This is a genomic window from Mucilaginibacter aureus (assembly GCF_053514885.1).
Window position 1 is genome coordinate 3,284,533 of record NZ_CP170601.1, and the last position, 115,343, is coordinate 3,399,875.

General features: G+C 42.5%; 110 protein-coding genes and 1 tRNA gene (1 of these 111 running past the window's edge). 45 read left to right on the forward strand and 66 right to left on the reverse strand.

The window, feature by feature from the left end; all coding sequences use genetic code 11:
• The 3 genes in view from ACFGVR_RS14035 to ACFGVR_RS14045 are tightly spaced (at most 57 nt apart) and all read left to right on the forward strand, a layout consistent with a single transcriptional unit that may run on beyond the window.
• Positions 1-133: the 3' portion of an N-acetylneuraminate synthase family protein gene (locus tag ACFGVR_RS14035; RefSeq protein WP_448697929.1), read on the forward strand. 782 nt of this gene lie to the left of the window's left edge; only the last 133 of its 915 coding nucleotides appear in the window; the start codon falls outside the window, past its left edge; the stop codon is at positions 131-133.
• 18 nt (positions 134-151) lie between these two features.
• Positions 152-1,117 (forward strand): sterol desaturase family protein, encoded by a 966-nt coding sequence (locus ACFGVR_RS14040; protein WP_448697930.1) that lies wholly within the window; start codon positions 152-154, stop codon positions 1,115-1,117.
• A gap of 57 nt (positions 1,118-1,174) precedes the next feature.
• The gene (locus ACFGVR_RS14045; protein WP_448697931.1) at positions 1,175-1,561 is read left to right on the forward strand and encodes a DMT family transporter; all 387 of its coding nucleotides are present in this window, start codon (positions 1,175-1,177) and stop codon (positions 1,559-1,561) included.
• A gap of 46 nt (positions 1,562-1,607) precedes the next feature.
• Here ACFGVR_RS14045 and ACFGVR_RS14050 read toward each other — a convergent pair whose 3' ends face one another.
• The 6 genes from ACFGVR_RS14050 to rpmH form a co-directional block, all read right to left on the reverse strand.
• Positions 1,608-1,865 carry an Imm32 family immunity protein gene (locus ACFGVR_RS14050; protein WP_448697932.1) on the reverse strand — a complete coding sequence of 86 codons (258 nt, stop codon included), beginning with the start codon at positions 1,863-1,865 and terminating at the stop codon, positions 1,608-1,610.
• A gap of 4 nt (positions 1,866-1,869) precedes the next feature.
• Complete coding sequence (locus tag ACFGVR_RS14055; protein WP_448697933.1) at positions 1,870-2,421, reverse strand: DUF4337 domain-containing protein; 552 nt, start codon at positions 2,419-2,421, stop codon at positions 1,870-1,872.
• A gap of 52 nt (positions 2,422-2,473) precedes the next feature.
• Positions 2,474-3,169, reverse strand: coding sequence for a tRNA (adenosine(37)-N6)-threonylcarbamoyltransferase complex dimerization subunit type 1 TsaB (gene tsaB / locus ACFGVR_RS14060; RefSeq protein WP_448697935.1), 696 nt, complete (start codon positions 3,167-3,169; stop codon positions 2,474-2,476).
• A 2-nt stretch (positions 3,170-3,171) separates the two neighbouring features.
• Complete coding sequence (yidD, locus tag ACFGVR_RS14065) at positions 3,172-3,414, reverse strand: membrane protein insertion efficiency factor YidD (RefSeq protein ID WP_448697936.1); 243 nt, start codon at positions 3,412-3,414, stop codon at positions 3,172-3,174.
• A complete protein-coding gene (rnpA, locus tag ACFGVR_RS14070; protein ID WP_448697937.1) occupies positions 3,411-3,788 on the reverse strand; it encodes a ribonuclease P protein component in 378 nt (125 codons plus the stop codon). Before rnpA ends, yidD begins: the two co-directional genes overlap by 4 nt.
• Before the next feature lie 74 nt (positions 3,789-3,862).
• Entirely contained in the window at positions 3,863-4,021 is a 159-nt protein-coding gene (gene rpmH / locus ACFGVR_RS14075) for a 50S ribosomal protein L34 (protein WP_008511763.1), read from the reverse strand.
• Positions 4,022-4,157: 136 nt separating this feature from the next.
• On the opposite strand from rpmH, the gene ACFGVR_RS14080 reads away from it, so the two are divergent.
• Entirely contained in the window at positions 4,158-5,045 is an 888-nt protein-coding gene (locus ACFGVR_RS14080; protein ID WP_448697938.1) for a ChaN family lipoprotein, read from the forward strand.
• A 59-nt stretch (positions 5,046-5,104) separates the two neighbouring features.
• Here ACFGVR_RS14080 and mscL read toward each other — a convergent pair whose 3' ends face one another.
• The gene (gene mscL / locus ACFGVR_RS14085; RefSeq protein WP_448697939.1) at positions 5,105-5,509 is read right to left on the reverse strand and encodes a large-conductance mechanosensitive channel protein MscL; all 405 of its coding nucleotides are present in this window, start codon (positions 5,507-5,509) and stop codon (positions 5,105-5,107) included.
• Between the two features lie 196 nt (positions 5,510-5,705).
• Between mscL and rpoN the strand changes: the two genes are divergently transcribed.
• Positions 5,706-7,187, forward strand: coding sequence for an RNA polymerase factor sigma-54 (rpoN, locus tag ACFGVR_RS14090; protein WP_448697940.1), 1,482 nt, complete (start codon positions 5,706-5,708; stop codon positions 7,185-7,187).
• Positions 7,188-7,202: 15 nt separating this feature from the next.
• Here the strand turns inward: rpoN and ACFGVR_RS14095 are convergent, their stop codons facing one another.
• Positions 7,203-8,369 carry a hypothetical protein gene (locus ACFGVR_RS14095; RefSeq protein ID WP_448697941.1) on the reverse strand — a complete coding sequence of 389 codons (1,167 nt, stop codon included), beginning with the start codon at positions 8,367-8,369 and terminating at the stop codon, positions 7,203-7,205.
• A 587-nt stretch (positions 8,370-8,956) separates the two neighbouring features.
• Here ACFGVR_RS14095 and ACFGVR_RS14100 point away from each other — a divergent pair.
• Positions 8,957-9,694, forward strand: coding sequence for a hypothetical protein (locus ACFGVR_RS14100; RefSeq protein WP_448697942.1), 738 nt, complete (start codon positions 8,957-8,959; stop codon positions 9,692-9,694).
• 34 nt (positions 9,695-9,728) lie between these two features.
• On the forward strand, positions 9,729-9,935 hold the full coding sequence (locus tag ACFGVR_RS14105) for a DUF4287 domain-containing protein (RefSeq protein ID WP_448697943.1): 207 nt from the start codon (positions 9,729-9,731) through the stop codon (positions 9,933-9,935).
• Between the two features lie 7 nt (positions 9,936-9,942).
• Here the strand turns inward: ACFGVR_RS14105 and ACFGVR_RS14110 are convergent, their stop codons facing one another.
• From ACFGVR_RS14110 to ACFGVR_RS14135, 6 genes are all read right to left on the reverse strand, one after another.
• The gene (locus tag ACFGVR_RS14110) at positions 9,943-10,395 is read right to left on the reverse strand and encodes a flavodoxin family protein (RefSeq protein WP_448697944.1); all 453 of its coding nucleotides are present in this window, start codon (positions 10,393-10,395) and stop codon (positions 9,943-9,945) included.
• Positions 10,396-10,560: 165 nt separating this feature from the next.
• Positions 10,561-10,974, reverse strand: a complete 414-nt coding sequence (locus tag ACFGVR_RS14115) for a hypothetical protein (protein ID WP_448697945.1) — start codon at positions 10,972-10,974, stop codon at positions 10,561-10,563.
• A gap of 8 nt (positions 10,975-10,982) precedes the next feature.
• A complete protein-coding gene (locus ACFGVR_RS14120) occupies positions 10,983-11,594 on the reverse strand; it encodes a DUF1684 domain-containing protein (RefSeq protein WP_448697946.1) in 612 nt (203 codons plus the stop codon).
• Positions 11,595-11,751: 157 nt separating this feature from the next.
• Positions 11,752-12,078 (reverse strand): HesB/IscA family protein, encoded by a 327-nt coding sequence (locus tag ACFGVR_RS14125; RefSeq protein WP_448697947.1) that lies wholly within the window; start codon positions 12,076-12,078, stop codon positions 11,752-11,754.
• 149 nt (positions 12,079-12,227) lie between these two features.
• Positions 12,228-12,641, reverse strand: coding sequence for a Fe-S cluster assembly scaffold IscU (gene iscU / locus ACFGVR_RS14130; protein WP_448697948.1), 414 nt, complete (start codon positions 12,639-12,641; stop codon positions 12,228-12,230).
• A 160-nt stretch (positions 12,642-12,801) separates the two neighbouring features.
• A complete protein-coding gene (locus ACFGVR_RS14135) occupies positions 12,802-14,013 on the reverse strand; it encodes an IscS subfamily cysteine desulfurase (RefSeq protein ID WP_448697949.1) in 1,212 nt (403 codons plus the stop codon).
• 121 nt (positions 14,014-14,134) lie between these two features.
• Between ACFGVR_RS14135 and mce the strand changes: the two genes are divergently transcribed.
• The gene (mce, locus tag ACFGVR_RS14140) at positions 14,135-14,536 is read left to right on the forward strand and encodes a methylmalonyl-CoA epimerase (RefSeq protein WP_448697950.1); all 402 of its coding nucleotides are present in this window, start codon (positions 14,135-14,137) and stop codon (positions 14,534-14,536) included.
• A 381-nt stretch (positions 14,537-14,917) separates the two neighbouring features.
• Complete coding sequence (locus ACFGVR_RS14145) at positions 14,918-15,475, forward strand: hypothetical protein (protein ID WP_448697952.1); 558 nt, start codon at positions 14,918-14,920, stop codon at positions 15,473-15,475.
• Between the two features lie 116 nt (positions 15,476-15,591).
• Here the strand turns inward: ACFGVR_RS14145 and ACFGVR_RS14150 are convergent, their stop codons facing one another.
• Positions 15,592-16,815: a M12 family metallopeptidase gene (locus ACFGVR_RS14150; RefSeq protein WP_448697954.1), complete on the reverse strand. Its 1,224-nt coding sequence runs from the start codon at positions 16,813-16,815 to the stop codon at positions 15,592-15,594.
• Positions 16,816-17,065: 250 nt separating this feature from the next.
• Between ACFGVR_RS14150 and ACFGVR_RS14155 the strand changes: the two genes are divergently transcribed.
• The 6 genes from ACFGVR_RS14155 to ACFGVR_RS14180 all read left to right on the forward strand — a co-directional run bounded on the left by ACFGVR_RS14155 (position 17,066) and on the right by ACFGVR_RS14180 (position 22,278).
• Positions 17,066-17,311 (forward strand): type B 50S ribosomal protein L31, encoded by a 246-nt coding sequence (locus ACFGVR_RS14155; RefSeq protein ID WP_448697956.1) that lies wholly within the window; start codon positions 17,066-17,068, stop codon positions 17,309-17,311.
• 68 nt (positions 17,312-17,379) lie between these two features.
• On the forward strand, positions 17,380-18,567 hold the full coding sequence (locus ACFGVR_RS14160) for a GlmU family protein (RefSeq protein WP_448697957.1): 1,188 nt from the start codon (positions 17,380-17,382) through the stop codon (positions 18,565-18,567).
• 6 nt (positions 18,568-18,573) lie between these two features.
• On the forward strand, positions 18,574-19,332 hold the full coding sequence (tpiA, locus tag ACFGVR_RS14165; protein ID WP_448697959.1) for a triose-phosphate isomerase: 759 nt from the start codon (positions 18,574-18,576) through the stop codon (positions 19,330-19,332).
• 196 nt (positions 19,333-19,528) lie between these two features.
• Entirely contained in the window at positions 19,529-20,359 is an 831-nt protein-coding gene (gene prmA, locus ACFGVR_RS14170) for a 50S ribosomal protein L11 methyltransferase (RefSeq protein WP_448697960.1), read from the forward strand.
• 131 nt (positions 20,360-20,490) lie between these two features.
• Positions 20,491-21,876, forward strand: a complete 1,386-nt coding sequence (locus tag ACFGVR_RS14175) for a UDP-N-acetylmuramate--L-alanine ligase (protein ID WP_448697962.1) — start codon at positions 20,491-20,493, stop codon at positions 21,874-21,876.
• Between the two features lie 60 nt (positions 21,877-21,936).
• Entirely contained in the window at positions 21,937-22,278 is a 342-nt protein-coding gene (locus tag ACFGVR_RS14180) for a helix-turn-helix domain-containing protein (protein ID WP_448697963.1), read from the forward strand.
• A 72-nt stretch (positions 22,279-22,350) separates the two neighbouring features.
• Here the strand turns inward: ACFGVR_RS14180 and ACFGVR_RS14185 are convergent, their stop codons facing one another.
• The 3 genes from ACFGVR_RS14185 to ACFGVR_RS14195 form a co-directional block, all read right to left on the reverse strand.
• Positions 22,351-22,797, reverse strand: coding sequence for a hypothetical protein (locus tag ACFGVR_RS14185; protein ID WP_448697964.1), 447 nt, complete (start codon positions 22,795-22,797; stop codon positions 22,351-22,353).
• Positions 22,798-23,007: 210 nt separating this feature from the next.
• Positions 23,008-24,339, reverse strand: coding sequence for an L-lysine 6-transaminase (gene lat / locus ACFGVR_RS14190; protein WP_448697966.1), 1,332 nt, complete (start codon positions 24,337-24,339; stop codon positions 23,008-23,010).
• A gap of 142 nt (positions 24,340-24,481) precedes the next feature.
• A complete protein-coding gene (locus tag ACFGVR_RS14195; RefSeq protein ID WP_448697968.1) occupies positions 24,482-25,387 on the reverse strand; it encodes a 1-aminocyclopropane-1-carboxylate deaminase/D-cysteine desulfhydrase in 906 nt (301 codons plus the stop codon).
• 144 nt (positions 25,388-25,531) lie between these two features.
• Here ACFGVR_RS14195 and ACFGVR_RS14200 point away from each other — a divergent pair, with 144 nt between their 5' ends.
• Together ACFGVR_RS14200 and ACFGVR_RS14205 are read left to right on the forward strand one after the other, a co-directional pair.
• Positions 25,532-26,575: an RluA family pseudouridine synthase gene (locus tag ACFGVR_RS14200; protein ID WP_448697969.1), complete on the forward strand. Its 1,044-nt coding sequence runs from the start codon at positions 25,532-25,534 to the stop codon at positions 26,573-26,575.
• 21 nt (positions 26,576-26,596) lie between these two features.
• Positions 26,597-27,433 carry an aminotransferase class IV gene (locus ACFGVR_RS14205; protein ID WP_448697971.1) on the forward strand — a complete coding sequence of 279 codons (837 nt, stop codon included), beginning with the start codon at positions 26,597-26,599 and terminating at the stop codon, positions 27,431-27,433.
• 136 nt (positions 27,434-27,569) lie between these two features.
• Here the strand turns inward: ACFGVR_RS14205 and fmt are convergent, their stop codons facing one another.
• The 3 genes from fmt to ACFGVR_RS14220 form a co-directional block, all read right to left on the reverse strand.
• Positions 27,570-28,487: a methionyl-tRNA formyltransferase gene (gene fmt / locus ACFGVR_RS14210; protein ID WP_448697972.1), complete on the reverse strand. Its 918-nt coding sequence runs from the start codon at positions 28,485-28,487 to the stop codon at positions 27,570-27,572.
• 75 nt (positions 28,488-28,562) lie between these two features.
• Positions 28,563-29,804, reverse strand: coding sequence for an exo-beta-N-acetylmuramidase NamZ family protein (locus tag ACFGVR_RS14215; RefSeq protein WP_448697973.1), 1,242 nt, complete (start codon positions 29,802-29,804; stop codon positions 28,563-28,565).
• 29 nt (positions 29,805-29,833) lie between these two features.
• Positions 29,834-29,995, reverse strand: coding sequence for a hypothetical protein (locus ACFGVR_RS14220; RefSeq protein ID WP_448697974.1), 162 nt, complete (start codon positions 29,993-29,995; stop codon positions 29,834-29,836).
• Between ACFGVR_RS14220 and ACFGVR_RS14225 the strand changes: the two genes are divergently transcribed.
• A complete protein-coding gene (locus ACFGVR_RS14225; protein ID WP_448697975.1) occupies positions 29,988-31,139 on the forward strand; it encodes an ABC transporter permease in 1,152 nt (383 codons plus the stop codon). The genes ACFGVR_RS14220 and ACFGVR_RS14225 overlap by 8 nt on opposite strands.
• Here ACFGVR_RS14225 and ACFGVR_RS14230 read toward each other — a convergent pair.
• From ACFGVR_RS14230 to mazG, 6 genes are all read right to left on the reverse strand, one after another.
• The gene (locus ACFGVR_RS14230) at positions 31,132-31,839 is read right to left on the reverse strand and encodes a hypothetical protein (protein WP_448697976.1); all 708 of its coding nucleotides are present in this window, start codon (positions 31,837-31,839) and stop codon (positions 31,132-31,134) included. The two genes, ACFGVR_RS14225 and ACFGVR_RS14230, sit on opposite strands and share 8 nt — an antisense overlap.
• The gene (locus tag ACFGVR_RS14235; RefSeq protein ID WP_448697977.1) at positions 31,836-33,203 is read right to left on the reverse strand and encodes a hypothetical protein; all 1,368 of its coding nucleotides are present in this window, start codon (positions 33,201-33,203) and stop codon (positions 31,836-31,838) included. Before ACFGVR_RS14235 ends, ACFGVR_RS14230 begins: the two co-directional genes overlap by 4 nt.
• Entirely contained in the window at positions 33,203-33,736 is a 534-nt protein-coding gene (locus ACFGVR_RS14240) for an RNA polymerase sigma factor (protein ID WP_448697978.1), read from the reverse strand. The genes ACFGVR_RS14235 and ACFGVR_RS14240 overlap by 1 nt, the downstream gene beginning before the upstream one ends.
• Positions 33,737-33,744: 8 nt before the next feature.
• Entirely contained in the window at positions 33,745-34,179 is a 435-nt protein-coding gene (locus ACFGVR_RS14245) for a hypothetical protein (RefSeq protein WP_448697979.1), read from the reverse strand.
• Positions 34,180-34,249: 70 nt separating this feature from the next.
• On the reverse strand, positions 34,250-34,609 hold the full coding sequence (locus ACFGVR_RS14250) for a hypothetical protein (RefSeq protein ID WP_448697980.1): 360 nt from the start codon (positions 34,607-34,609) through the stop codon (positions 34,250-34,252).
• A gap of 150 nt (positions 34,610-34,759) precedes the next feature.
• Positions 34,760-35,563: a nucleoside triphosphate pyrophosphohydrolase gene (gene mazG / locus ACFGVR_RS14255; protein WP_448697981.1), complete on the reverse strand. Its 804-nt coding sequence runs from the start codon at positions 35,561-35,563 to the stop codon at positions 34,760-34,762.
• Between the two features lie 120 nt (positions 35,564-35,683).
• Here mazG and ACFGVR_RS14260 point away from each other — a divergent pair, with 120 nt between their 5' ends.
• Positions 35,684-36,427, forward strand: a complete 744-nt coding sequence (locus ACFGVR_RS14260; protein ID WP_448697982.1) for an ankyrin repeat domain-containing protein — start codon at positions 35,684-35,686, stop codon at positions 36,425-36,427.
• Here the strand turns inward: ACFGVR_RS14260 and mnmD are convergent.
• The 5 genes from mnmD to ACFGVR_RS14285 all read right to left on the reverse strand — a co-directional run bounded on the left by mnmD (position 36,419) and on the right by ACFGVR_RS14285 (position 41,940).
• Positions 36,419-37,099 carry a tRNA (5-methylaminomethyl-2-thiouridine)(34)-methyltransferase MnmD gene (gene mnmD, locus ACFGVR_RS14265; RefSeq protein WP_448697983.1) on the reverse strand — a complete coding sequence of 227 codons (681 nt, stop codon included), beginning with the start codon at positions 37,097-37,099 and terminating at the stop codon, positions 36,419-36,421. The two genes, ACFGVR_RS14260 and mnmD, sit on opposite strands and share 9 nt — an antisense overlap.
• 55 nt (positions 37,100-37,154) lie before the next feature.
• Positions 37,155-38,486, reverse strand: a complete 1,332-nt coding sequence (locus ACFGVR_RS14270; RefSeq protein ID WP_448697984.1) for a rhodanese-like domain-containing protein — start codon at positions 38,484-38,486, stop codon at positions 37,155-37,157.
• Between the two features lie 304 nt (positions 38,487-38,790).
• Positions 38,791-39,255, reverse strand: coding sequence for a DUF6265 family protein (locus ACFGVR_RS14275; RefSeq protein WP_448697985.1), 465 nt, complete (start codon positions 39,253-39,255; stop codon positions 38,791-38,793).
• Positions 39,256-39,320: 65 nt separating this feature from the next.
• A complete protein-coding gene (locus ACFGVR_RS14280; RefSeq protein WP_448697986.1) occupies positions 39,321-39,773 on the reverse strand; it encodes a hypothetical protein in 453 nt (150 codons plus the stop codon).
• A gap of 106 nt (positions 39,774-39,879) precedes the next feature.
• Positions 39,880-41,940 carry a M13 family metallopeptidase gene (locus tag ACFGVR_RS14285; RefSeq protein ID WP_448697987.1) on the reverse strand — a complete coding sequence of 687 codons (2,061 nt, stop codon included), beginning with the start codon at positions 41,938-41,940 and terminating at the stop codon, positions 39,880-39,882.
• A gap of 397 nt (positions 41,941-42,337) precedes the next feature.
• Between ACFGVR_RS14285 and ACFGVR_RS14290 the strand changes: the two genes are divergently transcribed.
• Complete coding sequence (locus ACFGVR_RS14290; protein ID WP_448697988.1) at positions 42,338-45,034, forward strand: valine--tRNA ligase; 2,697 nt, start codon at positions 42,338-42,340, stop codon at positions 45,032-45,034.
• 123 nt (positions 45,035-45,157) lie between these two features.
• Positions 45,158-46,972: an ATP-binding protein gene (locus ACFGVR_RS14295; RefSeq protein ID WP_448697989.1), complete on the forward strand. Its 1,815-nt coding sequence runs from the start codon at positions 45,158-45,160 to the stop codon at positions 46,970-46,972.
• 30 nt (positions 46,973-47,002) lie between these two features.
• Here ACFGVR_RS14295 and ACFGVR_RS14300 read toward each other — a convergent pair whose 3' ends face one another.
• Positions 47,003-47,449, reverse strand: a complete 447-nt coding sequence (locus ACFGVR_RS14300) for a type I restriction enzyme HsdR N-terminal domain-containing protein (RefSeq protein WP_448697990.1) — start codon at positions 47,447-47,449, stop codon at positions 47,003-47,005.
• A 116-nt stretch (positions 47,450-47,565) separates the two neighbouring features.
• Between ACFGVR_RS14300 and holA the strand changes: the two genes are divergently transcribed.
• On the forward strand, positions 47,566-48,588 hold the full coding sequence (holA, locus tag ACFGVR_RS14305; protein WP_448697991.1) for a DNA polymerase III subunit delta: 1,023 nt from the start codon (positions 47,566-47,568) through the stop codon (positions 48,586-48,588).
• A gap of 259 nt (positions 48,589-48,847) precedes the next feature.
• Entirely contained in the window at positions 48,848-49,057 is a 210-nt protein-coding gene (locus ACFGVR_RS14310) for a hypothetical protein (protein ID WP_448697992.1), read from the forward strand.
• Between the two features lie 31 nt (positions 49,058-49,088).
• On the opposite strand, the gene ACFGVR_RS14315 is transcribed toward ACFGVR_RS14310, so the two are convergent.
• Complete coding sequence (locus tag ACFGVR_RS14315; protein ID WP_448697993.1) at positions 49,089-49,466, reverse strand: group III truncated hemoglobin; 378 nt, start codon at positions 49,464-49,466, stop codon at positions 49,089-49,091.
• An 88-nt stretch (positions 49,467-49,554) separates the two neighbouring features.
• Between ACFGVR_RS14315 and ACFGVR_RS14320 the strand changes: the two genes are divergently transcribed.
• From ACFGVR_RS14320 to ACFGVR_RS14335, 4 genes are all read left to right on the forward strand, one after another.
• On the forward strand, positions 49,555-49,971 hold the full coding sequence (locus ACFGVR_RS14320) for an EVE domain-containing protein (protein WP_448697994.1): 417 nt from the start codon (positions 49,555-49,557) through the stop codon (positions 49,969-49,971).
• Between the two features lie 80 nt (positions 49,972-50,051).
• Entirely contained in the window at positions 50,052-51,974 is a 1,923-nt protein-coding gene (locus ACFGVR_RS14325; protein ID WP_448697995.1) for an ABC-F family ATP-binding cassette domain-containing protein, read from the forward strand.
• A 176-nt stretch (positions 51,975-52,150) separates the two neighbouring features.
• The gene (locus tag ACFGVR_RS14330; RefSeq protein WP_448697996.1) at positions 52,151-53,416 is read left to right on the forward strand and encodes a type IX secretion system plug protein; all 1,266 of its coding nucleotides are present in this window, start codon (positions 52,151-52,153) and stop codon (positions 53,414-53,416) included.
• Positions 53,417-53,590: 174 nt separating this feature from the next.
• Positions 53,591-54,508 carry a c-type cytochrome gene (locus ACFGVR_RS14335; protein WP_448697997.1) on the forward strand — a complete coding sequence of 306 codons (918 nt, stop codon included), beginning with the start codon at positions 53,591-53,593 and terminating at the stop codon, positions 54,506-54,508.
• A gap of 2 nt (positions 54,509-54,510) precedes the next feature.
• On the opposite strand, the gene ACFGVR_RS14340 is transcribed toward ACFGVR_RS14335, so the two are convergent.
• The gene (locus ACFGVR_RS14340; RefSeq protein ID WP_448697998.1) at positions 54,511-55,035 is read right to left on the reverse strand and encodes an acyl-CoA thioesterase; all 525 of its coding nucleotides are present in this window, start codon (positions 55,033-55,035) and stop codon (positions 54,511-54,513) included.
• Between the two features lie 95 nt (positions 55,036-55,130).
• Between ACFGVR_RS14340 and ACFGVR_RS14345 the strand changes: the two genes are divergently transcribed.
• A complete protein-coding gene (locus ACFGVR_RS14345) occupies positions 55,131-55,661 on the forward strand; it encodes an O-acetyl-ADP-ribose deacetylase (RefSeq protein ID WP_448697999.1) in 531 nt (176 codons plus the stop codon).
• Positions 55,662-55,742: 81 nt separating this feature from the next.
• Here ACFGVR_RS14345 and ACFGVR_RS14350 read toward each other — a convergent pair whose 3' ends face one another.
• Together ACFGVR_RS14350 and ACFGVR_RS14355 are read right to left on the reverse strand one after the other, a co-directional pair.
• Positions 55,743-56,723, reverse strand: coding sequence for an aldo/keto reductase (locus tag ACFGVR_RS14350; RefSeq protein ID WP_448698000.1), 981 nt, complete (start codon positions 56,721-56,723; stop codon positions 55,743-55,745).
• A gap of 5 nt (positions 56,724-56,728) precedes the next feature.
• Complete coding sequence (locus ACFGVR_RS14355; protein ID WP_448698001.1) at positions 56,729-57,496, reverse strand: SGNH/GDSL hydrolase family protein; 768 nt, start codon at positions 57,494-57,496, stop codon at positions 56,729-56,731.
• 68 nt (positions 57,497-57,564) lie between these two features.
• Between ACFGVR_RS14355 and ACFGVR_RS14360 the strand changes: the two genes are divergently transcribed.
• Positions 57,565-58,599, forward strand: coding sequence for a quinone-dependent dihydroorotate dehydrogenase (locus ACFGVR_RS14360; protein WP_448698002.1), 1,035 nt, complete (start codon positions 57,565-57,567; stop codon positions 58,597-58,599).
• A gap of 44 nt (positions 58,600-58,643) precedes the next feature.
• On the opposite strand, the gene ACFGVR_RS14365 is transcribed toward ACFGVR_RS14360, so the two are convergent.
• The 3 genes from ACFGVR_RS14365 to ACFGVR_RS14375 all read right to left on the reverse strand — a co-directional run bounded on the left by ACFGVR_RS14365 (position 58,644) and on the right by ACFGVR_RS14375 (position 59,717).
• A complete protein-coding gene (locus ACFGVR_RS14365) occupies positions 58,644-58,820 on the reverse strand; it encodes a spore protein (RefSeq protein ID WP_448698003.1) in 177 nt (58 codons plus the stop codon).
• A 30-nt stretch (positions 58,821-58,850) separates the two neighbouring features.
• Positions 58,851-58,921, reverse strand: a tRNA-Cys gene (locus tag ACFGVR_RS14370).
• A 46-nt stretch (positions 58,922-58,967) separates the two neighbouring features.
• Entirely contained in the window at positions 58,968-59,717 is a 750-nt protein-coding gene (locus tag ACFGVR_RS14375; RefSeq protein ID WP_448698004.1) for a TrmH family RNA methyltransferase, read from the reverse strand.
• Here ACFGVR_RS14375 and tamL point away from each other — a divergent pair.
• Complete coding sequence (gene tamL, locus ACFGVR_RS14380) at positions 59,708-62,062, forward strand: translocation and assembly module lipoprotein TamL (protein ID WP_448698005.1); 2,355 nt, start codon at positions 59,708-59,710, stop codon at positions 62,060-62,062. The two genes, ACFGVR_RS14375 and tamL, sit on opposite strands and share 10 nt — an antisense overlap.
• An 87-nt stretch (positions 62,063-62,149) precedes the next feature.
• On the opposite strand, the gene ACFGVR_RS14385 is transcribed toward tamL, so the two are convergent.
• The 5 genes from ACFGVR_RS14385 to argB form a co-directional block, all read right to left on the reverse strand.
• Positions 62,150-62,680 (reverse strand): hypothetical protein, encoded by a 531-nt coding sequence (locus tag ACFGVR_RS14385; protein WP_448698006.1) that lies wholly within the window; start codon positions 62,678-62,680, stop codon positions 62,150-62,152.
• 6 nt (positions 62,681-62,686) lie between these two features.
• Positions 62,687-65,002, reverse strand: a complete 2,316-nt coding sequence (locus ACFGVR_RS14390) for a patatin-like phospholipase family protein (RefSeq protein ID WP_448698007.1) — start codon at positions 65,000-65,002, stop codon at positions 62,687-62,689.
• A gap of 48 nt (positions 65,003-65,050) precedes the next feature.
• Positions 65,051-65,545 (reverse strand): TspO/MBR family protein, encoded by a 495-nt coding sequence (locus ACFGVR_RS14395; protein ID WP_448698008.1) that lies wholly within the window; start codon positions 65,543-65,545, stop codon positions 65,051-65,053.
• A gap of 76 nt (positions 65,546-65,621) precedes the next feature.
• Positions 65,622-66,440, reverse strand: coding sequence for a pyrroline-5-carboxylate reductase (proC, locus tag ACFGVR_RS14400; protein WP_448698009.1), 819 nt, complete (start codon positions 66,438-66,440; stop codon positions 65,622-65,624).
• A complete protein-coding gene (gene argB / locus ACFGVR_RS14405) occupies positions 66,437-67,240 on the reverse strand; it encodes an acetylglutamate kinase (RefSeq protein ID WP_448698010.1) in 804 nt (267 codons plus the stop codon). The genes proC and argB overlap by 4 nt, the downstream gene beginning before the upstream one ends.
• Positions 67,241-67,413: 173 nt before the next feature.
• On the opposite strand from argB, the gene ACFGVR_RS14410 reads away from it, so the two are divergent.
• On the forward strand, positions 67,414-68,724 hold the full coding sequence (locus tag ACFGVR_RS14410; RefSeq protein ID WP_448698011.1) for an NAD(P)/FAD-dependent oxidoreductase: 1,311 nt from the start codon (positions 67,414-67,416) through the stop codon (positions 68,722-68,724).
• On the opposite strand, the gene ACFGVR_RS14415 is transcribed toward ACFGVR_RS14410, so the two are convergent.
• From ACFGVR_RS14415 to ACFGVR_RS14430, 4 genes are all read right to left on the reverse strand, one after another.
• Complete coding sequence (locus ACFGVR_RS14415; protein ID WP_448698012.1) at positions 68,721-70,919, reverse strand: ATP-binding protein; 2,199 nt, start codon at positions 70,917-70,919, stop codon at positions 68,721-68,723. The two genes, ACFGVR_RS14410 and ACFGVR_RS14415, sit on opposite strands and share 4 nt — an antisense overlap.
• A gap of 134 nt (positions 70,920-71,053) precedes the next feature.
• Complete coding sequence (locus ACFGVR_RS14420) at positions 71,054-73,663, reverse strand: zinc-dependent metalloprotease (protein ID WP_448698013.1); 2,610 nt, start codon at positions 73,661-73,663, stop codon at positions 71,054-71,056.
• A 283-nt stretch (positions 73,664-73,946) separates the two neighbouring features.
• Entirely contained in the window at positions 73,947-74,585 is a 639-nt protein-coding gene (locus ACFGVR_RS14425; RefSeq protein WP_448698014.1) for an NAD(P)-dependent oxidoreductase, read from the reverse strand.
• Positions 74,586-74,641: 56 nt separating this feature from the next.
• Positions 74,642-75,055 carry an Rrf2 family transcriptional regulator gene (locus ACFGVR_RS14430; protein WP_448698015.1) on the reverse strand — a complete coding sequence of 138 codons (414 nt, stop codon included), beginning with the start codon at positions 75,053-75,055 and terminating at the stop codon, positions 74,642-74,644.
• Positions 75,056-75,230: 175 nt separating this feature from the next.
• Here ACFGVR_RS14430 and ACFGVR_RS14435 point away from each other — a divergent pair, with 175 nt between their 5' ends.
• Positions 75,231-75,923 (forward strand): flavin reductase family protein, encoded by a 693-nt coding sequence (locus ACFGVR_RS14435; RefSeq protein ID WP_448698016.1) that lies wholly within the window; start codon positions 75,231-75,233, stop codon positions 75,921-75,923.
• 15 nt (positions 75,924-75,938) lie between these two features.
• On the opposite strand, the gene ACFGVR_RS14440 is transcribed toward ACFGVR_RS14435, so the two are convergent.
• The 10 genes from ACFGVR_RS14440 to ACFGVR_RS14485 form a co-directional block, all read right to left on the reverse strand.
• Positions 75,939-76,544 (reverse strand): FMN-binding negative transcriptional regulator, encoded by a 606-nt coding sequence (locus tag ACFGVR_RS14440; protein WP_448698017.1) that lies wholly within the window; start codon positions 76,542-76,544, stop codon positions 75,939-75,941.
• Positions 76,545-76,650: 106 nt separating this feature from the next.
• A complete protein-coding gene (locus ACFGVR_RS14445) occupies positions 76,651-77,598 on the reverse strand; it encodes an acetylornithine carbamoyltransferase (protein ID WP_448698018.1) in 948 nt (315 codons plus the stop codon).
• Positions 77,599-77,635: 37 nt separating this feature from the next.
• Positions 77,636-78,787, reverse strand: a complete 1,152-nt coding sequence (locus ACFGVR_RS14450) for an aspartate aminotransferase family protein (RefSeq protein ID WP_448698019.1) — start codon at positions 78,785-78,787, stop codon at positions 77,636-77,638.
• Between the two features lie 124 nt (positions 78,788-78,911).
• The gene (gene argC / locus ACFGVR_RS14455) at positions 78,912-79,979 is read right to left on the reverse strand and encodes an N-acetyl-gamma-glutamyl-phosphate reductase (protein ID WP_448698020.1); all 1,068 of its coding nucleotides are present in this window, start codon (positions 79,977-79,979) and stop codon (positions 78,912-78,914) included.
• A 20-nt stretch (positions 79,980-79,999) separates the two neighbouring features.
• Positions 80,000-80,392 carry a cupin domain-containing protein gene (locus tag ACFGVR_RS14460; RefSeq protein ID WP_448698021.1) on the reverse strand — a complete coding sequence of 131 codons (393 nt, stop codon included), beginning with the start codon at positions 80,390-80,392 and terminating at the stop codon, positions 80,000-80,002.
• A gap of 14 nt (positions 80,393-80,406) precedes the next feature.
• Positions 80,407-81,603: an argininosuccinate synthase gene (gene argG, locus ACFGVR_RS14465; RefSeq protein WP_448698022.1), complete on the reverse strand. Its 1,197-nt coding sequence runs from the start codon at positions 81,601-81,603 to the stop codon at positions 80,407-80,409.
• A gap of 24 nt (positions 81,604-81,627) precedes the next feature.
• Positions 81,628-82,269 carry a GNAT family N-acetyltransferase gene (locus ACFGVR_RS14470; RefSeq protein WP_448698023.1) on the reverse strand — a complete coding sequence of 214 codons (642 nt, stop codon included), beginning with the start codon at positions 82,267-82,269 and terminating at the stop codon, positions 81,628-81,630.
• A 412-nt stretch (positions 82,270-82,681) separates the two neighbouring features.
• Positions 82,682-83,794 carry a type IX secretion system ring protein PorN/GldN gene (gene porN, locus ACFGVR_RS14475; RefSeq protein ID WP_448698024.1) on the reverse strand — a complete coding sequence of 371 codons (1,113 nt, stop codon included), beginning with the start codon at positions 83,792-83,794 and terminating at the stop codon, positions 82,682-82,684.
• A gap of 36 nt (positions 83,795-83,830) precedes the next feature.
• Positions 83,831-85,144, reverse strand: a complete 1,314-nt coding sequence (gene porK, locus ACFGVR_RS14480; protein WP_448698025.1) for a type IX secretion system lipoprotein PorK/GldK — start codon at positions 85,142-85,144, stop codon at positions 83,831-83,833.
• Positions 85,145-85,287: 143 nt separating this feature from the next.
• The gene (locus tag ACFGVR_RS14485; protein ID WP_448698026.1) at positions 85,288-86,097 is read right to left on the reverse strand and encodes a hypothetical protein; all 810 of its coding nucleotides are present in this window, start codon (positions 86,095-86,097) and stop codon (positions 85,288-85,290) included.
• A gap of 491 nt (positions 86,098-86,588) precedes the next feature.
• On the opposite strand from ACFGVR_RS14485, the gene ACFGVR_RS14490 reads away from it, so the two are divergent.
• The 3 genes from ACFGVR_RS14490 (at position 86,589) to ACFGVR_RS14500 (ending at position 89,738) form a co-directional block, all read left to right on the forward strand.
• Positions 86,589-87,266 carry a response regulator transcription factor gene (locus ACFGVR_RS14490; protein ID WP_448698027.1) on the forward strand — a complete coding sequence of 226 codons (678 nt, stop codon included), beginning with the start codon at positions 86,589-86,591 and terminating at the stop codon, positions 87,264-87,266.
• Positions 87,263-88,507, forward strand: coding sequence for a sensor histidine kinase (locus ACFGVR_RS14495; protein ID WP_448698028.1), 1,245 nt, complete (start codon positions 87,263-87,265; stop codon positions 88,505-88,507). Before ACFGVR_RS14490 ends, ACFGVR_RS14495 begins: the two co-directional genes overlap by 4 nt.
• Positions 88,508-88,664: 157 nt before the next feature.
• A complete protein-coding gene (locus ACFGVR_RS14500; protein ID WP_448698029.1) occupies positions 88,665-89,738 on the forward strand; it encodes a fatty acid desaturase in 1,074 nt (357 codons plus the stop codon).
• Between the two features lie 73 nt (positions 89,739-89,811).
• Here the strand turns inward: ACFGVR_RS14500 and ACFGVR_RS14505 are convergent, their stop codons facing one another.
• Positions 89,812-91,119, reverse strand: a complete 1,308-nt coding sequence (locus ACFGVR_RS14505; RefSeq protein WP_448698030.1) for an ammonium transporter — start codon at positions 91,117-91,119, stop codon at positions 89,812-89,814.
• Between the two features lie 257 nt (positions 91,120-91,376).
• Entirely contained in the window at positions 91,377-91,697 is a 321-nt protein-coding gene (locus ACFGVR_RS14510) for a hypothetical protein (RefSeq protein ID WP_448698031.1), read from the reverse strand.
• A gap of 527 nt (positions 91,698-92,224) precedes the next feature.
• On the opposite strand from ACFGVR_RS14510, the gene ACFGVR_RS14515 reads away from it, so the two are divergent.
• From ACFGVR_RS14515 to ACFGVR_RS14535, 5 genes are all read left to right on the forward strand, one after another.
• Entirely contained in the window at positions 92,225-92,641 is a 417-nt protein-coding gene (locus tag ACFGVR_RS14515; protein ID WP_448698032.1) for a Sec-independent protein translocase subunit TatA/TatB, read from the forward strand.
• 55 nt (positions 92,642-92,696) lie between these two features.
• Positions 92,697-95,723: a glycosyltransferase family 117 protein gene (locus tag ACFGVR_RS14520; RefSeq protein WP_448698033.1), complete on the forward strand. Its 3,027-nt coding sequence runs from the start codon at positions 92,697-92,699 to the stop codon at positions 95,721-95,723.
• Between the two features lie 169 nt (positions 95,724-95,892).
• Complete coding sequence (locus ACFGVR_RS14525; RefSeq protein WP_448698034.1) at positions 95,893-97,500, forward strand: gliding motility protein RemB; 1,608 nt, start codon at positions 95,893-95,895, stop codon at positions 97,498-97,500.
• A gap of 53 nt (positions 97,501-97,553) precedes the next feature.
• On the forward strand, positions 97,554-99,170 hold the full coding sequence (locus tag ACFGVR_RS14530) for a gliding motility protein RemB (RefSeq protein ID WP_448698035.1): 1,617 nt from the start codon (positions 97,554-97,556) through the stop codon (positions 99,168-99,170).
• Between the two features lie 43 nt (positions 99,171-99,213).
• Positions 99,214-100,272, forward strand: coding sequence for a hypothetical protein (locus ACFGVR_RS14535; RefSeq protein WP_448698036.1), 1,059 nt, complete (start codon positions 99,214-99,216; stop codon positions 100,270-100,272).
• 51 nt (positions 100,273-100,323) lie between these two features.
• Here ACFGVR_RS14535 and ACFGVR_RS14540 read toward each other — a convergent pair whose 3' ends face one another.
• Positions 100,324-102,960, reverse strand: a complete 2,637-nt coding sequence (locus ACFGVR_RS14540) for an MGH1-like glycoside hydrolase domain-containing protein (RefSeq protein ID WP_448698037.1) — start codon at positions 102,958-102,960, stop codon at positions 100,324-100,326.
• Positions 102,961-103,296: 336 nt separating this feature from the next.
• Between ACFGVR_RS14540 and ACFGVR_RS14545 the strand changes: the two genes are divergently transcribed.
• On the forward strand, positions 103,297-105,759 hold the full coding sequence (locus tag ACFGVR_RS14545; RefSeq protein ID WP_448698038.1) for an outer membrane beta-barrel protein: 2,463 nt from the start codon (positions 103,297-103,299) through the stop codon (positions 105,757-105,759).
• 55 nt (positions 105,760-105,814) lie between these two features.
• Here ACFGVR_RS14545 and ACFGVR_RS14550 read toward each other — a convergent pair whose 3' ends face one another.
• Positions 105,815-107,008 (reverse strand): pyridoxal phosphate-dependent aminotransferase, encoded by a 1,194-nt coding sequence (locus ACFGVR_RS14550; protein ID WP_448698039.1) that lies wholly within the window; start codon positions 107,006-107,008, stop codon positions 105,815-105,817.
• A gap of 190 nt (positions 107,009-107,198) precedes the next feature.
• On the opposite strand from ACFGVR_RS14550, the gene ACFGVR_RS14555 reads away from it, so the two are divergent.
• From ACFGVR_RS14555 to ACFGVR_RS14570, 4 genes are read left to right on the forward strand one after another with little or no spacing between them, the layout of a single operon-like run.
• The gene (locus tag ACFGVR_RS14555) at positions 107,199-108,173 is read left to right on the forward strand and encodes a cation diffusion facilitator family transporter (RefSeq protein ID WP_448698040.1); all 975 of its coding nucleotides are present in this window, start codon (positions 107,199-107,201) and stop codon (positions 108,171-108,173) included.
• Positions 108,173-108,613, forward strand: coding sequence for an NUDIX domain-containing protein (locus ACFGVR_RS14560; protein ID WP_448698041.1), 441 nt, complete (start codon positions 108,173-108,175; stop codon positions 108,611-108,613). The genes ACFGVR_RS14555 and ACFGVR_RS14560 overlap by 1 nt, the downstream gene beginning before the upstream one ends.
• Positions 108,610-109,875 carry an adenosylmethionine--8-amino-7-oxononanoate transaminase gene (bioA, locus tag ACFGVR_RS14565; RefSeq protein ID WP_448698042.1) on the forward strand — a complete coding sequence of 422 codons (1,266 nt, stop codon included), beginning with the start codon at positions 108,610-108,612 and terminating at the stop codon, positions 109,873-109,875. Before ACFGVR_RS14560 ends, bioA begins: the two co-directional genes overlap by 4 nt.
• An 8-nt stretch (positions 109,876-109,883) precedes the next feature.
• A complete protein-coding gene (locus ACFGVR_RS14570; RefSeq protein ID WP_448698043.1) occupies positions 109,884-110,492 on the forward strand; it encodes a hypothetical protein in 609 nt (202 codons plus the stop codon).
• On the opposite strand, the gene ACFGVR_RS14575 is transcribed toward ACFGVR_RS14570, so the two are convergent.
• The 3 genes from ACFGVR_RS14575 to ACFGVR_RS14585 form a co-directional block, all read right to left on the reverse strand.
• The gene (locus tag ACFGVR_RS14575) at positions 110,489-112,357 is read right to left on the reverse strand and encodes an LTA synthase family protein (RefSeq protein WP_448698044.1); all 1,869 of its coding nucleotides are present in this window, start codon (positions 112,355-112,357) and stop codon (positions 110,489-110,491) included. The two genes, ACFGVR_RS14570 and ACFGVR_RS14575, sit on opposite strands and share 4 nt — an antisense overlap.
• A 78-nt stretch (positions 112,358-112,435) precedes the next feature.
• A complete protein-coding gene (locus ACFGVR_RS14580) occupies positions 112,436-113,092 on the reverse strand; it encodes a hypothetical protein (RefSeq protein WP_448698045.1) in 657 nt (218 codons plus the stop codon).
• Between the two features lie 43 nt (positions 113,093-113,135).
• Positions 113,136-115,247, reverse strand: a complete 2,112-nt coding sequence (locus tag ACFGVR_RS14585) for a ComEC/Rec2 family competence protein (protein WP_448698046.1) — start codon at positions 115,245-115,247, stop codon at positions 113,136-113,138.
• Positions 115,248-115,343 lie beyond the last annotated feature (96 nt).

Sequence of the window (115,343 nt, forward strand, 5' to 3'; positions counted from 1 at the left end):
GCGTTTGGTGCGCGATATCCGTGATGTGGAAACCGCCATGGGCGACGGTGTTAAAAAAGTATACGAATCGGAAATTGGGCCAATGAAACGTTTGCGCGTTAACATTAACCAACCCGAACTAAAAAGTAAATAAAGAATAAAAGGTACGGTGATGAATGATCAAGCTGAATTAGCGCATGTTACCTTAATTACCACCATTATACTATTCTGCTGGATAGCCTTTATGATAGCCTGGGAGCGTATCTCACCTTATCGTAAAGGCTTGCCTTTTTTTAGGGAAGGCTTTTGGGTAGACTTGGTTTGGTATACCCTTATCCAAAGTTACTTTTTAAAGATACTGATCTTTGATTACATTATTGGGCCCATACAGGTGCATTACAATTGGACGGGCGCCAATTTTATGACCCATTGGCCAATATGGGCACAGGTGGCATTTTTCGTGGTTACCCACGATCTGTATATCTACCTTTTTCACCGTTTTCAGCATTCGAGTAAGTTTTTTTGGCGTACCCACGAGGCACACCATTCGGGTAAACAGGTTGATTTTATGGCAGGCTCACGTTCACACGCTGCAGAGATCATCATCAACCAAACCATCGAGTTTGCACCTATCATTTTATTATTAGGTCCGTACTCTATAGTTATCCCCATCAAGGCCATGCTGGATGCTACTTTGGGGATGTTTATCCATGCCAATATCAACGTTAGGCTTGGCAAGCTAAAATACCTGATCAACAGTCCCGAGCTACACCTGTGGCATCATGCCAATTACCAGGAGGTTTTTCACGCTAATTTTTCGACCAAATTTGCCATTTGGGATTATCTGTTCGGTACCGTTTACTTCCCGGAACATAAACCAGGTGATAAACCTGAAAATTGGGGATTGTATTATGATTACCCCAAAGATTACTTTGCCCAGCATATCTTTTCGGTAAAGCGTTTTGACGAAAAGCAGGTGATATCCAAATATAAATGGCTGGCCTGGTATTACAACCTGCGGCCAAACCTGATGAAGTTGTTTAAAAAAGCTCCCCAACAAAAACCATTAGCGGTTAATCATGTTAATCAAACTGAACAAAACGAAGTCGGCATAAAGCCCGAGCTTTTAGATGTTTAAATATTTACTATCTTGGTAGCTTGTTATTAACCCATTTATTAACTAATATCTACACTATTGCGCTGGTTATTTTTATTTATCGCTTCGGTTTTTGAAGCATTCTGGACTTATTCGGTAAAGTACTTAACCGTTAGCGGGTTAAAAACAGTAAGATTTGATAACTTTTACAGGATGGACGGCAGCCTGCCTGCTTTGTTACCATTAATAGGTTATATCCTTTTTGGAGTCGGCAATATCTTTTTCTTCTCGATGTCGCTAAAATCGTTAACCAACGCTACAGCTTACTCGGTTTGGACAGCCATGACCATTGTTGTGCTAAAGCTGATCGAATTGCTCTACTTTAAACAAAAGATATCAATAGCCGAGTTTGGCTTTATCATGATGATCATCGTAGGTATCATCGGCTTGAAATTTGTTGCCGCGCCGGAGAAAGTGACGCCATGATCTTAGCCGGGTGCGTTAGCGTGGACGCTTGAACGTGCAGTGGGGCCTATCTTTTTTCTACAACTAATTCAACTGAACCTGGTTCCAGTGAATTGTATTCATCAAAGTGAAAGTGACCGCCTATCGGCACACTATCTTGCGCAAGTGTTAATAATTTCATAGCAAGCGAGATCAAACCAGCTTTGTTTGCAGTGATCGATATTTGATCGTTAACGATATTGGTAGTTATTTCAAACCCATCTTCCCAATGCGATATCAAGCCTGAATTAACATCATATTCGGGAATTTCTACTTTGATCTCCATAGTGTTACTTCACCAAAACCTCCAACAAAAAGTAATACGCCGCGAAACCTGCGAAACCCAGGCTGATGAACCAGTACAGCCGCTTTTTTACCAGTATAGATATAGCGCCAACAGCAATAGCGATCTGGAAGAACGTTACCGAACGCGCCAATGTGTTGTGCTTGTTGACATGCGTGTGCGATTCTGCTTCGGCGGCTTTGGCTTCTTTGTAGGTTTCCTGCTGTTGCTCTTTATAGCTCTTTATTTTGGCGATATCTGCAGTGTCGGGCTGCTTACCCATGGCTTTTAATACCTTACCGTCGGAAACCAATATCTCGGCCTTAATACCTTTGGCCTGGTAGTATGCCCATTGGTCGCTGGCGTGGATCTGGCTCAGCATGGCTTCTTCGGAATGCTGCGCGGCCAACAGGCCGGTTATGGCCGAGAATACCGCGATGATAGCAGTAGTGAGCGCCACAAAAACAACCCATTTATCTTTTCCTTCATGTTGAGCGTGGTGCGCGCCTTCGTGAATATGTTCGTGTAGCGATTCGGTAGGGTCTTCTATTTCTTCCATAATTACACTGATTTTATGATGATCTCACAGATTAGAACAATGATCTTTTGGATTAGTTGGTTTTCTTTACGCCTGCAATAAAATCCTTCAAATAATACGGTTCAAAATAAGCAATATCTTCAAATTGCTGTGCGCTTAGTTTTGCCAAAACAGGCACCAGCATATCCTGCGCCGAGTTGGTAAACTCCATAGCAAATATCGCGTTAGGCTGATGTGCTAAAGCTGCTTTACATTTATCGGCGCCGTCGCCAAAAAAGACGATCTTGTTGTTTGCCAACAGATCGCTAAAGCTATGCTCGTCTATAATCTCGGCAGCCGTGGGTTTTACCTGCTTGCCGGTATGATCAAATATCGCCGTATAAACTTCCATGCGCCGGGCATCTATCATGGGACAAAGCAGCGTACTCGTGTCAATAGCTACCTTGCCACGCTCTATCAGGCCATGCGCCATCGCTGTAAGCGTTTCTATAGCTATCAAAGGTTTACCCAGCGCAAAGCATAAACCTTTAGCAGTTGATACGCCAATGCGCAAACCCGTGTACGAGCCTGGTCCGCTGCTTACTGCAATGGCCGCCAGTTCGTGGTATTGTTTGCCGGTTTCTTTAAGTAATTCGTCTATGTAAACCGTGATCACTTCGGCATGCACATTACGCTGGTTGATCTCGCGTAAAGCAATGATCTTTCCGGTGTCTGCCAAAGCAACAGAGCACGATGTGGTTGCGGTTTCTATCAGTAAAAGTAAACTCATATTCAAGGTACTGGATCATGGCCGTGCCCGCCCCAGGGGTTGCAGCGGCCAATACGTTTCAAAGTTAACCATCCGCCTTTAAAGGCGCCGTATTTATTTATAGCTTCAACACCATACTGTGAGCAGGTAGGAGTGTAGCGGCATTGTGCGCCTAAAAGTGGCGACAGTAAGTTTTGGTAAATTTTGATGAGCACAATGAACAAACCACCGATCAAGGTTTTAAATATGTTGATAATGAACTTCATGCGATCATGGTGCAAAGCTGGGTAAGCGCTTTTTGCATTTTTTTGTCAATTACGCTGTATTCTTCAATCTCTTTGCCGATATAGGCTATAGACAGCACGATGGTTTTGTCGACAGTGGTCAGATGATTGTAAAGCAATTCCTGCTTAGCCAGGCGATAAGCCTCGCGCATGCGGCGCTTGATTTGGTTGCGATCAACAGCATGCTTGTAGCGCTTTTTAGCTACAGCAAAAAGCACTTGCGCGGCGGGGTTTCCGTTTGGGACAATATTGAAGGAAACTTTGAAGGGATAACATAAAAAAGAAGAACCGCTATGAAAAAGCCCGTCAATGAGCTTTTTATTACATAACCGTTCTTCCTTTTTAAATGTATACATACGATCGCATTGAACCGAATAAATAAATTACCAGTTGGCATTAGTCCCCCTAAGGGAAACAGCGATCGGGAGTATTATGCTTTGTGGCGACGCTCGTCAGATACTGACAATCTTTTTCTGCCTTTAGCTCTTCTTGAAGCTAAAATTCTTCTGCCGTTAGCAGTTGACATACGTTCGCGGAATCCGTGTTTATTTCTTCTTTTACGCTGAGAAGGCTGAAACGTTCTTTTCATGACTATTTACTTATATTCGCTGTTTTAAAAACAAGAGCGCAAATATAGTGTACTTTTTCTATATTTCAAACCGCGTTTGTAAAAATACTTTAAATATTTTCCACAACCAATTAGTACCTCCATACGTACTATATATATGAAATCTATCATCTGCTTTGCGTTTCTCATTTTGCCATTTGCTGCTTTTAGTCAGACCGATATGCAAAAGCACTTTCGTGTTTACAGCAATGTGCAGGGCAAAGAAGTTTCGCTTGATGATATTGCAAACGATGCCGCCAAGGCCGATGTACTATTTTTTGGCGAAGAGCATACCGACTCGATAGCGCATTATGTCGAGTTTACCATCCTCAAAAAGCTGTTGCTCAAATATCCCGGCAAGGTTGCCTTATCCATGGAAATGTTTGAAACCGATACCCAGCCCGTGCTGAACGAGTACCTGCGGGGATTGATACGCGAACGTAACTTTTTGATAGACTGCCGTGCCTGGAGCAATTACAGAGACTATCGCCCCATGGTAGAGATGGCCAAAGCTAACAATATGGATATCATTGCGGCAAACGCACCGGCACGCTATATCAATATGGTGAGCCGGCTGGGTTTAAGCAGCCTCAACAAGCTGGATGCCGTTGGCCAATCGCACCTGCCGCCCTTACCCATTGATACCGCCAGCGGCAAGTATTACGATAAGTTTTTAAAAATTATGGGCGGACATACCAATGCCGGGGGTATGCAGGTTTATCAATCGCAAAACCTGTGGGACGCCACCATGGGCTGGAGCATTGCGCAATACCTGGAAAGCCATAAAGGGGCTAAGGTATTTAACGTAAACGGCGGCTTTCACAGCGAAGAAAAACTCGGCGCCGTGGCGCAGTTTCAAAAATATGATAGCAAGGCGGCTGTGCTCACTATCGCATCGGCGTCGGGTAACGATCTGGGTAAACCCGATTTTGCCTTTTACAGCAAACTGGCCGATTATGTGATACTAACCGATGCCGGTTTAGCAGGAAATGAAAAACGGCCTTAAAACAACACGCACTTCACTGCCTTGATATGATCTACGCCCTTCGCTGGTTTCCGGTTACATTATCCTTTCTTCGCCAGCAAATCGCGTATCTCGGTCAATAAAACCTCTTCTTTTGTTGGTTCAGGCGCTGCAGCAGGTGCTTCTTCTTCCTTGCGTTTCATGGCGTTGATACCTTTTATTACCATAAATATTGCAAAAGCCACGATCAAAAAGTCGATAATATTATTGATGAACAACCCGTAATTCAAATTCACAGCCGGTGTTTTTCCAACAGCCGGTTTCAATTGAATTAGCTTATCCTTAAAATCAATACCACCCATCAGTAAACCTAATGGCGGCATAATCACATCCGTAACCAATGATGTTACTATTTTACCAAAAGCGGCGCCTATAATTACACCCACTGCAAGGTCGACAACGTTGCCTTTTACCGCAAACTCCTTAAATTCTTTTACAATACTCATAATTACAGCTATTTAGGTTAATGCCAGGGTTTATTTGTAAAACTAATTTACAAATAAACCGAACAATTACTATGGTGTTTGGTTTATCCTTCATAAATTAAAAAAATAAGGCCTTATCAGTCCGTGACGTTTAAGTAAGCATTGCCGGTGTTTGTTTTTAGTTCGGACTAATTAGTGTATTTTTGTGCCTCCGCATATGTTAAGACAGAATTTACAACAAAAACTCCTACAAAAGCTATCGCCGCAGCAAATCCAGTTTATCAAATTGCTGCAGGTGCCAACCGTGTCGTTAGATACCCGTATTAAAGAAGAGCTGGAAGAAAATCCCGCCCTCGAGGATATCAGCCTCTCGAACATGAGCGAGCCGGATGAACTGTATCCCGACCGCGACCCTGACGACGACAATTTTAACGGCGATGATAGCGGCGAGCAAAGTGAGTTTGACGAATTTAACATAGACGATTACCTGCAGGACGATAACGTGAACGATTACGGCTCGCGCTACGATCAGAACGGCGATGACGACGAAGAACGTAAAGAAATACCCATAGCTGTACAAAGCTCGTTTTTTGAAAGCCTGCAGAACCAGCTGGACCTGTTACCCATGTCTGATAAAGACTTCCGTATCGGCCAGCAGATCATCGGTAGCCTGGATGACGATGGGTATCTGCGCAGGCCCATTATGTCGATAACCGACGACCTGGCCTTTTCGCAAAACGTGATGGCTGAAGACGAGGAAGTAGAGGATATGCTGAAAGTGATCCAAAACCTCGACCCACCGGGTGTTGGCGCACGCGACTTGCAGGAATGCCTGCTCATTCAGCTTCGCCGTAAGGATATAGGCGACCCGATCATCAAAAAGGCTATCCTGGTGGTTGAAAACTACCTCGACGAGTTTACCCGCAAGCACTACGATAAGCTCGAAAAATCGCTCAACATGTCGAGCGACGAACTGCGCGGCGTGGTAAACGAGATACTGAAACTTAACCCCAAACCGGGCGACAGCAACGAGGTAAACACCAAGCAAATGCAGGTGATCCCCGATTTTCACATCAGCAATAATGATGGTGTGCTGATACTCACCCTCAATTCAAAGAACGCTCCTGAGCTGCGCGTAAGCCGCTCGTACCAGGATATGTTTCAGCATTACGATAAGGCTGCGCAAAAGGATAAAAAAATGCGCGAGGCCGTACAGTTTGTTAAGCAAAAGCTCGATTCGGCAAAGTGGTTTATCGATGCCATCAAACAGCGCCAGCAAACGCTGCTCAAAACCATGAATGCCATTATGCATTACCAGTACGATTTTTTCCTGACCGGTGATGAGCGTAACCTGCGGCCGATGATATTGAAAGATATTGCCGATAAAATAGGCATGGATATCTCCACCGTATCGCGGGTAGCTAACTCCAAATATGTACAAACCGAGTTTGGCACCTTCCTGTTAAAATCCTTCTTCAGCGAAGCTATCCAGATGGAAAACGGCGAAGAAGTATCCAACAAGGAAGTGAAAAAGATCCTCGAGGATTTTATTGGCGCCGAAGACAAGAACCACCCGCTGGCCGACGAAAAGCTGACCGATATACTCAAAGAACGCGGCTACAACATTGCCCGCCGCACCGTAGCCAAATACCGCGAACAAATGAATATCCCGGTAGCCCGCCTGCGGAAAGAACTGTAGTTTTTGCAGGTGTTATCAATGTGCGGTAGGGGATTTAGGTAATACATCGTTTATGTTTATAAAATAACACTTGCCATCTAAACTTGGATATTTTGTTTTTACAACGTACTTAGGCTGGCAAGGAAATTTGTATGAATCGATAAATTTATCGCCACAGTTTATTGTAATTTCTCCCAGTTCAATACCCTTGATGCTATTACCCAGAATGTTTTGCCTTACGGATGCCTTAAAAACCCCGTCCCTGCAACTGTAAAAGCTCAGGATCCCTCTGTTATCCGGCAAGCGCCCTTTTAGTGTATTAACGGTATTCTCAAATTCAAAAACAACTTCTCTTTTGATCATATCAACCTTGTAACTCAGCAAAAATGCCTTTTCAAACAAAACGCCTTCGTGATAGTCGATCTCCAGCAGGAATTTATCTTTCAAATAGAGCTTGATATCATATTTGGGAAACACGTACCAACGCACAAACTTATCAAAGGCAATAAACCTTGCATCAAAGCCCGAAGTTGCGTTAACATCAAAACGGTCAACATCAAATTTTTCGCCATTTTCGGGCCAGATGGTTTGTACACCTAACGGCAAACCATGAAGATCATTTCTCTTTGTCCAAAGGTATCTTTTATACGATTGGAGGGTATCTATGATCATTTGGCTCTTATCAAGCGAATCTAAACTCACCTTAACAGTTGACGATAGCTTTAAGGGAAAGAGCGGATGTTGTAATTCTAAACTCTTACCAATATTCTGTTTTTGCAATACCGAGAGGCTGTTTAATTGGTCGATTGCACTGCGCTGTTTTGATTCGAGCGTTTCAAGTTTACCCAGCGATTTTCCAAAACCAGAGTTAACTCCGCGTTGAAAAACATTGTTCAACGAGTCATCGTGTTGTTTTTTTGCTGCTTCGAGTTTTTGTTGGATGATCTTTTGATCTTGCTCCTGCATTATTTTTTTCTGATCGGCCAGCTTATCCTCTACTGCAATAACTTTTATAATTACTGCTATCAGGCCGCTAACTACAATTCCCGAAATAGCGATCTTGCCCTTCCTGGTAAGCTTTCCGTTAACTGGTTTTGTATCGTTTGTCGCACCATAAATACCAAACGCCATTGTCACAAACGATGCAACAGCTTCGATAACCGATGAGATGATCTTTAATGAGAAGTAATCTTTGAAATCCATTATTCGCTAATTATAAATTAATATAGGATTTTTATTCTTTGCTGTTTCCATAACGTGGCAAAAAATAGCTGCTTTTTGTTTTTGTCAACACATAGGGATTCTTCGGTATTTTAACCTGTTTTTCTGTTAAGATCCTTGTTAAAGCATTTAAGGCGGTTTTTCTGTTTTTTATACCGATGTATCACATAGGTATTACATCGGTATACCGATGTGCTGTTGTATAAATATCTAAAAGAACAATGCCATGGTTGGTGTTGTCACCAACAAGATCGGGCATGCAAATTTTAAACTTCCGCCACCCGAGAGCAGGTGGGTATTTGTCGGTATTTTTTGCATTGTTTTTCGGTGATCCCTCATTTAAATCAAATAAAGGCACTTTTGCGTATTTGTCTCCTCAAAAGCAGGTGGGTATTGGTGGGTACAGGGTGGGTATACCCACCCTGTGTTTTTGTAATATGTAAGAACGATCAAGGGTATTATTTAAATATGCCCTAACCCTGCAATATAAGCAAAATCGCGAAAATAAACAAGTTATATTGATTGAAAATATAACATAAATACCTATCTTGTAGGTAAATAACCTCATCATGATGATCGAAATTACCGGATATTACCAGGGCAAAAATTTGTATGTACAAAACCCTTTTAGCCCAAACGGCGTTGGCTTTTGTGTAATTGACGTAAGAGTTAATGGCGACGTGACAACTGATGAAATCGGTTCTTCAGCATTCGAAATAAACCTGAATGCCTTTCGGTTTAAGCCTGGTGATAAGGTAACTGTTGTTATATATCATAAAGATGGCTGCAAGCCTAAAATATTAAACCCCGAAGTATTATCGCCCAAAAGTACTTTTGAGACAGTGCAGATCAGCGTTGTGCCACAGGGTAGCGGCTATCAGTTAAAATGGGAAACCAAAAATGAGCAGGGTAAATTGCTCTATATTGCCGAGCAATTCAGGTGGAGCAAATGGGTAAAGGTTGGCGAAGTTAATGGTACGGGCCTGGCTGCCGGTAACAATTACCAGGTAGGTGTTCTCTTGCATTCGGGCAATAACAAATTCAGGGTAAAGCAGGTTGACTATACCGGGCAGCCACGTGTATCAAAAGTGGCCGAAATCAAATCTGCAGCGCCCGTCATCACTTTTAGCCCGCTAAAACCAACTACCGAGATCGTCTTCTCAGCCGAAACCATGTATGAGCTATTCGACCAATATGGCAATATCATTAAAAAAGGCCAGGCCGTTAAAATTGATGTTACAGCGCTGGCTAACGGCGGTTACTTTTTAAATTACGATAATACCACAGGTGAGTTTGTGAAAAAATGAGTTAAACTTGCCCGACTTATAAAAACACCACCCTATGAAACAAGATTACTGGGACGTAACCGACGAACAGGTTATCGAAAAGACAGGCAAAAAACTCACTGAATGGATAGCCATTTTAGATGCGTTTAAAGCTGCCGATAAAAAGTCGAACGATGTAGTGGCCTTTTTGCAGGCCGAATATGCTGTGCCCCGTTATTGGGCGCGTACGTTAACCACCAATTATCTAAAACAAAAGCAATAGCTAAAAGCTACTTTTCTGCGAAAAGCCGATACGTAGCTCCTTTAAAAACCATCCCGAAATATTGGGCGGTAAGCAAAAACGGCACCTCGAAACCATCGGGCAGGCGCGGGTCGCTGCCGGCAGCAATTACCGATATGCTTTTGCCCTTCATTTGCCTGCCAATTTCTTTGTTAATGGTCACAATATCAGTTAATCTGTCAAAAAAAGTTTTAAGCAGCCCGCTCATAGCATACCAGTAAACCGGTGTAGCGAAAACAATGTCATCGTGCTGCAGCATCACGTTTATAATATCATTAAAACCATCATCGGTACTGTAAGCGCCATCATAACTGTAAGGTTGGATATGGTGATCCAGCAGGTTGATGAGGTGATAAGGGTTATCGCCGTAGATATCCTTCACCGCCTTTTCGGTATTGCTTTCATGACGGTTGCTGGCTAAAATGATCAGCGGTTGACTCATAAAGTAATAACTAAGATTTGTATTGCCTGTTTTATACTGTGGTCGATTTTTTAAACCTTCTTTTATACATAAATTGATAAGCGACACCCAGCAACAAACCAATAGCCCCACCCAAATAACTAAAGTTATGCATAGAGCCTACAGTTATAAAATTGGCTTTATCAATCAGGTTATCGGGCTGATACCAATCGACACCAGTTTTGGATAAATAAAGCCTCCATAACATAAACCAATTAGTCCGGTTACAGCGGTAGTGCCTAATACTACAAGTATTGCCCTGCTTACCGACCGCAGCATAGCTTTGCCATCCTTTTGTATCAACCCTGTAAAACCCAGCACCGGGCCGATCAGTAAACCCGTCCACCAGGTAGCCATAAAACCAACACAGGCAACGGCTAATCTTGGGTTGGGTAAAATGGCTTCGGTACCCATGTCAGCAAGTCCGAGCTGGTAAAATTTAAATTTTGTAAAATACTCGTGGCTAATGGTATAAGTAAACTGATCGTGCAGTATGCCGTAAATGCCGGCTATTACAGGCGTAAAAACAATAGTTAAAAGTAATACGGTCGGTTTTCGCATGGCAAACTTTAATGTGTTTTGCCAAATTTCTTTTCCCCGGCTTCTATGGCAACGCTTAAATGGTTTTCATCGGGTGGTTTTGGACACGAATATTCGCCGCCGAAAGCACAATATGGGTTATAGGCTTTGTTAAAATCGAGCACAAGTGTATCATTCTTAAAATCGCTTTCGCGCAGATCAATATAACGGCCGCCACCGTAGGTTTCGTTACCATTAGTGCTATCGTTAAAAGGTAAAAACAGGTAGTCTTTTAACGCGGGCATTTTTGCCAGTGCAGTATTGCGGTAAACGGTTAGCTCAAGCAGCTTATTTTTTAGTGTAAAGCTTAGTTTGGCATAAGCTATATGCTCCCTGCCGGTGCCCTGGGTAACCGGCATAATAAAAGCCGGAACATTTTGCAGGTATGTCACCTTCGCAACTATGCGGTAAGTACTGTCGGGTGCGTAAAAGCGCAGGTATTGCAGGTCGGCTTCTTTTAACGGTGAACTTTTGTCGGTCAAAAAATCAGCCATGTATGATTTTCTGAAAGTCGCAATTTGCATATCAAAGCTTTGTGCAAAACTTTGACTAACATGAACGATCAATACGAAGGCTAAAAGCAGGTAAGCGTGTTTTTTCATTTAACGATGGCTGAATTGGCAGTTAAGGCAGCAAAAATAAGATATTTTATCGGTGTTTATTCCAATTGCCGTTAGGCAGGCATGCGCTGCTTATATAAACAAACAAAGGGCCTTAGTTTCCTAAGGCCCTCTGCAACTATATCAATCACATTAAAAATTAAACAGAAAAACTTTCGCCGCAGCCGCAGGTGCGGGTTGCGTTAGGGTTATGAAAGTTAAAGCCTTTGCCGTTCAGTCCATCGCTAAAATCAAGCTCGGTACCGGCCAGGTATAAAAACGATTTCATATCCAATGCCATACGGATGCCTTTATCTTCAAAAAACTGGTCGCCCTTTTTTTCTTCGTTATCAAAGTCGAGGTTGTATGATAAACCCGAGCAACCACCACCCTGAACCGACACCCTCAGGAAATAGCCGGCATCCATGCCTGCATCCTGCATCAGGTTATCGATCTTTGATTTTGCTTTATCGGTTATAGTAACCATAGTAGTAATGCGTATTGCGATATGCGTATTGCGAATCGCTTTGTTTATTTTTTTTAGACTCGTTCCCGTTAATTTAGTTTAAGTCTAAACAGTGTACTTTAAAAAAGAGATGTGGTATCGCTATACGCAATACGCACATCTCAATACTATTAATGATGCGATTTTTCGCTAACCAATGCTTCCATACCGTTTTTAACGCGGTAATCATTAATGGCAGCTTTAATAGCATCCTCGGCTAAAACCGAGCAGTGTATTTTTACCGGTGGCAAAGCCAGTTCTTCAACAATATCCATGTTGTCGATCTTCATGGCATCGTCGATGCTTTTACCTTTTAACCACTCTGTTGCTAATGATGATGAAGCGATAGCGCTTCCGCAACCAAAGGTTTTAAATTTGGCATCGGTAATTACATTTTCTTCGTTTACCTCAATTTGCAGGCGCATAACGTCGCCGCATTCAGGTGCACCAACCAGGCCGGTACCAACGCTGCTTTTACTTTTATCTAAAGTACCAACGTTGCGGGGGTGGGTGTAATGATCAATTACTTTATCTGAATAAGCCATATTTTTAAGGATTTCGGATTTCGGATCTTCGATTTCGAATTTCCTTGTCCTGGTTTGTATCTCTCTTTAGTTCTTAGTTATATTAATTCGTTTCAATAAATTCGAAATTGAACATTCGAAATTCGAAATAAATCCGAATCGAACATCCATATCCGAAATATTAATGTTCTGCCCACTCTATCGAGTCGAGGTCAATTCCTTCTTTAAACATTTCCCATAGTGGCGAAAGTTCGCGCAGGTGGTTAACCGCATTTTTAGTTACCTCGATGGCGTAATCCACTTCTTCTTCGGTAGTAAAGCGTCCTAAGCCAAAACGTATCGAAGAGTGTGCCAGGTCATCGCTCAGGCCTAAGCTTTTTAATACATACGATGGCTCTAACGATGCCGAAGTACAAGCCGAACCCGAAGATACAGCCAGATCTTTCATGGCCATCATTAAACCTTCGCCCTCAACATATTTAAACGAGATATTGGCTACGTGTGGTAAACGATGTTCAACATTACCGTTTACATAGCTTTCTTCCAATTGGGTTAAAGCGTTTTCAAGTTTATCGCGTAAAGCTGATAAACGTTTGGTATCGGCTTCCATATCCTGTGCGCAAAGCTCACAGGCTTTACCTAAGCCAACAATTCCCGGAACGTTTAACGTGCCCGAACGCATACCGCGCTCGTGGCCGCCGCCGTCCATCTGGGCGGTAACTTTAACCCTTGGGTTTTTACGGCGAACGTATAATGCACCGATACCTTTAGGGCCGTACATTTTATGTGCGCTCATGGCTAAAATATCGATACCATCTTTAATTACATCAACAGGTATTTTACCTACAGCCTGGGTAGCGTCTGTCATAAACAAAGCGCCAAATTTGTGGGCTATAGTTGATATTTCTTTTACCGGCTGTATTACACCGATCTCGTTGTTACCATACATAATACAAACCAAAATGGTTTCTTTGGTCATGGCAGCTTCCAGTTCGCCAAGGTCAATCAAACCATCGCTCTTTACATCCAGGTAAGTAACGCGTGCGCCCAGTTTCTCAATATGCTTGCAGGTATCTAATACCGCTTTGTGTTCGGTAGTGCAGGTAATAATGTGGTTGCCTTTTTCTTTATACATTTCAAACACACCTTTAATACCCAGGTTATCGCTTTCGGTAGCACCCGAGGTAAAGATGATCTCTTTTTCGTTAGCGCCTATCAGTTTGGCAACCTGTTCGCGGGCGTAATCAACAGCTTCTTCGGCTACCCAGCCAAAAGGGTGGTTCCTACTGGCCGCGTTACCAAACTTGTTGGTAAAGTAAGGCAACATGGCATCAAGCACCCTTGGGTCCATGGGTGTGGTGGCGTTATTATCTAAATATATTGGAAGATTCATCTCGTTTAATGTTGTTAAGTTTTAATTAACGGTACAAAGATACGCAATTCTTTTATTTAAAATCATTACAAACAATTGTCAAAAATGCATAAGGCAGTCATTATTTTGCAATATTTGGGTAATGAATAAAATTGAACACATCGGCATCGCGGTAAGTGATATAAAAACGGCAACCGGCATATACGAAGCTTTGTTAAATACCAAAGCCTACAAAACCGAAAACGTAGCCAGCGAGTATGTAAACACGGTTTTTTTACAGGCAGGGCCAAATAAAATAGAATTGCTCGAGGCTACCGCTACCGAGAGTGCCATTGCTAAATTTATCGCTAAAAAAGGAGAGGGCATTCACCATATCGCCTTTGATGTGGATGATATCGAGGCCGAAATGGAACGCCTTAAAGCCGAAGGTTTTGTGCTATTGAATGAAAAGCCAAAACGTGGCGCCGATAATAAACTGGTTTGCTTTGTACACCCGAAAGGAACTAATGGTGTTTTGATTGAACTTTGCCAGGAGATTGTTTGAATTTCGGATTTCGGATGTTCGATTTCGGATTTAGATCATTTGATTTTGAACTTTTAAGTTTTGCGTTAGCGATTGCAGCGGATACCGGCCCTGTGGCTAAGGCCTGTGCAGTATGAGCGGAAAGCGCGGGCCGCAGGCAACGCCCAAATTTAGAGTAGCAGTTTTTAGTGGCAGTTGCAGGTTTGCTCAAATTAAACTGCTACTGCCCGTGCTACTGCAACTATCAGCCGACCTTAACTTTTTTGTTAAAGTATGTTAAATAAACCCTACTTTTGCGCCGTTTGTGCCCTAAGCATGATGAGGCTAAACAGAAAAAAATTACATTCGCAGCAATCTTAATATTATAGTCAATTAAAAGGCGTTATGCTTAAAAAGTTCTACATGAAAAAATCTACTCTTGTCGTTGTTTTGGTACTATCAGCATTGTTACTGCAATACTGTAAAAAAGACAGCGAGAGTGCTACGACTACCAATACTACAATTTACCCCTTCTCAGCGTACATTAACGATACCTTATGGATACCAACTGCTTATACCACCCAGGTGGCCTATACCGCTGCAACCAAAAGCAAGGTATTTACCTGCACCGGCACTTTGGGCACACAACAGGTAAATTTGGCAGTGACACAGCAAAACGCCAGCAGCGTAGGTAACGGCTTCCCTACAGGTACATTTAATGTTGATGCTTCAGGTAAGGTGGTGCTTAGCTATGCTAAAGCCGCCAGCGGCAGCAGTGTATTTGTGCCGCAGGGTACGGTAAAGTCGGGCTTTGTAACCGTATCAGCCGTCGATTCGGTTAAAATGACCATAACGGGTACCTTTGGTTTCAATACCGTGAGCTACACTTATGATACCGGCGGCAACATTACCTCGTTAACGGTTAATAACGTTACCAGTGGGACTTTTAACAGTTTGCCGTATACTTATAAAAAGCAGTAGATCAACGTGCCTGATTAAAGCATGTTGTGAGATTTATTTTATAAACATGTAGATTTAAAAAAAAGCTTCCGGGTTAACCCGGAAGCTTTTTTTAATCAGTACCTTTTGCATTAATATTAATGAATTTGGCTTAAGCCGATTGATTCATAATAGGCACCTTGTTGAAGATTCATATTCTGATCATAATACATTCGTTGCGACTCAGTACCTAAATAGTAGCTGGTAGTGCCTTCAGACAAGGTAACCGGTGTTTGAGAAACGATGGTATGCGTAATGCCTCCATAACCTTGTTCGTCGTGCGTTTTTAAAACAACAAATCTAAGAGTTCTGGGCAAGCCTGGGATCGTATGTGCCGAATCTTTAAAAAAGTAAGCCGTTATATCCTGGTCCCGACTGTCAACAAAATCACTTTGTTCATACACCTGGTCAACCGAATCATAACTAAGATATAGATCTTGATACAATAACTGCACACCAAGAATATCACCGGCAGACAGTCCGGTGCCTTGAGAAAATGTAGCGCCATTTAGGGCTGTAATTTGTGGGGTAAAATCGCCTGGATAGGCAACTACGGTATAAAAAGATGAGTAACCCATTACCGATTGGAAATCGTACGGCCCGGCTTCGGAACCAAAGTACCCTTGAACAAGGTAAGTTTGATACTGATAGGTGAAATTGGGGTTAATATTACTCCAATTTACATTGATGTATTGATCCCGGTCAGCCCGGCTTTGCTCATGAAATAATCCAACCGTATGGCCTATCTCGTGTATAACAGTTTGAACCGGGCAATTGTCTTCAAGACGAATAAATTGCTGTCCGCCAATCATGCCTATTTGAGAATCTCCCGAAGCACCAGGTAGTGGTACACCGGCAAAATCCACATAATTAGGCTGAGTTGTGCGGACAACAAACTGCATACCTGTATTGGCTTGCCAATGACTAATTGCCTGGTTAATAGCGGCTTGGTTTATGGTATTTGTAATGGTGTAATAGATGATCTTATTTGGCCACCGCCGTGCGAAATCGGTAGTAAAGGTGGTTTGTACCTTAAGCTTATTTCCAATAGTATCTGCATATAAAATCGCGATCTGTGCGGGCGATAAGATGATATCGCCTCCCATAATTACTTTGCCGTTGTATTCCATCAGGCCTACAGTGCTTCCGTTTTTTAAATGGAGTGTGATCTGCTTACCGTTAACTAAAGATAGCCCAATCAGGTTATCACTTTTTGCACTGCCAGTTTGCTGCTCGTTTTTGAGTTCTTTATTACATGCCGAAAACGACAGAATTGCGCTAATAAGAATGAGTAGTTTTAAACTACGAAAAATGCTTTTCATAAATAAAAATTTAAGTTTTTTTGAAATCAGATAGATTAATAAAATCGTTAGTGCGGAAACAATACTGATTAATAGAATAAATATATACACAATAAATATATTGCACCTATAAATAATATTAAGTTGTATTAAGCTTTTGTTAACCAATATGAAAGGCGAAAATGATATACCGTAATTTTTTTGTTTTTTTAATTTTAAGATTTAAATTAAAAGCCTATATTTGCACCTCTTTTGAAAGGAAGTTTAAATAATGAAGAAAGATCTGCACCCAAAAAATTATAGATTAGTGGTTTTTAAAGACCTGTCTAACGACTATGCTTTTATAACCAAATCATGCATCGATACCAAAGAATCCATAAAATGGGAAGACGGTAACGAGTACCCATTGATCAAATTAGAAATTTCGCATACGTCGCACCCATTTTACACTGGTAAAATGAAATTGGTTGATACTGCCGGACGTATTGATAAATTTAAAACCCGTTACAACCGTTAATAACAGTTGTAATAATAAATATTTAAAAGTCCCGGCTTTCCAGTCGGGACTTTTTTTATTTTTGTGCAATGTCAATTATCCTTTTCGACGATAACGCGCACCTTACCCTACGCCCTTTAACTTATACCCGCCCGGTTGGCGATCTGCGTATAGGTATTTTAACCATCGCCCAAAAATGGGCCAAATATTTAAAGCAGGGTTACTCGTTTTACACCCAACCTTATTTGCAAGGCAAATTTCCACTCAAGCTGGCCGAACGTAACCTGTTCATTAACGGTTCGGTTTGCCCGGATGAGGCTCTGATCGACGCTATTGCTGATCTACATGGCAACGAGGCGCTCATCAATAATGGCCTGTTCATTGCTGTAAAGCTTAACGAAACCGACGCCAAAGAGTTCGATCCGGCTAATACGTCAAGTTACAAACCGGTAAATTATACCGGTAACTTTGTGGCCATCCGTTACCCTGAAGATATCTTCAGAAATAACGATGCCGAATTAAAAAAGGATTTTATACTGCAAACCCGCGGCCGTACAAGCGCCAAATTAAGCAGCACCAACACCCTTATCGGCGATGATATTTTTATTGAAGATGATGCTACTGCCGAGTGCTCAACCTTCAACACCAAAAACGGCCCGATCTATTTAGGTAACAATACCGAAGTTTGGGAAGGTACCAATATCCGCGGTTCATTTGCCCTGTGCAACAACTCGCAGGTTAAAATGGGTACCAAAATTTATGGCGCAACAACTGTTGGGCCGTATTGCCGGGTGGGTGGCGAGATCAACAATTCCATTTTATGGGGCTATTCGGCTAAAGGGCACGAAGGGTATTTGGGTAACTCCGTGCTGGGCGAGTGGTGCAACATAGGTGCCGACAGCAATAACTCCAACCTTAAAAACAACTACGCCGAAGTAAAGCTTTGGGACTACGATACACAGCATTTCCGTAAAACCGGTTTACAGTTTTGCGGTTTAATTATGGCCGATCACTCTAAATGCGGTATCAACACCATGTTTAATACCGGTACCGTGGTAGGTGTAAGTGCCAATGTTTTTGGTGCAGGCTATCCGCGTAATTACATACCCGATTTTGCCTGGGGAGGGCCGCAGGGCTTTGAGGTATATACCATGGATAAAATGTTCGAAACGGCTGCCAAAGTTTTTGAGCGCCGCGAGAACCGTGCCTTTGACCAAAACGAACAGAATATATTAAAACACGTATTTGAATTAACCAAACCATACAGACACTTTTAATAAACCATGAGACAAAAAATAGTAGCCGGCAACTGGAAAATGAACCTTGATTACGCCGAAGGTTTAGCCTTGTTTAACGAAGTAAGCGATTTGATAAAGGCAGATATTACCGGCACACAACAAGCCATAGTTTGCAGTCCGTTTATCCATTTGCAAAGCCTGGCAGCTTTAGCTAAAGGTAACCTTGCCGTTGGCGCGCAAAATGCTCACCAGGCCGAAAGCGGTGCTTATACCGGCGAAATATCGGCTAAAATGATTGCCTCGGTAGGAGCAGCTTATGTAATACTGGGCCACTCAGAGCGCCGCCAGTACTTTGGCGAAACTAACGAGCTGTTAGCCAAAAAAACCGATACCGTTTTAAAGCATAACCTCAAACCGATATTCTGCATCGGCGAAACTTTGCAGGAGCGCGAAGCCAATACCCATTTTGATGTGATCAAATCGCAATTGGTGGAAGGCATCTTTCACTTGAGCGCCGAAGATTTTGCCAAAGTAGTGATCGCTTACGAACCTGTTTGGGCCATTGGCACAGGTGTTACCGCCAGCGCCGACCAGGCGCAGGAGATCCATGCCTTCATCCGCAAAGAGATCGCAGCAAAATACAGCCAGGCTTTAGCCGATGGTATCACCATTTTATACGGCGGCAGCTGCAACCCTAAAAATGCCCCCGAATTATTTGCCAAACAAGATATTGACGGCGGCCTTATCGGAGGTGCCTCGTTAAAAGCAAGGGATTTTGTGGATATTTTGAAAGTGTTTAATTGAGTAGATGTGAGATATTAGATGTGAGTATTGAGATGAATATCTCACTTCGCGTCATTGCGAGCGGTAGCGAAGCAATCTCTACATAGGACGATCGATGCATCAGGTCGGACCTGTATAGCATAGAGATTGCTTAGTACCTCGCAATGACGTTTTCAAAATATCTCATATCTCAATACTCAAATCTCATATCTAAACAATGAACTACTACGAATATAATTTCACCATTCACACCACCGAAGAATATCAGCAGGATCTGCTGATCAACGAACTGGCGGAGTTTGGTTTTGATACTTTTGAGGATACCGATACAGGGTTTAAGGCGTACATACCGGCCGAAGGATTGGATAAGGAATCGCTATCGGTGATTTTGGAGCCTTATGCCCAATTGTTTAGTCACAATATTACGCTCATCCCGCAAAAAAACTGGAACGAGGTATGGGAAAGTAACTTTGAGCCTATCCAGATCAAAGACCAGGTTTACGTTCGTGCTACTTTTCATCCGGCTAAGCCCGATTTTGCTTACGAGGTGGTGATCGATCCTAAAATGGCCTTTGGCACCGGACACCATGAAACCACCTCCATGATCATGGACTGGATGCTCGATATTGATTTTGCCGGGAAGAACGTTTTGGATATGGGCTGCGGTACCGGTATATTGGCTATACTGGCCTCAAAAATGGGAGCAGAGCGCCTGGTAGCCATAGATTACGACCCGGTTTGTTTTGACAGCACTATCGAAAACTCGGCTTTAAACCATATCACCAATATTACACCGCTTTGCGGATCCAAAGAAGCCATTCCGGATGATCAATACGATGTGATACTTGCCAATATTAACCGCAATATTTTGTTGGAACAGATGGACAGGTACGCGCAGGTTTTAAAACCCGGAGGCGAGATCTATTTCAGCGGGTTTTACGAAGATCCTGACCTTGAGATTATTACTGCCGAAGCCGCTAAACTGGGGCTTAAATATATTTCGCATAAAAAAATAAAGGATTGGGTTGCCGCGAAATTTATTAGTTAAGTTTTTAACATTGCGGTTAATTATTAACAATCTTCTGATCAGATAGTTATAAGCAAAAAATAATTACTTACTGTAAAACTTATTTTGTTTATTTGTCTATTAATCTTTTTCTTTACAGGTAATAAATTTAAATGAGGGTACATTTTATAGCTATTGGTGGCAGCGCAATGCACAATCTGGCTATCGCTTTACATAAAAAAGGATTTGATGTAAGCGGATCTGACGATGTATTGTTTGAACCCTCGGTATCGCGTTTATCAAAATATGGGTTGTTACCAGGGCAACAAGGCTGGTATCCCGAAAAGGTAACTACCGGTATTGATGCCATTATTCTGGGTATGCACGCCCGGCCCGATAACCCCGAATTATTAAAAGCGCAAGCGCTGGGCCTCAAAATATATTCGTACCCCGAGTATATTTACGAACAATCAAAAGATAAAATACGGGTGGTAATAGGCGGAAGTCATGGTAAAACTACCATTACCTCCATGATACTGCATGTGCTTAAAGCAGCCGGCAGAGATTTTGACTATATGGTAGGCGCCCAGCTTGAGGGTTTTGATACCATGGTAAGGCTAACGCATGAAGCGCCTGTTATTGTGATAGAAGGCGACGAGTACCTGGCTTCGCCGATAGACCGGAGGCCTAAGTTTTTTTTGTATAAGGCCAATATCGCCGTGCTAAGCGGCATCGCCTGGGATCACATCAACGTTTTTCCAACTTTCGAAATTTATACAGAGCAGTTCAGCGGGTTTTTAAAAACCATACAACCCGGCGGAACGGTGATTTACAGCGAGCAGGATAAAGTATTGACCGGTGTTGTAAATAACGATACATCGGATATTAAAAAGGTACCGTACCATTTACCGGCATTTAAGATCACTAACGGAATAACAACGCTGATAGCTGATAATAAAGAGTATCCTTTACAGGTATTTGGCGAGCATAACCTGCTCAATGCCGAAGCGGCGCGTTTAATTTGCCTTGAACTGGGTATCGGTGCCGGGCAATTTTATCAGGCCATCACTACATTTAAAGGTGCCGCACGCCGGTTAGAATTATTGGGCAAAGGCGAAGATACCAATGTGTATAAAGATTTTGCACACTCGCCATCCAAGTTAACGGCCACTATCCATGCAGTAAAGGCTCAGTTTCCCGACAGGAAATTGCTGGCGCTGATAGAGCTTCACACTTTTAGCAGCTTGAATAAAGACTTTTTAGAGCAGTACGCCCATACCATGGATGAGGCCGATGAGGCCATTGTGTTTATAGATGAGCATACTTTTCAGCAAAAAAAGATAGAACCGTATCCACCCGAAGTTGTTAAGCAGGCTTTTTTACGTAACAATATTAGGGTGTTTAATCGTATAGATGAATTGCGGAGTTATATGGAACAGGTTGATACCCAAAACAAAAACGTATTATTTATGAGCTCAGGCAATTTTGGAGGAATAGATTTAAATAAGTTAACCGAAAGTATTTTACACAAAGTCAGCAATATTAAAATCACTAATTAAAAAATTATCATAAATTTATGCTTTCTATATTCAAACCCTTATCCTAATTATTTAAACAACATGAAGACACTTGGAAAAAAAATCCGCCTGTTACGTCATCAAAGAGGTTGGAGCCAGGAAGACGTTGCGAAACGTTTAGACATTTCTATCCCTGCATTCTCAAAAATTGAGACAGGTATTACCGACATTAACTTATCGCGGCTTGAACAAATTTCGATTTTGTTTGAGATGAGTGTTGTACAGCTGTTAACTTTTAACGACGCTGAACAAGAACAAAAGTACAATTCGGAATTAGATTCCATCAGCAAAAAATTAAGCGACCGTGAAGCGGAAGTGATTGACCTTCAGAAAAAAGTAATCGAGCTTTATGAAGAATTGCGTTTAAATAAAGTTACCGCTTAACAGGCTAATTTTATAACATAAAAAAGCCGGTAATATGAGGAAATATTACCGGCTTTCTTTGTTTTGATCTGTTTACGCTTTTACGTAGTCAAAACGGTTGTTTTCATTATTTCTTTCGCGTCTAAGTTTGTTCTCATTCGCGAGTTTTAATAAAATCCCCGATAATTCTGATGTTTTGAAATCAGAGTCATACTGATCTTTGCAGTATTGGGCGATAGTAGAGATCGACCTTGGCTCGTCAAAAAAATCAGTGTGAATGATCTGGTTCAAAATTTTAGTAGCACCAGGTTTTTTACGTCCTCTGATCCTGCTATCGGTGCCAGAATCTCCATAATCTTTCCTGCCTCTGCGGTCTTGCAGTTTTAGCGTGTCGCCATCAAATTCGTGCCTGTCGCCATCTATAATGCTGTCAAGCAGCCTATCGATGATCTTAACTTGTACTGCTTCGGACTTGAACGCATTTACAACTTCGGATATCTCAAGAAGTTGTTTTCTCAGTTTTTCGGTGTGTTTGCTCATGATAATTAGTAAGTCATTGAATGTTAGGGCTTTGTGTTTCAATATTATAATTAACTTTAGTAATCTACGTATAATTTGGGGAAATAGATTGCTTATTTGGTTCAATTATACTAATAAACAACGTTTTATACGGCAAAAAGTGTTTATTATTTGTAAAAAAATTAATAACATTTTTGTTATTGAAAATTTTCAATAATATTTTAACTCATACTAAAATTTGCTTAACAGTTTTACAGCTATACTAAGGCCCTCATCAATATGGGCTTTATTCATCGTTAAAGCAGGCCTGAAGCGTATAGTTTGATTTCCGCAGCCTAAAAACATCACGTTTTGTTCCATTCCTTTTTTGATAAAAGTGTCGCGGTTTTCACGATTTTTAAAATCGAAGGATGTTAATAACCCTCTGCCGCGCACGTTACCGATCACATCATACTGTTGCGAAATTTTTAACAATTCATGCTGCAGGTAGGCGCCGGTTTGCGCCGCGTTATCACAAAGATCATCCTCATTAATGATCTCGAGTATCTTGGTAGAGCGTACCATATCTACCAGGCTGCCGCCCCAGGTTGAGTTAATGCGCGATGGTACATTAAATACGTTGCCAGGTACCTCATCAACCTTTTTACCTGCTAAAATGCCGCATATCTGCATTTTTTTACCAAATGCCAAAATATCCGGCCGGGCCTTGTCGCCAAAATGTTCGTGACACCAAAACTTACCGGTTATACCAACGCCTGTTTGTATCTCATCGTATATCAGCATGGCATCATTCTCATCAGCCAGCAGGCGCAGTTGCTCCAAAAACTCTTGGCGTACGTGGTTATCACCACCTTCCGATTGTATCGGCTCGATAATGATCGCGCAGATATCATCCGGGTTATTGGCAAAGGCAGCTTTGATTTGTTCTATCGAGTGTGCCTCGCGGTGCAGCAGGTCGGCCTTGTTTTCTTCCGTTTCCGGGAATTGAATAACCGGGGTAGTAATGCGGGGCCAATCAAATTGCGCGTACCATTTTGTTTTTTCGGGACTGGTATTGGTCAGGCTCATGGTATACCCGCTACGGCCATGAAAAGCATGCTCAAAATGGATCACCTTAAAACCTTTTTCGGTAGTGCGGCCCTTAGCAAAGTTTTTTTGCACTTTCCAGTCCATGGCTACCTTTAAAGCATTCTCAATGGCCAGCGTGCCGCCCGAAATAAAAAAGGCGTGCGGCAGATAATCGGGTATGCCCACTTTGTCAAACATTTCAACAAAGGCTGCATACTGGGTAGTGTAAATATCCGAGTTTGAAGGGTTGGTAAGTGCAGCCAGCATGAGGCTCTTTTTAAACTCTTCGTCGCCCACCATTTTGGGGTGATTATAGCCCAGCGGTACCGATGCGAAGCAGGTAAAAAAGTCGAGCAAGGTGCGGTTATACTTAGCATCGTAAATATAAACACCATTACTTTTTTCCATATCAAAAACCAGGTCGAAACCATCGGCCAAAATATGTTTTCTCAAAATGGAATGAACATCGGTTACTGGTATAGAAGAGTTGTACATAGGCTGTTTGTTTGTTTCAAATTTACAAAAAAGCCTTAACCAGTCAAAATTTAAAGGTTTTTGAACTCGCTGTTCAAAAAATAGGTTTAAACAATCTAAAGTATGTTTTTGAACCCCGCTTAAAAAAAGTATGGTGGAATTATTATTTTGATAGGGTAGAAAACCGCTCTTTCATGCCCAATAATCCCCAGGTTCCGCCAGTGTGTACGGCCAATATTTTGCTGCCTGGCGCAAACTTATTTTGACCAGCCAGATCAAAAATGGCATACAGCATTTTGCCCGTATACACCGGGTCGATGAGTATCCCCGTATGTGAAATAAACTCTTCAATAAAGCTGATCAGTTGGGGTGTGGTTTTGGCGTAACCGCCGAAGTGATAATCCAGATGAAGTTGATAGGGCACCGGCTTCAAAAGATATCCGGAAATTTCATCGGCTATAAAGCCGCCATTTTTAAAAACAGGTACAGCATGAAATTGCGTTGCCAGTTGCTGCTCAGTTATCCCGTTAATAATACCTGCTGCCGTAGTGCCTGTGCCGCAGGCGCAAAACAGGTCATCGTAAGCATCTGTTAACTCACTAACCAGTTCGCTGCAACCTTTTGCCGCTTCCGCGGAAGCTCCTCCTTCATCTATAAAAAAGGCATTGCTATCGGTACCGAAATGTTCTTCAAATAGGTTTAGCTTATCGCGATAAGCCTCACGGCCCACAAATAACAGTTTCATCCCGTAAAGGCGGCATAAAAACAAATGATCGTTATCAACTTCTTCGCCGCGCACAAAACCCGTTGCTTTAAAACCAAATAAGGCCGATGCAACGGCGGTAGCCAGCAGGTGGTTTGAATAGGCGCCGCCAAAGGTAACCAGGTGATTTTTATTTTCGGCCCGGGCTTTTTGCAACACATATTTAAGCTTGCGCCATTTATTACCCGAAATAATAGGGTGGATCAGGTCATCGCGTTTAATATACAGGCTCACTTGTTTTTCGGCAAGCAGCGGGTGTGTAATTGGCGTAACCGGGCTAAATATGTCGAGGCTGATGGGTTTCATTAAACGATATAAATTCCACTTTAAGAGTAGTTATAGGTGCGCTATTGCGATGTATAAATATTTTTTACCTGTTTAGTAACACTTTAAAAGTACATTTATTTTACAAAATTAGATACCCATAAAAAAACAAGTAATTTTGCGGCAATGAGCCACGAGCCCGAAGCATTTGAAACCGAAGAACAGGACCTTTACGAGCACTTACGTGTGGTTGTAGATAAGGGCCAGAGTTTATTACGTATTGATAAATTTTTGATGCACCGTATCGAAAATGCATCGCGTAACCGTATTCAAAATGCTATCGACCTGGGCAACGTGCTGGTGAACGAAAAGGTTATTAAACCGAGCTATAAGGTAAAACCGCTCGATGTGATCTCGGTGGTATTACCCCACCCGCCGCGCGATACCGAAGTTTACCCCGAAGATATCCCGATCAATATTGTTTATGAGGATGACGATGTACTGGTGGTAAACAAACCTGCCGGTATGGTTGTGCACCCGGGCTATAACAATTATACCGGTACGCTCGTAAACGCCTTGGTTTTCCATTTTCAGCAGTTGCCTACCTTGCCTGGAAATGATGGGCGGCCGGGTTTGGTGCACCGCATAGATAAAGATACCTCGGGGCTATTGCTCATCAGCAAGAACGAGCGCGCCATGACCTGGCTTGCCCGGCAGTTTTATGAGCATACTATAACCCGCAAATACATTGCCCTGGTTTGGGGTGACTTGGAAACCGACGGCACGGTAACGGGTTATATTGGCCGCAGCATTAAGGACCGCCGGGTAATGAGCATTTACGACGATCCCGAAAAGGGAAAATGGAGCGTAACGCATTATAAAGTGCTGGAGCGTATGAATTACGTTACACTGATAGAATGCGAGTTGGAAACAGGCCGCACCCACCAGATCCGTGCGCATATGAAACACATAGGTCACCCGCTGTTTAGCGATGCCACGTATGGCGGCGATCATATTTTAAAAGGTACGCTGTTTAGCAAATACAAGCAGTTTGTTGAAAATTGCTTTGAGCTGATGCCGCGCCAGGCCCTGCATGCGCAAACTTTGGGCTTTGTGCATCCAACGCAGCGCAAACGTTTACATTTTGAAGCGCCTTTGCCACAGGATTTTGAATCGGTATTAGCCAAATGGCGCAAATATATGTCGGCAACAGCAGAGCAAAACAGTTAAATTTTTGTTACAGATACTTACATGACACCTACCTATATCAATTTTAACGGCGAGTTAGTGCCAGCCAATAGCCGGCTGCTCACGGCAGGCAACCGTGGTTTTAAGTATGGTGATGGATTGTTTGAGAGTATGCGGTTAATGAAAGGCAAGCTCAAGTTTGTGGATATGCATGCTGATCGCCTGCAAAAGGGGATGAAGGCGTTGCATATCGACGGTTACTCGCAAATGGATAGCTGGTTTTTAAAAGAAAAATGCGAAGAACTGGCCGCCCGCAATAAAATTAAACATGGCCGCTTACGCTTAACCGTTTACCGGGATGCCGAGGGTTTTTATTCGCCCACGCAAAATAAAATGGGTTATTGCATCGAGATACAGCCGGTTGATGAACCCAGGTATTTTTTAAATACCAAGGGCCTCATCATGGATATGTATAATGAGCTACCCAAACCGGTAAACAGCATATCCAACTATAAAACCTGCAACTCGCTGGTGTATGTAATGGCAGGTATTTTTAAGAATCAAAACCGCCTTGATGATGCCTTTATATTAAACCAAAATGGCTACCTGTGCGAGGCTATCAGTGCCAATGTGTTTGTGGTATATCAAAACCAGATCTACACACCTGCGCTAAGCGAAGGTTGTATTGGCGGCGTAATGCGCCAGGTGGTAATGGATATTGCTGCGGCCGCAGGCATGCCTGTAACCGAAGCGCAGATAGACCCGGCCATACTAAACGAAGCCGAAGAAGTATTTTTAACCAACGCCAGCCGTGGCATACAGTGGGTAATGGGCTTTGCCGGCAAACGCTATTTTAACGAAACCAGTAAGGTGCTGATAGAGGAGTTAAATAAGGTTTGATAACCCAACCGTCATTCCGAACTTGTTTCGGGATCCCACAGGACAAGTATCAAAAAGTGATCTCATCGTTTAAAGTATAGCATGTCGTAGCTTTTATGATGGGATGCCGAAACAAGTTCGGCATGACTTTTCTAAATCACAGCTTCACTCCCCTCAAAAACTCTTCAATACCCATCCGTTTTTTACCTTCCAGCTGTACGTCGGTAACGGCGATAAAGCCATCAAGACAGGCAAATTTTAAATATGTTTTCTGATCGGTTAAAAAGCCGCCGGGCTGTATGCCGGGTTCTCCATCCTGCTTTTGCGCCGTGTATATTTTAAATATCTTATCGTTAAACGTAGTATAGGCAGTAGGGAACGGACTCAGACCGCGTATACGGTTATAAACCACTTCAACCGGGTGGTTAAAGTCGATCAAACAATCTTCTTTAAACAGTTTGGGTGCATGTTTGGGCTCGGTACCTGTGGCTATTTCCTCCTGTGGTTTTTCAACATAATCACCTGTTTCAACAGCTTTAACGGTTTTAACCAGCAGGCCGGCGCCAATTTCCATTAGTTTATCGTGCAGGTTGCCGGCGGTATCGTCTTCGGCTATATCCACACTTTCGGTAAACAGTACATCGCCGGTATCAATTTCCTGCTTCAGCAAAAAAGTACTCACACCGCTCACGGTTTCGCCGTTTATTACCGCCCAGTTAATAGGCGCGGCACCACGGTAATCGGGCAGGAGCGAAGCATGCAGGTTAATGGTTCCTTTGGGCGGCATGTCCCATACTACCTCAGGCAGCATCCGGAAAGCCACCACTACCTGCAGATCGGCTTTCAGGCTGCGCAGTTCATCCAAAAACCCAGGGTTTCTCAGTTTCTCCGGCTGCAATACCTTTAAGTTGTGCGCTACGGCGTATTGCTTTACCGCCGATTCACTCATTTTCAATCCGCGTCCGGATGGTTTATCCGGAGCTGTTATTACGCCTACTATATCAAACCCAGCCTTTACCAGCGCATCCAGCGATGCCACGGCAAATTCGGGGGTACCCATAAATACGATTCTCATTTTGTTTTTAGTTGTGTGTTATGTGTTGTCAGTTGTGTGTTTTAACTCATAACCCGCAACCGGCAACTCACAACGTTATTGGTACAACAAATATTTCTTCCTCATTATTTTATACCTGCTCAATTCCGGTTCCCAGCTCAGGCGTATCTCTTCTTCGCTTTTACCGGCCTCAATTTGCTTACGCAGCTGGTCGGTACCGGCCAGTTTGGTAAAATAAGCCGTAAAAAAGTGTTCTTTATCAGGGAAGACTTTATACAGGTCTATTACCCATTTCAGGTTTATTTTACCTTCTTCGGCTTTGTAGTGCTGCAAATCAATGCCATAGCATAAATTGCCTTTTTGCGGCGGGTTATCGCTCACGCCCGGAATGCTTACCGGCGTGAATGAAAACTTGAATTTATCTTTTAACAGCGGGCTGCCAATAACCTGAAAAGGGAAAGGTGTACCGCGGCCCAGGCTCAGCGTTGTACCCTCAAACAAACAAATGCTTGGGTACAGCATTACGCTTTGCTGCGTGCTCAGGTTTGGCGACGGGTGGATAGGAAGGGTGTAAAACCGCCCATGCGCATAGTTTTCCATTTTAACAATATGGAGTTTGCATTTTATATGGTTTTTAAGCCAGCCTTCGCCATTGATCATTTGCGCATATTCAGCAGGTGTCATGCCGTGGGCAATGGGTACCGGATGCATCCCGACACCCGATTTAAAAGCCGTATCTAACACAGGGCCGTCAACAAAGTATCCGTTAGGGTTTGGCCTGTCCAGTATCATTACCTCCACATTGTTTTCGGCGCAAGCTTCCATTACATGGTGCAGGGTGGCAAAATAGGTATAATAGCGTGCGCCAACATCCTGTATGTCAAATATCACCACGTCTAATCCCTTTAGTTCGGCAGGGGTTGGCTTGTTGTGTTTGCCGTAAAGCGATATGGCCGGCACACCGGTTTTTTCATCAACCGCATCGTCAATTTTGGCGCCGTCGCTGGCATTGCCGCGAAAACCATGCTCGGGTCCGAATACCTTTTTGATGCTGATGCCCAATGCTACCAGGCTATCAAGCGTAGGTGTTGATTTTTTACCTATTACCGAGGATTGATTGATCACCATTGCCACATTTTTACCTTTCAGATAGCTGATATAAGCAGCAGTACGGTCGGCCCCGGTTAAGATGGGTTTATTGGTATTAAAAGCGGGTTTATCCACATTGCTGTTGATGTTATTGTGTACCCTGCCGCGCGAATAGGTTACGCCGCTTGTTTGCGCGAATACTACAACAGAAAACGCAGACAGGAAAACAAGGGAAAATATTTTTCTCATAGGTGTTTTGATAATGAATTAGCAGTGTGTCACTTCAGTAAATTAATAAGGGCTGCAAAATTCGCCATCAATTCTGCATCTTTGCTAAAGTACAAAAATAAAATTTCTGCTGTTTTGAATTTCGCTTCATTTATAGCTTCCCGCATTTCATTCCGCTCAAAGCGTACATTTTCAAAACTGATTGTGCGCATTGCCATAATAGGTATTACGCTGGGTTTGAGTGTGATGATCCTTTCGATAGCGATTGTAAAAGGATTTAAAAAAGAAGTAGGCAACCGCATAGAAACTTTTTCGGGCGATATCAAAATAGCCAAGATCGACCTCAACGCCTCGTTCGAAAATACGCCCTTTGCCGCTAACGATACGCTTATCCGGGTTTTATCGGCTAATAAGCAAATTACCCGCGTTATGCCTGTTGCTACAAAAAACGGCATCATCAAGGCTAAGGACGAAATTGAGGCGATAGTAATGAAGGGTGTCGACCATACTTACGACTGGTCGTTTTTAAAACAAACACTGGTTGCCGGCCGGGTTATTGATTTTACCGATACCACTGCCTCGAAACAAGAGATACTGATATCGCAGTATACTGCCAGCCGACTTAAACTTAAACTGGGCGATAAGTTTGTAATGTACTTTATACAGCAGCCTTTGAAAAAACGCCCGTTTAAGATAGTGGGTATATTTGATCTGGGGGTTGAGGAGGTTGATAAAGCATTCGTTATCGGCGATCTTGCCCTGATACGCCGCCTGAACGATTGGGGTAAAGACCAGATAGGAGGGTACGAAGTACGCACGCGCGACTTTGGTAGTATTGACCAGGTTGCCGATTCAATAAATAATGTGCTGCCGCCGTTCCTTAAATCATTTACCATAACCGAAAGCTACACCAATATTTTTGAGTGGCTTAAGCTGCTGGATGTAAACACCCAGGTTATTTTGGTGTTGATGCTGGCTGTGGCGGTCATTAATATGATATCGGCATTACTGATCATGATATTGGAGCGTACCAGTATGATAGGCATGCTAAAGGCCATGGGCGCTACTAATACTGCCATCCAGGAGATCTTTATGATCAATGCCTTTTATTTGATCGGCATGGGGATGATATTGGGTAATGTGCTGGGCTTAGGCGTGTGCGTGTTGCAGGATCAAACGCATGTATTTAAACTCGATCAGGCGTCGTATTATATGAAATTCGTGCCCATCAGCATCAATTGGCTCGATGTGGTTTTGCTTAACGCCGGTACCCTGGTTATTTGCGTTTTGGTATTGATCATCCCGTCAATGCTGGTTACCCGGATATCGCCGGTTAAGGCTATCCGCTTTAAATGATCCGGTAACTTAAACCAAATCTTATCATGCGCGAATAAGCTTCCGGTCGTCCACCCACATAGCCCGAATAATAATTAGATAGCCCATAATCATAGCCCGCAGTAATACCATAACGCAGGTAATTTGCTTTTAACTCAAAACGGTAACCAAAATCGCTGGATGGGTGCGAACGCTCAATATCCGTAGTAACATCAGAGCCGGAGGCTGATGGGGTACGCCCGTTTTCGTGCATGTGTAAAATTTTGTCAAAATTAAGGCCCGCATCAATATCAACGGCCACTTTTTTTATGGTTAACCGGTAACCAATATAAGGGTTGTAATTAATGGTTTGGCTGTCAAAAATAGCGTAGCCATTATTTACTTGTGAGTTTGAAGTGGGCGGGGCGCCAAGCAGATACTGTGGAACCAGATCAACGCGGTTCCTCAAATGCTGATAGCCCATCTGTATACCCCCAAGTAAATTGAATTTAGTAACATATTGCACTTGCGCGGCAAAACCGTATGATATTGTAGGGGTGGTTCCATACTGGTCGTTAGTGTGTGCACCTTCACCCTGCTCCCATACGAACGAGATATCTCTTGCCGAACTGCCGGCATAGTAAAATAACCCCGAGTTAAGGTGCGCCGAAAATTCAAACTTTTGCGCCTGTAAACCCTGTACAGTAAGCAAACAAACAATAATAAGCAGCGTTTTTTTCATTTTGCTTTCGATTGGAAATTAAGTTTCAAATTAATACCGAATAACGTGTATTTCAATTGTTGTGAGCCCAGCCCACCAAGCGGCGCTTTTAAAAAGGGCTCAAATATGAGTACTGATTTATTACTGATAGGATAACCAAGCCCGAACGACAGGTTGAACGTTTTTAGCAGGTCGGTGTGGCCAAAATGATTTTGGGTTATGTTATGTACATCAGCCAGTCCCGCCGAAGTTGGCACATAAGTATACACACCATCATAATACTCGCTTATATAAACATTGGAGCTTAAGCCCGCCGCGATAAAATTATAAGGCTTTGCAAAACTGTATTTTAAATTCAGCGGAACATCAATGGCCCATATTCTGGCTATATAATTATTGAACAGTTGCGTCGGTGGAAATACAACCTGGCCGCCGCCAGCACCGCTGCTCGCATATAAATTATTACCATTGCGGCCCGACCCAGGCACAATGTTATAGTTAAGCGAACTGCGCATTAAACCTAAACCAGTTGAAAAACTAAAATGGTCTGAAAGCCTGATATCTGCTGTGCCGCCGGCACCTAAATTAAATTCATGGTCGCTGCCTGTTGCTGTGCTATAAAAAGCAGAAGCAAATACGCCCCATATTACCCTTTGGCCATGTGCCGGTTTGGTTTTTTGCGCCGATGTATCTGAGCTGGCCGCTTTGAGTTTACCCGGTTCTAATTGCGTAAATTCTAATTTTACCCTGTCTATTAAAAAATGGGCAATACCATCCGGTAACGTATTTAAGATTAGATCAGGGATTGAGTCACTAACAACTTTACTGTTGGCAAACGCTTTAACGCTATTATCGACCAAAACAGAACTTCCCGATAAGGTATTTTGGTTAACGGGTATAATGTTTGTTTTTGGCGCAGTTTGCTTATCAAACTTAAGTGTATTGGGATATTGCTTATGCAAACTCTTGTATTCGCTTTTGTTACGAAGTGGTAAAGAACGGATAACAGCACTCTTTGGTTCTTTCTTAACTGGTTGCGTTGCCGGATTGTTGTTTACAGATAATGTGGATGCTTTAACAATGCCCGGGGTTTTGCTGTCAACATGCTGCGGCAATCCCTGTTTCTGCGCCGAGTCGTTATGAGATTTGGCCACTCTTTTTATAGGTTTATCATTTGCCGTTTTCTTTTCAACCTGCCATATGGCTAATCCACTTATTATAATTATAGCCGTTAACCACCAAAACCATGCAAGGGGTTTCCGGTCGTTCTTCGGCAGATATTTTTCGCGTAGCAGTAACCAGCCGGCATCGGCGCCGCTGCTATCGGTATCATCAAATACCGCTTTCATGTGGCTGGTTAAGCGTTTGTCAAAATCCTCTTCCATTATTTGCTTAATAACTCTCTCATTTTTTCTTTGGCCCTGGTTAAATACACCCGCGATGAACTTGCCGGTATATTCAGCATGGTAGCAATTTCATCATGGCTGTAACCATCTATCTCGTACAGGTTAAAAACTGTACGGTGCATCACCGGTAACACGGCCAGTAGTTTTAATATATCATTTGCGTTAAGTTGTTCAATAATGTTCGGGGTGCTTGCTACGTACCCGGCTTTATCAATTTCTTCGGACTGGTGCTTTTGTTCGCGCCGTTGTTTATCAATAGCGGTGTTCACAATTATCCGGCGCAGCCAGGCTTTAAAAGACTTATCAGTATCGTAATTTTTTAACGCGCCAAATGCCTTGATAAAAGCGTCGTTAGCTACCTCCAAAGCGTCGTCCCGGTTGTTACTGTAACGCAAAGCAATACCCATGGCATAGCCATAAAAATGTTTGTACAACATTTCCAGGTGTTTTAGATCGCCATTTTTGCATCGCTGAATGAGCTCTTGTTCAGTAATGCCCTTGGGTAAATGCATTCAAATTTTTAGTTCTTCTTTATCCGGTATTCGTAATTTGCCAGCCCGTTTATAGTTTTATTGATCACTAAACTGTCGCCTTCATAATGATAAGCATATTCTCCGTTTAAAATCAAATTACCATCAAAATTGGCGGTCCAATAATTAATATCGCGAAAAGTGATTTTACTGTCGCTGTCAACGCTGTAATTGCCCGAACCACCGGCCGGGTAATGATTGGTACCGCTGCTTGAGTTATAGTTTTGGCCGTTAAACGTTAACGTTACTGCCGACCGTGTAGGCAGATAAACTACACCCTGGGTCCAGTAAATAAACCGCCCCGAATAAGTACCATTGGATATCGCAGGTGTGTTTGCAGATTTTTTACAGGCAACGGTTAATAACAATATTGCAGTAAATACTATAAGACAAGCGGTTTTCAATTTGGTAATTAAGCTCTGCATCAGTTTTTGTTAGCCTATACGCAAAGTAGGTAACCTACGCTACAATATATTGAATTTTTTTTGGGCAGGTTTAGCGATTGAGCCTTTTTAACCGATACTGATAGGTTGACGATCCGTCCTGCAGGGTTTGTGTTAAGATGAGGCTATCCGTTTTAAATGCTATTGTAAATTGCCCGCTTAGCAAACTGATCACCGGCAAAGGCTGTAACTGAGTATTGGTGTTGGTCAGTGCCAATACAGTGCCACCGGTCTGCAACTGGTAAGTTCCGGTAAAAGGCATCGGATCGGTATAGGGCAACTGCTCGACAGGCACATTGTTTGCACTGTACTTACCGCCAATAAAGCTGATATTAACGGGCAGCACAGTGCTGCCACCCTGTACCGACGTAGAGATCATCCTGCCGTTATAAACACCCTCTGAAAATGACATGACAGTATCGGTATTGTTTTTTTTGCATGCCGTAAAAGTTACGGTTACAATACCCAAACAACATAATAGGTTTTTAATAGATTTGGCTAACATGGTTATCGTGTTTTATAAGCCATTACGTGTGGCGGCACGGTAAATGCTACAGTACCATCAAACTTTTTTTGCTTCTTCCCAAAAGATATCCATTTCGGCAAGTGTCATATCACGCAGTTGTTTGCCGCTTTGCTGGGCCTTGCTTTCGAGGTGTTGAAAGCGTTTAATGAATTTTTTATTGGTTTTTTCGAGCGCGTTTTCAGGGTTAATATCAATAAAACGAGCATAGTTGATGAGCGAGAACAGCAGGTCGCCAAACTCGCCTTCGGCTTTTTCGTGGTCTATCTTTTCAGTTCCGGCGGCATTAAACTCATCCCTGAATTCGCGCATCTCTTCTTCCACCTTATCCCAAACCTGGCTTTTTTCTTCCCAGTCAAAACCCACACCGCGTGCCTTCTCCTGTATGCGCGATGCCTTCACCAGTGCCGGCAATGATCCCGGCACACCGGCCAAAACCGATTTGTTGCCTTCTTTAAGTTTGAGTTGCTCCCAGTTGCGTTTAACGTCCTCCTCGTTTTTAACTTCAACATCGCTGTAAATATGCGGGTGGCGGTGTATCAGCTTTTCGCAGATGCCGTTCAGTACATCGGTAATGTTAAAATCGCCGGTTTCGCTGCCTATCTTAGCATAAAATACCAGGTGCAGCATAATATCACCCAGTTCTTTTTTGATCTCTGGCATATCGCCCTCTAATATCGAGTCCGATAGTTCGTAGGTTTCCTCAATGGTCAAATGGCGCAGGCTTTCCATGGTTTGTTTCATATCCCATGGGCAATTGGCGCGCAAATCGTTCATAATGGCAACAAGCCGCTCAAAGGCGGTTCCGGGTGTTTGTGCTGATGCAGGAGGTATTAATGGCATGGCTAATGTTTGCCGTAAAAATACTATTTATGCGGGCAGTAATAAAGGCGGTAAGTATCAATTTGAGATATTATATTTGAGACTGTAAATCCGGAAACGTTTAAGAATAGAACAAGCGATATGCCAAGCTATCAAGAATTATCAACCGCGATCGAAATGCATTCCGTTGATGGAATAAAACGGTACTTTGAACAAGGCGGAAGCCCTAATGATATAGGTAGCAGTATGCCCGCATTTACTTTGATGGTGGAGATGTATACCCGCACGCCAAAGTTTCACGATTGTGTAAAGGCATTTATTGAATATGGGTTGAACTTTGACGACGCACCCCTGCTTGCTGTATTAACTGATGATGCCGATAAATTAGAGAAATTATTGAAAGATGAGCAGGCTTTAGTATCAGAAACCCGTTCAGTTTTTAACAACACTTATACCTCCTTAAAAGGTGGAACCTTGCTGCACTTTTGTGCCGAGTACAACAGTATAGCCTGCGCCAAAGTGCTGGTAAAGTACGGCGCCGATGTAAATGCCAGGTCTGGTTTGGACGAATATGGTTTTGGCGGCCATACCCCGATCTTTCATACCGTGAATCAAAACGGCAATAACTCTGCAGGTATGCTCCATTTCCTGTTGGAAAATGGAGCTGATTTAAATATCACCGTTAAAGGATTGATATGGGGTAAAGGCTACGAGTGGGAAACATTTATCCCTGCGATAAACCCTATAAGTTATGCCATGATGGGATCATTGCCGCAAATGCATCGCCAGGAAAAAACTGTAGCCGAAACAGTATCGTTATTGATGAAGCACGCGTACGGAATTGATTATAAACCAACAAACGTTCCCAATGCCTATTTAAAGTGACTTCGTCGCCCGCAGCATTTCCCTTTTCCCGGCCGCGCCTGGTACTTTTTCTATTGTACAGCCTAATGACTTAACCATGCGTTTCAAATTACCGGTAATGGCGTAAGTAACAAATACACCGCCAGGTTTTAAAAAGCTGGTGGTATGGCTAATGGCTTCTTCGTTCCACATTTCGGGCTGGTTTGCCGATGCAAAGGCATCAAAATAGATCACATCAAACAACTGTTGCGATGTAAAGCTAAGCAGCGGGAGTGGAGCTGTATGGAGCTTAACGTTAGCATTTAACTGAACCGACCGGGATAACGATAACGGGTATTGCTGCGTAAAAGCCTGCCATAATTCAGCCGATACATAAGCGTCATATCCGGTTTGACTGATCATATCCTCACTAAGCGGATAAGCCTCAATGCCCGCATAATCAAGCCCGATGTTTTGCCCGGTGCACCAATCCGCGCTAAGCAAAAAATTTAAACCTGTACCAAAGCCAACTTCCAATATCGAAACTGAATTACCCGGATTATGTGAAAGGAAATACTTTAACCCTGCATTCAAAAACACATGCTCGCTTTCCTGCAGGGCGCCATTCCGCGAATGATAGTTTTCGCCAACCTGCGGGTTATAGATGGTTTTAGAACCATCTGCGGTTTCTACTATTGTAAGTTCATAGTTCATGGTTGATAGTTCATGGGATCATGTTAAATAGGTATCGGCTATGAACCATGATCTATTAACTATAGGCTTTAATCGCTTCCCCCAGATCATAAACCGGAACATCTTTCACGGCTGTTGCAATAATACTGCTGGCTGCCGCCGATCTTGTCCCGCCGGCGCAGTGCACCATGATCGGTTTGTCTGTTGGCAGTTCGTTAAGCCGTTCGCGTAATTCGGGTAGCGGGATATTCAGCGCGTTGGTAAAAACAGGTTTATCGGCAACCTCGTTATAGTTGCGTACATCAACTATCTGGTAATCTTCGGTATGCCCAACAAAATGATCCAGGTCGCCCTGAGCCGATTGCGCATCCCCGCCAGCCGGGTTTATTAAAACTGCCTTTACTTGTAATTCATAGCCTATTTTGGCCGTTTTATTTAGGATGGTTGCAGCGTTGTGCTTATTTTCGGCAACCAGGTAAAATGGTTCGCCTGGGTTCACTATTGCTCCCAGCCAGGTTTCAAATTTACCGCCATCCTGTATGTTAAGCGCGTTTTTTAAGTGCCCGCTCACGTATTGCACTTTGGGGCGCGTATCAATTACCAGTACCCCCGCATCGGGTTGGGTATGCTCTAACACAGGTATTTTATCCAGGCTTTCGGCCAGCGATGGCGCGCCTTTTTTGTTCAGGTCAACATCAAAGCCAAAATAGCGGGGCACAAACGGTTGGTCTTCGGTTAGGGTTTTTACAAACTGCAGCTCGCTCATTAATTGCAGGGCGTAGTTGTTGCGCAGTTCGTTGCCAATGGTACTCTGTAATTCCGGACTTAAATTTTTGCCGCAAAGCGAGCCGGGCCCATGCGCCGGGTATACCACCACATCTTCGGGCAGCTTCATCAACTTATCGCGGGTGCTGTGGTACATCTGTTTGGCCAGCTCTTCTTTTTGAGCGGTTATATTGCCCGCGCTTTCGCGCAGGTCGGGGCGGCCAACATCGCCAACAAATAAGGTATCGCCGGTAAAAACGGCTTTTTGTACGTTAAATTCATCCTCTACGATCACACAGATCGAGTCGGGTGAGTGGCCCGGCGTGTTCATTGCTTTCAGCGTCAGGTCGCCCAGTTCAATACTGTCGCCATCATCAAAACCGCAATGCGGGTAATCGGCGTCAACCAGTTTACTTACGTAGATGCTGGCCCCCGTTTGCCGGTGTATCTCCAGGTGCGAACTAATAAAATCAGCATGCGGGTGTGTTTCAATAACGGCTATGATCTGTACGCCATGCTCGGTGGCCAGGTCATAATAAGGCTGCGGGTCGCGCGCCGGGTCAACAATTGCCATTTTTCCCTGGCTGATAATGCCATACGAAGCATGTGCCAGTCCTTTATCGTAAAATTGATGAATGATCATGAAGCCGCAAAGATAAGTTTTCTGATTTCGGATTTCGAATTTTCAATTTCGAATTTTACCTCCCAATTTCAGTGTCTCAAACACATGGGTATTTATGGGTGTTTTTATTAGTTATTGAATCATCGATTGTTGATTTTTCCCTAAGATAATACAATCAATTATTCAATAACTCAATCCTTCAATCATTGAAATCAGGGGGGATAAAGTAAGAAATATTCGCAGCTATGTTAATAAATCAGCCCGATCAAAACTTCGCGTTTAATAGTAAAAATACATAAAAAAACGCATAAAATCAAGCTTCTTGCTACTTCACCCTGTGATAATAAAAATCCTGCTTAACATATTTGCCTTTGTATTGGCCGTCAATCCAGGCATGCAGCGAGTCGGGTTTCACTAAATGGTAAATCACCCTTTGCGGGAAATCGTGCTGCGGGTTGCTGAATATAAACTCGTTATTTACCGAACTGATCAGTTTAAAAGGCACAGCCTTGCCGCCGTTCTCATCTTTTACTGTCGGGATATAATAAATACCGTCCGGCTTTTTGATCAATTGCACTTTTTCCAACCAGGTAGTATCCTTGCCTTTAATTGAGTAACCTGTACTTTGCAGTTCATCTGCACTAACCTTTTTCCAGCTTTCGCCGAAAATGCCTTTTTTAGTTTGCATTTCCCATCTCCCGCTAAGCGGATACAATACCTTAATGCCCGGCGATTGCGCGTATGCAACGCAGCAGATAGACAGAGCGGCTAATAGGGTATACTTTTTCATGATGAGGTTGGGTTGGTTAAATAAATATAAGCAAAAGGTACTCACAAGCTATAGCAAAGTATAGGTCAATCCCACCAAATGCTGTAATTTTTACCACTGCTTTGATGTGGGATATTGTTCGGCTTCTCATTATACATCAGCCCTTCGTATACTTCGGATGGTTTTAAAACTTTAAACAGCTTTTTTATGGCGCTTAAAGTATAGTCCCCGTTAATAAATACCATATCGGTATAAAACCAATCGTTGTCTTCAGTGTCTGCTATTCTTATTAAAAGCGTATTTGTTTTGTCAGCGTTTTTAATGTCGGTTAAAATGTCTCTGAATTTTTGTAATGATGGCGGGTTAGGATAGATATTAGCCCCTATTGATCCATCATCAGTATTACCATCAAAAAAATCTTCTACACTAACAAATACTTCTTTGCCTGGATAACCCGCTTTTTTGATCCCGGCAAGCAAGCGTGATCGTTTATCTTTCTTTTTAAAACCAATCAGCATCAAAAAATCGGCAAGTTTCATTTTTTAGTATTTGAGGGTAAATTACAAAATTGAAACAAAAAGCCCTCTGCAAATTGCAAAGGGCTTTAAAATAACTCAATAACCTAATAAGTCAGTAACCAAAGAGTTACCAGATCTTGATCCTGTCTGCAGGTGCTTTGTACATTTTGTCGCCAGGTTTTACATCAAATGCAGTATACCACGCATCAATGTTTACCACGGTGCCATCAGTACGGTATTTACCGGGCGAGTGCGGGTCGGTCATTAACTGTTGTGCCAGTGCCTCCGGACGCATAGCGCCACGCCATACCTGCGCGAACGACAGGAAGAAGCGCTGATCGCCGGTAAAGCCATCAATTTTAGCGTTACCCTGGCCTTGTTTGGTTTTTTTGTAAGCTTCGTAAGCCACGTTAATACCGCCTAAGTCGGCAAGGTTTTCGCCTAAGGTTAACTTACCTTTAATGTGCATGGTATCAACCGGTATAAAACCGTTAAATTCTTCAACTACTTTATTGGCACGTGAGGTAAAGTTAGCCGCATCATCCTTGGTCCACCAGTCGCGCAGGGTACCGTCGCCATCATACTGGCGGCCCTGATCGTCAAAACCGTGGGTCATTTCGTGGCCGATAACCACGCCGATACCGCCATAGTTTACGGCATCATCAGCACCAAAATCAAAGAAAGGGAAACGCAATATACCAGCCGGGAAAACAATTTCGTTAGCTACCGGGCTGTAGTAAGCATTAACGGTAGGCGGGGTCATTCCCCAACGGGTTTTATCAACCGGTTTGCCTAACTGGCTTACGTTGTAGTTATATCTCCATATCGAAATACGTTTCAGGTTTCCGTAATAATCGCCACGGTCAATTACTATACCGTTATAGTCCTGCCATTTATCAGGGTAACCAATTTTTACCGTAAAGGCGGCTAATTTTTTAAGCGCACGGGCTTTAGTTTCGTCGCTCATCCAGTCAACACGCTTAATGCGGTCGCCTAAAGTAATTTTAAGGTTATTTACCAGGTTAACCATGTATGCTTTAGCAGCCGGAGTAAAGTATTTTTCAACGTAAAGCTGTCCCAATAATTCGCCTAACGAACCATCAACCAGGCCCGATATCCTTTCAATACGTGCAGTTTGTACTTTTTGGCCGGTTAACACACTGCCATAAGCAAAGCTTGCTTTTACAAAATCAGAACTTAAATAATTGGCCGAGCCTTTTAAGATCTGCCATTTCAGGTAAACTTTCCAGTCGGCAACCGGTACCGATGTTAACAGGCCATCAGCAGCTTTAAAAAATGCAGGCTGGGCTACAATAACGGTATCCTGTCCCGGCATTTTTAATTTTGGCAATATCACTGTCCAGTTAAGGTTAGGCGTGGTTTTGCTAAAATCGGCTAAGGCAAACTTGTTATAGCTGGCGTTAGGGTCGCGCATTTCAATGCGGCTTTTTTGAAAGCCTGCAATAGTTTTTTCAAGGTTGTAAATAGTGTTTGCGTTTTTCTCAGCTTCATCAGCCGACGATCCTGTTAAGGTAAACAGCGTAGTAATATACTTTTTATAAGCGGCCTGTATTTTAGCGTTACGCGGATTATCTAATAAATAATAATCACGGTCGGGAAGGGTAGTGCCGCCTTGCCTGAACGATACAATATTTACGTTAGGATGCTTTGAATCCTGGCCAACACCAACGCCAAATAAAGCGCTGCCATCACCGGTCAGGCGTTCGGTGATCATCTCATCCAACACCTGTTGTTGTGTGCTTACTTTGTCAATACGTTGTAGGTCGCCTTTAATAGGGTTGTAGCCTTGTTTTTCTATAGCTACAGTATCCATACCACTGGCAAACATATCGCCAACACGTTGTTTCAAGCTGCCTTTAGGCTGTGCGCCCGATGCGCTAACTTCTTTTAAAAGGCTGATGAGGTTTTGATTATTCTCATCGCGCAGCATAATAAAACTACCCCAGCTGGTTTTATCGGCAGGTATGGTGTTCTTTTTTATCCATGCGCCGTTGGCGTATTCAAAAAAATCGTCGCCCGGTTTTACCGACAGGTCCATATTGGCCGGATCGATATACTTTTTATCAGGCGGCGGTGGGTTTTTACCTTTGTCGCCGCCAGTGGCAAACACATTAACCGACAGGCAAACGGCGCCTGTAAGCACTAAACTTGCTAACTTTATTTTCATATTTTTAATTAAAAGAGAATTTGAAAGTACAAATCTTTTGGTTTTTAAATTACCTGTTTACCTGTTAAACCATTTAACAATGGACGAGGGCCTTAGCCTGTAAACTACTGTGCCGGGTAATTTAAACAATTGCAGAATCTTCATTTGCCAAATGTTATTTCAGTTTTATAAACTAACGCTTGATATAAATATTGCAGCAGTCGCAATTATAATAATTTTGAATTGAAAATTAAATAGTCCGTGTTTTATTATTATTGATAGCTTATTACCATAGGTTATAGGATTGGCTTATAGTTCACGGATCATAGTTGATAGCAGTAAAAGGTAATGATAACAGCCATGATCTATGAACCATCAACTATGAACTCTCCCCCCAAAACGCTACTTTTGCAAAATTATGAGTATTTCTAAAACGTATCAGCCCAAACAGGCAGAAGATAAGTGGTATAGCTATTGGTTACAGCATGGTTTTTTTAAATCGGTGCCCGATGAGCGGGAACCGTATACCATTGTCATCCCGCCACCAAACGTAACCGGCGTTTTGCACATGGGCCACATGCTCAATAATACTATACAGGATGTGCTGATACGCCGCGCCCGCATGAAAGGCAAAAATGCCTGCTGGGTACCCGGCACCGACCATGCCTCCATCGCTACCGAAGCCAAAGTAGTGGCTTTGTTAAAAGAGCAGGGCATCAATAAAAAAGACCTTACCCGCGAACAGTTTTTAAGCCATGCCTGGGATTGGAAAGAAAAATATGGCGGCATCATCCTCGAACAATTAAAAAAATTAGGCGCAAGCTGCGATTGGGATCGTACCCGTTTCACCATGGATGCCGACCTGAGCGAAGCCGTTATCGATACCTTTATCCACCTGTACAAAAAAGGCCAGATATACCGCGGCGTACGCATGGTGAACTGGGATCCGCAAGGCAAAACCGCTGTTAGCGACGAAGAGGTTATCCGTAAAGAAGTTAATCAGAAGCTTTATTATATTAAATATGCGGTGGTTGATGAGGCTAAAGGCGAAAGGCAAAAGGAAGAACCTTTAACCTTTAACCGTTCATCCCTTTACCTCACCATAGCAACTACCCGTCCCGAAACCATTATGGCGGATGCAGCCATCTGTATCAACCCTAACGATGAGCGGTACACCCATCTGCATGGTAAAAAAGTATTTATTCCATTAATTAACCGCGAAATACCGGTGATACTGGATGAGTACGTGAGCATGGATTTCGGCACAGGCTGTTTAAAGGTTACCCCTGCGCATGATCTGAATGACTATGAACTGGGCCAGAAACATAACCTGCCCGTTATTGATATTTTAAACGACGACGGTACGCTGAACGATAAGGCGCAGATATTGGTTGGCGAGGACCGCTTTGCCGCCCGTAAAAAAATTGCCGTTTTATTGGAAGAAGCCGGCGCGCTTGAAAAAGTTGAAGACTATAAATCGCAGGTAGGTTTTTCTGAGCGTACCAATGCCGCCATCGAACCAAAACTATCTATGCAGTGGTTCTGCAAAATGGACGAAATGGCCAAACCTGCTTTGGACTATGTTTTAAAAGGTGATATCAAGCTTATCCCCGAAAAATTTGTAAACACCTACCGCCACTGGATGGAAAACGTGCGCGACTGGTGCATTAGCCGCCAGTTATGGTGGGGGCAGCAAATCCCGGCCTGGTATTTACCAAACGGCCAATATGTAGTTGCCAAAACAGCCGAAGAAGCGCTTGCTGAAGCAAAAAAACTCACACCCGACAACTCACAACTCACAACTGCCAACCTGACTCAGGATGAAGATGTATTAGATACCTGGTTCTCATCATGGCTCTGGCCGATATCGGTTTTTGATGGCTTTAAAGATCCGAATAACCAGGATATTAATTATTACTACCCAACCAACGACCTGGTTACCGCTCCCGAAATTCTATTCTTCTGGGTAGCGCGTATGATCATGGCCGGGCACGAGTTTCGCGGTGAAGTACCGTTTAAAAACGTTTACTTAACAGGTATCGTTCGCGATAAGCTGGGGCGTAAAATGTCAAAATCGTTGGGCAACTCGCCCGATCCGCTCGATCTGATAGAGAAATACGGTGCCGATGGCGTGCGCGTAGGTATGCTGCTGTCATCACCTGCGGGTAACGACCTGATGTTCGACGAAAGTCATTGCGAGCAGGGTCGTAACTTCGGTAATAAAATATGGAACGCCTTTAAACTGATCAAAGGCTGGGAGATCGACGAAAGTCTCACTAATCCTAACCTGGCAGCTATACAATGGTTCGATAGCCGTTTTAATCAGGCTTTAGCCGAAATTGAAGAACATTTTAGCCAATTCCGTTTGTCGGATGCACTGATGACGACCTATAAACTGGTATGGGACGATTTTTGCGCCTGGTATCTCGAAATGATTAAGCCGGCTTACAACCCCGATGCCGAAAAACAGGCCATCGATAAAGAAACCTATACGGCTACCGTTCATTTTTTCGAAAACATCTTAAAGGTATTACATCCTTTTACACCTTTCATTAGTGAAGAGCTTTGGCACGATGAAGTATTCGGCGACCGCAGCACTATGGATTGCTGCATTGTTGCGCAATTGCCCAATATTGGGGAAATGGATACTCAGTTGTTAACTGGAATAGAAGCAATCAAGCAACTGATAACCGAAGTTCGTAATGTGCGTAATGCCAAACAGATCTCACCAAAAGAGAAGCTGTCTTTAAGCATCAAAGTAAATTCGGGTACCGATTATAATGCCTATCTGGCCATTATTACCAAACTGGGTAATATTGAAACGATAGATTTTACTGATAGCAAAATTGAAGGCGCGGCCGGCTTTATGGTGGGCACCGATGAGTTTTTTATCCCATTACAGAACAATATCGATATTGATGCTGAGCGAGAGCGTTTAAATGCCGAGCTTGTATACCTCGAAGGTTTCTTAAAATCGGTTAACGCCAAATTGCAAAACGAGCGTTTTATGGCCAATGCCAAACCCGAGATAATTGCCGTAGAACAAAAAAAGAAAGCCGATGCCGATACCAAGATCAGCATCATACAAGAGAGCTTAAAAGCCTTAGGTAATTAATGGCAAACTAATTGTTATATAATTTAAGAAAGTTGATCTTCAACATGCGCTATGCATGTTGAAGGTTAACTATTTATATTAATTTATATATCTTTATAGTTCCTTAATTATTCTATTGATTTAATGAGCAAGCGGCGCATAAGTTTTTTTAACTTATCAATTAAAAATATAATTTCTGAAGATGATTCGATCCTCGATCAGGCGCGTATTCGTTTAATCTATTACGGCTTAATACTTTCCTTTGTAGGCATTTTGGCAATTTTGCCTAATGTATTTAACCTGCACGAATCAATACAGTTCAGCATGTCGCTTATCATGCTCCTTGTATTCTTCATTCTTTTCAAGTATTTTACTTATATACCCGATTGGGTAACCGTATCACACGCCCTGTTAGCCACAGGTACAGGCGTGGTCTTTTTTTCTGTTTATATTTTGTTTCAAAATGTCAATATCATTGTTATTCAATTGGTATTGCTCATTATTCTTTTCGGGTATTACATGCTCGATGTTAAATGGGGAACGTTCTACTCGCTGGCTAATTTATTGCCTATCCTGGCATTTTTAATTTATGATGATGCCAACCATATACTCACCAAATTAAAACCCGAAACAATTGACGGTTACACCATGATCGTTTGCGTGTTTTTTAATTTTATCATCATTATGTTTTTACAGGGGCATTTTTATGGCGCCTTTGTTAAAAATATAAAGCAGCTTAAAGAATTTGCCGACTCGGAAAAGCGCCTAAACGAAAAGCTCGAAAAAGCGATGGTCAGGTCCGAAAAATCATCCGAGGCCCAGTCCGATTTCCTTTCTACCATGTCGCACGAGATCCGTACGCCGCTTAACGCGGTAATTGGTATGAGCAATTTGCTGATGATGGAAAGTCCGCGTCCCGATCAAAAGGAAAATCTCGAAATCTTACGCTTTTCGGCAGGTAACCTGCTTACGCTGATCAATGATGTGCTTGATTTTAACAAGATCGAATCGGGTAAAATTGCTTTCGAAAACATCAAGTTTAACCTCAACGAACTGATGCAGAATATCTGTGGCGGGCAAATGCTTAAGGCGCAGGAAAAGGGCCTGGGTTTTAACCTGCATGTTGATGGCTTTTTAAAAACCCGTTATATGATAGGCGACCCCACCCGCTTATCGCAGATCATTTTTAACCTGATCAGCAACGCCATTAAATTCACCAAAAAAGGCGGTGTGAAAGTGAGCATTACCTGTGTGCAAGACAGGCACAACGAGGCTACCATCCGGTTTTCTATAAAAGATTCGGGTATCGGTATTGCCGATGATAAGATAGCTGCCATTTTTGAACCTTTTACACAGGAGTCCATCACCACTACGCGCCAGTTTGGCGGCACCGGTTTGGGCCTGGCTATTGTAAAGCGTTTATTGGAACTGCAAAACGTAAACATCAATTTAACCAGCGAAATAGGTGTCGGTTCTGAGTTTTATTTTATTATGGACTTCCCGGTATCAACCGATAGTATGGTGGTCGAAGAGCCGCTGCGGCATATTACCCCGGCCGAGCGTGGCGATTACCCTATCGGCAATATGCAGGTATTGATTGCCGAAGATAACCCGGTTAACGTGATGCTGATGAAAAAGCTCTTCAGCAAGTGGAACATTACCCCGGTTATTGCCGAAAACGGCGAGCGCGCTATCGAATTGCTGCAATACGGTAATTTCGATATCATCCTGATGGATCTGCAAATGCCGGTTCTGGATGGGTTCGAAGCATCAAAAGCGATCCGTAAAATGCCCGATCCTAAAAAAGCCACCATCCCTATCATCGCGCTTACCGCTTCAGCTTTATTTGATATCAAAGAAAAAGTGTACAACGCCGGCATGAACGACTATGTATCCAAACCGTTTAAACCAAACGAGCTGATGGATAAAATGCTCAACCTGGTTATCCCGGTAAGTTAAACAAGCCCCGCTCCGGAGGAGCCTCCTCAACTATATATAATTTTCCAGCGTCTCAATAAAGTCAAACCGCTGCTGCTCAAAATCAATTTTACAATAGTAATGCTGCAGGCCGTTAGTTACCGCCAGTAACCCTATCTGGTGTACAAAATTATAACGGGCTATCTGGTCAAACACTTTTTGCGTTATCTTAACCGATGGCGCCTTGCATTCTACCATCAATATTTTTTCGCCCTTGTTATTAAACACCACAATATCACTGCGCTGCGCACGGCCGTTTAAGCGTAAGCCGCCTTCCAGCCTGATCAAACTGCGCGGGTAACGCTTTTCGCGGATCAGGTACTGAACAAAATGCTGGCGCACCCATTCCTCGGGCGTTAACACAACCTCCTTTTTACGGATCTCATCAAACAGGAAAAGCTGTCCGTTTTCGTCGGTTATTTTAAAAGCATAAGGCGGTAAATTAAGTGGCTGTAGCATAAAGTCAAAAGTAAAAATTCAAAGGTCAAAAATACCCCATTTAAATGCGAATGTTTAAACTAAACTATCAACACATACAGCTTTTGAATTTTGAATTTTTACTTTTGACTTATCATATGACTGCTCCCGAAATTTTAAAAGATCTCCGTAACCGTAAGTACAAACCCCTGTATCTTTTGCATGGCGAAGAACCTTACTTTATTGATCTGCTGGCAAATTACATTGAGCATAACCTGCTGAGCGATGCCGAGCGTGGTTTTAACCAAACAGTAGTTTACGGTAAAGATACCGATATGATGACGGTGCTTAACGCGGCCAAACGTTACCCCATGATGAGCGATTACCAGGTGGTTTTGGTAAAAGAGGCACAGGATATGAAATGGGGCAAGGAAGACGACGACAAAAAAAGCATCGACCCGGTGCTGAGCTATCTTGAAAATCCGCTGCCCAGCACCATTCTGGTGTTTTGCTATAAATATGGCAAGTTTGATAAGCGCAAAAAATCATACAAAGCCATCGATAAGAACGGCATCGTATTCGAGTCGACTGCCCTGTACGATAATAAGGTCCCCGGCTGGATAGAAGATTTTGTGCAGGAAAAAGGTTACAAGATCAGTCCGCAGGCTTCGGCTTTGCTGGGGGAGTACCTGGGTAACGACCTGTCGAAAATAGCCAACGAGCTTGAAAAATTGATGCTCAACGTAAGCAAAGGGCAAGAGATCACACCGAAAGAGATCCAGGATAACATCGGCATCAGTAAGGAGTATAACGTTTTTGAGCTGCAAACCGCGCTGGGCAAAAAAGATGTAGTTAAAGTAAACCGCATCATTAATTACTTTGAAGCTAATCCCAAAGCCAACCCTATTGTGGTGGTGCTTGGTACCCTTAATAACTACTTTACCAAAGTTTTGCGCTACCATTACGCAACCGATAAATCGCCGCAGGGCCTGGCGCGAGAATTAGGCGTAAGCCCATTTTTTATAAAAGATTACGAGCAGGCAGCCCGCACCTTCAACTACGGCAAATCCATGCAGATCATCGGCCTGCTGCGTGAGTACGACCTCAAAAGCAAAGGCGTTGAATCAAACACCGATCACGGCGGTTTGATGAAAGAACTGATGTTTAAAATACTTCATTAAGTAGGTAAAAGGCTAAAGGCAGAAAGCTTAAAGGCTTTATAACTATGTCGGACAGGAGCGTGGGGTTCACCTTTCACCTTTCACCTTTCACCTTTCACCTTTCACCTTTCACCTTTCACCTTTCACCTTTCACCTTTCACCTCAAAACGTCCACTAATTAGTCCACCGTTTTAATGCGGTATAGACTATAATTCGCTGTAAACGTGCTTTTTGTTTACGGCATAAGTATTGAATATACTTACTCAAATAAAATTAAACCATGAAAAAGATTCTGTTTTTATTAGCAATGGTAGCGCTTACAGCGGGCGCCTTTGCACAAACCGTAGTTAAGGATAAAGCTAAGGTTAAAAAAACTACCACCGTGGGCCAAAAGTTTCACAACGTGTTTAGCAAACACAAACACTATAGTGGTACCAAAACAAAGCATGTGGTGATGAAGGAGAAGAGTGCGGTTGTAAAACCAAGCTAAATAAAAAAAGCCCCGCAAGGGGCTTTTTTTATTACCTGTTCTGCAATATCTTCACCATCATAATTTTCGCAATATTCCCTGCCCGTTGTCTGGCCTCATCAGCAACCAACCCTGTAAAAAATTCGTCTATCGTAATTTGCCACAAAAACAGCCAGCGGTTAAACTGCTGCTCGTTCAGTTCGCTTAATTTATCAATTTGCTGGTGTACCTTAACGGGATTGCCATTGTAATGGTGCGACCCCAAAAGCATGTCTTCCCAAAAATTGGCAATAATGGGTAGGTGCACGGTCAGGTCAAGGTGTGTTACCTCAGTAAAAATAAACCCGATCACGTCATCGGCGAAGGCGCGTTCGTAAAACTTGTCTAATAAAAACTCAATATCCTTACGGGATGCAATGTCGGTTGGCATAGGGGCAAATATATTACAGTTTCTCATCAGTGCCTATTTCAACCAGCAAACAATTTCCTAAATTAGCCCCCGTAAAAACATTCACTACATGCAATATTGGCTCGTAAAATCGGAACCTGAAAAATACAGCTGGGAAAAATTTAATAAAGATGGCCGTACCCATTGGGACGGTGTGCGCAACTATACTGCACGAAATAACCTGCGCGATATGCGCGAGGGCGATCTGGTGATGTTTTATCACAGCAACGAGGGTAAAGAGGTGGTTGGCATAGCCAAGGTAGTGAAAGAAAGCTACCAGGACCCTACAACCGACGATACCGCCTGGTTGGTGGTTGACCTGGCCCCGGTTGAGCCTCTTAAAAAACCGGTTACTCTTGCCCAAATAAAAGCCGAACCGAGTTTGGCGGATATACAGATAGTGAAACTTGGCAGGCTATCGGTAACGGCGCTTAAAAAAGAAGAGTTTGATAAGATAGTGGAGATGGGGAGCCCTCAAACCCCCTGAAAGGAGCTTTAAGCACCTGTTTGTAAAATTATGTTCCCCCTTTAGGGGGTTAGGGGGCAATTTCGTACCTTTGCGGCCAAATGATTGCGATTAATAACCTTACGTTCGAGATTGGTGCAAGGGCCCTTTACGATGAAGCCAACTGGCATATCAAACCCGGTGAAAAAATTGGTTTAATTGGTGCCAATGGTACCGGCAAAACCACTTTATTAAAAATTATTGTAGGCGATTACAAACCTACATCGGGTACCGTGTCTATGGCTAAAGACCTGGCCATGGGATACCTTAACCAGGATCTGCTTTCGTACTCATCCGATAAAAATATCCTGCATGTGGCCATGGAAGCTTTTGAGCGCCAAAACCAGCTGCATACCGAAATTGAGAACCTGCTTAAAAAGCTCGAAACTGACTATAGCGAAGACCTGCTCCATAAGTTAAGCGACAAACAAACCGAGTTTGAAGCTTTGGATGGTTATAACATTGAATACAAAGCCCACGAAATTTTAGCGGGTTTAGGTTTCAGCGAAGCCGATACGCACCGCAAGCTTAGCACCTTTTCGGGTGGATGGCGCATGCGGGTAATGTTGGCCAAAATATTATTGCAGGCGCCTGATATCCTGCTGCTGGATGAGCCTACCAACCACCTCGACTTACCATCTATCCAATGGCTTGAAGATTATTTGAAAGCCTTTGAAGGTGCTGTGGTTATCGTATCGCACGACAGGTGGTTTTTAGATAAAGTGATTAACCGGACTGTCGAATCCCGTAAAGGTAAATTAACGGTTTACGCAGGTAATTACTCTTTTTATTTAGAAGAGAAAGCTTTGCGCGGTGAGATACAAAAAGGCGAGTTTAAAAACCAGCAAGCTAAGATCCGCCAGGAAGAACGTTTGATCGAACGTTTTCGCGCCAAGGCATCAAAGGCAAAAATGGCGCAATCGCGTATCAAAATGCTCGATAAGCTGGAGCGTGTTGAAGATGTGGATGATGAGAACCCCGAGGTTAACTTCAGGTTCCGTTTCTCCAAACAATCGGGCAGGCACGTCATCACTTTAGAGGATATCAGCAAAAGCTATCCAAACCTCAGCATTTTAGATCATACCGAAGCGGTAATTGAAAAAGGCGATAAAATTGCCCTCATCGGTGCCAACGGTAAAGGTAAATCTACTTTGCTGCGCATTATTGCCGATGCCGATAAGGACTTTACCGGTAAAATGGTTACCGGCCATAACGTAACCGAAACCTTCTTCGCGCAGCACCAATTAGAGTCGTTGCATTTAGATAACGAGATATTACAGGAGCTGCAGGCTTTTGCACCAAAACATACCGATACCGAGCTGCGTTCCATCTTAGGTTCGTTCCTGTTCACCGGCGATGATGTGTTTAAAAAGATCAGGGTGCTTTCGGGTGGCGAAAAATCGCGCGTGGCTTTAGCTAAGGCGCTTACCGCGGATGCTAACTTTTTAATCCTTGATGAGCCCACCAACCACCTGGATATCCAATCAGTAAACATCCTCATACAGGCTTTGCAACAATTTGAAGGAACATTTATAGCGGTATCGCACGATAGGTATTTCCTTGATAATGTAGCCAACAAGATATGGTTTATCGAAGATCAAAAAATTAAAGAATACCCGGGCACCTATGCCGAGTTTGATGTGTGGTACGCCAAACGCAAACTGGAGCCTAAAACCGCCATACCTGTCCCTCAACCCAAAAAGGAAGAGAAGAAGGAGCCGGTTAAAGAGCAGTATCCGTCAGAAGATAAGTCAAAACAGTTAAAAAAACTGAATGGCGACCTGGCCCGAATGGAAGAAAAAATAGGCAACCTTGAAAAGGAAGTAAAACAACTGGAAAATAAACTGGCCGAAGACGGCGTTTATAATGACCCTGCAAAATCAAAGGAAGTTAACGCATCGTACCAGCAAAAAAAGGATGAGTTAGCCAAAACCCAGGAGGAATGGGAGGCTTTGGCCGAGCAAATAATGGAGCTGGAAGCGTAGGTTTGATGTAAGAGGGATGAGGTAAGATGGAAGATGTGATTTTTATCCTCTGTCAAGAAATAAAAATCTCTCCGCGCGTCATTGCGAGGGACGAAGCAATCCCCAATATGCAGAGCCGCTCTGTAAGTCGGGGATTGCTTCGCTACCGCTCGCAATGACGGTTTTTTTATATTTTTATGATGATGAAAAACTACTTATTCTTCCTGCTTTCCATCATTACCTTCAAAACCTTCGCCCAGCAACCTTATAACGACCATGTTTACCAGTCGTCAATCAAAACCATCCAGTTTTATAATAAAAACAAAGAGCAGTCATTCCCGGTATTTGCTTTAGGCTCAAGCGAGCAATTGCTGTTAACTTTTGATGATCTGCGCGCTAACAGCCGTAACTTCACCTACACCATTGAGCATTGTGATGCCGATTGGAACTCGTCGCGCCTGTCGCCAACCGAGTACCTGCAAAGCTTCACCGAAGATCGTATCAACGATTACCGCTACTCAACCAATACCCTCCAAAAGTATGTGCATTACGAGCTAACGCTGCCAAACTTTAGCATCGTACCCAAAATATCAGGCAACTATATTCTGAAAGTTTTTGAGGATGGCGACCAGTCCAAAGAGGTATTTACCCGCCGCTTTTACGTGGTTGATGGCAAAGTATCCATCGGTGCCGAGGTTATTGCATCATACAATAACACACTGCGGCAAACCAATCAAAAGATCAACCTGCAGGTAAATTATGGTAATCTATCGGTACAAAATCCATTAAATGATATCCGGGCACTGGTGCTTCAAAATGGGCGTACTGATAAAGCCCAGGTAAATACCCGCCCGTTTAATGTACGCGGTAACCAGTTGCTGTATACCGATATGACGAGCAATGATTTTACCGGCGGTAACGAGTTCAGGCATTTTGATCTGCGCTCGCTGCGCTTAAACTCCGAAAGGGTAGGCAAGATCTATCGCGACACCGCCAATACCGTAGTATTATTAGGCGATCCAAATCGCGATGCGGCTTCTTATTCGTTTCAGTACGATAACGATGGCAGTTTTTTTGTGCTGAACCAGGATGGCCGCGACCCGCGTATCGATGCCGATTACGTGCACATTTATTTTAGCCTTGCCGGGAACAGGTCGCAGGCAGATGGTGCAGCTTACATTGTAGGTAAGTTTAATAACTACAAGCTGGATGCACAAAGCCGTATGGATTACGATAATACCAAAAGTCGCTTTTATACGGATCAGTATTTAAAACAAGGCGTTTATGATTACCAATACATCTGGGTTCCCAAGTCTACCGGCATACCCGATGATACCACGTTCGAAGGTTCGTACTTTGAAACCGAAAACGATTACCAGATCTTAATTTACTACCGCCGCACCGGCGCCCGCTGGGACGAGCTGGTAGGGTATAGGTTGTTGAACACGACGAACAGGAGATAGTGGTTTTTAGGTAAGATGTAAGATGTGCTATTCTTGATGTGAGATCCCAAAAAAGTTGAAACATCAAAAATCGATACCTTTAAGTCAAACATTTACCGTTACTGCAAGTTATTTAAAGGTATCGTGCTGGTCCATAATCAACTACGTAGCTATCTGGTAATTAACATCAACATAATGGGTAAGCACAAACGCTTAATATTCATCTGCCTGACAGGCGCTGCCATTACCATAGGCAGTTGCAAAACTTATTTCGAAACTACTACAGCAACCTATACAGCAGCTGCTTCACCCGCTGCTTTTGAACGGGGTAAAAACCTGGTTGCCAATATTTGCAGCGACTGCCACTACGATAAGCGGACGGATAAATTTATCGGTAGGCGGATACATGATATCCCGGGTTTTATGGGCAAGGTATACTCGGCAAATCTCACCAACTCTAAAACCAATGGCATCCCACCAAGGTATACAGATGCGCAGTTGAGGTATTTGTTAAAAACAGGTATTACTAAAGACGGGCACTTTTTACCTTATATGCTGCACCCCAATATGGCCGAGGATGACATTAACGCCATTATTGTGTATTTACGATCGGGAGACGCGCCGGTGGCTGCAGCTGATACTACCATAGGTTTAACAAATTTAAACTTTATGGGTAAAACTATAATGAACGCTACCGCGAAGCCCCTGCCTTATAAAGCCAATGTAAAACTACCCGCTGCTAATGATGGGGTTGCCAATGGCCGTTACCTGGTTGATAACATCGGCTGTTTCCATTGCCATTCAAAAAGCCTCACTAATCTTGATTATTTAGATATTGAACAAACAAAAGGTTTTATGACGGGCGGACAGAAGTTTAAAACGCCGAACGGCCTCACGGTATATGCTTCAAACATAACTCCGGATAAACAAACCGGCATAGGTAACTACAGCAAAATGGATTTCCGCAAAGCGGTCAGGCAAGGCGAATCACCAGAGGGAAAACTACACCCGCCAATGCCACAGTTTCACGCTTTAAGCGATAACCAGGTTGATGATATTTATGCCTATATACAATCCCTTCCGGCTGTAGTGCATCAGGTTAAAGGGCATTGATTTTATGGTTTCCCTGGCATTGGGTCAAAAAACAAGGCTTTCAACTCGGTAGCATCATCGGCTTTCATCCGTCCGGCTAAAACCAGGCGTAGCTGGCGGCGGCGCAATGCCCCGGCATAAAATAACTTATCTTCTTCGGTTTCGGGTACCAGTTCGGGCACCTGCACGGTATTGCCATCTTTATCAAGCGCAACAAAGGTGTAGTAGGCCTCATTACTTTTATTGCGTGTACCCGATGGGATATTTTGCGCCCATACATCCAAACGCACCTCGACGGAAGTATTGAAAGCCCGGGTAACTTTTGATTCGATACTGATCACATCGCCCAATTTGACAGGGTACTGAAAAGATACATTATCCACCGAAGCTGTTACCACAATACGGTTGCAGTGTTTTTGCGCAGCAATTGCGGCAGCTATATCCATCCAGTGCAGCAACCGTCCACCCATTAAATTGTTAAGTGTATTGGTATCGTTAGGTAATACCAACTCATTCATTATCGTATGCGAATCTTTGGGTGTTTTCATAGCTGTGCTTTACGCAAATATAGTATTTAGACAAGGTATAACAGTTTACCGCGGTTAATATCCAAACATAAATTATCTTAGCGCGTATTTACCTTATGGACAAGCGCATTAAACTCACTCAGGGCGATATCACTAAACAACAGGTGGATGCCATTGTAAACGCTGCAAATAGCAGTTTGTTAGGTGGCGGCGGTGTTGATGGAGCTATTCATCGCGCGGGCGGCAAAGCTATCTTAGACGAATGCATCGCGATACGAAACAAACAGGGCGGCTGTAAAACCGGCGAAGCGGTGATCACAACCGGCGGCAACCTGCCTGCAAAATACGTTATCCATACCGTTGGCCCGGTTTGGAACAGCGGCAACAAAAAGCAGGATGAATTGCTGGCTAACTGCTATCGTAATAGTTTGAAACTTGCAGTAGATAATGATGTAAAAACTATCGCATTCCCCAACATCAGCACAGGTATCTATCGTTTCCCCAAACCCGATGCTGCCCGCATAGCTATTGCAACCGTTGATGCTTTCCTGCAGTCAAACGATAGTTTACAACAGGTGATCTTTGTTTGTTTTGATGACGAGAATTACCACCTCTACCATTCCATTTTGCAAAGCCCAACGTCTTAAAAGTGTGAGACTACTTTCTCTTTTCAAAGAACTATCTTTATGTATCAGCTTGCGAAAGCTGTAAAAATGTTCTTTGAAATATTAAAAATGTCCTCTTATCCTTTCGTAGATTTCTTCATCGTATAGCTTGCGCAGATCTTCGTGTATCTCAGGCGATAAAGGCTTCAGGTCCGACGATTCGATATTGCTGTACACCTGCCACACCTTGCTTGCGCCCGGTATCACGGTCGTTACTTCCGGGTGGTCCAGTATCCAGCGGATTGCCCATTGCGGCATCCGGCTATCGGGCAGCAGCCCTTTAATTTTATTGGCCAGGCGCACACCTTCCTTAAACTCTATTCCCGAAAAGGTTTCACCTGTATTAAAAGCTTCACCGTTCGCATTATAATTACGGTGGTCATTTACCGCAAAGGTAGTTTGCTCACTAAACTTGCCGCTCAATAAACCGCTCGCCAACGGCACGCGTACAATAATGGCCACGTCTTTTTCTTTGGCTTTGGCAAAAACCTCATCGGCCACATGCTGGCGGAAGATATTGAATATGATCTGCAGCGATGCCAAACCTTCCTGCTCCAGGCATATCAACGCTTCTTCGCTGGTTTCAACACTGGCGCCAAAGTATTTGATCAGCCCTTCCTGTTGCAGCTTACGCAGATGATCGAATATCTCACCTTTACGCATTACTTCGGTAGGTACACAATGCAACTGCTCTAAAAACAATTGCGATTGCCCCAGGTGCTTTAACGAATCCTCAACGTGGCGTTTTAAATAGTCGTAAGTATAAGCAGGGGGCCAGCCGCCGGCATCGCCTTTGCGGCCAAGCTTGGTAGCCACGTAAATAGGCTTATCAATAGTTTTTAAAAATTTCCCTATAATAGTTTCGCTTACACCCATGCCGTAAACATCAGCGGTGTCAATAAAATTTCCGCCTTCGTCAACATAAGCCTTTAAAATGCTGATCGCGTCATCCTCGTTAATATTGCCCCAATCGGCGCTGCCCAATTGCCAGGTACCCAGGCCCACTTCGGCTATCTCAACGTCCTTAAATTTTCTGTACTCCATAATATCTATCCTTTTACAGTTTCCAACCAGGCCTCGGCCATTAAGGTAACACCTGCTGCACTTGGGTGCACACCATCATTTGTCCAGTAACTGCCTGGTGCTACTTCAACTGCCTTATCAAAAATGCTTTGGTAAGGTATAAATGCAGCCTGGTAAGCCTCGGCAATTTCTTTCGCCGCCGCACGGAACTCATCAAACGCCGGGTACCATTTATCGGTAACAGCTTTCACGCCCTTTACACCAAACGGTTCACCAATAATCAGTTTTACATCTGGCAAAGCCTGTTTGGTACGGTCTATCAGTTTTTTATAATCGGTCCGGTAAGTATCAATAGTACCGGTATAACCATTGGTCAGCGTATGCCAAAAATCGTTTACGCCTACCAAAATGCTCAGTACATTAGGTTTAATGTTCAGGCAGTCTTTCTCCCACCTGTCCGCAAGCTGGTAAACTTTGTTGCCGCTTATCCCGGTGTTAAATATCTGTAAGCCTTTGGCAGGATAAGTTTTTAACAAATGACTGCCCGCTATCAGCGCATAACCGCTGCCCCAGTAAGCAACGGTATTGGCTTTAATATCGGTTTTATTACGCCCGGCATCAGTTATCGAATCCCCCTGAAACAACACGATATCGTTGTTGTTTAGAGTGATCTTTTTGCCTTTGGCAGCGGGCATGGCGGCCGCAACAATTTGCGGTATGGCTAAACTGCCTATCACGCCCACAGCTGCGGTTTGTATAAAATTACGTCTCGAATTTTTTGACTGGTTTTCCATTGGTATATTTTTCTCGAAACTAAGATATACACAAAAAACACATTGTCAAAAAAGCTAACTTCGCGGCTATGTACTCGCTTATCAAACCTATACTGTTTCAGTTCGATCCCGAAAAGGTGCACTATTTTGTAGTGCGTAATTTAAAACGCTTTAACCGTTTTCCGGGAGGGGCCGCCTTGAGTCGCAGTATATGGGCTTTTAATGACGAGCGGTTAAACAAAAAAGTATTTGGTTTAACATTTAAAAACCCGGTAGGTTTGGCCGCAGGTTTCGATAAAAATGCTGAGTTGATAACCGAAATGGCCGACCTTGGTTTTGGCTTTGTAGAAGTAGGTACCGTAACCCCTTTGCCTCAGCCGGGTAATGATAAACCGCGCATGTTTCGTTTGCCTGATGATAGCGCGCTTATTAACCGGATGGGTTTTAACAACCAGGGGGTAGATGTGGTTGCGCAGCGTATAAAGGCTTACCGCGATTCAGAAAAAGCAGATAAGGGTTTGATTATCGGTGGTAACATCGGTAAAAATAAAGTTACCCCTAACGAAAACGCTGTCGACGATTATATTAAATGCTTTGATCGTTTGCACGATGTGGTTGATTATTTTGTGGTCAACGTAAGTTCGCCCAACACACCAGGCCTGCGTGCTCTGCAAGAAAAAGAGCCTTTAAAAAATATCCTCAACACCTTACAGCAGCGTAACCTTAAAAATCCGGTTGTGCGGCCTATCTTACTCAAAATAGCTCCCGATCTCACTAACGACCAGTTGAACGATATTGTAGAGATCGTAACAGAAACAAATATAGCAGGCGTCATTGCCACCAATACTACCATCAGCCGTGAGGGTCTCACATCGGCACACAAAAGCGAAACAGGTGGCTTAAGTGGTAAACCCTTAACACAGCGCTCAACCGAAGTAATCAAATATTTGTCAGACAAATCAAAACAATCGTTCCCGATAATAGGAGTAGGCGGCATCCATTCGCCACAGGATGCTTTGGACAAGCTGGAAGCCGGCGCGGCATTGGTGCAGCTTTATACCGGTTTTATTTACGAAGGCCCGGGACTGATCAGCCGTATCAACAAAAAAATCCTGTCGGTATAGCACCAACAGGATTTTAAATTTCCTTGTAAAGAAGAATTAGCTAATTACTTTGCAGCTTCTAAAGCAGCTAAAACAGCATTGTTTTTAGCTAACTGATCTTTAGTCGATTGCCGTGAACGGCTTCCTGGTTCCAGGTTAGTAGCCAGTTTTAAATGCTGAACTTCTAAACGGCTAAATGTTTTGTTTCTTCTATCTTTTCTTTTTAAACGAGTAACACCCATGACTTTAATTTTTTTAACGTTAATACCTTGAGGTCGAGAGCGGATTCGAACCGCTGTAGGAGGTTTTGCAGACCTCAGCCTAGCCACTCGGCCACCCGACCCTAATTTGGACTGCAAAAATAGTAATATTATATTGCCTTACAATTTTTATTTTAAGGTTTTTCTACTAAGTTCTGAACAAAATATCGCAGTAGCGATCGCCACGTTCAGCGATTCCGTTTTTCCGGCCTGTGGTATGGTTACCCGGTGTTGTATCAATTGCTCAATTTCAGGGCGGATGCCGTTTCCCTCATTACCCATCACAATCAGGCCCTCGCTGCCAAAATCGGTATTGTAAATGTTGTTTCCGGCCAGCAAAGCCCCAAAAACAGGTAGTTTGCTTTGTTTAATAAAATTAACAAGGTTTAGGTATTGCACATTGGTCCGCGCAAGCGAACCCATGGTTGCCTGTACAACTTTGGGGTTATAAACATCAACCGTATCCTCCGAACATACCATGTTTTTAATGCCGAACCAATCGGCCGTGCGGATAATAGTGCCCAGATTGCCGGGATCTTGTATACCATCCAGCACTAAAACAAAACTTTGTTGCAGTGTTGGTGTTTCAATTTTGGCTGGTTGTGGTATTTTTATAAGGGCTATAACATCCTGTGGGGTAGTTAAACTGCTTATTTTTTCAAGCATGTTTGCCGATATCTCCTGAATGTTTATTTTTCGGGATAAATTGAGCATTTTTGCGGCTAAAGCAGGCGTGTGGTAAATGGCCTCAATATTGTAACCCGAGTTAATGAATTCTGTTACCGATTTGATACCTTCAACCAAAAAAAGACCATGTTCTTTTCTGCCTTTTTTTTGTTGTAAGGATTTTAAAAAACTGATTTGAGACTTTGAAAGCATATACCCGGTATAATAATTACAGCCTTACAATTTTAAGTATTATTATTCTCTTTTTGGTCCAGGCGTGCAGTACCACCCGAGGGCTCAAAGATAATCAGGTTTTGGTACGGAAAATAACTTTAAACGGAATTGATAAGCAATATCAGTTGGCTGCGGTAAACTATGTTGATAAAGAGCAGCAACCCAATAACTGGTTAAACCTCCAATTTTATTATGCCTTTAGCAAGCACGGTAAAAATGATATCGGCGAGGCGCCACGTATCCTGGATTCAGACCTGGTAGAATTTTCAAGGGTGCAGATCGAAAAGTTTTTGATCCACAAAGGCTATTTAAAAGCAAAGGTTGAAAACCAGGTCAAGATCAAAGGCAAAAAAGCCGAGCTTATATTTAACGCTACCGAAGGCCCCCTGTTCAAGGTGCAAAAGGTAAGAGACAGTATTGAAGATCCGCACGTAAAAATCCTGTATAACGCTAACAGATCCCTGGTGAGCCATATTAAAGTTGGCGATCCCTACGATATTGACAGCCTGGCGCTCGAGCGTGAAGATATCTTTCAGTTAATGAAACGCAACGGCTATTTCGACTTTTACAGGCAATCCATCAACTACAATTACGATACCGCTTTCAACAAAAGCGCGGTAGCTGTTACCCGTATCATATCAAATCCGCCGGATGATGATAAGCATGAGATTTATACCATCAATAACACGCTCATCACCATTTATGCCAGCAACGGTAAACCTGTTGGCAAAGCCGATTCTATCAAAGTTGATTCGCAATTCACTTTCGTGGATTACTCGCATAAGTTTAAACCATCGGCGTTAACTAATTATATTTTTCAACGCAAAGGCGATCAGTATAATATCGAACAACAAAACCTAACCACGGCGCGGCTTTCGGAGCTCAATGTTTTTCGTAACGTGCCCAATCCAACCTATACCAAAACTGCCGATAGTACCAACAGGCTGGATAGCCGCATTGATATCATTCCGCTTAAGCATATGTCTGACAGGGTTGAGGCCGAGTTTATTTTTAATCTCGGTGGCAATACGGGTTTTAACATCGATAATACCTTTACCGATCGTAACCTGTTTAAAGGTGCCGAGATATTACAGCTAAAACTAAGCTGGAGTGTGTTGTTCAACGGATCGTCAACTGCGGCCAACTCCATCCAAAACCAGGATTTTAAAGCCGGGTTGAGCCTGGTTTATCCGCGTATCATATCGCCGTTTAAACTGCCCATACCTGGCAAATATGGCGTGCCGCACACCACCATATCATCAAATTACCAGTTGTTTTTTCAGGATGGCCTGGTATCGCGAAAAAGCATTATCAATTCTATTACCTACGATTGGGCCGAAACCCCGCAAAAACTGCATTCGCTTACGCCAATTAATATCGAATTTTCAAAGGGGATCATAGATCCCACAGCCCAAAGTCAGCTTGTTGACCAAAACCGCTATTCATATGTTTATTTGATCGGCCGTACAATTTTTACAGCAGGCAGTAAATACTCCTACCAGGTAAACGCCAATAAGCTATACTCGCTTGATAACTTTATTTATTTCCGCGGCGCCGTTGATGTTGGCGGCAATACCTTGAGCTTGTTAAGTAATCTGTTCAATACCAGTAAAGATAGCTTAGGGCAGCGTACTTTGTTTGGGCAAACGTTTGCGCAATATGCCAAGGCCGAAACCGATGTCCGGTTCTACCGCCGGTTAAACTTAGGCCAGGAATTTGTTTTCAGGTTCAACGCGGGTATAGGTGTCCCTTACGGTAACAGCAGCCAGCTTATTTTCGAAAAAAACTTTTATGCCGGCGGATCGAATGATATACGCTCGTGGCTGCCACGCACTTTGGGACCGGGCCAATTTAATCGGGCTACCGCTTATACCAGTGATACACTGCGCAACCGTTTAAAATACCTCGATCAGTTTGGCGAGATAAAAATTGTAGGTAACGCCGAATACCGTTTTGGCTTGCTCGATAACTTTTTTGGTTCTAAATTAAATGGTGCGCTCTTTACCGATTTTGGTAACGTTTGGCGCCTCAAACCCGAAACGGATAGTCCCGACGGTACTTTTGGTTTAAATAACCTTTTTCAATCAACAGCCATTGGTGTTGGCACCGGTTTACGGTTCGATCTGAGTTTCTTTGTATTCCGTTTGGATATGGCCTTTAAGTTTAAAGACCCGCAATTTAGCGGCTCTGAGCAATGGGTGCTGTTAAAGCACGGCGACGAACTTTTCAGGGCCGGATCGTTTAAACATAACTACCAGGTTGCCAACGGCGGCGATCCGTATAGCTTTATGCAGCTCAATTTTGGAATAGGATTGCCTTTTTAACGGATGTAAGATGTGAGAGGGACGATGGAAAACGGTTCCTTTTCATTTCTCCATTACATCTTCCATTTTACATCTCACATCTTCCATCTAAAACACGTGTTTCAACCCATCAAATACGGTATCGAAAAACGTGCCCACGCCCAGTCCGCTATGGTGGTTAAAGTATAAAAAAACGCAAAAAATAACCGCCGCAATAATGATAAAACGCTTAAACATATAGCCCAGCAGCACCAATATCAGTGGGATAGCCACCAATATTATCCAGCTGATGTGTACCGGCGTAAGCTTGGTATCCTGTTTATAAACATAAAAAAGCATCGAGTTCGAACCCTTTTCGTTACTGTGTTTTAAATAAATAAAGCTCGATTTATCCAGTTTGTGATGGTAAAACGCAGTACCGTTGGCAAAACTCAGATCTTCGTCAAAACCATTTATCGTAAACTTAAATACCCCATCAACGTTTTCCTGTATCACTCCCGCGGTATCTGTCGCTACAACAGCTACCTCGTTCTTTGCAAAAGGATTTTCTTTCACAGTAAAGTTTCTGATCAGGATAACATCTGCATGGGCCGCAAAACCAAGGCCGGCAATAAACAAAACAAGGAGCCATTTTTTCATATCAGGTTATTCGAGTGCGCGTTTGTTAAAAATTAAAAATCCGGCGTGAAACATAATGCCGTATCGTTTTTGGCTGTCATCGTAATAGTTAAAGCTCAGGCTTATCGGTCCAACAAAACTCTGGTAAACCAACCCGGTCGAAGCAGCTATCCGGCCAAAGCCAAATGTATCCGAATAACTAACATCTTGCAAGCCGTTAAGTTTAATGCTTTGCACCGGTATAAATAAATACCCTTCGCTGCGCCATTCCAGGTTTTTTTCAATGGTTACCACACTTTTTAAACCGCCGGCGGCATAGCTTTGCGCTCTAAAGTTATTTAATATCAGCGTGCGCGAATCCTGCAAAGGGTAAAATGCCGGCGAACTTAATATCGATGCCTCATAAGTTTTAAATAAAGGTTTGTCACTTAGTACTGCCTCTAACTGGTAACCCAGGCTCAGTCTCTTTTTAGCATAAAAGTAATTCTCCTGACCTATTTTAGCGATAAACCATTGTCTTTTCGCGCTAAAATCACCTGCTGGTACAAAGCCGGGGGTGTTTGATAAGATGTTGCCCTGGTCGTAATATTCGGTACCGTTGTAATACTGCGCACCCAGGTAGTAGCTATAGCCCTTGCTGGGGTATTGCTTGCGGTTAAGCGAGCTTTTTTCTATCGCGATGCCAACCTTGTATCCGTTAAAACGGGTAGCATCAAGCGTGTCGCCGTTTTGATAAGTATTGTTGGGGCTGTAACTATCGCCCGTATTAACATAGCCGCCCTGTAGCTCCACCTTGCCATTATGCACAACGGGTATCCCCACTTTTAAAATGATCTTCCTGTCTGTTTGTTGTACATATATCGGCGTGATCTTTTCAACCGATAATAGGTTAGTGTTAAAATAATCCCAGTTGTTATAGGTAAATTCTGCTCCCAGGTAAACGGGGAGGCGTAATGGAAAATCGGTGCGTAAAGTTCCCTGTACAGATTCGTAAAACCTGCCCGAATAAAAATTGGCGCCCAAAGTAAAAGCGTTGCGGTTCACGTAATCGTACTGTAAACCCAGGTATGCCGAGCTAATGGGCCTGCTGGAAAGCAAGCCCCCGATATCAACCTTAAAGTTCCGGTTCGATTTTACATCTACCTCAAAATCATAAGTGTTACTTTCGGGATGATAAATAATGCGCGGGTATATCGTTTCAAAATTATCATTGGTTACCAGCCGGTAGTAACCATCCTTAATATCCTGTAAAGTAATAGGCAAACCATCGTACTTATGAAAAATGCGCTCCACATACCGCTGTTGCTGAAAGTTTGCCCCCGTTACAATGATATTACTGATCATCACAGGTTGCTGTTTCCGGATAAACGCTGCGCGTTTTTCATTTACTTCGGCCGTGTCGGCGCGGCGTTTAATACCGGCTTTAATACGCGGCATATCGGCAATAGTGGCATCGTACCCGGCTTTGATCATTTGTGCAACGGGCGTAAAATTGGTTGTACTGTAACTGGCCAGGTTGGGTTGTATATAAATGCCGTTCCTGCCTATGCTGGTACTGTCGGATTTTGACAGAAAGGCATAAAGCAGCATCCGGCCCTGCAGTTTTTCATCATTATCTTTCGGATAATCGGTAAATGTTTTCGACGATACATTGGCGCCTATAATATAATCAGGTGTAAAGTCTCGCCTCATAATATCTACCGGGAAGTTATCGTATAGGCCACCATCAAAAACATACCGTCCGTCAACCTTTACCGGCCGGTAAATAAGCGGAACGGTTATCGTGCCACGTATAGCCTCGGTTAGGCTGCCGTGGTCAACATCAATGGCCTTTTGCGAAAAAACATCGGCAACCACACATCTAAAAGGCACAAAAAGATCATTAAAATTGTTTTTTGAATTGGTTGATGCCTGTGCAAATAACTCGATCAAAGCAAAATTTAACGGGATATCATTGATCAGTGTCGACCGGAAGCGCGCCTGCAAACCGGTGTCTATCTGTAGTTTTAAGGTAAGAAACGAAGGGTTATCTGCTTTCTTTTGAAAAAAGTACCGGTAGTCGCTGTCGTACTTCCCGCTCACCCAATCCTGAAAATCACTGCTCAGGGCAAGCTTTTCAATTTGTTGCGGGCTATAACCTGCCGCATACATAGCGCCAACTACGCCACCCATTGAGGTACCTACAATATAATCTATCGGGATATGGTTTTCTTCGAGCGCTTTAAGTACGCCTATATGTGCCAGGCCCTTGGCACCGCCGCCGCTAAATACAAGTCCTACTTTTTGCGCCTTTGCCGTAATGCAAATGCAAAAGAGTAATATAAATGCCTGTATTTTTTTCATGCGTACCGTATACAGACTAAAAATACGGCTTTTACCCTTGTTTATTACTTAATTGAGCAGGTAAATATATAAGTTGAGTACGCTGGCAAAGCTAACCCACAGCAAATAAGGTACAAGCAACCATGCTGCCGTTCGGTTTAACTTGCTGAAATAGAAAATGTTGGCCGCTATGCTTATCCATAAAGCAACAATAACAACCAGTGCGGCAAAAATCTGGTGTAAACCGAAAAAAACGATGGACCAGGAGAAGTTAAACAGCAATTGCAAAAAGTAACTGTATTGCGAATTAATATAGTCAATACTTTCGCGCCGCTGCAGCCATATCAGGTAGGCAGAAATACCTATCAGAATGTATAAGAGCAGCCATACAGGGCCAAAAAGCCAATTGGGCGGATTAAATGCCGGTTTTTGTAAAAATGCATACCATACCTGTATTTGCGATGTGGTAAAATACGACGCCACACCCCCAATGCACAGCACAATGCCAATGCTGATCAGCAACGGCAATATTTTAAAGGCAGACCTGTGCACGTATGTATTCATGGTTTATTTTAAACACATGAAGCCCGCGTTTGGTTTGAATTTGCCTGCAAAAAAAAAGTGTGGCAGGGATTGAGAACTATTCTTCCTTTTTATACAATATCGCAGCTATATCAGCCGACATTTTGATACCCTTGATCATAGCCGAACTAAAGCCGTTATGCTCCATTTCGTTCAGGCCGGCAATGGTGCAGCCTTTCGGCGATGTTACCTTGTCAATTTCATGCTCCGGGTGCGATGCTAATTGTAGTAAAAGGTCGGCAGCACCTTTGGCGGTCTGTGCAGCCATCTTCAGTGCGTCATGTGCATGGAACCCAATTTCGGTACCGCCTTGCGATGCCGCGCGGATTGAGCGTAAAAAGAAAGCTATCCCGCAGGCACACAATGCCGTGGCCGATGTCATCAGTTCTTCATTAATGATCACTGTTATGCCAACAGTATCGAATAACTCTTTAACCAAACCTATATTGCTGTTGCTGGCGTGTGCGCTGCCAATACAGGTCATGCTTTGGCCAATGGCAATAGCGGTATTTGGCATGGCGCGTACAACCTGCACATCAATGTCGAGGTGTTTACGGATATCGGCACAGCTAACTCCTGATATTACCGATATCAATAAATGTTTTTTGGGTTTTATAGCTTCTTTTATCTCGTCAAGCAGTTTGTTAAGCTGTTGAGGCAATACGGCCAAAACAATAATATGTGCTTTGCTTACGGCTTTTTCATTATCGTCGCTTACTTTATAACCCTCTTCGGCTAAATCAGCTAAGGCAGCTGTATTGCGGCGGGTAAGTGTAATTTGTTGCGGCTCATAAATACCGGCCTTAACTAATCCTTTAGCCAGGGCTAAACCAATATTTCCACTGCCTAAAATGGCTATAGTTTTGTTTGCGTTCATATTTTAGTGCTTAAGCGTGTTCCAAATGATTTATTATGTTTTAATGATCCCAGTTCGTCCGCATGGCCAATAATTACTGCTTTAACCCCGCAGGCTATCGCCGTAAAGGCATTATCTAATTTAGGCAGCATCCCACCCGAAATGATCTGTTGTATTTTAAGATCTTCGTATCGTTCCGGGTCTATCTCGCGTATCAGCGAATCCTCATCATCAATATCTTTTAAAACCCCTTTTTTCTCAAAGCAGTATATCAGGGTTGTTTCATAATGTTTGGACAATGCTACCGCCAGGGCCGAGGCTATCGTATCGGCATTGGTGTTGAGCAACTGGCCGGCGCCATCGTGCGTTAACGCACAAAATGCGGGTGTAAAACCTGCTTCCATTAACCGGCTTATATTTTCGGCCTGTATCGAGTCATTATCAATATCGCCAACAAAACCATAATCAATAGTTTTAACCGGGCGTTTTTTAGCTAAGATAAAATTACCGTCGGCACCGGTTAAACCTATAGCGTTGCACCCAACCGCCTGTAACGACGCCACAATGTTTTTGTTGATCAAACCTGCATAAACCATGGTTACCACACGCAGGGTTTCAATATCGGTAATGCGTCGGCCGTCAACCAATGTGGCTTCAATACCCAGCGTAGCCGATAGCTGCGTAGCAACCTTGCCACCGCCATGCACCAGTATTTTAAAACCATCTAATGCTGCAAAATCTTTTAAAAAACGGTGCAGGTTTTCTGAGTTGTCAATAACGTTACCGCCAATTTTTATAACGTGAAGATTTTGTAAAGCCATTTTCCTCTAATATTGCTATTATTTATGTTTATCCGCAAATATAGCGTGTAGTTTAAATGTAAAAGGTTTATTTTATTATTAATTTCTAAGGATTGTGCTTTTTAGATTGCATTTTTTGCAAACATAAAGTCTAATTTAGCCTTGTAAAACATATAGGTTTACATTACTTGATTATGCATTTAGGCACGGTAACCAATCACCCGCGGGTGGTAATTATAGGCGGCGGTTTTGGTGGTATTGAATTAGCAAAAAAGCTCAAAGACAAGCCGGTTGAGGTTTTAATGGTAGATAAACATAATTACCACACCTTTCAGCCATTGCTGTACCAGATAGCTATGGGCGATATCGAGGCCGACTCGATCGCTTTCCCCATACGTAAGATATTCGGCGGGCAAAAAAACTTTTCCTTCCGGATGACGAAAGTAGAAGCGATCAATCCCGAAAAAAACACCCTCACCACCGATATTGGCGAAATTGCTTACGATTACGTAGTTATAGCTACCGGATCAACCACCAATTACTTTGGTAACGATGAATTGGCAAAGAGCACCATGCCAATGAAAAGCATTCCCGAAGCTTTAAACCTGCGCAGCTTGATCTTACAAAATATTGAGAAAGCTATCATCAGCGAAAGCCAGGAAGAACGGGACGCGCTGCTGAATTTTGTGGTAGTAGGAGGTGGCGCCACCGGTGTTGAACTTTCGGGCGCATTGGCCGAAATGCGTAATTTCGTATTGACCTATGATTATCCCGAACTGCGAAAAGAGGACATGAAGGTTTACCTGGTTGAAGGTAAAGAGCGACTGCTGGCAAGCATGTCTGAACAGGCTTCAAAAAAAGCGAAAGACTTTTTAACCGAACTTGATGTTGAAGTGCACAACAGCGTGCACGTAAAAAGCTATAATGGCCACGAAATGGTTATTGATAACGGTAAACGGATCATCACACGCAACGTGTTATGGGCGGCCGGTGTAAAAGGCGAGGTGATTAAGGGGATACCGCATGATGTTATTGTACGCGGCAACCGTATTCAAACCGACGAATTTAACCGTGTTAAAGGTTATCTCAACATATTTGCCATTGGCGATGTGGCGGCCGTGATTACACCCGAAACGCCCGAAGGCCACCCCGGCGTGGCGCCGGCGGCAATACAGCAAGGCAAACACCTGGCTAAAAATCTGCTGCGCCTGTTTGATGGGCATGAGCCTGAGCCATTTAAATATTTCGATAAAGGGTCACTGGCCACTATCGGTAAAAACCTCGCTGTTGCCGATTTTGGTAAATTACGTTTCCAGGGCTTTTTTGCCTGGCTGATATGGGGTTTTGTACACCTGATGTCCTTAGTAAGTGCGCGCAACAGGCTGGTAGTATTGATCAACTGGGCAGGTAGTTACTTTAGCAACAGCAGCGGATCAAGGTTAATTATTCGCAAGTTCAATCCCGAATCGGTAAAAATAGAAACGCCGGTAAAAACGGAAACTTAAACGCTGGTTAGTGCTTCGTAAAGTTTATCTATTTCGATAGGTTTACGTAAAAAACCATTAAAATAGCTTACATATTCATCTACGTTCTCTGCAGTAATATCAGCAGTAAGCGCAAAAATAGGCGTATTGCTGTTCGGACTTGAATTTGTGCGGATATGCATGGTCGCATCGTAGCCGTTCATCTCGGGCATGTGGATATCCATTAAAATAAAATCAAACGGTTTCAGCTTTGATTTTGCCACCGCCTCCATACCGTCTTTGGCATGTTCGGTAACAATGCCCCAGTTTGATAGCAGTTTACGGGCAACCATCGCATTGATCATATTATCCTCGGCCAGTAACACGGTCTTGTCTTTTAGCTCGGTAGAACGCCTGGCCGGTGTTACTACCGGTACCCCCGATTTTTTTAATTGCAGATTGAAATAAAACTCCGATCCTTTACCAACTTCACTGTTAAATTTAACCTCGCTGCCATGCAGTTCTATCAGCTTTTTAACAATGGCGAGGCCCAGGCCAGAGCCGCCTTGCTTGCGCGTAGTTATCGACTTTGGCTGCGAAAAACTATCAAACATCTGGTCAAAATAACTTTCGGGGATACCTATGCCGGTATCACTTATTTTAAACCGTAACACATCGGTGTATTGGTCGCCGTCTACTTTTTCTACGGCTATATTAACCTCGCCATGGTCGGTATATTTTATAGCGTTGCCTATCAGGTTGCCTAATATCTGCGATAGTTTGGTTTCATCTAACTGATAATTGTCGGCAACATCGGGTTGTGTTTGTAATGATATTTTTAAACCTTTTTCTTTAGCAAGGCTTTCATATGTTTTTTTGATGTTTTCGAGCAGTGTTTTAAAGTTACAAGGCCTTAATTCTAACTGAACTTTACCCGTATCCAGTTTGGTAAAATCCAGGATATCATTAATGATGAATAAAAGGTTGTTAGATGCAAACTTTAACGAGTTGAGCAGTTCCTTATCTTCCGGGTCCGATTTTTCTTTCAGCAAACTGGTTATCGTGATCACAGCATTCAGCGGGGTTCTTATCTCATGGCTCATGGTCGATAAAAAATCCTGTTTTACCCTGGCCGATTGCTCTGCACGCTCCTGCTTTTCAATGATCTCGGCTTTCTCACGCTGGGCCTGCGCTTCTTTTTCAAGCGCCTCCATTTTGTTGATCAGCTCGTAGTTCTCTATCGCTTTAAGTGTTTGTGTATTTATAACCGCTTCTTTTTCAGTTAAATACAGTTCCAGGTATTCAAGTGCTTTTACTGTGTTATTTTCCTGTTTATATATTTCGTAAAGCAGGTGATCGCACTTAAACTTAATAATAACGATATTGTATATGGCGCTTAGCTCAATCGCCTTTTGAGTAATCTCACGGGCCTTATCAAGTGACCCGGTTGCTACATACAATGCTGCCAGTTTATGGTAAGCCATGCCCAGGCCAAGTTTTTCACCCGTTTCCTTATGTATTTCAATTGCCTTTAAAAAATCACTTTCGGCTTCGGCATAGCGCTTTAGTTTAATAAATACTTTGCCGCGGCCATACAACGCAAAGCCCAAACCCCTGATGTCGCCGGTTGTGTTTTTAATAAGGATGGAGCGCTCAATGATCTCAAGTGCCTCGTCAATTCGCCCCTGTTTCAAATGTATGCCCGATAGTGGGTTATAAGCATTCGATTCCAGGTTCAGGTCACCTGCGGCTATGGCCGTTTCGATAGCGGTTTCATAAGATTTTATCGCGTTTTTTTGATCTCCGAAATACTCATATATGGTACCCATTGATTTATGTACACGCGATTGATTAAAATTATCATTAACCCGCCGGTAAGTTTTCAGGCAGTCAACCAGGTAAATTAAGCCAAGGTGATAGTTGTCTGTTTTATAGTAAGCGCCAGCAATACTGTATTTGGCATCGGCTACACCCTGTTCATCATTGAGTTTTTCAAAGCAAGTAATAGCTTCTTCAGCAAACCTGATCGACGTGGTATACTCCCCCAAGATCATGTGAAACAAAGCCAGCTGGTTTAGGCTCCGTCCAATTAATGCTTCGTCAAAGCATTCGCGGCTTAATGTTAATGCTTTGTTCGATAACTGGATACTGCGTTGAAGGTTATTTATACGGCATGAATAAGCATCATCCAGTAAGGAAACAATCAGTGTATTGTTGTTTGCAGGTGATTTATTCATGTTGTCGAACCAATGTGATACAATTGGGGCTAGCATCTACAAAGTACGGATAAAAATCCGAAATGGTTGTATCTCAAAATAAAAAAGCCGCCTAAACAAGTTAGGCGGCTTCAAAGCTATGCTTAAAGCAAGTTTTAACCTTTAGGGTTTAAAGCTTCATTTATTCTGTCCGACAGATCCTGCAAATGGTAGCTGGTCATGCTGTCGGTAGTATTAGGCAATGCAGTTTTTATCATCGCATTAATGGCGCGCAATTGTGCTTTGGCCATCGAAAATACATCGCTATCTTCTTTATCAGCATCGCGCGATGCACCGCCGCCACCTCTGCGGCCACCACCCGCAACTACAGCTGCGGCAGGATCAGCAGGTGGAGTAGGGGTAACCAGGTCGATCAGTTTACCTACATAAAGTTTTTGCAGGTTACGACGATAAACATCAACTGCCTGGTTGCTTTTTAGCTCACGGAAAACAATGTTCTGCATATCGCCAAAAAAGTCGGTTATCTTATACGCCGAGGCACCATCAGCAGCTTCGGCAGCGATCAATTTGTATAAAGTGTGATTGGCTACCAGGCGGTTCAAAACAGGCTCTTGTAAACGTGAGACAGTTTGTACCGGGTTACCATCTATATCTTTTAAAATAGTTTGATTTAATAACCAGGTAGGTGTGGTAAATAATTGTGCATCTAAAAATGCCATAGCCTCTCTTTGAGTGGCGGCAGGGGTATACTCATATACGGTACCGGTTTGTTCAACAGTTTTCGGGTTTTCGTAAATACCACCAATGTTTTTGGCAACATGGCCCATATAACGCCCAAACTGGGTAGTCAACTGGCCATACATATTGGTCAGATCTTCATATTTTTCGTTTGGCTCGCGTGTCCACTCGGGCAGTTTGGCTAAAATAACTTTAAGGTTTTTAATACCGTAAGTGCTTGCAAGCATGGCGTTATCACTCAAGTCTTCGTTTTGCGAATGCGGATCATCGGGATTTAATTCGGTGCCAAACCATAAGCGCCTGTCTTTAAAACGCTCAACGGTCAGTTTATTTAAGATCGGTACTTCAGCTTCGGGCCCTTTAACGCCTGGCAATACTTTGTAACCCCATTCAATGGCCCATTTGTCATAATCGCCAATGCGTGGGTATAAACCGGCTTTGCCAATGTTATCCTCTGGCTGGGCTACATAATTAAAACGTGCATAGTCCATTATCGAAGGTGTGTGGCCGTTGGCTTCAACCCAGGCTTTATCACGTAATTTTTCGGTAGGCACAGTTGAACTTGAGCCATAGTTGTGGCGTAGGCCCAAAGTGTGGCCAACTTCGTGCGATGATACAAAACGGATCAGATCACCCATTAACTCATCACTAAAGTGCATGCTGCGTGCACGCGGGTCAACCGCTGCGGTTTGTATCATATACCAATCGTGTACCAGTTTCATTACGTTGTGGTACCAGTTGATGTGCGTTTCTAAGATCTCGCCGCTGCGCGGGTCGGAAATATGCGGGCCGCTGGCGTTTTCAGTTTCCGATGGTTTGTAAACAATAACCGAGTGGCTCGCATCGTCCAGGCTCCAGGTCGAATCCTGAGCTGGAGTTGGCGCTACTTTGGCTACGATAGCATTTTTAAAACCAGCTTTTTCAAAAGCTTTTTGCCAATCGTTAACACCGGCAATTAAATAAGGCACCCATTTTTTAGGTGTGGCCGGATCAATATAGTATACAATTTGTTTTTTAGGTTCAACCAGTTCACCGCGCTTGTATTTGGCCATATCCTCTGGTTTAGGTTCTAACCTCCAGCGGGCTATCAGCTCAATATTTTTAACGCCTTGCGGGTTGGCATCAAAATCAACATAGCCGGTAGTAAAATAACCAATACGGTTATCAAAGTAACGAGCCTGCATTGGCACTTTGGGCAATATCAGTATCGATGTATTTAGTTCTACAGTTTCTGAAGGCAGGTTAGGATTTGCCTGTCCACCACCACCGGTTGTAGGCACTTGCGGACCGCCACCGCCACGACCGCCAAAACCGGTTGTTGCTGCTGCCAGGTTATAGGTTTTTACTGTGGTGATCTCAACATTGGTTGGGAAAGTTTTCACTGCCTCAATATAGCTGCGATCTGCAAGATAGGCGCCTAACCTTACACGGGCCTTTGCCTGTGCCGAGCTGAAAAAGAAAATATCATTGTCACCGCTGATGTAGTCAGTCATGTCAACTACGCTTCCTTTTGAGTCGGGCGAATAAGCTGCAATATTGAATGCCGCGCTTATTGCCTGGATGTTTGAACGGCGCACAGCCTCAAACATTGATTTCGTGCTATCGGGGCTGTATGTTGCGTATGATATTTTACGTAAAAAAATGCGATTAGCTGGGCCTTTTTCAAAGGTAATTACTGATTGGCCTATCTGATCGCCTGCGTAACCATCAGCAGCGCGCATTTCGGCACCCGATTTTGATATCCGGTTAACTACCAAAATTTCACGTCCCAGTATACTATCCGGAATTTCAAAGTAATATTTGTCGTCAATTTTATGAACTTTAAACAAGCCGTTCCTGGTAATAGCCTTATCTGTAATAACGCTTTTATACGGACGTGGAACAGCCCTGGTAGCACCTAGTCCCGCACCAAAGCCTCCTCGTCTGGCTGTAGTGTCAGTTCCGGCACCTCCACCGCCGCGTTGGGCAAAAGCCGCACCCGAAAACATAGTTACTGTTAGAAAAACTACAAGTAAATTTTTTTTCATATTAATCTGTTTAATTAAAGAGTTTTATAGAAGGTAAATATAATAGCTTGTCAAATAATTATTTATGTATAACCTGAATGTTACACTGTGTTTTTGAAATAAAATTTGGCTTTTTTATATAAAGCAAGAAGAAATAATGGAAATAGCAATAATTACCAAAAGTAATAGCTAATAACCCAAGGTAATAAGGTTGATGATTGCTATGGAAGAAAGTTGGTAAACAGATCGTTGGAGATGTTATAAACTGCTTACCCGCGCAGCAGGTAAGCGGTTTATTTGTGGCTTAGTACCCTATAGTAAAACGTTGTTTAATAAACTGAGGTTTCTCCAACTCGTCAATCAATGCAGCAGCATAATCATCGTAAGTAATATGGCTATTGCCATCTTCATCAAATATCGGGTTATCCTTACCAATGCGGAATTTACCGGTATAGGCACCAGGTTCAATAATAATAGCCGGACTAAAGAATGTCCAGTCAAGGTCTGCTTCTTTACGGAATACGTTTAATGAGTCGCGCTGCGCTAACGCGCCTAATTTCCATTCAGCCGGGAACGCGGGTGTATCCACTAATTGTACACCCGGGGCAACTTCTAAACTACCCGCGCCGCCTACATTAATTAAACGTTTTACGCCTGCCTTTTTAGCTGCATCGATCACCGATTTGGCAATATCACTAAACAAGTGAAATGTTTCAGGCTTGGTCCAATCAATACCAAACGCGCTGATCACAGCATCATGCCCTTTTAGTATATCTGCCAATGCATCAGTATCTAAAGCATTGGCCTTAACCCAGGTTAGGTTGTTGTGGGCGTATGCCGATGGATTACGCGCAATGCCCGTTACTTCGTGTCCGCGGTTTAATGCGTTTTCTAAAATTCTTGAGCCTATTTTTCCGTTGGCTCCAATTAATGCAACTTTCATGATATGGATTGTTTTAAATTGTAATGTATTTTGTTACAGTTTTGTTTAAAAAAAAATCAATTAAATTTTTGTACAAATTTTTCGAGGGTTACGGTACGTAACTGATCTATTAGTGCTTTTTCGGCATCGATATACAGATTGTTTAAATGATTGCCTATTTGACGGCCGACAGGGCATGCCGGATTGGGCGTGTTTTTAGATTGACCGAGTAATGATGAGGACCGTTTCACAGCCTCATATACATCCGAAAGGTAAATATCTGCAGCTGCTTTGTTAAGATAAGTACCACCATTTTTGCCTTCGCGGGTAGCTATCAGGCCATGTTCACGCAGGTTGATCAATTCCTTACGCACCAGTACCGGGTTAATGTTAATGCTTCCAGCCATATAGTCGGATGACAGTAATTCCCCCTTAGCCTCTGCAAGCAGGGTAAGTATATGTACAGATATTGAAAAGCTGCTGTTATTCATTACTGTAATATTAATTATTACAGTACAAAGGTAAAAATGTTTTTTGAGAATGCAAGGGGCACGTACAAAAAAATGACACCCAACACCAAAGTACAATATGAGCAAGAAACGGATTTTTTACCCGGTACAAAGCCGGTAGTTTTGACCTATCAAATCACCATAAATTATTAATGCGATGCATATTTCAAGTCAACCTTCAATTTTATATTTCGGAACACCGGTAGTACTGGTTGGTACAAAAAATAGTAACGGCACCGACAATCTTGCGCCCATTTCATCCGTATTCTGGCTGGGGTGGCGATGCGTGATAGGTATTTCGGGTTTTTCTAAAACTACCGAAAATATATTACGTACCGGTGAATGCGTATTGAATTTGCCCTCAATAAACGAGGTAACAGCGGTTAACCGCCTTGCCAAAACTACCGGTACAAACCCAGTACCGATTGGAAAACAGTTAAAAGGCTACCGTTACGAACAGGATAAATTTGCAGTTGCAGGTTTAACCCGTCAGGATGCTGAAACTATCGATGCACCTCGGGTTAAGGAATGCCCGGTTCAGTTAGAGGCCGTAGTTGAGGCTGTACATAGCCTTGCCGAAAATGATGCGGATCAACGTGGTAAGATAATGACTATCGAGCTACGGATACAAAAGGTTCATCTGCATCAATCGATATTAATGGATGGGCACGCTAATCGTGTCGACCCTGATAAATGGCGACCGTTAATTATGAGTTTCCAGGAATTTTACGGCTTGGGCGAAAAGGTACATTCATCTACGCTTGCCGAAATACCTGAGCAATTATATAACGGCCCCGACAGAGATCGGGCAATAAAGCAGGCAGAATTGAACGAAGCGGTTTTAAACTAAGAGCAAAGGGAGCTATTATCCCTTCTTCATATACTCCGCAATCGCAGCCTCATTACCATCTTTGCTTTTCTCTAAAGCATGGATAATATTCTCACGTTCAGTTTCACTGCGGTTCTGGCTCAGTTTGTTTTTAGCTTGCAGTGATGTTACCTTGATCGCGAATACCACAATGCCTTTCAGCATTTTGATTTTGTATTCCATAGGCAAGCTATCCCATTGGGCCAGGTACCCCATATCATATTGCCTGATCATTTTTTCAAGCAGGGGCAAAGCTGTATCGGCATCCTCAACAACAACGGCTTTGCCATATGCATGCACGGCCATATAATTCCAGGTGGGTACACTTTGTTCTTTTTCGTAGTGTTTGGGTGAGATGTAGGCGTGGGGCTCGCTGAATATTACCATCACTTCATTATCTAAAAGCTGCTGTACCTGCGGGTTAGCTCTCGCAATGTGGGATGTTAAGATAAGATCTTCGCCAGCCATTTCAACAGCAAAGGGCATGTGAGTGGCAAATGGCACATTATCCTGGGCCGTTACAATAATACCAAAGCTGTATTTTTGGATGAACTCAAAAATTTCTTTGATATCCGTATTTTCAAAGTGTTTAGGGATATACATGGTTGTGATTTCGAATTCTTGGAATTGCGATTTCGGATCTATCGGTAGATCAATGTGAATTTGTTAAGTACATCTTCCATCGTACCGCATCCATCTTACATCAAACTTATAAGCTTTCCAGCATGCTTTTCAGCACGGCTTGCGCTGCCCACACGCGATTGCCTGCCTCATGCACCACCAATGAGCTTGGCCCGTCAAGTATCTCTGCAGAAAGCTCTAAATTGCGCCGTACAGGTAAGCAGTGCATCACCTTGGCATCGTTACTTGGTGCCAGTTTTTCAGGTGTCAGCATCCAGTCATCATAACCACTAATCACTTTGCCATAAGGCTCGTATGCCGACCAGTTTTTTACATATATAAAATCGGCACGGGTAATAGCCTCAGTTTGATTATGCGTAATGGTTGCACCGTTGGTAAAATCAGCGCAAAGTTCATAACCCTTAGGGTGTGCTATTACAAAATCCACATCGGCTTTACACATCCACTCGGCAAACGAGTTTGGTACGGCCTGTGGCAATGGTTTAACATGCGGCGCCCAGGTTAACACCACTTTCGGCCGCGCGGTTTTCTTTAGTTCGGTAATGGTCACCAAATCAGCTAAGCTTTGCAGCGGATGGCGGGTGGCCGATTCTAAGCTTACCACCGGTATGCCACAGTACTTTACAAACTTGTTAAATATCTCTTCGCTGTAATCCAGTTCGCGGTCTTTTAATCCCGGGAACGAGCGTACGCCTAAAATATCAACATACTGGCCCATTACACCGGCAGCTTCGCGGATATGTTCAACCGTAGTGCCATTCATGATCACGCCATCATTAAACTCCAGCGCCCAGCCCTCTTTATCCATATTCATTACAATCACGTTCATACCCAAATTGGTTGCAGCCTTTTGTGTACTTAAACGGGTACGCAAGCTTGGGTTTAAAAAGATCAATCCCAGCGTACGGTTTTTGCCTAAATGCTGAAAAGCATACGGACTTTGCTTTAGTTTAAGCGCATCGGCAACCAGTTGGCTAATGTCGGTAACGTCGTTTACAGAAGAAAAGAGTTTCATTTTTGGGATATGGGGCTTAGTTCTGTTGAGTAATTAGTTAGTGAGTTATCAGTTCGCTGGCTTTTAACACGGTTGTAAAAGCTTCCAAAAATCTGTCGGCGTGGGCCTTGGTCAAGTTCAGGGCAGGTAATAGCCTGATCACGTTTGGTTTAGCCTCACCGGTAAATATGTGGTGCTTAAACAACAGGTCCTTTTTTACATGAGCCAGTTCATCGGGCAGTTCAATACCGATCATCAAACCACGGCCGCGTACTTCTTTAACCTGCGGAAATTTATTTAATTCGCTGATCAGGTAGCCGCCAACTTCAGCAGCATTTTGTATCAGGTTATCGTGCTCCATTACTTCCAGCACAGCTAAACCTGCTGCGCAAGCCAGATGGTTACCGCCGAAAGTAGTGCCCAGCATAAAGTAAGCCGGTTTTATTTTAGGCGCGATAGATATGGCACCTATCGGGAAACCATTACCCATGCCTTTAGCCATACTGTAAATGTCAGCGTTGATGCCCGCGTAATCGAACGAGTAGAACTTACCGCTCCGGCCATAACCACACTGTACGCTATCGGCAATAAATACGGTGTTATTTGCATCGCAAAGGGTACGTATCTTTTTCAAAAAGCTTTCGGTTGCAACCTGTATGCCGCCAACACCTTGTATGCCTTCGATAATTACCGATGAGATCTCATCTTTATGATCGGCGAAAGCCTGTTCCAGAGCTGCCTCATCACACCATGGCAAAAATATTACATTCTCGGTTTCGTTAACCGGCGCCACAATTTTAGGATTATCAGTAACCGAAACGGCTAACGATGTACGGCCATGGAATGCTTTGCGGAAAGCGATTATCTTTTTACGACCATTGTAAAACGATGCCAGTTTAAGTGCATTCTCATTCGCTTCCGCGCCCGAGTTAACCAAAAATAACTGGTAATCTTCCTTGCCCGAAACATGACCAAGCTTCTCAGCCAGTTCCTGTTGCAGAGGGATCTCTATCGAGTTTGAATAAAATCCGAGTTTATGCAACTGATTTTCCAGTCGGCGTACGTAATGCGGGTGAGTGTGACCGATAGAGATCACCGCGTGGCCACCATACAAGTCAAGGTACTCGGTACCTTGCGCGTCCCAAACCAAACTGCCCTGTCCTTTAACAATTTCAATGTTATTGATAGGATAAACGTCGAATAGTTTCATTTTTTATGTATTAATATTTAACAACCCGTCATTGCGAGGAACGAAGCAATCCCCGACTTACAGAGCCGCTCTGCCTGTTTGGGATTGCTTCGTCCCTCGCAATGACGCTTATATAATTAGCTGCTTAAAAAGCAACAGCCTTCAACCGCAAACCTGCGGTTTCTGGTAACCCAAAAATCAAATTCATATTCTGTACCGCCTGCCCAGATGCACCTTTCAACAAGTTATCCAATATGCTAACGATAAATAGCTTGTTGCCGTGTTTTTTAACCTGGATAAAGCATTTGTTGGTGTTTACAATCTGCTTCATATCGATGTTTTTGCTGGTAACATGCGTAAACGGATGCCCATCGTAATATTCAGTATAAAGCTTAAATGCTTCTTCTTCGGTCAGGTCGCTTTCGGTGTACATTGATGCAATGATCCCACGTGTAAAATCTCCCCGGTAAGGGATGAAGTTTAACACGCCAACAGTTTGATCAGGCTGCAATTGTTTTAATGATTGGCCGATCTCGTTTAAATGCTGATGTTCAAATACTTTATAAACCGATAAGTTATCGTTTCTCCAGGTAAAGTGCGATGTCGCAGCCAGGCTCTGCCCGGCGCCGGTAGATCCTGTCGTAGCGGTAATATGTACTTCGTTAGTCAATAAACCTTTCGCGGCAAGCGGCAACAGCCCTAATTGCAAACAGGTAGCAAAGCAGCCAGGGTTGGCAATGTTTTTTGCTGTTTTTATGCTTTCGCGATTAAGCTCCGGCAAACCGTAAATAAATTGTCTAAAGCTCGGCTCCGGATCAGCAGTCAAATTTTGAATTTTGAATTTTGAATTTTGACTTAAGCGGAAGTCCTGGCTCAGGTCGATGATCCTGATGTGAGGGGCAATACTATTCGCATCCAAAAACTTTTTAGCATCGCCATGCCCAACGCATAAAAACAATACGTCGATATTGTCCGACAGTTCATCGCCAAACTTCAATTCGGTATCGCCAAACAGATCGGTATGTACTTCGTAAACATAATTACCCGCATTGCTATTACTGTGTACAAAAGCAATGTCAACATCCGGGTGATTGATCAAAATACGCAATAATTCTCCGCCTGTATAGCCGGCACCGCCCACAATACCGGCAGTAACCCTGTTAAGCAGGGGGGATAAAGTAAGATTATTTTCGATGTTTTGATCAGTACTCATTGTATATGTTATTAATCCCTTTAGGGGATATTTATTCTATCATTATTAGTTGATGGCTGGGAGTATAAAATAAACTCCAGGTCGGCCGAGTCGCTATTGCTTATTTTATGTTTTTGACCTGCCTTGATCTCAATCCCCTCACTTGTTTTCAAAACGTGCTCAACGCCATCTATCATAAACTTTGCAGTGCCCTTTAAAATAAAAAAGAACTGGCTGGCATGCTCGTGATAATGCAATTGTTCGGTCGTATCAGGCGGCATCAGCTCCTGTTTTATGGATAGAGCAGGCGTATCAACAAAAGTCCATCCATAGCAATCATCACCCCAGCTATATTGGTTGAGGCAGTTTGATTTGGAAACCCCCATACCCCCTAAAGGGGTGTTTTGACTTGTATTGCTGTTTTTGTTCTCCATGTTTATAAGCCTCTTTAGGGGTTTGGGGTATTAACCTTATGATAGATCATTACCTGGTTACCAAATATCTTTGAAAACCCTTTAACATCATCACCGGTCCAGGCATTATTCATTTCGCCGTAGCTACCAAATTTGTTCGACATCAGGTCGTGATCCGACTCGATACCAATGATCTGGAAGCGATAAGGATGCAATTCAACAAATACTTTACCGCTAACAGTATGCTGGGTATCCGTTAAAAATGCCTCGATGTTGCGCATAATCGGGTCGTGAAACTGACCTTCATGCAACCAGTTACCATAAAAAGTTGATAATTGGTCTTTCCAAGATAATTGCCATTTGGTTAGGGTATGTTTCTCTAAAGTATGGTGCGCTTTGATGATAATGATAGGCGCGGCAGCCTCAAAACCCACACGGCCTTTAATACCGATAATGGTATCGCCAACATGGATATCGCGGCCGATGCCATAAGGTTGAGCTGTAGCCTGTAAAGCCTGGATAGCTTTGGTTGGATGATCATATTTTTTACCATCAATAGCAACCAGCTCACCTTTTACAAATTCAAGCTCCAAGCGTTTAGGTTCGGTTTCGGTAATTTGTGTGGGCCATGCATCTTCGGGTAAACCCAGGTTTGATGTCAGCGTTTCTTTACCACCAACAGATGTACCCCAGATACCTTTGTTAATAGAGTATTTGGCTTTTTCAAAGTTCATTTCCACGCCATGGTCTTTCAGGTATTTGATCTCTTCTTCGCGGCTAAGTTTCAAGTCGCGTATTGGGGTCAGTATTTTAACTTCAGGTACCAGGATATTGAATATCATATCAAAACGTACCTGGTCGTTACCGGCACCGGTACTGCCGTGGGCAACATATTCGGCACCAATTTCTTTAGCGTAGTTGGCAATAGCAGTGGCTTGGCTTACACGTTCTGCGCTTACCGATAGGGGGTAAGTATTATTTTTTAACACATTACCATAGGTAAGGTAACGGATGCAGGTGTTGTAAAAATTAACGGTCTCGTCAACCACATGGTGCGATGTTACACCCATCTGGTAAGCGCGCTTTTCAACGTTGTCTAATTCTTCCTGGCTAAAGCCACCGGTATTAACTATAACCGAGTGTACTTCCATACCCAGATCCTGTGTTAAATAGATGCAGCAGAATGAGGTATCTAAACCGCCGCTGTAAGCCAATACTACTTTCTTTTTCATTTTATATGTTATTCGTTCAGGCTGTTAATGATCTTGCCCTATTTTTTTTAATGCGTTTTCGATACGCTCAAGCAGGGTGGCTTTATGCGTAATTTTTTTCATTTTTTCCTCGTACTCCTTTTGTTTTTCGGCAGGGTCAAACAGCATAGCAGTACACATGCAGTTTTTGCGGCCCTTGCTCATCAGTATATCATAATTAACGCAGCTTTTGCAGCCTTGCCAAAAGTTTTCGTCCTGGGTCAGTTCAGAGTAGGTAACCGGTTCGTATCCCAGGTCAGAGTTGATCTTCATCACGGCGAGTCCGGTGGTTAAGCCAAATATTTTTGCTTTGGGGTATTTTGTGCGCGATAGTTCAAATACCCGTTCTTTAATTGCTTTTGCCAATCCCACTTTCCTGAATTCGGGATTAACTATCAAACCAGAGTTGGCTACAAAGTCGCCATGGCTCCATGTTTCGATATAACAAAAACCGGCCCATGTGCCATCCTTATACAAAGCAATAACGGCCTTTCCCTCCAGCATTTTATCGGCAACATATTCCGGCGAGCGGCGCGCTATGCCGGTGCCCCGTGCTTTTGCCGATTCGGCCATCTCATCACAGATCTGTTGCGCATATTCAACATGCTGACCGGTTGCAACCTGAATATCAAAATCTTGTATGGTCATCGAAGGAAAAAATATTAGCTTAATAAATTAGACAATTTGTAAAACCTTAGTTGGGAAAATAACCAGGGAAAGGATTCAATGTTTCCTTTTTTTAATTTGAGGGTGATTCAATTACTGAATCAAAGCCTCGTAATAAAAAGTCTTCGTCGTGATGTAGGTATCACAACTGTTGAAACCAAAGCGCAAGTAGCCAACGCAAATTTTGCAGTGCCTTGTTGCTTATATATGCTTTGTTGCTTCATCCTATTTAAAGTTTTGAGTAGCTTTAAAAATTTGATGCAAAATACAGTATAATTTTTTGATTATACAACTATGTTTTTGTTTTATGACATATCCTAAATGCGTAGTGGAGCATCATAAAAAAAGCCTTTCCGGGTATCCCGAAAAGGCCTATATAAGTTTGATTTGATAGTTATTGTTTTACCGGTGCACCAGTTGAAGGCGCAGGCGGCGGTGGGGCAGGTGTAGCTTTTTTTGTAGATTGCTTTTTGCCCGATTTTCCCTGGGCAGCAGCTTCGCTGCCATCAAGTGCTCCGGTAGTTGTATACAGCCAAATATTGGCTTTATAATCTGCTAGTTTCTTTTCTATACGCTGTGCCTCTTTATCCTGATCGGCAGGGTCTTTCATATAATCTTTTATCCTGCGGCCAAGCGGGTTTGACTCTTCTACAATTTTAGCGTTAAACTGCCTTTGTAAAAACATATCATCCATGCTCACATCGTACAGGTTCTTATCCGGATCAGAAACATCCATGGTAGCAAATACAGTACGACATTGTTTAAATTTCAACCAGCATACCGGTTGCGTGCCAATAGTATCGCCGTTGGTTAAAGTAACCCTGATTAAAGGTGCCACACCAATAATACGGGTTTGTACCCTCGAAAGGCGTTTGTCAAAGTACACATCCTCTTTAATACGGTATCCAACAACCTTATCCGGCGAAAAGTCATTCAGTTTTCTTTCGCTGCCAATTTTGTTACCGTCTTTATCCAGCTTATCAATCGTTGCGGTATCACGCATACGGCCCATCAAACCGTCATAGGTCATCGGTACGGTAAACGCGTCGCCTCCCGGGTTTTCAGGTATACCACCTGTTGCATCGTAAGCATTTATCTTACCTTCTTTAATACCTTTAAGTAAAGCTTCGATAAGAGTAGAGCCTGGGGTATTGAATTTTTGATTCCTCGGGTCTTTCAGATCAATATCTCTCCAGTACCGGTGGTAATATTTGATATTATTTTGATTAGGGTCGGGTATTGGGAACGGCCTTGCTTTGGTCATTATTTCACTCTTCAAATAACCATCGTCCGAGTCGGGTACCGACACGATCTTATTTGGTGTGTTTTGAACTGGAGGCGCATCAGTCTTTGTGGCTGCAATTGCAGTTGTATCCGGTGCTGGTGCAACAATCCTGGTGGTTTTTTTTGTCGGTGTTTTTGCTTTGCTTCTTTTTTTGCTTTGTGCCAGTAACGATAAACTACCGGCAAGTATTACAAACAAAACAAGTATGATTCTCTTTTTCATGTCTTTACTGTTGCTGTTTCTCTTTGTTTTGATCTTTTAATTAGCTGATGCTGATAATTTCGCAGTTTTTTTGCTCTTCTTAGGCGGTTTGACGGCCGAACGTGTTTTAACTTGATCAGTTAATAAGTCAGGTGCCAGCATCACGCATCTAAAACCGATATAAGAGTGTGCCGTGCCTTGTACTTCATAATTACGCGTAGCGGTGTTCATATCGCCTGCGTTATCTTTCCATGATCCGCCACGTACAACTTTACGTTTCATTACGTCAACATCATTGTCCGGTGCATCAAACAATAATACCGGGTTCAAATCGTCTACAAATTCGCGGGCCGATGGGCTGTAGGCGTCAAGTGTCCACTCTGCAACGTTACCCTGCATGTTATACAAACCAAAAGAATTGGGAGCGTATGATTTTACAGGCAATGTGTATGTAGAACCATCTTTGGTATAATTACCATCGCCTTGTTTAAAGTTAGCTATCGGCAAGTTCTTTTTACTTTTTTTGTTTATATACGAGGGAACCACATTAATTGTTGTACTTGCTGCAACATTTCCTGCAACAGTCTCGGCATTATTTTCACCACCCGATGCCGCATACTCCCACTGAGCCTCTGTTGGCAGATTGAAACGTAAACCAAAATCCTTTAACGATTCGTCCTGTGATCCTGTAATAATCCCTCTCCAGTTTGCATATGCCCTGGCCTGTTTCCAGTTAACACCTACAACAGGATAGTTATCAAATGCTTTATTGGTAAAATAGTTGTTTACATAAATATCCGATTGCGAATTTGGAAAATCTTCAGCCCAAACATTGCTGTCGGGCACTACGCTAACGGTGTCGGTAACGCTTTTGCCATCGTTTGGTCCACCTGCCTGCACGTGCACATAGGTAAATTTAACTTTGTCCTTATTTAAGATCTTTTTTCCACCCGAGGTTATCACCATGCCCGCAAGTTTTGGTTGCAGATCATTGTTTAACCAAAACGGAACTTTACCGTTAATATCTATTTTGCTCCAGTTAATGCGTTGTACGGTAGAGTCCTTAGCGCCTTTTGCTTTTGATTTGATCTTGGTTTTATAAAAGTATTTAGGATCCTTAATAAAATCAGTAACCGCTACCGAATCAGCAACCCAATCGACAAATTTGCGGTATTGCCTATTGCTAACTTCGGTTGCATCAATAAAAAAAGCAGTTAAACTAACCCGCCTTTGCGATAAGGTATCAATAGACGAAGAGTCTCTTATTGAGCTTTTCTCATATATTTCGCCTGCAGGAACATATACCATTCCCGGAGGAGCGGTTATGGTTTTGCCTTTAAAAGGGCGCACCTGATCTGGCACCTCATACATTTTTTTGCTTTTACACGCGCAAAACATTGCAGATGCAGCTAATAGAGCTATTTTGACATATTTTGTACTCATATTGATATTCAAAATTGTTGTTAGTTTAATAGTTAAAGTTATGTTACTTAGGGTGTTGAGTTTTACAGTTGTTAAAATTTAAACCTTAAAGCTAATGATCCCACAAAATAAGCCTGGTTACCGTTTACACCAATAAGCGGATTAGTCTGGGGCTTCGAGTTTGGTTGATAACCGTCAAAATACGGGCTTTGAACAAATATATATTGAAAATTAGGGTTCAATTCAACTTTATCGTTTCCTAAAAAGCCACGTAAAGCAATATTTGTACCAAAACTAATTGGTATTTGTACAAAAGTACCATTACCGGTAAAGGTTCCTTTACTGGTCTGTTTATATTTGGGTATGAGCACGCCATTGGCAAGGCCGCTAACATTAATGTCCGAAAGGCCTTTTCCATCGGTATGTGGTGTAAGGGTTACGTTTGAATATACTTCGCCTATACCTACTCCAATATAAAGCCTCTTCATAGCATCCTGAAATGCGTTTTTGGTTTTGAAGTCAGAAAATTGGCCAAGTGCTACTTTGAACGCCAGGCTTCCTGAAGCAAAAATTACGCTTGTTTTTTGTATATATAATTTGTTTTCTGCGTCGGTACCACCAAGTTGTCCAAAATTGCTTTCTAAGCCTATAGTAAAGTATGGGTTTATATCGTAATCCAAATTCAAAACACCTGCCGCGCCAATAGAAGATGCACTCCAATTAGAATGTAACTGAGAAACACCCACGCCTACGCCGAGCCTAAATCCCTTTTTACTTATACCATAACTATAGTCAACCTGGCTGTAAGCTGGCATGGAACAAAACAGGCCAAATACAATGACAAGAAGCGGGGAAATCAGATAAATTTTATGCTTAAAAGAATCGGTGTTTGTGAATTTCATATTGTGATGGTTTTCTAAATGTAAAAATAGAAAAATTTTAATTAATACAAACTATTCAGGCTTTTGATAATCAAAATAAAATTTTAAAACCCTTTTTGTGTAAAGTATTTAATCTAACCGCCTATTATCTACATTTATTGCATTTGGGCTTATTACGATATTTTAGTATTATTGTTTCAAAAAAATGAGATTAATGGCTTTATTTAATTAACCATTAATTAACAATAAAATATTGTTTGCATTATGTTTTTGTATCGACCCTTATTACAGGTATAATTATATACGATACAAAACTATTTACATCGTTGCTGATATAAAACAGTGATTTAACGGTTTTTACAAAGTGATTTAACCGTTTTTTTGGTACTATTGTAAGAGCAATGACAAGAGATGTTGCCATGAGTCTTAGATTAAGTTTGTTTCTACATTGTATATTTTATATCGAATCAAGGCATTAATTATTCAATAACTACAGAAAAATTACCCAATAGTTGAAAATATTAATTATCGAAGATGAAAAAGGTTTAAGGGAAAGTATCGAGACGTACTTTTCTGACGAGGGTAATGTATGCGAAGTAGCTCCCGACTACCAATCGGCCATCACAAAAGTTAGCCTTTATAAGTACGATTGTATCCTGCTCGATATTACTTTGCCCGACGGGAATGGGTTTAATGTATTGAAATATTTAAAGGAAAATAATAACCAGGATGGGATATTGATCATCTCTGCAAAAAACTCTTTGGATGATAAAGTAAATGGCCTGGATATGGGAGCCGATGACTATTTGGTTAAGCCTTTTCACTTATCCGAGCTTAAGGCAAGAGTAACAGCCATTGTTAGGCGAAAATCTTTTAGTGGCAGTAATTTGCTTGTGTTTAATGAGATCGTTATTGATCTTTTAGCAAAAGATGTCAAAATAAATAGTATTCAACTTAAACTTACCCGTAAGGAATACGCCTTGCTTTTATACTTTATCGCCAATAAAGGCAAAGTAGTATCAAAAAATGCTATTGCCGAACATTTATGGGGCGATGGTGCTGATATGGCCGATAATTTTGATTTTATCTACTCGCATATCAAAAACCTGCGCAAGAAACTGGAAGATTGTGGCTGTAAGGATTATATTAAGGCCGCTTACGGTATGGGATATAAGTTTTCTGATCAATGAAGCTTTTAGCAAAGTACAACAGGGTTAACCTGATATCGGCAATTATTGTATTGTTTGTAACCGGGCTTATCTATTATTGGGCCATTAGTTTTATCCTGAATAATCAGGTTGACAAGGATATCCTTATAGAAGAACAGGAAACTTTTACCTATGTAAAACAAAATAACGCCCTTCCGCGGGTTGTTGAATATAAAGATCAGCAAATTGATTTTCTGGCGGTTAAAGGCGAGGTTGAACGCAGGTTTATAAACACCGGGTATTACAATGCCAAAGAGCATGAGTATGAATCTGGTCGGGGATTGATCACATCGGTGCGGGTAAACGGCCAAAACTACCAGGTAACTATTATCGAATCAAAAGTAGAGACGGAAGACCTGATCAAGATCATCTTTTTCATCACCCTTGGTGTTATCCTGTTTTTATTGTTAGTATTGTTTGTTACCAACCGGTTTGTTTTAAACCGGATGTGGCAGCCGTTTTATGCTATTTTACAACAGCTCCGGGTATTTAGTTTAACAGATAACAAGGATATTGCGAGTAGTAATTCATCTATAGATGAGTTTAAAGAATTGAACAATGCTGTTATCAATATGGCTTCGCGGGTAAAAACCGATTATAGAGATCTGAAGACCTTTACCGAAAATGCATCGCACGAGTTATTGACGCCTATTGCCGTTATCAATTCCAAATTAGATTCGCTGATACAAGCCGGCGAGTTTAATACCGAGCAAAGTAATTTGTTAAATGATGTGTACGATGCCGTAGCCCGGTTGACGCGCCTGAATCAATCGTTGTTATTGCTGGTTAAAATTGAAAATCATTTGGTGAAGGATGATCAAATGGTCGATCTGAAGGATTTGATTGAAGCCAAGGTCAGCCAGTTTAAAGAACTTTTTATCAATAAAGAGCTTTTGCTCGAAAGCGATCTGGTGAACAAAGAGGTTTATGTTAGCCCATATTTAATGGATGTTTTACTCAATAATCTATTAAGTAATGCTATCCGCCACAGCAAAACAAATGGCTCTGTAAAAATAACTTTAACCCAGCAGTCACTAATCATTAAAAACACTGGTGAAATGGCGCTTTCGCGGAATGATATTTTTAAGCGATTCAATAAATCGGCAGGTTCGGAGGGTAGTGGACTTGGATTAACCATTTCAAAACAGATATGCGAAAGCTATAAATTCGACCTGGCGTATAATTATGACGAACCTTACCATTGCTTTACCGTCAGGTTTTAAATTAATCAGCCTCCGGGCATCAGAAACATCGTATCTTAAATTTTTAATAAAAAACGCGTTTAAATCCAACGCTTTTTTTGTATCTTTACAATTCGCAGACTATTTTTTATAATTAAGTTATTCAGAATAGCGTTAAGCCGCACTTAATTATAAACTAATGGCATTTTTAGACCATGTACTGCACGTTCCATCATATGGATGGAAACACCCCAACGGCGATTTAGTAAAGCCTACCCCAAAACAGATCTTCGGCGAATTTTTTTCACGGCTCAATGTTTTTAAAAGCAAAAAAAACTGGCTGGCATTTTTTAGCTGGCTAAAGGTGCTTTGCCTGGTGCCGTTTTTCCTGCTATTCATTTTTAAATATTTTAGCTTATGGATGCTGTTGGCCGCTTTTGTATACAGTATGATCATCATGGGTTCGCATGGTACCATATGGTATCACCGCTATTGTACGCATGGCGCTTATAAGTTTAAAAATGCTTTTTGGCGGTTTTTTACACAGAACCTTACACTAAAAATCATCCCCGAAGAAATATACGTGGTATCGCACCATGTGCACCATGCCAAATCCGATCAGCCCGGCGATCCGTACAATGCCCAGGGCGGTTTTTTATATTGCTTTTTAGCCGATGTTAATCATCAGCCTATAGCCACCAACTTAAGTGAGGGCGATTATAAACGCATCACCAACTTAATGAAGCATACCGGTGTAAAAGCAAACACCTACGCGCAATATCAAAAATATGGTTCGGTGGCTAACCCGTATACCGCGGTTTTGTATTGGCTGGTTAACTGGAGTGTGTGGTATTTTATATTTTATGCCATAGGCGGGCACATGCTGGCCTGTACTTTATTTGGCGCTGCCGGTTTTTGGGCGGTAGGTGTACGTACATTTAATTATGATGGGCATGGCCAGGGCGATGATAAACGCCGCGACGGTATTGATTATAACCGAAACGATATGTCGATAAATCAGCTGTGGCCTGGTTTTGTAGCTGGCGAGTGGCATAATAATCACCACTTGTATCCAAAAAGTGCACGTTCGGGTTTTATGCCTCACCAAATTGATTTTGCCTGGTGCTATATTAAGTTTTTGAGTATGATAGGCGCGGTTACTTTTTACCGCGACTCAAAGAAAGAATTCCTGGAGCAATATCATAAACCATATCTCGAAACTAAAATACATGCCTGCCCCCAAGAGGTTGCTGTGGCCGAAGCCGGAATATAGAAAATAGCACCGCAGCTAAAGCCGCGGCGCTACAACTGTTAAAACAAACTGCTCACTTATCAATTTGAGCTTCTTAAAGTTCCTCTCCGTGCTGGCTGATGTCAAGGCCGGCTGCTTCATCCTCTTCCGATACGCGTAACGGGCTTATCAGGTCGGTTACCTTTAACAGGATAAACGATCCGCCGAAAGCGAAAACAGATACAGCCAATAACGCCCCCAGGTGGATCAGGAACAAATGGGTTTCGCCGTAATATAAACCATTGCCGGTTGTATTACCGCCATTTACATTGGTGTGGGCAAATACGCCGGTTAACAGCATACCTACCATACCACCAACGCCGTGGCAAGGAAATACGTCTAAAGTATCATCGATCGAGGTGCGTGAGCGCCACATGACTACCAGGTTACTCACAACAGCAGCAACTATGCCTATAATTAAAGAGTGTGATACGGTTACAAAACCGGCGGCCGGCGTAATAGCCACCAGGCCCACTACGGCGCCTATGCAGGCATTCATAACCGAAGGTTTTTTACCAAGCATCATATCAAAAAATATCCACGACATGGCTGCTGCTGCCGATGCAGTTGTGGTAGTGGCTAAAGCCGTTGCAGCAAGCGCGCCTGAACCCAATGCGGAGCCCGCATTAAAACCAAACCAGCCAAACCACAACAAGCCTGTGCCTAATAATACATAGCTGATACGTGCCGGTGCATGAGCTTTTTCGTTACGTTGTTTTAAATACAAAGCCGAAGCAAGCGCTGCCCAGCCGGCCGACATGTGTACTACGGTGCCGCCCGCAAAATCGAGCACGCCTAATTTAAACATAACGCCATCGGGGTGCCAGGTTGAGTGGGCGAGGGGGGCGTATATAAAGATCATAAACAGGCAAAGGAAAATAAGATACGAGTTAAAGCGGATCCGCTCGGCAAAGGCGCCGGTAATTAAAGCAGGGGTAATTACCGCAAACTTTAACTGAAACATGGCGAATAATACTAATGGAATAGTAGGAGCAAGTTTCCAGGTGGCATTTCCTAACATTCCTTTCATCATAAAAAAGGTAGATGGGTTGCCGATAATGCCGTTTATCGAATCGCCGAAGGCAAGGCTAAATCCAAAAACAACCCATATAACGGTAATAACGCCCATGCACACAAAGCTTTGCATCATGGTTGAAAGAACGTTCTTTTTACTCACCATACCGCCGTAAAAAAAGGCGAGTCCGGGTGTCATTAATAATACTAAGGCGGTCGAGGTTAATAACCAGGCAGTATCGCCGCTGTCAATTTTGTTGCCGGGGATGTTAACTGTTTCAAACGACGGGAAGATAAGTGCAAGTATGAGCACTATCACAAGAATTGCAAAGGGTAAGGCTTTTTTCATTGTTTTAGAAAAGGTTTGAGTGTACGCATCCCATCCGGTTGTTTAATACCGGTTTGGTTTGCAGGTGAATTGATTTGATTAATTAAAGTGTATCAGCGATTGGTGAAAAAACAATAAGATACACGGCCGGATGATCAGCCCGGGATAAAAAGCTTATAAACAGTGTTGTACAGAAGATGGCACGCAAAATCTGCAGCAGTTAAAAAGCAATTGGTATCTGAATTGTAGGAAAGAAATTATCGCTGACGGGTGGTGAATTACCAAAACGCGTGAAACGGAAACAAGATGAGCTTATAAAAGCGCGCCAGGCCGGAAGCGTGGCTACCGGTATAAAGCGATAAAAAATTAATGGAAGTGACTACCCGTGCGGATAGCGTTAAAATAATTTTATAGGCATGTGCCTGTTTGAAATTTTGTGTAGTAACCTGGGCGGCACTGCTGCAATTTAAAAAAGCATCAAAAGCATCCCTATTTGTTTTTTTAGATACCGAAACAATAGCGGTGTTACTTTTTTTCTCGTAATGTGCATTTCTCAAATCAACGGGCGTACCATAGGTATATGCGCCTGTAAAGAGCATTAAAATGACAAATAATTTGATAATTTTAGTAATCACGCCTAAATATAGAACTATTTTGTCAAATATTTAGCTTTTTTATTGAAATTTAATTAATTTTTTAAGTTTTTGCTTTGATTTTTGATGAAATTAGATAAAACTCAAGTTATTGTCTATTAATGTGTGCTTATTTGGATAATTTTAAAGGTATTGATGGGATTTCATTGTTTTTGTTTGTCTGAAATGAAATACTATACCCCTTTTTGCCTAAAAAATAAATAAACAGTTCCAGCCTTGATAAACCAGTTGTTAAGCGCTTTTGTTAAAAACTGTTAAACATTGCAATTAATAATTTTTTAAGTTTTTTTGCTGTTAACTTTGGTGTAGAATATAATTAAACCGGGGCTGCGCTTTGTGCAGTTCGTTAATTCTAATCATATTCGGATACTTTGTTTTTTAGCATATCTTTGCACCTTAATATAGGTCTCAAATATAGGTCTCACCCGCAAGGGGCAAAGTTTAATGTTAATTGATTATTTAATAAAATTGTTATGTTAAGTTCAACGTTATTGTTTTTCAGTGGTCAGGATACCATTGTAATTCTGTTAGTGGCTTTGGTGTTGTTTGGCGGTAAAAAACTTCCTGAACTGGCCCGTGGTTTAGGTCAGGGTATCCGCGAGTTTAAAGATGCCTCTGAAGGCGTGAAGAGAGATATCCAGGATCAGATCAATAAAGAAACAGCAAAAAACGACCCGCCCGCTGTAACGCCTGCTCCTCCGGTACAAAATACAAACTTAGTGCCCGATCATTCTACACCAATAAACAATACTCCCGGCACACCGGTTAACGACACAGCATTAGCACCCGATCATTCGGCACCTTATGTACCCGCATCAGAAATATCTTTAGAGAAAACTGATCAGAATGCTCCAAAAGCAGAACATCCGAGAGAAACACCATTGCCTTAAAATAGTATAACCAATTATAAACCTCACAAATGATATTTTCTATTTCTTAAAAGCTATGCAATACAACAGAATCAATAACATTTTGGGCTGGCTTTGCTTTGCAGTAGCGGCAACTACGTACATTTTAACTTTGGAGCCATCGGTAAGTTTTTGGGACTGCGGCGAGTTTATTTCGTGCGCCTTTAAACTACAGATATCGCACCAACCGGGCTACCCCTTGTTTACCATGATATGTAAAGCATTTTCGTTGCTTTCGATGGGTAATAATGCTAAAGTATCTTATTTTACCAATTTAGGCACCGCTATGTCGAGCGCGGCCACGGTAATGTTCCTGTTTTGGACGATTACCGCGCTGGCTAAAAAATTGTTGGCCAAAAGCACCGAACAGATCGATCAATCGCGCACTATATTAATTATGGGTTCGGGTTTGGTAGGCGCACTGGCATTTGCCTGGTCGGATACGTTTTGGTTCTCGGCTGTTGAAACCATTGTTTGGTCAACATCGTCATTATGTACTGCGGTTGTTTTTTGGGGAATATTAAAATGGGATGCGCACGCCGATGAACCTAACGCCGATCGCTGGATCGTGTTCATAGCCTATGTAATGGGTTTATCAATAGGTATCCACTTGCTAAACCTGGTAACCATACCGGCTATAGCCCTGGTTTATTATTTCCGTCGTTATAAAGATATCAGTACCAATAAAACCATTATTGCCATGCTTGCGGGCGTGTTTATTTTATTAGTTGTAATGTTTGGTGTTATACAATACACCGTAAAATTTGCAGGCTGGTTCGATCTGTTCTTTGTTAACACATTGGGTTTAGGCTTTGGCAGCGGTGCATTGTTTGCCATATTGGTGATCATCGCCATTATAGCTTCGGGCATAATTTACAGTATCCGTAATAATAAGCCGGTACTTAACCTGGTGTTTTTATGCCTTGCGTTTATTTATTTTGGTTACAGTTCTTTTGCCATGATCCCCATCAGGGCCAAAGCCGATCCGAATCTGAACAATACCGACCCCAACAATGCCATCACGATGCAGGGATATCTGAGCCGTGATCAGTATGGCGAGAGGCCTTTGGTTTACGGCCAGTATTTTGATTCGAAACCGGTTGATCAAACTACCGGGGGCACCATCTACCGTAAGGGTAAAACCAAATACGAGATTGCCGGCAAAAAAACCAACTATATTTATGATAAAAACACACTGTTACCACGTATGTATGATACTGAGGGCGATCACCCCCAGTTTTATAAAGAGTGGATGCAGATTGGTGAAGGCCAAAGTCCGACCATGGCCGATAACTTAGGCTTTATGTTTAGTTGGCAGATCAAGCAAATGTACATCAGGTACTTTTTGTGGAACTTTGTTGGCCGCTATAACGACCTTGACGGCCAGGCCAATCAGGGCAAAATTGACGGTTTGGTTACTTCGGGTATATTTGATAATAGCAGCAATGTGCCTAAAAGTGTATTAAACGGTAATACTTATACGCCGCTATTCTACCTACCTTTAATTTTAGGTTTGTTAGGGGTGATCTATCATTTCAGCCGTAATCGCAGGTACGCGCTGGTAGTTGCACTGTTATTCTTTTTTACCGGTGTGGCCATTATATTATATGTAAACCAACCACCCGAGCAACCTCGCGAACGTGATTACTCTTACGTAAGCTCGTTTTATGCGTTTGCTATTTGGATAGGATTAGGTGTTATTGCTGTAGCCGAAGGTTTGCGTAAAAGGCTTGAAGGTAAAATAGCTGCTTTTGTAGCAACAGGTTTATGCTTTTTAGCAGTACCGGTAGTGATGGCAAAAGAAGAGTGGAAGAGCCATGACCGTTCCACCAAATTTACGCCGCATGATATGGCCTGGAATTATTTAAACTCCTGTGCCCCTAATGCTATTTTATTTACCTATGGGGATAATGATACCTATTCGTTATGGTATGATCAGGAGGTTGAAGGCATACGCCCTGACGTGCGGATAGTTAACCTGAGCTTATTAGGTACGGATTGGTATATACGTGGCATGAAACACAAAATGAACAATTCTGATCCATTGCCGATCAGTATGCCTGATGAGAAATTCCAGTTGGGGGTTCGCGATGTTGTTTACTACAACGACATGAAAATACCTGCCCCGGTTGAGTTGAAAGAGATATTTGACTTTATTACTTCAGACGATCCGCGTACCAAACTGGAACTGACCGGAGGAGACAGCAGTAACTATTTACCAACTAAAAATTTCAAATTAACGGTTAACCCGGATGATGTAATTAACAGCGGAACCATATCGGCATCGCAGCGCGATAAAATTGCACCCGAAATGCAATGGAAATATACATCGAACTACGTGACCAAGGATAACCTGGCCATGTTGGATATATTAACCCATAACAATTGGAAAAGACCGGTTTATTTTGCTGTAACAGTTGGCAATGATAATATGATTGGCCTGCAGCAATACTTGTATAAGGAAGGGTTTGCGTATCGTTTAATGCCGTTTAAGCCAGATACAGCACTTAAAGGGAACGAGCAGCTCGAGAAAACCAATACCATGGTGATGTATAACAACATGATGGAAAAATATAAATGGGGAAACATGAAGAACGCCAAATATCTGGATCACGAATCTTCAACCATGTTCTATCCGCTCATTCTATCAACATTCTCAAATCTGGCGCAAAACCTGATACAGGAAGGGCATCCCGATCTGGCTGCTAAAGCCTTGCATAGATATCTGGATGTAATGCCTGATATTTACCCGGATATTGAAGCCGCTATACGTAAAAACTTTATCGCTCAAACATTCTATCAATTGAATGAACCTAAACCGGCGAACGACCTGATGAAGAGCGTTGATGCTTATCTGAAAGATCAGCTGGATTATAACTATAACATATTGCAAAAAAGCCCCGAGTCTATTGATATGCGTACCGTACAGTACGGCATTTCGGTGCTGAATGATATGGCAACAATTACCAAGCGTTACCAGCAAACAGCATTGGCAAATGAATTTGCCAGCCAGTTAAAGGATTACGAAGGTAAATTCTCGGGCATCTTGGGCCAGAGACGATAGATCTTATTTGATAGAAAAAGAGGCTGCTCAAAAAGGCAGCCTCTTTTTGTTTATGGCACTTTTTGGCCATTAACAAGGTGTATGTAATTATTTATTGTAATTTTACAGCGCATCGGTGGTAAAACATTTAAGCCGATTTAGCCGTTGTTATAGTGCACATCCCTCGTCTATGAAATATAGCTACCAGCAAAAAAAAGCCCTTTTGGTATTTTTAGTTTCCCTGTTTTCGTCTGTATCCGCATTTGCTCAACTCAATTACCAGCCCTATAGTTATCAGTTTTATCAAAAACTAAATGTTGACGTTTATAATCCGTCTACCAGGTTACATACCTCGTTAAAGCCGTTTATTATAGGGGATAGCAGCTCTTTGAGGCCGCGCTATGATTCGTTGATGCTTAATAATATCGATAATCGTAAAAACAGCTGGATACACCGTGTGCTGTTTAACGGTCATATTGCCGAGGTTAAAAACAAGGAGTTTACTTTTTATTTTGACTATTTAACTGATATAGGCCAGGGGCGCGAAATAAATGACGGTAAGACAACCTATATCAACACGCGTGGTTATGAGGCAGGGGGCACCATTGGCTCACGCTTTTTCTTTTTCACCAGCGGGTATGAAAACCAGGGCAGGTTTGCCAACTACGAGCAAGCCTATATTGAGACTAAAGCTTTTGTACCCAGCCAGGCCCAGGACAGAACAGTTATCGGACAAACCACGGTTAAAAACAGTAGCGACTGGTCTTACTCTACCGTTTTGTTAGGCTTCCAGGCTTCAAAGTCCATCATGCTCAATATGGGTATGGATAAAATTTTTATTGGCGATGGTTACCGGTCTGTTCTATTATCAGATTATTCTTCGAGCTACCCGCTATTTCGTTTAAGTGCCGATCTTGGTAAAAATGTACGATACATGGCCATGTGGGCTTATCTTGATGATCAGAACGCGCATAAATTTGATTTGAATACCAGCGGACCTAATAACAGGCGCAAATGGGCCGTTTTTCATTATATAGACTGGAATATTACCAACCGGGCCTCATTAGGCTTTTTTAACGCATTAATTGCCGCAGAAGCAGACGACCAGGGCAACAGGCATGGTTTTGATTTTAACTACATAAACCCGTTGATCTTTTCCAGCGCTTTAGGCCCGTCATCGGCTATAAGTGATCATACTTTATTAGGCTTTAACGCAAAATATAAGGTATTAGATAAAACAACTGTTTACGGGCAATTACTTTTTGATAATGGTTCAACAACCCGTAACGCGTTTCAGTTAGGCTTGCGCGGATCGGATCTTTTTAAGATAAACAGACTTAATTATCTTTTTGAATACAATACTGCCAACCCATATACCTATGCAAATCAAAATCCGATAGTTAATTACTCTCAATTCAGCGAGTCGCTTGGGCATCCGTTTGGTGGAAATTTTAAAGAGTACTCAGGCATTTTAAATTACTCGATAGGCAAATTTGATTTGCAAGGGCAGGTTAACTATGCAACTTATGGTTTAAACGCAGGAGGAGTTAACTACGGTAAAGATTTTACTTTACCTGATAATGTAGCGGTTGCTAATGGCAGCACCGGGCAGGGCCTAGCCACTACTTTAAAATATGCTGAGGGTACGGTTGCATATGTGCTTAACCCCAAGTATAATTTAAGGATCGAGGTGGGCGCATTAGTGCGCCAGGAAAAAAATACAGTTTCGGACGTAAAAACAACACTCATAACTTTTGGCCTGCGCAGCAGTTTCAGAAACCTTTATCATGACTTTTAATTGCAATATATGAGAATATCAGTCATGGTCAATGTTCAACAATTAAACTAAATATGAAGCTTACTATCCCTAAAATATACAAACACACACTGTTGTCGTTTATGTTGCTTTTGATTGCAACATTCGCGCTTCGTGCACAGTCGGTGTATCAGCCTTATTCGTACCAGTTTTACCAAAAATTTAGCACTGAGCTCTATTCAACCAACACGGCAATACATACCTCAATAAAGCCCTGGTTTGTTGATGATACCTTGTTAAAGCATAAATACGACTCGCTGACGCAAATTAACAATGGTGCGAACGGGATATTGAAAGGTCGTTTTTTTAATGAACATTTAATTGATGTACAACATCCGGGTTATACGCTTTATGCTGATGTACTTCCCGATCTGCAGGCGGGGTATAATTTTGCCGGTAATAAATCTACGTGGTTAACTACTTTAGGCTACCAGGTTGGGGGCACTATCGGCTCGAAATTCTTTTTTTATGGCAGTGGTTATAACAATAAAGCACAATTTCCAGATTACCTTACCAGCTATGCTAACGGCGTAGGGGTAGTATCTGGCCAAACAAGGGTAACCAATCGCGGAAGCAATATTACCGATTGGTCGTACTATACATTTTTACTTTCGTACACACCGGTTAAGTACGTAAACTTTACTGTGGGGCAGGATAAAAACTTTATTGGCGATGGTTACCGCTCAATGCTTTTATCTGACTATGCTTCGCCATACCCTTTTTTAAAGGCTACTGTTAATGTAGGTAGTGTGAAATACATGGCCCTATATACGTTATTTGAAGATCCTAACGGCCCTAAAGCCCCTGGCGATGCTTCTAACCTGAAAAAATGGGGGTATTTTCAATACATTGACTGGAGTGTAAGCAACAGGGTGTCGCTCGGCTTTTTCCAGTCGCTGATCTCAGCCGATCAGGATAGCGTTGGTCATAAACGGGGGTTCGATTTTAGTTATGCTACTCCGCTCACATTTTTAACCGCGGTTGAGTCATCACATGGCTCGCCCGATAAAAATGGATTGGGGCTAACCGCCAAATGGAAGTTTACCGATAAAAACATTGTTTACGGCCAATTTAACTTAACCGAGTTTCAGGCAGGCGATTTCTTTTCGAGCAACGGCAGTTCGCGTAATAAATATGCTTACCAGCTGGGCGTACGCGGTGCCGATCTGTTTAAAGTAAAAACACTAAATTATTTATTTGAGTTTAACGCAGCTAAACCATACACATATTCAGAAACGGTTGGTTTTAGAAACTACTCGCATTATAGTGAGCCTTTAGCGCATCCGTTTGGTGCAAATTTTAGGGAGTGGCTCGGCATATTGAATTATTCGGTGGGCCGGTTTGACTTGCAGGGCCAGGTTAATTATGCGTACTATGGTTTGGATATCGATGATCTTAATTATGGAAAAGATATCTTTAAATCGTACAATAAGCCTGCAAAACTTACAGGTAATTATATAGGCCAGGGGTTGCGCACTGATTTTTATTATGCCGAAGGTAAAGTAGCCTATCTGCTTAACCCTAAATACAATTTACGCCTGGAAATTGGTGTTTTATTCCGCGATGAAAAAAACAGTGTGTATAATAACAAAACCGGCCTCATCACGTTTGGCCTGTGTAGTTCGTTTCGTAATATTTATAATGACTTTTAATTTACGTGAGTTTTCGCTGTAATTTTGTATCCTTGCCACCTGTATGAGCAATAAGTTTACCTGCATTTTCCTCTTTTTAGTTTTATTGAGTACCGGATTATTCGCGCAAAGCGATCAGCAAAAAAACGGTAGTTTAGATATCCATTTCAATGGTCTGGGTTATATGGATAACCGCGAGTATTCGGCTTTTGTGGAACGCTCACGTACCTATTCGGGTACTCGTCTCGCTCTCGATTTTGGTGTTAACCTGGATAGTCTGAACCATTTTATTGTTGGCATTAACGCCCAGCATGAATTTGGTGGTAAGCCATTTTTTGTTAATACGGCGCCAGTTGCCTATTATCATTATCAAAGTCAGAAATGGACATTTAACATCGGTGAGTTTCCGCGCGAGGGTTTGCTGACGCAATACCCGCGTGCATTATTAAATGATACCCTAAGATATGAGCGCCCTAATGTAGAAGGTTTGTTAACATCGTTACATACGCAATACGGGTACGAAACACTTTGGATAGACTGGGTAAGCCGCCAAACATTAACTGATCGTGAGCAGTTTTTATTTGGTGCCTGCGGAACATATATACCTAATCCAAAAGGACCTTTCTTTTTGTCGCATTACTTTTTACTGCTACACGATGCCGGTGATGCGTCTAATGCTCCGCAAGCAGGTATTACCGATAATGGCGGCGCACAGATCAGGGCAGGGTTTGACTTTAGTCACAAAACCGTGTTCGATTCGTTGAAATTTGATGTAGGGGGTATGATATCACTAGAGCGTACCCGTGGTGTTGATGGTTTTAAAATACCCAAAGGTTTTGTAGCAAGTGCGTTTATCAGTTACCACAAGTTTGCACTTTATGATGAGTTTTATGCCGGTCAGGGCAGCCATATCGACTATGGGGATTCATTTTATGAGAAAACCATGTATAACCGTTTGGATATTATCTATTCACCCTTCGTATTTAAACGGTTAAAGGGACAGTTTATACTAAGTTTCCATCAAACCCCCGGTTATTATGGTGATAGCCAACAGGCATTCAGACTTATTTATGATATCGGTCGAAAAAAGCTGGTAAGGTTTAAAAGCGATAACCTGCTCTGAAAAATTTAGAAGGCCTTAGCGGTATTTGCCTGACGTAAATTATGTTAACAATTATTTCGTATCGAAATAAGCTGTATCGTTGATCATGTTGGCTATCAGGGCTGTCCAACCGGTTTGGTGGTTAGCACCTAAGCCATAAGCTTCATCACCGTGAAAATATTCGTAAAATAATAGCAATTCGGCGTTTTCGGGTCTTTTGTAAAACTCCTGCTGGTTGCCATGTACAGGTCTACCGCCGTTCTCATCAGGCTCAAACACGCTGATGATGCGGCGGCTTAATTCGTTGGCTATTTCCTGTAAGGTCAATTGCTGATCGGAGCCTTTGGGGAAGTTTACTTTGGTATCGCCGTAGTACAACGCGTATTTTTTAATGGCATTGATTAGCATAAAATTCATGGGTGTCCATATCGGCCCGCGCCAGTTGGAATTTCCGCCGAAAAGGTTGGAGGTTGAATCGCCGGGCTCGTAGTTAACCGAATAATTTACGCCGTTGATATTAGCACAATATGGGTTGTTTAAATGGAATTTAGACAATGCCCGAATACCACCTTTGGATAAAAACTCGTTTTCGTCGGCAATACGGTCCAATAACTTGATCATCCGTTCAAATGGTACCAGCGATAAAAGAAAATTGCCTTTATCATCCACACTTAGTGGCAAAAATAAGTTGTTTTGCTCGCGGTAGCGGTTAAGCCAGTTAGCTCGTTTCCTGAAGTCTTTTAAACGGGTATCACCATCTTTCAAATGAAAAACAGATACTGCAAACATAGAAGTTAAACCCACTAACGAGCGTACTTTTAAATGATATGGTTTACCATCGGCTAAACGTAAGGTGTCGTAAAAAAACTGGTCGTCATCGTCCCATAGGCCCAATTCGTTTAAAGCTTCGGCAATTAACACAAAGTGCTCATAAAACTTAACAGCCATATCTTCAAAAGCTTCGTCAACCAGCGATATTTCGAGTGCGATATCCATCATGTTTAGCGCGAAAGTGCCCATCCAACTGGTGCCGTCAACCTGTTCTAAAACGGCATCTTTTACCTGGCTGCTGCGGTCAAAAACACCAATATTGTCCAGTCCTAAAAAGCCGCCGCTAAAAATATTGTTGCCTTCAATATCCTTACGGTTGGCCCACCAGGTAAAGTTTACAACCAGTTTTTGAAATACCCTTTTTAAAAAAGTTATATCTCCCTTACCTTTTTTCTCTTTCTCGATCCGGTAAACCTGTAAAGCGGCCCAGGCCTGTACAGGCGGGTTTACATCGCTAAAGTTCCATTCGTAGGCGGGTATCTGGCCCTCAGGGTTCATATACCATTCGCGCATAATAAGGATGAGCTGATTTTTTGCAAAAACCGGGTCGATAAGCGCCATGGGTACGCAGTGAAAAGCCAGATCCCAGGCAGCGTACCAAGGGTATTCCCACTTATCGGGCATGGATATCACGTCCTGGTTTTTTAAGTATTTCCAGTTGTTGTTACGTCCGTTTGGTCGTGTTTCAAAAGCTGGCGAAGTATTTTTACCGTTATAAACCATTGGCCGGGTATCGTAATGGTAATACTGCTTGTTCCATAACAATCCGGCGAGAGCCTGCCGCTGGATATTAGCCAGCTCGGGCGAAATACCAGGGTGCAGCATTTGCGAATAGAAAATATCAGCTTCCTGTTTGCGCGTAACAAAAACATCTTCAAAATTATCTGGGATAGGATTATCCACGGGTTCTTTGCACAATCGTAAAAATATCTTTTTCGATTCTTTGGCTTTTATACTTAACTGGTAAACCGGGGCGTATTTGGTTCCGCTTTGCTGCGCCTTTAGCTGATCGATATTGTCGCCATCTGTTATAGCTTCGTGAAAGGCATCCTTTACAAAAATGCTTTCGTTAGGCTGCCTGAAAATACGCTCGTTATTGGTATCGTTTTCGGTAAACAGCGCAAAGTTTGCCTGTTGATGATACAGGTAATAGTCGCCACCGTTTGGGTAGGTGGCTTTTACAGTAGTATTATTAAGTTTTGTAATGATAGGCTTTGGCTTAATTTTATCAAACTGCCAGTAGTTATAAAACCACAAAGTGGGCAATAGGGTAATATCGGCAGTTTCGGTAGCCTGGTTAAGTATTTCAATACAGATCTGGATATCCTCAAAGTTGTTTTTTGCGTAAGTTACGTACACATCGAAATACCTGGCGTCATCAAATATTCGGGTATCTAATATTTCATACTCTGGCTCCATTTTCGAGCGGTTGATGTTAACGCTTACCAGCTCATCATACGGAAACTCTTGCTGCGGGTATTTGTACAGATACTTCATGTAATAATGCGAGGGCACATTATCCAGGTAGTAATAAAGTTCTTTAACATCTTCGCCATGGTTACCTTGTCCATTAGGTAAACCAAAAAGACGTTCTTTTAATATCGGGTCTTTTCCGTTCCACAATGCGATAGCGAAACAGAGGCGCTGGTGATAATCGGATATACCGGCCAGTCCATCTTCGCCCCATCGGTATGCACGGCTGCGTGCCTGATCGTGAGTAAAGTATCCCCAGGCATCGCCATTGTCGCTGTAATCTTCGCGCACGGTTGCCCACTGTCGTTCGCTAAGATAAGGTCCCCAATGTTCCAGGGGTACCTCTTTACCGGCATTTTCATCTAATCTGAGTTGTTCGGGGTTAGAATTGTTGATATCAGTCATAAATTGTCCTTCAGCACACTAATTCACCTGTTTTCGCCGGGTTTGTTTTAGGCGGAAAAGTAAACATTTTAATCAAATTAGGTTATACTTGCATAAAACTTATTTGTTTTTGGAAATTAAATTTATATTTTCGAAAAAGATATTCTATTAACAACTGTAAATAATATTAAACTATATTTTCTCTGATGATTTGTCATTTGAGTTACTAAAATATTTTTTTAATAACGGAGTTTTCTTTTTTTAAGAAATAAATTGTAGTTTCCGTTTGCTAATTCAATACAATGTAACTAATTTGTGACCAAATTTAGAGTATGGTAAACATTTACTAAGACACGGTTGAAATTTTACAAAAGTCTACTTTTTTTATTTATACTGACCAAATTTTATGCTGCTGATGCCCAAACTAATGATAGTAAGATCATTGGTAAGGTAGCAGATATTCAAAATGCTCCTATTAAGGATGTTACAGTATATCTTTTGCTACCGGCTGATTCCAGTACGGTGAAATTTGCCGTATCCGACAAAGACGGTAAGTTTGAATTCGACGGCCTGCAACCCAATAAGTATTTAATTAGTATTGAAAATATTGGATATGAGAAATTAATATCTGCTCCATATATTTTAAAGCGATCTGCAATTATCGATGTTGGGATAATCAAACTCAAGATTAATTACAAAAGCCTTAACACAGTTGACATTATTGCCGACAGGCCCTTCATTGAAACCAAACCCGGAAAAAAAATACTAAACGTTAAAAACAGTATAACATCGGCAGGCAGCAATGCCTTCGAAATTTTGAAAAAAGCACCCGGTGTTAAAATTGACAACGACAACAATATCAGCCTTGACGGGAAAAATAACGTATTGGTGTTGATTGACAATAAGCCGGCAAATATTCCCCCGGAAGCTTTGATAGAGATGCTGCAGAGTATGCCAAGCAACACGATCAGCCAGATTGAGCTGATCAATACGCCGGGTGCCAGGTATAATGCAGCAGGTGGCGGCGGAGCGATCAATATCAAATTAACCCGAAACGAAGATTTTGGAATAAACACTTCGGTAAATATAAACAGCGGGGTACAGCAGATAGGAGAAGGGCACGATTCGAAATACAGGGGGGGAGCCGGTGTTGTTTTTAACAGCCGGACTAAAGATTTAAACGTATTTGGCAATTACAGTTACTCCAATATACCCTACAACAGGATATTTTTGACAGACAGGTTTGTAAATTACAAAAATGTAATCACCGAAATAGATGCTGACTATTTTTCGGATCAAAGCAGGTTATCCAATAATTACCGGTTGGGTGCTGACTACAACATTAGTCCTAAGCATATTATTGGTTTTTTGGTTAAAGGTTTAACCACCAACTTTATGTTGAGCAAAAATACCAACACCAATATTATTAATCAGGGCAAAGTTGACTCAACAGTTGTAACCAACTCTTCTTTAAACAGCAAAGCATCACAAATAGCATTTGATTTAAATTACAAAGGAAATTTCGATAAGGCGGGCGTATTATCTATTGACCTTGATTATTTTACCTACACCCGTAATCCATTAGAAATTATTAACAGTGAATATTTTAATGGTGTCTCCCGCCAGCGTTATCGTACTTTAACAATACAAAACAGCTTTCCATCCAACTATAAGATATATACGTACAATATTGATTATACTTTCAATTTGTCTCCAACGTCAACGTTAGTGGCTATTGCCAAAACCGATTATGTTAAAACGCATAATAATTTAGATTTTGGTGAGATAGTTAACCAGGTTTATCAGCCTGATGCGAAGTTTACAAACCAATTTGATTTTACAGAAACAGTTAATGCCGGGGGCATTGTTTACAATAAATCTTTTAATAAGAAAATCAGCCTCGAAGCAGGCTTAAGGGTAGAACAAACTATTTCGGATGGTGAATCAATAACCGGTAAAACGGGCGTTAAGAATAACTACATTGATTTTTTTCCGAGTTTGAAAATTACAGATATGGTGAATAAGGATAATGTTTTGCTCTTAGCTTATGGAAAAAGTATACACCGCCCGTCGTATACCGACCTTAATCCGTTTATAGCCTACCAGGACCAGTATAGCTATTATATGGGCAACGCATATTTAAAACCTTATTATCTTAATACTATTGAATTACAGCATACTTATAAAAACAAGTTTACAACTACGCTGCAGTTTTCGGTAACAAACAACTTTGCGCAATCAATTTTTATTCAAAATGACAGTACTAAAATATTGGTTACGAAAAAGTCAAATTTAGGCAATAGGTACGTTTATAGTATTGGGTTTAATGGGCAGTTTGATCTTACATCGTGGTGGAATGCCAATGTCAATTTAACAACATCGTATCAAAGGTTAACAGCCAGTGCAGCGGAATCTTACCTAAACCGTTCGGGAGCCGATGCTGACATAAGCGTTGCACAGTTTTTTACCGTATGTAAAACTATTAAAGCCGAATTGGATGGTGAATATGAAATACCAACAACCTTCGGTGTAAACGAATATAGAGCAGCATATCATTTTGATGCAGGCATTACTAAAACCATAAGCAGGCAAGCAAGTTTGGCTTTAACTGTAAATGATATTTTTAATAGCAAACGTAACAGATTTACTTCTACCTATCAAAATTTAGATGTTACCGGTAATGATAAAACCGAATTCAGGGTTATTTTGCTAAGTTTTACTTACAAGTTTGGTAATAAAACAGTTAAGGCCGAACGTACACGTAAGACGGGCGCCGAGCCGGAACAAAACAGAGCCGGCACCGGTAATGGTCCGCAATAAAAAAAGGTATCTATGTTTCCATAAATACCTTTCTTCTAAAAAACGGTACTAAATATTATTTTAATTTAGCCAGAGCCTCTTTAATGCGTCTCATGGCTTCAATCAGTTTATCTTCGGCTGCAGCGTAAGATATCCGGATAGATTTTGGATCGCCGAATGAATCGCCGCCTACGGTAGCCACATGTGCTTCTTCTAACAGGAATATGCTTAACTCGTCCGAATCGTTAATGATTTTGCCGTTATAGCTTTTGCCGAAGAAGGAAGTTACGTTAGGGAAGAAGTAAAAAGCGCCATCAGGCAGGTTTACTTTTAGTCCAGGGATATCTTTCAACAGATCGTAAACAATGCCACGACGTTTGCGGAATGCCTCACGCATTTCTAATACCGACTCTAATCCACCTTCAGAAGCGGCAACGCCGGCCTTCTGGGTGATAGAGCAGGTACCCGATGTGATCTGGCCCTGTAATTTATCACAGGCTGCAGCGATCTCTTTGTTTGATGCTGAATAGCCTATGCGCCATCCGGTCATCGCGTAAGCTTTTGAAAAACCGTTGATGATGATCACGCGGTCTTTAACAGAAGGAAATGCAGCGATTGAAGCGTGCTCTTCGACAAAGTTAATGTGTTCGTATATTTCGTCCGAAAGGATATAAACATGCGGGTGACGTTCAAAAACCTCAACCAAACCTGCTAATTCTTCTTTGCTGTAAACACTACCTGTTGGGTTACAAGGTGATGAGAACATAAATAGCTTAGTTTTTGGCGTAATTGCAGCCTCTAATTGCGCAGGCGTAATTTTAAAGTTGTTTTCTACGGTACTGTCAATAAATACACTAACACCTTCGGTTAGTTTTACAACTTCGGAGTATGATACCCAATAAGGAGTAGGGATAATAACTTCTTCGCCGGGGTTAACCAATGATAATAAAGCGTTGGCAATAGCTTGCTTGGCACCGGTTGATACAACTATCTGGCTTGCATCGTAATCCAAACCATTCTCGTTCTTTAGCTTATTTGCAATAGCTTTACGCAGTTCGGGGTAACCCGCAACAGGCGTATAGTAAGTAAAGTTTTGGTCCATAGCCTGCTTGGCAGCAGCCTTTATGTGTTCCGGGGTATGAAAATCCGGTTCTCCAAAACTCAGGCTGATCACATCAACCCCTTTAGCTGAAAGCTCGCGGCCCAGCTTAGCCATTTTAATTGTTGCTGACTCGGATAAATTGTTGATCCTATCGCTTAATGCACTCATAATTGAATTTGTTGTATTTGCGGGCAAATATAGAAAATAACTTTACTGGTAATGAGGCTTATTGCCTATTAATTTTATATACAAAGTAGCTTTATTTGAATAAATATGAAAGTTGTAAAATTTCAACATTGTGCCCTGCGAAAAAGCTAAGATGGAAAATTTGCCTAAGTTTGCCCCAAATTAAACAGTTTTGCAAGAACAGCGCCGTATAATCCTGATTTCGCTTATTACGGGTGCCATATTAATGGCGGCCAAATTTACCGCATACTTTTTAACCAATTCAAACTTTATATTAACCGATGCGGCTGAAAGTATTGTAAATGTACTGGCCAGCGCGTTTGCTTTTTTCAGCATTTATTTAGCGGCTCAGCCTAAAGATGTTAACCACCCTTACGGACATGGTAAAGTGGAGTTCTTTTCGGTTTTTGTGGAAGGGATACTTATCCTGATAGCCGGTACTATCATTATTTTTAAATCGGTTTATGGTTTGCTGAGCCCACACCCTGTGCACGAAATATTGCTTGGGGCCTCCATTATCGGCGCAACCGGCGTTGTTAACGGTGTACTTGGCTGGTACCTGATACAGAAAGGGAGATCGCTAAATTCAATAACCCTTGATGCTGATGGCCGGCATTTGATCACAGATATGGTTACCAGCGCCGGCTTGGTGATCGGCCTTGTTTTGATCTACTTCACTAACATTGTTTTGCTGGATAATGTACTGTCTATTGTAGTGGCTTTATACATTGTTTATACCGGTTATAAGCTTACGCGGAAATCTGTTGGCGGATTGATGGACGAGGCCGATCTGAAAATGGTAGAGGGGATTGTTAAAGTATTGAATGATCAGCGCAAAGAAGACTGGATTGATATACACAATCTGCGTGCGCAAAAGTATGGTAACGAGCTGCATATTGATTGCCACATGACACTGCCTAATTATTTTGATCTGAACAAAGTGCACGATGAGGTTAAACAAGTTGACCGGCTGATCAATGTCGGGGTGAGTGTTAAAACCGAATTGTTTATCCACACCGACCCTTGTATACCCGAATGCTGCCATTATTGCAGGATGCCTAATTGCCCCATCCGTTCGGAAGTGAAAACGAAAGATATTGAATGGACAATGGAGAACGTAACACGTAACAAAAAACACTTTGAATAATGCACCCATTTAACGTTAGAGTATACGGCCTGTTGATCAACGACGAGAACGAAGTATTGATCAGCGACGAACAGGAGTTTGGCAAGCGGTTCTCCAAATTTCCGGGCGGTGGTTTGGAGTTTGGCGAAGGTTTGATAGACGGATTGAAACGCGAGTTTATTGAAGAGTGTGATATGGAGATCGGCATGGTAAAGCATTTTTACACGACCGATTTTTTTGTCAAGTCGATATTTAACGAGTCGCAGCTGATCAGCGTTTATTACCTGGTAAAAAATATACAGCCGGTAAAATTGGTTATCAAATCTGAGCAGTTTGATTTTGATGGGGAAGGTGATGTACTGCAAAGTTTCAGGTGGGTAAAGATAAGTGAGTTGAGAAAAGAAGACCTGACCTTTCCGGTAGATCAGTATGTGGTTGGACTGATGCATAAACAATTATGAATTTAACGGAACGCGATTTAAAAGTAATATGGCACCCTTACACGCAAATGCAAACGGCCATGCCACCTATCCCGGTAGTGAGGGGAGAGGGTGTGTTGCTTTTTGATGAGAACGGCAAAAGTTATATCGATGCGGTGTCGTCATGGTGGGTAAATATTCATGGGCATGCGCACCCGTACATTGCCGAAAAGGTAGCCGCCCAATTAAAAGTATTGGAGCATGTAATATTTGCGGGCTTTACACACCCCACGGCAGTTGAATTAGCCGAACGCCTTTTACAGATCATACCCGATAACCAGGCTAAAGTTTTCTATTCGGATAATGGCTCAACAGCAGTCGAGGTTGCCATAAAAATGTGCCTGCAATACTGGAGCAACAAGGGCCACAAACGCAGTAAAATGCTTGCCTTTAAAAACGCGTACCACGGCGATACCTTTGGTGCGATGGCAGTAAGCGGGCGCAGTGCCTTTACCAAACCGTTTGATAACCTGCTGTTTGATGTGGAGTTCATTGATCTGCCCAATGCGGGAAACATAGATAGTCTCAAATCTCACATCTCACATCTCAAATCCGACTTAGCCTGCTTTATTTTTGAACCGTTGCTGCAGGGTTCGGGTGGTATGCTGATGTATGAAGCCAGCTACCTGGACGAGCTGATGGCTCATTGCCGCGCTGAACAGGTGTTTACCATTGCCGACGAAGTGATGACGGGTTTCGGCCGCACGGGCGAGCGCTTTGCCTGCGATCATCTGCAGCAACAGCCCGATGTAATGTGCTTTTCTAAAGGCCTTACCGGCGGCACCATGGCACTGGGGATAACAACCTGTACGCAGCAAATTTATGATGCTTTCCTTTCGGATGATAAACATAAAACGCTGTTTCATGGGCACTCGTTTACGGCAAACCCCGTGGCTTGCGCCGCGGCTTTAGCCAGTATGGATCTGTTTCTGCAGCCCGAAACAATGGCCAATATCAAAAGGATAGTAGCCAGTCACCGGCAATTTGGTGAAAAAATAAAGGGACATCCTAAGGTTAAAGAAGTGCGCCAAACCGGTACCGTTATTGCCATTGAATGGGAAACGGGGGCAGGAACTTCGTACTTCAGCACTCTTCGCGACAAGCTGTATCAATACTTTTTGGATGCCGGCATTATTTTGAGGCCGTTAGGCAATGTACTGTACATTTTACCCCCGTATTGCATTAGCAATGATCAGCTCGGCTATATTTACAGCAAAATAGAAGACGCTTTAAATACGTTTTAAAACCGATTATGGAAAATTTATTAAGAACGATAGTTGCCGATACCGATATGCACGCCCGCTGGCTCAATACGCTTTCGCTGATGGAGAATACCGGCGCGCGAAAAATTTCGGCAAGTGAGGATACGGTTAACGTTACCTATATTATACTAAAACATGCTGCCGAAGAACATCGCCATGCTTTTTACCTGAAAAAGCAATTGGAGAAATTAGGCAAGGATTTTTGCCCAACCTACGCCCGCGAATACCTGCTGGCACCGGGGCACAGCAAATACTATCTCAATTACCTGGATGTTGAAGTTTGCAGATATTTAAAGAACGAATTAAACCTGAGCGGTGGCGAGTTGCGTTTTGCAGCATACCTGCTGGTTACTTATGCTATTGAGGTACGGGCTGACGAACTTTACCCGGTTTACCAGCAAGCTTTGGATGATGCAGGCAGCAAGGTGAACGTAAAATCCATCATACTGGAAGAAGAAGGCCACCTGGAAGAAATGATCAACCAGCTTAAATCCTTTTCGACCGACTGGCAAGTACATGCCGATAAAGCAGTTGAGATTGAAACCGGTTTGTTCAATAACTGGATAAAGGGCTTGAAAGAGGAAGTTAATGCTGCCTAATAAGCCATATACTCTGTAAAGATCTGTTGCAAAAAGGCCTTGCTGTAAAGCAGGGCTTTTTCGTTAGTAGCTTTATCGGCTTTAGGATTTTGGATATACACTACCTGTTTGCCCAGGTTATCAAACGATATGGTTTGCCCGTTAAGCATAAAGCCCATACCATTATCCCAATCAAAAAATGCAAAAGGTTTGCTACCAGGGTTCAGCAGATCTTTTGACCACTTGAACTGATCGTAAGGCAGATCTAACTGTGCCAGCAACGTTGCCGCAATATCGGTTTGATTACCCAGTTTGCTCACTTTCATGCCACGGTATTGCTCTTTGATTGCATCGCCAAAAAACAACAGCGGAATATGATATTTCGAAGGTTGGTATGATTCGGAAGTGTTACGCGGTAAACGATGGCCATGATCGGCAACCAAAATGAACAAAGTGTTTTTATACCAGGGCTGTGTTTTGGCATGCTCAAAATAAGCGTTAAGGCACGAGTCGGTATAATAAGCCGTGCTTCTGAACTTGTTGGATACGTTTGCGCCAGGGAAATGCGCTTTGGCCGGCATGTCAAAAGGCTCGTGGTTGGTTAATGTTTCAACCAGCGAAAAGAACGGCTGCTGCTCCGTGTTCAGGTATTGGATGTGTGTATCCAGCAAAGTACCGTCGTTAACGCCCCATTTTGAATCTACCAGGCTGCGATCGAAATTATTCATACCGGTAATATGCGCTATTTTATGTGTCAGCATGTACGATTTGAAATTCATGTACTCTACCTCGCCACCATAAAAGTAAGATGTTTTATAGTTTACCGGTACCAACACTTCGGGTATGGCAGGTAGTTTTTCCTGCTTGGTATTATTGGTGATAATGGTGCGAATGGCTTGCGATGGAAAACCGCTTAGTATGGCTACCATGCCTTTATCGGTACGGTCGCCGGCAGCATAAACACTATCAAACAACACACCATGCTGGATAAATTTTTCGAAATTTGGACATACGCCTTTATCACCACCTAATGATTCGATCACATCGGCCGTAAAACTCTCCAACTGAAAAATAACAATGTTTGGCCGTTTGGTTTTCAGGATATGCAAAGTGGTATCGGCCTTTTGCATAAATAACGAGCGCGAAAGGCTATCGGCTTCTTTTGGCGCCATAAACATATAAGGGTTATGTGCTGCCCGTAAGTTCTCAAATATGTTATCAAACAGGTTCCACTCGGTGTTTAATGCCGATTGGTTAAGTATCTGCTTCGACGAAAAGTAAGCCATACTTTGGTTGGCCGGAGTAGTTTGCCAGCCGCCGCGCATTGCTGTAATGGTAACGAAGATCAATACCGCCGAATACGCAATTTTTGATGCTGTTTTTACATGCGGCGCTTTGTAGCGATAGTCGATGAGCCAGTTTGATAGCAAAACACCTAATGCTAACAGCACCACTCCAATGATGATACAGGGAACTATCGGGGCCGACCCGCTTGAGGCCAGCGACTCGGAAAATTGGTGGATAATACTATCAAAAACGCGGTAATTGACTTTAGTGCTCCATTCCTGGAAGATGTTATAATCGAGTATAGTTAAGAAACAAACCAGTAATAAACAAAGCCAGATATACAGCTTGAAGAATATAGGTTTAACTTTTGCCCCTGGTATAAACCAAACAGTAATGGCAACTAATAACGGTATAACGGTAATGTAAGCAGCGGTAGAAAGATCGAGCCTGAGGGCATATAAGAACGATTCAAGGATCTCTTTAAAGCTGGCTATTTTAAGCTTACTGCGAAAATAGATCTCGAACGAGATTCGCGTTAACGCAAAAAACAGCAGCCAAAAAACAAGGAATCTAAATAAAACAACGAGATTCTTTAGCATGGGCACAAAAATAAGTAATTAAGCCGATGTTAAAAGTTAATTTAACATCGGCTTAATGTGTACAATAACAAGTTGCTGTTATTGTTTGCGGCCACCCATGGCTTTCAGGTCTGATAATGATATTTTGTCGTAACCTGCATCTATTTTAAAAGTGCCTGCAGGTACTTTTTCGTCGCTGATAGATTTTAAGGTAACAGCCTGGGCCACTTTGGCACCTGCTGGTATGTACGAAAATTGTACAGGCACACCTTTTACTGTGGCAAAGCTGCGGGTTAAAATATTACTTGGTGCGCTAATATCAGTTGTAACCCACAGATCGTACGAAGTGTTGGTTTTAGTGTCCTTAGCAATATATTTTGTGCAGTTGTAATCACCTATCTTTTTGGTTTCGGTAGTGGCTGTAAAAGCATAGGTTGGCTCAGAGTCGCCGGCCTCTTCTATCTCGCCCGGAGTTGCAATAGCGGCTTTTTTCATCGATGCTACAGGTACATCAACCAAAATAGCAAAATAATCGTTTTTTGTGGTCGTGATCATTTTAATGGTTGCCGGGCCTGCCGAATATTGAAATGATGAGCTATCGGCAGTGAAATAGGATTTGCCTTCAACATCCTGACCCATGGCGTTAATGTTATAGGTAGCAGTACCTTGTGTATAGGTTTTTTGTGCTTTTGCTGCAATTACTGTAGTAGTAAGCGCAAGGCCAAGGGCGATTGTTTTAATGGTTAGCATGTTCATTGATCAGTTTTTTTACTGGAAGTTTATTGGTTTTATTTATTGTTTAACGTTTAGATACGATAATGATCGAATTGTTACGCTTCAGAGTTTTTAAATCTGCTTTAGCTAATAGGGCCTCCGCTTGTAATTTGCTGATCAGGTTATTTGAGTTATGGCCGTCAACTATCAGCGTCTTAAAATTATAGTTTCGTTTTAACCAGGCAAGGTCAGTTTTAGGGCTGCCGGTAATGTAAATATAATCCAAATTTATCTTCCCTGCAAATAAATTATTGGATGTTGCCTTATCTATGATCAATATTTTTTTATCGCCAAACTGCACTAAACCCCGTTGCTTGGCCATGTAATTATAGCTGATATTGCCTGTAAGACTGATGTTTTGCAGACTGGTTATCTTACAGCTATCCAGGTACGGCTGTATAGAGTATTGATAGTTTTTGTCCTGAGGGGTTAGATCGGTTACTAATACAGCCTGCTCGCCATTCCTCAATAAAATAGCCGTGTTTTTCCGTAAACTAAAAAACGTAATGCTATTGGTGTTCATCGCATAGTAACGCTTTATACTTATGCTTATCGCGATAAACGCCAGCAGCAAAAAACTTACTTTTAAGGGTCTTTTGTTTTTGTTAACCACCACATAAAACGCACTGATCAGTAAGCCATAAAATAAAACGGATTCCACTGGGTTGAGCCATATTTTATTGATGCTGCCCAATGGTGCATGCTCAATTGCAGATAAGGTTCGGGTCATTATTACGATGGTTTTCTCAATAAACCAGGCTAAGGCCGACGAAATTACAGGGATGTTAGGCAAAATAAGATAAGCAATGCCACCGTACATCACAATGAGTGATGGTACGATAATAAACAGGTTGCTTACCAAAAACAAAACCGGGAAATCGTGAAAGTAAAACGCGCTTACCGGGAACAGGATGACCTGGGCAGATATGGATACCGAACAAACCATCCACATCTCTTTAGCCAGTTTACTTTTAACAGTAACCCATTTATAAATAACAGGTTGCAGTATGATGATGCCGAAAACCGCGAGATAGGAAAGCTGGAAACCTGCATCGGTGATCAGGAAAGGATTATACAGGAGCAATATAAATGCCGATACGGCTAACAGGTTGAGCCGGTTGATATGCCGGTTAAAGGCAAAGCCCACAATAAAAAAGGTCAGCATAAGCGATGCCCGGCAAACTGCCGGCGAAAACCCGGTAATAAGCGCGTAACACCAGATAGCCGTAATTGATAAGATGGCTTTGATAACCCGGCCATACTTTTGCGGCGGTAAAAACACCAGTATAAAACTGATGAGCAAATAAATTAAGCCAACATGCATACCCGAAACCGATAACAGATGCATAGTACCGGTTTTTGAATACGCTTCCTGCACCTCTTTACGCAGATCTGCCCGGTAACCTAAAATAATGGTCGAGGCTACAGCCAGCGCATCAGTATCGCGGATGCTGTTGCGTAGTTTTTCAACAAAGTGCCTGCGCAATCTCAGGGCGCTACTTACCAATACGTTTCCCTGGTTATGATTGATGATCACAACCTGTTGCGCCGCTAAAAAACTTTGCTGGTAAATATTTTGGTGCGCCAGGTAAGCTTTATAGTTAAACTCTGCGGGGTTTAAAGGCGGTTCAACCGGGGTAAAGTTTGCCGGGATAAGCAATTCATCACCATAAACAAAATTGTTTTTTGATGCGCTGTCTACGCGGACGGATACCATCAGGCTTCCGGTAACGGGATGGACAACGTTTTTACTTTTGGCCTGCTCAACCAGGGCCGTAAAGCGTAAAACGTTTGAACTAAGTTTAGGCTCGTTGCTGATGCGGATAAGCAGGTGGTCTGATGTGGTTTTTGAAAAATGATCCGCAAAATTGATCTCGCGCCTCGCTTCAATACAGCACACCCCGGCCAGTAAAAGCAATAGGTTTACTATCAGGCCGCCTATCCATTTGGCTTTGTAAATGTTGAGTTTGCGATACGCGATATTGCATACAACAAACACCGCGAGTAATACGTAAAACAAGGTATACAACCAAAACATAAACCCATCGTACCGAAAAATAATGGCAAAAGCCAGCCCTGCTAAAAATGGCAGCAGCAGTGTCAGTAATGGTATTTCTGCTTTGTTAAATGCGGACATGGAATATTAAACCGGCTAAGTATTTTATAATGATACTAATAAATTGATAAGGGCTACAAATTTTGTCTAATTTTGCATCGATCTTTTTGATCTATT

What these genes read in the sequence shown, in the direction of transcription:
- ACFGVR_RS14040 (WP_448697930.1), top strand. Translation starts at nt 152, where the DNA reads ATGAATGATCAAGCTGAATTAGCGCATGTTACCTTAATTACCACCATT.
- ACFGVR_RS14050 (WP_448697932.1), bottom strand. Translation starts at nt 1,865, where the DNA reads ATGGAGATCAAAGTAGAAATTCCCGAATATGATGTTAATTCAGGCTTG.
- ACFGVR_RS14055 (WP_448697933.1), bottom strand. Translation starts at nt 2,421, where the DNA reads ATGGAAGAAATAGAAGACCCTACCGAATCGCTACACGAACATATTCAC.
- tsaB (WP_448697935.1), bottom strand. Translation starts at nt 3,169, where the DNA reads ATGAGTTTACTTTTACTGATAGAAACCGCAACCACATCGTGCTCTGTT.
- yidD (WP_448697936.1), bottom strand. Translation starts at nt 3,414, where the DNA reads ATGAAGTTCATTATCAACATATTTAAAACCTTGATCGGTGGTTTGTTC.
- rnpA (WP_448697937.1), bottom strand. Translation starts at nt 3,788, where the DNA reads ATGTATACATTTAAAAAGGAAGAACGGTTATGTAATAAAAAGCTCATT.
- rpmH (WP_008511763.1), bottom strand. Translation starts at nt 4,021, where the DNA reads ATGAAAAGAACGTTTCAGCCTTCTCAGCGTAAAAGAAGAAATAAACAC.
- ACFGVR_RS14080 (WP_448697938.1), top strand. Translation starts at nt 4,158, where the DNA reads ATGAAATCTATCATCTGCTTTGCGTTTCTCATTTTGCCATTTGCTGCT.
- mscL (WP_448697939.1), bottom strand. Translation starts at nt 5,509, where the DNA reads ATGAGTATTGTAAAAGAATTTAAGGAGTTTGCGGTAAAAGGCAACGTT.
- rpoN (WP_448697940.1), top strand. Translation starts at nt 5,706, where the DNA reads ATGTTAAGACAGAATTTACAACAAAAACTCCTACAAAAGCTATCGCCG.
- ACFGVR_RS14095 (WP_448697941.1), bottom strand. Translation starts at nt 8,369, where the DNA reads ATGGATTTCAAAGATTACTTCTCATTAAAGATCATCTCATCGGTTATC.
- ACFGVR_RS14100 (WP_448697942.1), top strand. Translation starts at nt 8,957, where the DNA reads ATGATGATCGAAATTACCGGATATTACCAGGGCAAAAATTTGTATGTA.
- ACFGVR_RS14105 (WP_448697943.1), top strand. Translation starts at nt 9,729, where the DNA reads ATGAAACAAGATTACTGGGACGTAACCGACGAACAGGTTATCGAAAAG.
- ACFGVR_RS14110 (WP_448697944.1), bottom strand. Translation starts at nt 10,395, where the DNA reads ATGAGTCAACCGCTGATCATTTTAGCCAGCAACCGTCATGAAAGCAAT.
- ACFGVR_RS14115 (WP_448697945.1), bottom strand. Translation starts at nt 10,974, where the DNA reads ATGCGAAAACCGACCGTATTACTTTTAACTATTGTTTTTACGCCTGTA.
- ACFGVR_RS14120 (WP_448697946.1), bottom strand. Translation starts at nt 11,594, where the DNA reads ATGAAAAAACACGCTTACCTGCTTTTAGCCTTCGTATTGATCGTTCAT.
- ACFGVR_RS14125 (WP_448697947.1), bottom strand. Translation starts at nt 12,078, where the DNA reads ATGGTTACTATAACCGATAAAGCAAAATCAAAGATCGATAACCTGATG.
- iscU (WP_448697948.1), bottom strand. Translation starts at nt 12,641, where the DNA reads ATGGCTTATTCAGATAAAGTAATTGATCATTACACCCACCCCCGCAAC.
- ACFGVR_RS14135 (WP_448697949.1), bottom strand. Translation starts at nt 14,013, where the DNA reads ATGAATCTTCCAATATATTTAGATAATAACGCCACCACACCCATGGAC.
- mce (WP_448697950.1), top strand. Translation starts at nt 14,135, where the DNA reads ATGAATAAAATTGAACACATCGGCATCGCGGTAAGTGATATAAAAACG.
- ACFGVR_RS14145 (WP_448697952.1), top strand. Translation starts at nt 14,918, where the DNA reads ATGAAAAAATCTACTCTTGTCGTTGTTTTGGTACTATCAGCATTGTTA.
- ACFGVR_RS14150 (WP_448697954.1), bottom strand. Translation starts at nt 16,815, where the DNA reads ATGAAAAGCATTTTTCGTAGTTTAAAACTACTCATTCTTATTAGCGCA.
- ACFGVR_RS14155 (WP_448697956.1), top strand. Translation starts at nt 17,066, where the DNA reads ATGAAGAAAGATCTGCACCCAAAAAATTATAGATTAGTGGTTTTTAAA.
- ACFGVR_RS14160 (WP_448697957.1), top strand. Translation starts at nt 17,380, where the DNA reads ATGTCAATTATCCTTTTCGACGATAACGCGCACCTTACCCTACGCCCT.
- tpiA (WP_448697959.1), top strand. Translation starts at nt 18,574, where the DNA reads ATGAGACAAAAAATAGTAGCCGGCAACTGGAAAATGAACCTTGATTAC.
- prmA (WP_448697960.1), top strand. Translation starts at nt 19,529, where the DNA reads ATGAACTACTACGAATATAATTTCACCATTCACACCACCGAAGAATAT.
- ACFGVR_RS14175 (WP_448697962.1), top strand. Translation starts at nt 20,491, where the DNA reads ATGAGGGTACATTTTATAGCTATTGGTGGCAGCGCAATGCACAATCTG.
- ACFGVR_RS14180 (WP_448697963.1), top strand. Translation starts at nt 21,937, where the DNA reads ATGAAGACACTTGGAAAAAAAATCCGCCTGTTACGTCATCAAAGAGGT.
- ACFGVR_RS14185 (WP_448697964.1), bottom strand. Translation starts at nt 22,797, where the DNA reads ATGAGCAAACACACCGAAAAACTGAGAAAACAACTTCTTGAGATATCC.
- lat (WP_448697966.1), bottom strand. Translation starts at nt 24,339, where the DNA reads ATGTACAACTCTTCTATACCAGTAACCGATGTTCATTCCATTTTGAGA.
- ACFGVR_RS14195 (WP_448697968.1), bottom strand. Translation starts at nt 25,387, where the DNA reads ATGAAACCCATCAGCCTCGACATATTTAGCCCGGTTACGCCAATTACA.
- ACFGVR_RS14200 (WP_448697969.1), top strand. Translation starts at nt 25,532, where the DNA reads ATGAGCCACGAGCCCGAAGCATTTGAAACCGAAGAACAGGACCTTTAC.
- ACFGVR_RS14205 (WP_448697971.1), top strand. Translation starts at nt 26,597, where the DNA reads ATGACACCTACCTATATCAATTTTAACGGCGAGTTAGTGCCAGCCAAT.
- fmt (WP_448697972.1), bottom strand. Translation starts at nt 28,487, where the DNA reads ATGAGAATCGTATTTATGGGTACCCCCGAATTTGCCGTGGCATCGCTG.
- ACFGVR_RS14215 (WP_448697973.1), bottom strand. Translation starts at nt 29,804, where the DNA reads ATGAGAAAAATATTTTCCCTTGTTTTCCTGTCTGCGTTTTCTGTTGTA.
- ACFGVR_RS14220 (WP_448697974.1), bottom strand. Translation starts at nt 29,995, where the DNA reads ATGCGCACAATCAGTTTTGAAAATGTACGCTTTGAGCGGAATGAAATG.
- ACFGVR_RS14230 (WP_448697976.1), bottom strand. Translation starts at nt 31,839, where the DNA reads ATGAAAAAAACGCTGCTTATTATTGTTTGTTTGCTTACTGTACAGGGT.
- ACFGVR_RS14235 (WP_448697977.1), bottom strand. Translation starts at nt 33,203, where the DNA reads ATGGAAGAGGATTTTGACAAACGCTTAACCAGCCACATGAAAGCGGTA.
- ACFGVR_RS14240 (WP_448697978.1), bottom strand. Translation starts at nt 33,736, where the DNA reads ATGCATTTACCCAAGGGCATTACTGAACAAGAGCTCATTCAGCGATGC.
- ACFGVR_RS14245 (WP_448697979.1), bottom strand. Translation starts at nt 34,179, where the DNA reads ATGCAGAGCTTAATTACCAAATTGAAAACCGCTTGTCTTATAGTATTT.
- ACFGVR_RS14250 (WP_448697980.1), bottom strand. Translation starts at nt 34,609, where the DNA reads ATGTCATTTTCAGAGGGTGTTTATAACGGCAGGATGATCTCTACGTCG.
- mazG (WP_448697981.1), bottom strand. Translation starts at nt 35,563, where the DNA reads ATGCCATTAATACCTCCTGCATCAGCACAAACACCCGGAACCGCCTTT.
- ACFGVR_RS14260 (WP_448697982.1), top strand. Translation starts at nt 35,684, where the DNA reads ATGCCAAGCTATCAAGAATTATCAACCGCGATCGAAATGCATTCCGTT.
- mnmD (WP_448697983.1), bottom strand. Translation starts at nt 37,099, where the DNA reads ATGAACTATGAACTTACAATAGTAGAAACCGCAGATGGTTCTAAAACC.
- ACFGVR_RS14270 (WP_448697984.1), bottom strand. Translation starts at nt 38,486, where the DNA reads ATGATCATTCATCAATTTTACGATAAAGGACTGGCACATGCTTCGTAT.
- ACFGVR_RS14275 (WP_448697985.1), bottom strand. Translation starts at nt 39,255, where the DNA reads ATGAAAAAGTATACCCTATTAGCCGCTCTGTCTATCTGCTGCGTTGCA.
- ACFGVR_RS14280 (WP_448697986.1), bottom strand. Translation starts at nt 39,773, where the DNA reads ATGAAACTTGCCGATTTTTTGATGCTGATTGGTTTTAAAAAGAAAGAT.
- ACFGVR_RS14285 (WP_448697987.1), bottom strand. Translation starts at nt 41,940, where the DNA reads ATGAAAATAAAGTTAGCAAGTTTAGTGCTTACAGGCGCCGTTTGCCTG.
- ACFGVR_RS14290 (WP_448697988.1), top strand. Translation starts at nt 42,338, where the DNA reads ATGAGTATTTCTAAAACGTATCAGCCCAAACAGGCAGAAGATAAGTGG.
- ACFGVR_RS14295 (WP_448697989.1), top strand. Translation starts at nt 45,158, where the DNA reads ATGAGCAAGCGGCGCATAAGTTTTTTTAACTTATCAATTAAAAATATA.
- ACFGVR_RS14300 (WP_448697990.1), bottom strand. Translation starts at nt 47,449, where the DNA reads ATGCTACAGCCACTTAATTTACCGCCTTATGCTTTTAAAATAACCGAC.
- holA (WP_448697991.1), top strand. Translation starts at nt 47,566, where the DNA reads ATGACTGCTCCCGAAATTTTAAAAGATCTCCGTAACCGTAAGTACAAA.
- ACFGVR_RS14310 (WP_448697992.1), top strand. Translation starts at nt 48,848, where the DNA reads ATGAAAAAGATTCTGTTTTTATTAGCAATGGTAGCGCTTACAGCGGGC.
- ACFGVR_RS14315 (WP_448697993.1), bottom strand. Translation starts at nt 49,466, where the DNA reads ATGCCAACCGACATTGCATCCCGTAAGGATATTGAGTTTTTATTAGAC.
- ACFGVR_RS14320 (WP_448697994.1), top strand. Translation starts at nt 49,555, where the DNA reads ATGCAATATTGGCTCGTAAAATCGGAACCTGAAAAATACAGCTGGGAA.
- ACFGVR_RS14325 (WP_448697995.1), top strand. Translation starts at nt 50,052, where the DNA reads ATGATTGCGATTAATAACCTTACGTTCGAGATTGGTGCAAGGGCCCTT.
- ACFGVR_RS14330 (WP_448697996.1), top strand. Translation starts at nt 52,151, where the DNA reads ATGATGATGAAAAACTACTTATTCTTCCTGCTTTCCATCATTACCTTC.
- ACFGVR_RS14335 (WP_448697997.1), top strand. Translation starts at nt 53,591, where the DNA reads ATGGGTAAGCACAAACGCTTAATATTCATCTGCCTGACAGGCGCTGCC.
- ACFGVR_RS14340 (WP_448697998.1), bottom strand. Translation starts at nt 55,035, where the DNA reads ATGAAAACACCCAAAGATTCGCATACGATAATGAATGAGTTGGTATTA.
- ACFGVR_RS14345 (WP_448697999.1), top strand. Translation starts at nt 55,131, where the DNA reads ATGGACAAGCGCATTAAACTCACTCAGGGCGATATCACTAAACAACAG.
- ACFGVR_RS14350 (WP_448698000.1), bottom strand. Translation starts at nt 56,723, where the DNA reads ATGGAGTACAGAAAATTTAAGGACGTTGAGATAGCCGAAGTGGGCCTG.
- ACFGVR_RS14355 (WP_448698001.1), bottom strand. Translation starts at nt 57,496, where the DNA reads ATGGAAAACCAGTCAAAAAATTCGAGACGTAATTTTATACAAACCGCA.
- ACFGVR_RS14360 (WP_448698002.1), top strand. Translation starts at nt 57,565, where the DNA reads ATGTACTCGCTTATCAAACCTATACTGTTTCAGTTCGATCCCGAAAAG.
- ACFGVR_RS14365 (WP_448698003.1), bottom strand. Translation starts at nt 58,820, where the DNA reads ATGGGTGTTACTCGTTTAAAAAGAAAAGATAGAAGAAACAAAACATTT.
- ACFGVR_RS14375 (WP_448698004.1), bottom strand. Translation starts at nt 59,717, where the DNA reads ATGCTTTCAAAGTCTCAAATCAGTTTTTTAAAATCCTTACAACAAAAA.
- ACFGVR_RS14385 (WP_448698006.1), bottom strand. Translation starts at nt 62,680, where the DNA reads ATGAAAAAATGGCTCCTTGTTTTGTTTATTGCCGGCCTTGGTTTTGCG.
- ACFGVR_RS14390 (WP_448698007.1), bottom strand. Translation starts at nt 65,002, where the DNA reads ATGAAAAAAATACAGGCATTTATATTACTCTTTTGCATTTGCATTACG.
- ACFGVR_RS14395 (WP_448698008.1), bottom strand. Translation starts at nt 65,545, where the DNA reads ATGAATACATACGTGCACAGGTCTGCCTTTAAAATATTGCCGTTGCTG.
- proC (WP_448698009.1), bottom strand. Translation starts at nt 66,440, where the DNA reads ATGAACGCAAACAAAACTATAGCCATTTTAGGCAGTGGAAATATTGGT.
- argB (WP_448698010.1), bottom strand. Translation starts at nt 67,240, where the DNA reads ATGGCTTTACAAAATCTTCACGTTATAAAAATTGGCGGTAACGTTATT.
- ACFGVR_RS14410 (WP_448698011.1), top strand. Translation starts at nt 67,414, where the DNA reads ATGCATTTAGGCACGGTAACCAATCACCCGCGGGTGGTAATTATAGGC.
- ACFGVR_RS14415 (WP_448698012.1), bottom strand. Translation starts at nt 70,919, where the DNA reads ATGAATAAATCACCTGCAAACAACAATACACTGATTGTTTCCTTACTG.
- ACFGVR_RS14420 (WP_448698013.1), bottom strand. Translation starts at nt 73,663, where the DNA reads ATGAAAAAAAATTTACTTGTAGTTTTTCTAACAGTAACTATGTTTTCG.
- ACFGVR_RS14425 (WP_448698014.1), bottom strand. Translation starts at nt 74,585, where the DNA reads ATGAAAGTTGCATTAATTGGAGCCAACGGAAAAATAGGCTCAAGAATT.
- ACFGVR_RS14430 (WP_448698015.1), bottom strand. Translation starts at nt 75,055, where the DNA reads ATGAATAACAGCAGCTTTTCAATATCTGTACATATACTTACCCTGCTT.
- ACFGVR_RS14435 (WP_448698016.1), top strand. Translation starts at nt 75,231, where the DNA reads ATGCATATTTCAAGTCAACCTTCAATTTTATATTTCGGAACACCGGTA.
- ACFGVR_RS14440 (WP_448698017.1), bottom strand. Translation starts at nt 76,544, where the DNA reads ATGTATATCCCTAAACACTTTGAAAATACGGATATCAAAGAAATTTTT.
- ACFGVR_RS14445 (WP_448698018.1), bottom strand. Translation starts at nt 77,598, where the DNA reads ATGAAACTCTTTTCTTCTGTAAACGACGTTACCGACATTAGCCAACTG.
- ACFGVR_RS14450 (WP_448698019.1), bottom strand. Translation starts at nt 78,787, where the DNA reads ATGAAACTATTCGACGTTTATCCTATCAATAACATTGAAATTGTTAAA.
- argC (WP_448698020.1), bottom strand. Translation starts at nt 79,979, where the DNA reads ATGAGTACTGATCAAAACATCGAAAATAATCTTACTTTATCCCCCCTG.
- ACFGVR_RS14460 (WP_448698021.1), bottom strand. Translation starts at nt 80,392, where the DNA reads ATGGAGAACAAAAACAGCAATACAAGTCAAAACACCCCTTTAGGGGGT.
- argG (WP_448698022.1), bottom strand. Translation starts at nt 81,603, where the DNA reads ATGAAAAAGAAAGTAGTATTGGCTTACAGCGGCGGTTTAGATACCTCA.
- ACFGVR_RS14470 (WP_448698023.1), bottom strand. Translation starts at nt 82,269, where the DNA reads ATGACCATACAAGATTTTGATATTCAGGTTGCAACCGGTCAGCATGTT.
- porN (WP_448698024.1), bottom strand. Translation starts at nt 83,794, where the DNA reads ATGAAAAAGAGAATCATACTTGTTTTGTTTGTAATACTTGCCGGTAGT.
- porK (WP_448698025.1), bottom strand. Translation starts at nt 85,144, where the DNA reads ATGTATGAGGTGCCAGATCAGGTGCGCCCTTTTAAAGGCAAAACCATA.
- ACFGVR_RS14485 (WP_448698026.1), bottom strand. Translation starts at nt 86,097, where the DNA reads ATGAAATTCACAAACACCGATTCTTTTAAGCATAAAATTTATCTGATT.
- ACFGVR_RS14495 (WP_448698028.1), top strand. Translation starts at nt 87,263, where the DNA reads ATGAAGCTTTTAGCAAAGTACAACAGGGTTAACCTGATATCGGCAATT.
- ACFGVR_RS14500 (WP_448698029.1), top strand. Translation starts at nt 88,665, where the DNA reads ATGGCATTTTTAGACCATGTACTGCACGTTCCATCATATGGATGGAAA.
- ACFGVR_RS14505 (WP_448698030.1), bottom strand. Translation starts at nt 91,119, where the DNA reads ATGAAAAAAGCCTTACCCTTTGCAATTCTTGTGATAGTGCTCATACTT.
- ACFGVR_RS14510 (WP_448698031.1), bottom strand. Translation starts at nt 91,697, where the DNA reads ATGCTCTTTACAGGCGCATATACCTATGGTACGCCCGTTGATTTGAGA.
- ACFGVR_RS14515 (WP_448698032.1), top strand. Translation starts at nt 92,225, where the DNA reads ATGTTAAGTTCAACGTTATTGTTTTTCAGTGGTCAGGATACCATTGTA.
- ACFGVR_RS14520 (WP_448698033.1), top strand. Translation starts at nt 92,697, where the DNA reads ATGCAATACAACAGAATCAATAACATTTTGGGCTGGCTTTGCTTTGCA.
- ACFGVR_RS14525 (WP_448698034.1), top strand. Translation starts at nt 95,893, where the DNA reads ATGAAATATAGCTACCAGCAAAAAAAAGCCCTTTTGGTATTTTTAGTT.
- ACFGVR_RS14530 (WP_448698035.1), top strand. Translation starts at nt 97,554, where the DNA reads ATGAAGCTTACTATCCCTAAAATATACAAACACACACTGTTGTCGTTT.
- ACFGVR_RS14535 (WP_448698036.1), top strand. Translation starts at nt 99,214, where the DNA reads ATGAGCAATAAGTTTACCTGCATTTTCCTCTTTTTAGTTTTATTGAGT.
- ACFGVR_RS14540 (WP_448698037.1), bottom strand. Translation starts at nt 102,960, where the DNA reads ATGACTGATATCAACAATTCTAACCCCGAACAACTCAGATTAGATGAA.
- ACFGVR_RS14550 (WP_448698039.1), bottom strand. Translation starts at nt 107,008, where the DNA reads ATGAGTGCATTAAGCGATAGGATCAACAATTTATCCGAGTCAGCAACA.
- ACFGVR_RS14560 (WP_448698041.1), top strand. Translation starts at nt 108,173, where the DNA reads ATGCACCCATTTAACGTTAGAGTATACGGCCTGTTGATCAACGACGAG.
- bioA (WP_448698042.1), top strand. Translation starts at nt 108,610, where the DNA reads ATGAATTTAACGGAACGCGATTTAAAAGTAATATGGCACCCTTACACG.
- ACFGVR_RS14570 (WP_448698043.1), top strand. Translation starts at nt 109,884, where the DNA reads ATGGAAAATTTATTAAGAACGATAGTTGCCGATACCGATATGCACGCC.
- ACFGVR_RS14575 (WP_448698044.1), bottom strand. Translation starts at nt 112,357, where the DNA reads ATGCTAAAGAATCTCGTTGTTTTATTTAGATTCCTTGTTTTTTGGCTG.
- ACFGVR_RS14580 (WP_448698045.1), bottom strand. Translation starts at nt 113,092, where the DNA reads ATGAACATGCTAACCATTAAAACAATCGCCCTTGGCCTTGCGCTTACT.
- ACFGVR_RS14585 (WP_448698046.1), bottom strand. Translation starts at nt 115,247, where the DNA reads ATGTCCGCATTTAACAAAGCAGAAATACCATTACTGACACTGCTGCTG.